This is a genomic window from Nafulsella turpanensis ZLM-10 (genome assembly GCF_000346615.1).
GTDB classification, from domain to species: domain Bacteria; phylum Bacteroidota; class Bacteroidia; order Cytophagales; family Cyclobacteriaceae; genus Nafulsella; species Nafulsella turpanensis.
In genome coordinates this window covers 1-115,343 of record NZ_ANNU01000019.1, presented here as the reverse complement: position 1 = coordinate 115,343, position 115,343 = coordinate 1, and the positions used below count along the sequence as shown (strand labels likewise).

The following is a 115,343-nucleotide window of genomic DNA, read 5'->3' as shown; positions in this document are numbered from 1 at the left end:
AGTACCTGGCCGGTATTCCTGAGCCTGTTAAAATGCTTGGCTGGGCACACGGCCTCCTGTTCATGCTCTACCTGGCATATGTTGTCCTTGCGAAGTTCCGACTCAACTGGACTTTCCGGCAAATGTTCCTGGCAGGAGTAGCCTCTGTCATTCCTTTCGGTCCCTTTATCGTGGACCGGAAACTACTAAAACAAAGTGCTGCCCGAAAGGTATAGCCATTTATTACTCACAAAAAGAGGCCTGTTTGTTTGAGCAAACAGGCCTCTTTTGTATAGAAGATTAAAGCCATTAATGAAGCTGTCGAACCAGCGGGTACTATCCAGAACTTTTACCATGGTTCCCTACCAAAGGATGAACGGCAGATTTACAGGAACTTCTTAAAATTTGCTCCAAAGTACTGGTAAGTTTGCCTGGCAGCCTCTACAATCGGCTCCTGCGCCTCTGAATGAGCACCTTCATCCTTCAGCACCTCCAGAAAACGCTTCCACTGCGGACCGGTTTCTCCTCCATAGCAGCCAAAATAATGAAAGTTCTCAAGGGAAGATAAATGTTCATTTTTCTTCAGTGCCTTCACAATCACCATTCCGCCAAGGGTAGCTCCTTCGAGCACGTACATACAGCCTAGTAAGCCAAAGGGTTTATTCAGCTGCGGCAGCTGGCCGGCCGGTTCCTGCCGGCTGAGCGGTTCGCGCGCTATCCCCAGCTCGCCAATATCCTGCTCCAGTAAAGGCATTTTTCTTCGCTGCTCATAGTCCAGTGCAGGAAAAAGTTCCTCCACACCATTTGCCTCCAGCTGTTCTTCCAGGGCCTGGTGCACCATAAAATGCACGCGAATTAGTTTTTTATATTCCTCGAGGCTGAGGGTTTTGTCCATAATTTTATCCGACAAGCCTATAGCCTCCAGCTTATCATGTTCTCCACGGGTTTCTGCCCGTAGTTTTTCCAGTATATCCATTCTTTGGAGTTTGAAGTGTGAGCATTCAGTTATAAGACATCCCTAAGCTACACACATAAATAATTCTTTATTTTAACGCCAGCTGACCTGTCACGGTATAGTGAAGGCTTTCTTCGTCGAGCATTAAGCGAATAGTGTGCAGCAGTAGCTGCTCCTGCCGCTGCTTCAACTTAAGGCTTTTCACCAGCTCATCTACAGGAAAAGGCTTTATTTTAAGAGCTGTATAAATTTGCTGCCGCATCCTGAACATCTCTGCTTCTTCCCAATGGCCCGGATGTTTTCCTTTAATACAGTTATCACAGACACCACAGTTTTCATAATCATGCTCATCGAAATAGGCTAGCAGCATCTGAGTGCGGCACCTTTCGGTGTTTTCTATATATTTTTTTACGGAAGCTACTTTTTGCAGGTAAATGGCTTTGCGCTCTTCCAGCTTTTTCTGCTGCAGAGGTAAACGGGCAGCATCGAAGCGGGGGGTAATAAACGTCAGCTGCGGGCTATCTTTCTGCTGTTCATATTCAATTACTTCCATTTTATGCAGCATATCCAGTTTTCGCTTCACTTCCGCTACCGACACTTTCAGCAGGGTAGCAATGGCGCTTTCAGATATTTTAGTGAATACTGAAAATATTTCACCTCCACACAAGCGCAGCAAAGCTTTTATCAGCGGCTCGAGGGCGGCATTGGCAATCTGAAAGGCATATACCTCCTGACTATTGAGGAGGAAGAGAACTTTTGAGGGAGCATAGAAGCTTTCTGTTAACTGGATAAAACCTTCCTCTTCCAGCTTTTTAATGCAGTACCAGGTCTGGAGCGGGTGGAGTTGGTAGGTTTTACAGAAATCATCAATTTCAAAGTCGTAGGAGGTTAAAAGACTACTGCCGATAGCTATCTTGAAGTAGTTAGCAAGTGCCTGGTACACCCTCCGGATTTCTTCCAGGGCCGGGAACTGCAGCTGCGCCCGCTCTTCCAGCTCTTCGATATCTTTGGTCTGGTAGAGGACTACTCCATAGGCTTTTTTCTCGTCGCGCCCTGCCCGCCCCGCTTCCTGGTAATAAGCCTCCAGGGTATCGGGCAGGTCGAGGTGGGCCACGAGCCGCACGTCCGGCTTATCGATGCCCATCCCGAAGGCATTGGTGGCTACAATGACACGAATTTTGTTCTTAAGCCATGCCTCCTGCCGGTAGTTCCGTTCCTCATTGCTAAGGCCGGCATGATAATAATCGGCGGAGATACCCTGCTTCCGGAGCTCCCATGCCACTAACTGGCAGCGCTTTCGGCTCCGCGCATATATAACGGCCGTACCTGGTACCTTGTGCAGCATTTCGAGCAGCTTGGCTTCTTTGTTTTCTTCGTAGCGAACATTATAGGAGAGGTTTTCGCGTGCAAAGCTCTTGCGGAACACTTCTGCCTTTGGAGAAAAGGAGAGACGCTCCTGTATATCTTTTGCGACTCTTTTGGTGGCGGTGGCGGTAAGGGCAATGCAATTAACCCCCGGCAGCATTTCGCGGAAGGTAGCAATTTCGAGATAAGATGGTCGGAAATCATAGCCCCATTGCGAAATACAGTGGGCTTCGTCGATAGCCAGCAGGCACACATTCATCTGCTTTACCCGCGCCTGCATCAGCTCCGTTTTCAGGCGCTCCGGCGAAACATAGAGGAACTTCACCTGCCCATAGATACAGTTGTCGAGGGTAATGTCAATCTCGCGCTTGCTCATGCCTGAATACACTGCTGTAGCCGCAATTCCGCGCTTCTTCAGCTGCTCTACCTGGTCCTTCATGAGGGCAATAAGGGGCGAAACCACTATACAAATACCCTCCATAGCAAGGGCTGGCACCTGGAAACAGACAGATTTACCACCGCCGGTTGGCAGCAGGGCCAGCACATCCTTTCCTTCCAACACAGCCTGCACAATTTCCTCCTGCAGAGGCCGGAAGGTGGAGTAGCCCCATACTTTCTGAAGTATTTCTACAGGTTTTACCATTAGAGCAAACGTACGTAAATTTAGGAGCTTTGAAAATGCACAAGGCTGAAAAAGAAAGTAAAGTAAGGCGTTGTTTTGAGCTAAGGCCAAGTCCCACTTCCCCAGAATAGTCCCTATTTTTTCTGATGGCGCTCTTCCAGCACCTGTATCACTTCATCAAGTGAATAGCCTTTAGCCTCCAGTAGTACCAGGTAGTGGTACAGCAAATCGGCTGCTTCGCCCATAAACAGTTCCTTATTGTCATCTTTTGCTTCAATGACCAGCTCAACCGCTTCCTCCCCTACCTTCTGGGCAACTTTATTCATCCCTTTAGCAAACAGAGAAGCCGTGTAGGAAGAATCGGATGGGTTCTCCTTCCGGTCTTTAATGATGGTCCGAAGCTGGTCGATAAAGCCCGTCCGGCTGCTATTGGATTCGTTAAAGCAGGTATCTGCCCCGGTATGGCAGGCAGGGCCCTGTGGTCTAACTTTTACCAGCAGGGTGTCCTGGTCACAATCAATCTTTATCTCCTCCACCAGCAGAAAATTGCCGGATGTTTCTCCTTTGGTCCAGAGGCGATTCTTACTCCGGCTCCAGAAAGTCACTTTCCCTTCCTGCTGTGTCCGCTCCAGTGCTTCGGCATTCATATAGCCCAGCATCAGCACCTTAGCCGTGGTGGCATCCTGTATAATTACGGGCAAGAGGCCGTTTCCTTTATCGAAGTCTGGTTGAGGAGAGTCTTGAGTCCTGAGTCCTGAGTCTTGAGTCATTATTTTGATGTTGGTTGGTAGTTGTTCGTTGTTTGTATCTGGCGATTACGATTCGCCGTGCCAGTTACTGGCCTCATTGTGCCTCGTACGCTTTCGAAATTTCTACCATGGTTTTGTCATTGCGAGCCGACGCGGCGCGGAAACGAAGCAATCTCCAGGACATGTGTCCTTACTCTCCGGACCTCATTCTATCGCCGGTTGCAATCCACGTTTCTTTTTAGCTTACCGGCCGCACTGTTATTCCTTCTTTCTGGAGATAATGTTTGAGTTCCGGTATTCCTATTTCTTTAAAATGAAATATACTGGCCGCAAGGGCGGCATCTGCCTTTCCTGTGGTAAAAGTATCTTTAAAGTGCGCCATGATTCCGGCTCCTCCCGAGGCGATAATTGGCACAGGTAACTCGGCAGATAATTGTGCCAGCAGCTCATTATCAAAGCCTGCTTTCGTACCATCCTGGTCCATAGAAGTCAGCAGAATTTCACCCGCGCCGCGCGCTACCACTTCCCGCGCCCAGGAAAGTGTTTCCAATTCGGTAGGGGTACGGCCGCCATGGGTGTGCACGATGTGTTTTCCATCCACCCTTCGGCTGTCGATGGCTACCACCACGCACTGGCTTCCAAACTCCTGCGCCAGCTCATTGATAAGACCAGGATTTTTTACTGCAGATGAATTTATAGATACCTTATCGGCTCCGGCTGCGAGGAGCGCCGATACATCTTCCTTAGAGGAAATGCCACCGCCTACAGTAAACGGGATGTTGAGTTCGGCCGCAACCTTACTTACCAGTTCCAGCAGGGTTTTTCGTTTCTCCACAGTGGCGGTAATATCCAGAAACACCAGCTCATCGGCCCCCTGTTCGGCATACAGCTTCGCCAGCTCCACCGGGTAGCCGGCATCGCGCAGCCCGACAAAATTCACGCCCTTTACTGTTTTCCCGTCCTTGATGTCGAGGCAGGGGATAATTCTTTTCGTCAGCATATATTAGTCTTGAGTCATTAGTCTTGAGTCCTGAGAAGGGATACCTCAGGTTTACGGAGAATCTTCATCAAAAAAAACTCATTTGCACATTTTCAAACTTCCTCATTTGTAAATTTTGCTAATTCCTGCAGGCTGATGTTTCCTTCGTAAATAGCTTTGCCAATAATGGCTCCATGGCAGCCAATGGCTTTCAGCTCATGCAGGTCATCCATACCGGCAACGCCTCCGCTGGCAATTAATTCCAAATCAGGAAACTGCTTTATGATTTGCTGATAAAGGGAAGCGGAAGGCCCCTGCAGGAGACCATCTTTACTTATGTCGGTACATATCACATACTGAACACCTTTCTGCTGATAATCGTCCAGGAAATTGAAGAGCTCACGTTCTGAAGATTCCTCCCAGCCGCTTACAGCAATTTGTCCGTTTTTTACATCAGCACCTAAAATAATTTTCTCGCTGCCGTATTTCTTCAGCCATTCCTGAAACAGCTGGGGCTGCTTTACCGCAATACTCCCGCCGGTTACCTGCGAGGCACCTGCATTAAAAGCTGCCTCTATATCCCTATCGGACTGCACACCACCACCAAAATCGATATGCAAACCGGTACCGGAAGCAATTCGCTCCAGCACATTCAGGTTTATAATTTTCTTTTGCTTTGCCCCGTCCAGGTCCACCAGGTGAAGGCGGCGGATGCCTGCACCCTCATAGGCTTTTGCTACTTCGAGCGGATTGCTGTTATATTCTTTTTTCCGGCTATAGTCGCCCTGCGTAAGGCGAACACATTTTCCATCAATTATATCGATGGCAGGGATGATTTCCATAGTTTAGTAGTGAGTATTAAATTGTTAAAGCGCATTATTCTTTGGGAGAGAAAAGCCGGGGCTATGGTGGTTTCCCTTTATCCAAAGGACATTCACTCATTCTATCATTTTAACCTGAGAAAGTTTTCCAGTATTTTCTCCCCGTCCTTCCCACTCTTTTCGGGGTGGGCCTGCAGGGCAAAGAAGTTATTTTTCTGTAGGGCTGCACTATAGGGAAGTATATAATCCGTCTGCGCAATGGTGTAGGGACTGAGCTCCGCATAATAGCTGTGGACGTAGTAAAGGTAGGCTTCCTGCGATAACTCGTCAAACAAAGGTCCTTTTACTTGTTCAATCCGGTTCCATCCCATATGCGGCACTTTTTCCCGAGGCGGAAAACGTTTTACTTCCACATCAAAAATACCAAGACAGGGGGTGTTGCTTTCCTCGGAATGGCTACACATGAGCTGCAGCCCTAGGCAAACGCCCAAAACCGGCTGGCGGAGCGTAGGAATCAGCTGATCTAAGTTACGCTCCTCCAGGTAGGCCATGGCCGTGCCGGCCTCCCCTACACCGGGGAAAATTACTTTGTCGGCCGAGCGAAGCGTTTCAAGTTCATCGCTGATGCAGGGTTCAATTCCTAGCCGCTGCAGGGCATAGGTTACAGAGCGAATATTCCCGGCATTATATTTTACAATGGCAACTTTCATAGGAGTAAAGATACAGAAAGCAGCCCTTGCATGGAGCTGCTTCTGTTTAATTCCTTTATACTGTTACAGGTTCTTTCTGGCTTAATATGGCAATTTGTTCCTTTATTTCCGGCAGAGACTGGTACAGCTGCTCGTAGGATTCGATGATGAAGTACCTGTCCTGGAACGTATCCTTCCGGTAAGGCGTATTCAGAATCTGCTCCACATTGTACTCAAAGCGTTTTGGTTTATCACTCAGGCAGAAAACAGTTTCACCGGCCGATGAAAGAATACCGGCTCCATAGATTCTGAGTCCTTCTGCCTCACGAATAAGACCAAACTCTACAGTAAACCAGTAGATACGCGAAAGCAGTTCTATGGCCCATTTATTATCGATATATTCAAGTCCTATTTTACTCAGCTCCTGCAGAAAGTCTACAAAAGCCTGGTTCGTAAGCAGAGGCACATGGGCAAAAACATCATGAAACATATCCGGCTCTTCCAGGTAGTCAAGCTCACTCATTTTCCGGAGCCAGGTGCTGGCAGGGAATTTGCAATCCGCCATCAATTGAAAGAAGATTGCATCGTCGACAATACCCGGCACGACTGCCAGTTCCCAGCCGGTAATGCTCTTCAGTAGCGGATTGGTTTCGCTGAAATCGGGTATTTTGCCGGCGGTAAAGTTAATACGGTCGATGCCCTGCAAAAACTCATCAGTTGCCCTGCCAGGAAGATTCTCCATCTGGCGGTTAAAGAGTACTTCCCATACCTGAAAATCTTCTTTTGTATAATTCGCGTATTTCTGTTCCATTGTGGTCATTAAGTAGCTGAATGGGTTAAAATGAAAAAAGCCCGGCTCCGGGGTTCCGGAACTGGGCTTCTGTATAAAATTCTTACTGTTTCTTAATTCGTAAGCAATACATCACCATTACCGAAACCGATGGGCTGGTTCATATGATAATAGTAATAATAATGTACTGTCTGTGGATTCATGCAGGCAATATAGACCACAATTATTTTACCTCCAAATTTTTACAGCAAACTAATTCCCTGTTCTTCGAGTCCGGCACCTATTTCCTCCGGCCAAAGGCTTGCCTGCACTTCTCCTATATGCCCTTTCCGGAGCAAAAACATGCAAAGCCTGGACTGCCCAATGCCACCCCCCATTGTTTGAGAAAATTTACCGGCGAGCAGGGCAGCATGAAAAGGCAGCTGTGTCCGCTCTTTACAGGCAGCGATGGCAAGCTGCCGCTCTAGGGCTGCAGCATCGACCCGGATTCCCATAGACGACAGTTCAAAGGCACGACGCAATACCGGGTTCCAGACCAGAATATCGCCGTTGAGTCCTTTATAGGCTCCTTCCGTTGGAGTACTCCAGTCGTCATAATCAGGGGCGCGACCATCGTGCGGCTCTCCTTCTCCCAGTGCTCCTCCAATTCCAATAATAAAGACCGCACCAAAAGTACGGGCTATTTGGTCTTCCCGCTCTTTCGGGCTTAGTTCGGGATACTGGCTTTGCAAATCCTCTGAATGGATAAAGACAATTTCCTCCGGCAGAACAGGCTGTAGGTCAGGAAGCGCTATGCTTAACTTTTCCTCCGTAACCTTTATGGCAGCATAAATACTTTTTACGGTTTCTTTTAAAGTGTCAAGGCTACGTTCTTCCGGACGGATACACTTTTCCCAGTCCCACTGGTCTACGTAAAGGGAGTGAATAGGGCTCAGCTCCTCATCGGCCCTGATGGCGCGCATATCAGTATAAATACCTTCGCCCGGAAGGAGCTGCAGCTGACTTACCTTCACCCTCTTCCACTTGGCAAGGGAATGCACGACCTCCACGGTAGCTCCCCCGAGGGAAGGGGCCGGAAAATGAACAGGGCGTTCGGTGCCATTCAGATCGTCGTTAATACCTGTGCCTCTCCTTACGAGCATGGGCGCACTTACTTTGTAAAGCTTCAGGTGGCGGGCAAGCTCAGTGGCAAAACAGGTCTTAATCATTTCAATGGCTTTTTCGGTTTCCAGCGGACTCATGCCTGGTTGATTTGTCTGCTGCAGGGGAATGAAGGATTGAACTTTCATCATTTAAAAATTTTAAGGTTTAAGAATAAAAAAAAGCCCTCCACCACTTAGGTGAGAGGGCTTTTGTATGACAATACAAGGCCGGCTCACCCTATGGGGGAGGATTATTATTGCCATTGTTGAAGTTAATTGAGCGGCCCATTTCGTTGTTGGCTATTTGTGCTATTGCTTTTTTCCTGAAACTAAAAAAGCCTCCCTGTTTTCTTCAGGAAGGCTTTGTTATTCTTTTGTGAGCGTGCACCATCAAGATATCAACAATAACCTTCCTCTGCCCTGATTTTTATTCAGGCCACTATTAAGATTCTGGTTATTACTGAAAAGATGCTGCATGTACTGTCTTTTTATCTATTATCCAAGTAAGGTGATATTAACCTAAAATACAAGATAATATTACAATTTCTCCACCAGTTCTCCTCTTATTATTGTTTCGGTACGGTCAGGACCAATTGAAACAATATTAATGGGCACTTTTACCTCCTGCTCGAGGAATTTAACATAAGTCAGCAGTTCTTCCGGCAGCTGGTCAAATTCCTGCATACCTTTCAGTGACTGATGCCAGCCTTTCATGCTTTTATAAACCGGCTCTAATTTTATATCAATATCGAACGGAAGCCGATCTGTAAGCGTGCCATCGGGCAGTTTATAATGCGTACAGACTTTAATCTCTTCAAAGATATTCAGCACATCGGCCTTCATCATAAACAATTGGGTAGCTCCGTTAATCATGATGGCGTACTTAAGGGCAGGCAGGTCGAGCCAGCCACAACGACGGCTTCGGCCGGTGGTTGCTCCAAATTCATTTCCTTCCCTGCGCATGCGCTCGCCGGTTTCATCATTCAACTCAGTCGGGAAAGGGCCGCTGCCTACACGGGTACAATAAGCTTTAAAAATACCGAACACTTCGCCGATATTTCCGGGTGCTACTCCAAGGCCGGTACAGGCACCGGCAGCCATGGTATTGGAGCTGGTTACAAAAGGATAGCTGCCAAAGTCGATATCAAGCAAAGAGCCCTGCGCACCCTCAGCCAATACCCGCTGATTGGATTCTACTACCTCGTTAATCAGGTATTCGCTGTCGATGATGTTGAACTGCTTTAGAAATTCCACTGCCTCAAAAAAGGTTGCTTCTGCTTCCGCCAGTCCGGTCGGGTAATTGTAAAAACCCAGCAGTGTGCGGTGCTTATCGGTCAGTTCATCATATTTTTTGCGGAAATTATCGGCCAGCAGGTCGCCAACTCTCAGGCCCTGGCGGGCAATTTTATCGGAATAAGTAGGCCCTATTCCTTTGAGGGTAGAACCAATTTTGCCTTCGCCCTTGGCCTGCTCAGAGGCTGCATCGAGCATTCGGTGAGTAGGCAGAATGACCTGTGCTTTTTTTGAGATATACAGGTTAGCCTTGGTATTTACCTTGTACTTCTCCAGTGCTTCAATCTCTCTCTTCAGAATGACCGGGTCCAGTACTACTCCATTGCCAATCAGGTTTTTGATATCGGAACGGAAAATTCCGGAAGGAATCTGGTGCAGCACATGCTTTATGCCATCGAACTCCAGCGTATGGCCGGCATTAGGGCCTCCCTGAAAACGGGCCACCATATCATACTTAGGGGCCAGATAGTCGACCACTTTACCTTTACCTTCATCGCCCCACTGGAGCCCGAGCAGTATATCTACTTTCATGAGTAATATTAATTTCTTCTAAAGAAAACCGATACCAGGCAGGTATCTTCAGCGGATGTAAAAGTAAAAAAATTAAAGTAAAAAAGAACCCGGCGCTTTTATTCTTCAGCACCTTCTTTTACTACTGGCCTATGTTCACAGTTTTCCTTTGTACAGGTACCATAGAGGATGAGCGAGTGATGGAGAATATTGAATCCCAGCATTTCACCGGCCATTTTCTGAATGTTATAAATTCGCGGATCGCAGAACTCCAGCACACGACTGCAGTCGGTGCAAATAAGGTGGTCGTGCTGCTTATTCCCGTAGCTCTTTTCGTACTGCGCAAGGTTTTTGCCAAACTGATGCTTGCTTACCAGATCGCACTCCACCAGGAGGTCGAGCGTATTATATACCGTGGCCCGGCTTACACGATAATTCTTATTCTTCATGCTGATGTAGAGCGATTCCACATCGAAGTGCCCTTCGCGGGTATAAATCTCTTCCAGAATAGCAAAACGTTCCGGCGTTTTACGCAGGGCTTTACTTTCCAGGTAAGCTGTAAAAATTTTTTTTACTTTATCGAATAATGCTTCATTCAGCGCCATATTTTGCCGGGGGCTTTGCAGTTCTTAATAAGAACAAATATACTACAATTCTTCCTTAATTGCGGGAAATCAAGAGCAGTTGTTGGTTTTTGTATGGGTAATGGGTGTGGATATTGAGTTTACAGTATAGAGACACCTCCAATAGAAACTGTTATGGGGAGTAACGTGCCCATCTCCCGCATACTTGCACTCCCTCTGGCTTCCCCCTTCCTACTCTCTTTCAATTTAACAGAGATTGCCACGTCGGCTTTAGGGCCTCCTCGCAATGACAGCGACTTAGGAACCCTGCCGCTCTTCTTCCTTTTTCAAACCTTATTTCCTAATATCTATAGCCTTTTGTCTTCTAATTCACTACTCACTACTCACTACTCACTACTCACTACTCACTACTAATGAAATCGGTACACCTTAACAATTCCTTTTACCTTCTCCATTTTCTTAATCAGCATTTCCAGATGGCGGGTATCGTTTACGTATAGCTTGATAATACCTTCGAATATGCCACCTTCCGTTTCGATAGAGATGGACTGCATATTTACGTGCAGCTCGTCGGAGATAATTTTGGTGATATCGTTAATCAGCCCCACACGGTCGGTTCCATCGACGCGCAGACCGGCAAGGAAGGCAATTTCCTGCTGGGAGGTCCACTTAGCCTTAACGACCCTATAGCCATAGTTAGAGAGCAGTTCTACCGCATTCGGACAGCTGTTCCGGTGGATTTTGATTCCTTCATTTACCGTCACAAAGCCAAACACATCATCGCCCGGAATAGGATTACAGCATTTTGCCAGCTTATAATCCACCACATTCATATCTTCCCCTATCAGCAGGTAATCCTGCTCCTGGTTTTTAGCCTTGGCAATTTCACGCTCGAAAGATTTGGCATCGGATATTTCGGGCTTATAAGTCTGCCGGGCCGTTTGCTTAAATTCCTTAAAGCGCTTAATATCCTTCGGGTCAATCACTCCTTTTCCGACCTTATAAAAAAAGTCAAGTGGCGTTTTGGTCTCAAAGAAAGCCCTAAGCTGATTCACGGTCTCCTGGTTCATGGGGAGCTTCATTTGTTTCAGCTTCCTCTCCACAATTTCTTTCCCTTCGGCGGCCGCATTCTTTTTCTCTTCCCGCAGGCATTCCTTAATCTTGGATCGGGCTTTTGAGCTTACCACGAAGCGGAGCCAGTCTTCACTGGGCTTCTGCTTTTCGGAAGTCAGAATCTCTACCTGGTCGCCATTTTTAAGTACATAGCTCAGGGGCACCAGGCGCTGGTTAACTTTTGCACCCAGGCAGTGGGCACCAATTTCGGTATGGATTTCAAAGGCAAAGTCAAGAGCTGTGGAGCCATTCGGCATCGGCATCAAATCGCCTTTAGGCGTAAAGGCAAAAACCTCATCGTTAAACAGGTTGGACCTGAAATCGTCTACAAACTCAATGGCCGGGGCTTCACTTGACTCCAGCATTTCCCGTACGCGGGCAATCCACATTTCAAGGCCACCTTCTTTACTTCCCGCTTTATGCTCTTTGTACTTCCAGTGGGCGGCATAGCCTTTTTCGGCAATCTCATCCATGCGGCGGGAGCGTATCTGTACCTCTACCCATTGGCCGGTGCTGCTCATAACTGTGGTGTGGAGCGATTCGTAACCATTGGCCTTGGGGGTACTAATCCAGTCGCGCAGGCGGTCGGGATTGGGTTTATAATAATCCGTTACAACAGAGTAAACCTGCCAGCAGGCCGCCTTCTCCTGCTCTATATCTGCATCCAGTATTATGCGAATGGCAAAAAGGTCATACACCTCCTCAAAAGGTATATTTTGCTTTTTCATTTTATTCCAGATGGAATAAATGCTTTTGGGCCGGCCTTTAATAATGAAATCGAGATCGAGGCTCTTCAGCTCCTCTTCTATGGGGCGGATAAAGTTTCGGATAAACTTGCCTCGAGCGGCCTTGGTGGCACTAATACTGCGGGCAATACTGCGGTAAATCTGCGGCTCAGTAAACTTAAGGTATAAGTCTTCCAGCTCCGACTTCATACTATAGAGCCCCAGCCGGTGAGCCAGCGGAGCATAGAGGTACATGGTTTCGGAGGCAATTTTGAGCTGCTTATGCTGCTGCACACTGCCAAGCGTACGCATATTATGCAGGCGGTCAGCAAGCTTAATCAGGATTACCCGCACATCTTCGGACAACGTAAGCAGCATTTTCCGGAAATTCTCCGCCTGCTGGGAGCTACCATGCTCAAATACACCGCTTATTTTCGTAAGGCCATCGATAATACGGGCTACCTTCGGACCAAACTCCCGCTCAATATCTTCCAGCTCTACGTCGGTATCCTCCACCACATCGTGCAGCAGAGCTGCCACAATGGAAGTAGTACCAAGGCCAATTTCATCGACACATATCTGGGCTACCGCGAGCGGGTGGTAAATATACGGCTCGCCAGACTTACGCCGCATTTCCTGGTGGGCCTCGTTTGAAGTGTTAAAGGCCTTTTTAATCAGCTTGGCATCTCCGTCTTTCAGGAAAGGTTTTGCGTGCCTCAGTAATTTTCTATATCTGCGGATTATTTCTTTCTTCTCTGCTTCCAGATCTATGGTAACCATCAACGCTACTTGTTTACAAAATATCAAAATTAGCAAAAAAATTTTGCCCGATGTATTGATGTTTTAAAATAACTATCTACCTTTGCAACACCAATTTTAAGCGGATGTGGCGAAATTGGTAGACGCACTAGACTTAGGATCTAGCGCCGCGAGGCATGGGGGTTCGAGTCCCTCCATCCGCACACCTACGAACCCTCGATTATGATTACAATTGATCGTAATGGAGGGTTTTTAGTTATTAGAGTTAGTAGTAAATAATATTGTGCACTTTTAAGTTTTATAGCTTTGGATATTCAATTAGATAAAAAAAGCGCCACCGAGGCCTCCATTAAAATTACGCTAAACGAAGCTGATTACCAACCTAAGGTTGAAGAAAAAATTAAGGATTACCGCCGCAAAGCCACCATCAAAGGCTTTCGCCCGGGTAAGGTACCGGAAGGCATGATCCGTAAAATGTACGGCAAAGCCATTATGGTGGAAGAAATCAATAATCTGCTTTCTCAATCGGTAAACGACTATATTAAAGAAAATAAACTGAAGATTTTAGGCGACCCGCTACCGAATACAGAGGAGGCCGAAAAAATTGACTGGGACAACCAGAAGGAGTTTACCTTTATCTATGACATTGGCGTAGCCGGCGATTTTTCTGTTGAGCTGTCCGACAAAATAAAGGTCGATGCCTATGAAATTGAGGTGGGCGACAAGGTGATGAATGAAACAATGGACAACCTGAAGCAGCAGTTCGGCAAAATGACCAACCCGGAGGCTTCTGAAGCAGGTGATTTGCTGTATGGCACCATCAAATCGGAAGATAGCTCCATAGAGGAAACCGGCACCATTGCCATCGACGATATTGCAGAGAAAGAGCAGAAGAAATTCATTGGTCTGAAGAAGGATGATACTGTAAGCTTCGACATTCAGAAGACTTTTAAAGATGAGGCGGCCATTGCACAGGCTACCGGTAAAACTGAAGAAGAGGCTAAAGAACTGAATGGCACTTTTACTTTAACTGTACAAAACGTAAACCGCCGCGAGCCCGCAGAGCTAAACCAGGAGCTGTTCGATAAAGTGTTTGGAAAAGACGCTGTAAAGTCAGAAGAAGAGTTTATTAAGAAGGTTGAGGAAACGATTGCCGAAAACTACAATCGCGAAGCAGAGAACTACACCAACCAGAAAATACAGGAAACCCTTCTCGACAGCACCACTATTGAACTGCCTGACGAATTTCTGAAGCGTTGGTTAATAGTAGCCAACCAGGGCAAGGTAACAGCCGCCGATGTGGAGCGGGAATACGACCTCTACACCAAAGACCTGCGCTGGAACCTTATTACGAACCGCATTTCTGAAGAAAATGACATTAAGGTAGAGCATGAGGATGTAATGGATTCCGTAAAGGACATGATCCGCCAGCAGCTTGCAGGCTCGGGCCTTTCCGGTATGGAAGACAATCTCGATGCTTTTGCCCAGAATTATATTCAGGGAGAAAACGGCCAGAATTACATGAAAGTACACACCCAGGTGCGTACGCAAAAAGTAATGGACGCTGTTCGGGAAAAAATAAAGCTGGAGAAAAAGAAAATCAGCGCCGACGAGTTCAGAAATATGCTCGCATAAAACTAAAATCCAGAAATTATAGTTATACTGAAAGTCCTTTCAACAAAGGACTTTTTTTTTATTTTTGTAACATATCAAATATTTCATCAGCAATGCTTAACAAAGACGAATTCAGAAAATACGCTGTCAAAGGACAAGGCATCAGCGGATCTACTATAGACTCATACTTCCAGCGTGTAGAAAACATGACCCGCTCGGTTATTGAAGAACGCCCGACTAACTTCCGTGAAATCGACGTATTTTCGCGCCTGATGATGGACCGCATCATTTTCCTGGGCATGCAGGTGGATGACCATATCGCAAATATTATTACCGCACAGCTCCTCTTCCTCGAATCGGCCGACCCGAAAAAGGATGTGTTGCTGTACGTCAATAGCCCGGGTGGCTCTGTATATGCAGGTTTAGGAATATATGATACAATGCAGTACATTGCTCCTGATGTATCGACCATCTGTACAGGCTTAGCGGCCTCTATGGGTGCTGTTTTACTGGCCGGTGGTGCTGCTAATAAGCGCTCTGCCCTCCCCCATTCCCGTATTATGATTCACCAGCCACTGGGTGGTGCACAGGGACAGGCATCAGATATTGAAATTACTGCGCGCCAGATTCTGCAATTGAAGAAAGAATTGTACGAAATCCTGGCCCAGCACAGTGGAAAAACGTATGAACAAATAGAACGTGACTCCGACCGCGACTATTGGTTAAGAGCCGAGGAAGCCAAAGAATATGGCCTTATCGACGAGGTGTTGGTACGCGAGAAGAAAAAAGATTAAGGAAAGCTAATATATGGCGCAAGTAACATGCTCGTTTTGCGGGCGAAGTAAAAAAGATGTGGACCTGATGATATCAGGCATACACGCACACATCTGCGATAAATGCATTTCGCAGGCCAACCAGATTTTGACCGAGGAGCTCAAAACCAAGAGTAAGGAGGCCGCTCCTGAATTTAAGCTGGTAAAGCCGGTAGAAATGAAAAAACACCTGGACCAGTACGTGGTAGGCCAGGACGAAGCAAAAAAGATTCTTTCGGTAGCGGTGTACAACCACTACAAAAGACTGACACAGAAGAAGCGTGGCAAGAACGATGATATTATTATCGAGAAATCGAATATTATCATGGTGGGCGAAACCGGTACCGGCAAAACTTACCTGGCCCGCTCACTGGCAAAAATTCTTGAAGTACCCTTCTGCATAGCCGATGCCACTGTATTAACAGAAGCAGGTTATGTGGGCGAAGATGTGGAGAGCATCCTTACCCGTCTGCTGCAGGCTGCCGATTATAAGGTAGAAGCTGCCGAACGCGGTATCGTGTACATCGATGAGCTGGACAAGATTGCCCGTAAGTCCGATAACCCTTCCATTACCCGCGATGTTAGTGGCGAAGGGGTTCAGCAAGGCCTGTTAAAACTGCTGGAAGGTACGCATGTAAATGTTCCGCCACAGGGCGGCCGTAAGCATCCCGACCAGAAAATGATCAGCATCAATACCGAAAACATCCTGTTTATTTGCGGCGGTGCTTTTGATGGTATTCACCGGGTAATCGGTAATCGGCTTAACACCCGCCAGCTGGGCTTTAACTCGGTAGATAAGGCCATGGAAAAAGCCGGTATCGATGAGGAAAATATGCTGCAGTATGTAACAGCTCAGGACCTGAAGTCTTTCGGCCTCATACCGGAGCTTTTAGGCCGTCTGCCCATTGTTACCTTCCTGAACCCGCTGGACAAGGAAACGCTGAAGATGATCCTGACCCAGCCTAAAAATGCACTGGTAAAGCAGTATCATAAGCTTTTCGAAATGGAAGGCATAAAGCTGGAGTTTACCGAAGATGCGCTGGACTACATCGTTGAAAAGGCGATGGAAAATAAACTGGGAGCCCGCGGTCTTCGCTCTATTTGCGAATCGATTGTAACGGATGCCATGTTTGAGCTGCCTTCAGAAAAAGAAAGCAGTGAACTGGTGATAAACCGCGAATATGCAGAAGAGAAAATCGAGAAATCGAAGTTCAAGAAGCTCAGGGTAGCTTAAAGATGATAGGATGATTTATTAAGATGCTAATGTTTAGCAGAGCGTAAATCTTAACATACGAAACTCCGGAAGATAAACTTTCGAAGTTTTTTATTGCCCCAGGTACTGGAGTATAAGATGGGCAGTGGTTTCAGAGGCACTCTCCTCCCCCATCCCTGCTTTGAGCGCTTTGTACTCTTTTAACTGGTACTGGCGCCTGTCTCCTCCTTCCACAATTTTGCTTAGCTCCTGCTGCAGGTTTTGCTGGTTCAGCTCGTCCTGAATCAGCTCCTTTACGACCTCTCTCCCGGCAATCAGGTTTACCAGGCTTATGTAATCCACCTTTACCAGCCTTTTGGCAATTTGGTAGGACAGCCAGCTGGTTTTATAGCAGACCACCTGGGGCACTTCAAACAGGGCTGTTTCAAGGGTAGCAGTGCCGGAGGTTACCAGGGCTGCATGAGTATGGGCCAGCAGCGAATAAGTTTCATCATATACCACCCGGGCCTGCGGGTGGTCCAGCGCCTGCTGGTAATAGCTTTGGGGGATATTCCTGATGCCAGCTACCACGAACTGGTAATCAGGAAAGGAAGGAATCAGGTCCAGCATATAGGCCAGCATATTTTCTATTTCCTGTCGCCTGCTGCCGGGTAATACGGCAATGAGAGGCTTATGACTGAGGCCGTGCTTTTCCAGAAAATCATTATCAGGTTCAAAGCCGCTGATGGCATCGAGCAGCGGATTCCCGACGAAGTCTACTTTATAATCATAGCGGGCATAGAATTCCTTCTCGAAAGGCATAATCACGAACATATGATCGACATTTGCCTTAATATTTAGTGCCCGCTTCTGGTTCCAGGCCCACACCTTGGGAGAGATATAGTAGAACACTTTAATCTCCTCCTTTTTGGCCCAGCGGGCAATCCTCAGGTTAAAGCCGGCATAGTCAATCAGGATAAGGGCATCGGGTCTGAACTGCTTAATTTCCATTTTGCACTGCCTCATATAGCCTAAAATGGAAGGGAGGTTTTGAACCACCTCCGCAAACCCCATAAAAGCCATCTCCTTGTAATGAACGAATAGCTGCATTCCTGCACCCTCCATATAGTCTCCACCTATGCCACGGAAGCTGGCAGCAGTATCTTTCTGTTGTAAGGCCTTTATTAGATTGGAGCCGTGAAGGTCGCCTGAACGCTCACCTGCAATGAGGAAGTACTTCATATTTCAGAGGTGGAATTTAAAACGGTTACCTGAGACAATAGAGGATGGATAAAAGACGGGAGGCAGAGTTTAAGGGCAGTGAATAATTAAATCGCTGTCATTCCGTCCCAGATGAGCCTGCAAATCAAACCTTTGCCTGGCACGCAACATTATGCCTGCTGCAACTTCTTAGCACTTATTAAACACTAAACCCCCTCCCCGAAATATTCCACGTAATTACGGGGTGTTTCATAAAGGCGGATGGAGTGAAGCTGTCCTACCTGGGTAATGGTTCGAATGGCGGGTTTCAGAATTTTCCACATTTCCATTACCAGAATTTCACAGCTGGCCATTTTACCCTGCATGAAATCCACATCCATATTCAGGTTTTTATGGTCCACTTTTTCAATAATCTCGTTCTTGATTAAATTACTTAGCTGTTTCAGGTCCACGACAAAGCCCGTTTCCGGATCTGGGATACCTTTAACAGTTACGATCATCTCGAAATTATGTCCATGCCAGTTACTGTTGGCACAGGGACCAAATACCTCCTCGTTCTTTTCTTTCGACCACTTAGGGTTATATAGTTTATGAGCAGCATTAAAGTGCTCTTTACGGCTTACATAAATCATAGGCTCTGCTACATCCAAAATTCCTGCAAATATACGATTTTTAGAAAATAGTCGCAGGCCTTTAGTGGTGAGTCTTAGAGAGGGAGGAGATTTTAACTAATGCCCTGTGGATATTTAGAACTGGAGTTTAGTTTAACTGTATGACAAGTGTGTAAGATGTGCGCTGTTCTCCGGTGGCCCTGGCATTACCAACGGCCCAAATGCTGAGGAAGCGGTTGCACCAACTCCGGCACAATTTCCTCCTGTGGTGCTCCTCCCGCATAAAGAGATTGTTTCAGGATCCTAAGTCACCTTCATAATGACAGGGCAGTTTATTGTCTCTCTTATCCTTACTCCTGGTTCTCCAACCAGTCATCTGTCGTCCCCGATCCCCTGCTCAATTCTCACCGGCCGCTAGGCATAATAGTTCACATCCTTTACCTTTGCACTTTAGCTTGCTGAGCTCATGCTCTGGTACTCAGGTAAAAGTATGGCTGCTCATCAGCACCTCAACATATTATCACATTAACACATTAACTTTATGATTGTAGTTACGGGAGCCGCTGGCTTTATTGGAAGCCAGCTTGTACATAAGCTGAATAGGGAAGGTTTTAATGCCATTGTAGGAGTTGACGAATTTAACAGGGAAGATAAGAACAGAAACCTGGAGGGGGCAAAACTGAGCGCCAGAATTGAGCGTTCTGAATTTTTCGGCTGGCTGGAGTTGAACCATGAGGAAGTGGAATTTATCTTCCATCTTGGCGCCCGTACCGACACCACCGAGTTCGACCGGAAGCTCCTCTGGAGGCTCAACACAGACTATACAAAGGAAGTATGGAAGCGCTGTGTACAATATCAGCTCCCCCTGGTCTATGCTTCCTCTGCCGCCACCTATGGCATGGGAGAGCATGGGTATGTGGATGATGAAAACCTGCCCCCAAAGCTAAAGCCCTTAAACCCCTATGGCGAATCGAAAAATGCCTTCGATATCTGGACCCTGCAGCAGGACAAAAAGCCCTTCTTCTGGGCTGGTTTAAAGTTCTTCAATGTATACGGGCCTGGAGAGTACCATAAAGGCCGTATGGCATCGGTCATCTGGCATGCCTATAACCAGATAAAGGCCAGTGGCAGAATGAAGCTCTTTCGCTCTCACCACCCCGACTTTAAAGACGGGGAGCAGCAGCGCGATTTCATTTATGTTGAGGATGTGGTAAAGGTATGTTACTGGCTCATGCACCACCGCCAGCAAAGCGGCCTCTATAATCTCGGCACCGGCCAGGCCCGCTCCTTCAATGATTTAGCCAGAGCCGTATTTACCTCATTAGGAAAAGAACCGCAAATTGAGTATATCGATACCCCCATCGACATCCGGGACAAGTACCAGTACTTTACCGAAGCCGACATGACCAAGCTCCGCAGTATTGGCTATCAGGCGCCTTTTACCAGCCTGGAAGACGGGGTAAGGGAGTATGTGGAAAAGCTGGAGGATTAGAAGCAGCAGAAACCATTCTGCAGATGAAGAGAAACAGATTTAAACGTACTTGTTTCAAAAATTAAAAAGCATTTCAATGTTTCTTTCAAGCTAATTTATTACTAATTTAAGAAGAAAAAGTAATTTAGCTTATCCCTGTATGAAGCAGTTCTATCTTATTCTTACCGCCATACTACTAGCAAATTCATTCGCTGTGGCTCAATCCGAAGGTCCTATTAGGGTGGAAGCTGGAGAAAACGTTGCTAAAGCAGTTGCCTTCAGTGATCAATTTCGCTTTCCAAACTTTCAAAAAGGCACTGTTTTTTTTAAAAACGGAAATACCGGCTCTTCTTTGCTTAACTATAACCACCTTTTTGATGCGGTGCAGTTCATAGACAAAAAGGGAGATACTTTATCCTTAGCAAATCCCTTAGATATTGAACAGATCAAAATTGGAGATAAAAAATTCTTCTTCAACAACGGATATTATGAAGTTATTGCTGAATTCCCGGCAGTAAAGCTGACAATAAAACAGGTTCTTGAAATTAGTAACAGAGAAAAGATTGGAGGCTATGGCGAACGGAAAAATACTGCTGCCATTGATAATTACTCAAGCATGTACATGAATACTCAGGTCCATGAATTAACTGTTAATGAAAATGTAATCCTGTCCAAAAATCCTTCTTTTCATCTCCTGGACCAGAATGGCAGACTTTTTCCAGCCACAAAAAGGAATGTTTCAAGAATCTTTCCAAGGAAGCACAGAAAAGAAATTGTACAATTCATCAAAGAGCAAAATACAGATTTTAATCAGGAACATTCTATCATGGAAGTTCTTGAATTTGCTTCTACCCTGTAGAATAACTGCGACCATAGCTTACCCGCTTTCTTTTTCTCCTTCCACTTTAACTGTAGAATTATAATACATTTCTCTTTTCAAAGAGCCCCCCTCAGTTCCGGAGGTATGGACAGGTATTGATAAAAATAGCTGCTAAAGGTTATACACAGAACAGCCTTTTCTTGGTGAGTCTTCCTTAAAATACATCTCTCAATTACCCAACTTTTAAGCAACAGAAAGTTGCTTGCCTGCATTAGTACCAGGAAATAGGTCCCCATACTTCCTTAATTTGTAGGGCTGTCTTCAGCTTGTTTGCCCAATGGCATACGTTTGACCAGCATCTTTTTGGACTTTCCTTTCCAGATAAAAAAGCTTATTGGACTAAATTCCAGTTTCATTTACTTATCTGATGAGGGAGATATTAACAGCCTTTTAAAAGCTTTTACCAGCTATTCTTGTCAACTAAAAACGTTCGTCATCAGGAAAAAAAAAGAGGCAGCCATACGGCTGCCTCTTTTTTACATTTTCTGGACCTTAATTAATAGTCCGCATTTTGTTCAATATTAGGATTTGCATCTATTTCACTCTCAGGAATCGGGAAAGCTAAAGAGGAAGATCCAAATGGAATGTCTTCTGTAAACGCCTGCTCTTCAGACACAAACGGAATGGCTCTTCCGTTTCTTAATAAGTCAAAGTAGCGGTGTCCTTCAAAAGCCAGCTCCTTGCGGCGCTCCTCAAGCACATTATCAAGAGAAGCAGCCTCATAAGGAGTGGCACCTCTTAATTCAGCAATCTGGTTAATTATCTCCAGCGCTTGTGCCTCCGCATCCGGTGTTCCGATTTTAACCAAAGCTTCAGCATAATTTAGCAGAACCTCAGCATAACGAATGATAATGATGTCATCACCGGCACCAGCATACTTCTCTGTCATCCTGATTACACCCTTATCATAAAGGGTATACCAGTCCTGACGGATATCATCTTCCTCATAGGCATCATAAAGATCATCCAGCACCTCTACATCACCATAATTGGTGGCATTAATGATGTACTGAATACTGTTGCTGCTAAGGTTATCATTTTCGCTTAATGCAAGGGCGAAAATAACACCTGCAGATCCAACTCCTTCTCTAGCCCAGGTTTCAGAAAGTGCAAACTCACCTGACTCTATTACCTCCAGCGCATTTTCTGCAGCCATTTGCGGCTGCCCTACATACAGATAATACCTGGATTGAAGAGCATCCACAGCCCATGTGGTAATGTAATAAGGTACATCGCTGTTTAGTTCAACTAACATATTAGCCTCCGCTGCAGCAAGATCTGCCTCAACCTGGGCCCATGTTTCCTCTACCGAGGCACGCTGAGGAGTAATATCCTCACCTCTAAACTCAGTTACAACAGGAATCCCAAGCGAACCGCCCGCAAACTGCTGACCATAAAGGCGAAGCAGGTCCATCGTTGCCAAAGCCCTGATGGCATAAGCCTGTCCCTTCACATGATTTACAGCCGCCTCCTCATCGGTTTCCAACTCGGCATTAATAACAATGTTTGCGTTGGCAATAACTTCATAAATCTGTGTCCATGTATCCCTTACGTAAGCATCATTAGGCGTAAGGAAGAACTGTGCCGGACCAATAAAGCGGCCAGATGCACCATTACTAAATGCATTATCTGAGCGTACTTCTCCGAAAATCACCAAATCTCTTCCGTAATAGAACACTGAATTCATGCGATCATAGGCACCATTCAGTACAGTAGTAAGCTCCTGCAGGGTTTGAACACTGGAAGCAAAATCTTTTTCAGTGGTTACCTCAGGCTCCAGGAATTCATCTGAACAGGACCCTAAGCCCAGGGTGAGCATTAGTGCAAGGGCACCAGCTTTTAAACTATTTTTTATCATAATAAATTATTCTTTACAAAGTTTAGAAAGTTACGCTAAGGCCGAGAGAGTAAGTTTTCAACGGTGGCGCATTCAAATCAAGGAAAGAATCTGATGGCACTTCAGGGTCAAACTCAAGTCTTTCATCCTTTACCCATGTCCATACGTTCGTACCTTTCACGTAAATATGAGCACTACCCAATCCAATAGGAGAAGTAAGGCTTTCAGGCAGAATGTAACCGAAGGTAACATCTCTTAATCTCAGGTATTCGCCATCATACAAGCGTCTTGTAGAGGTAGCATTTGATTGAGAAGTATTTCTGTACACATTAACCGGGTTTTCAGCGATATCACCCGGCTTTTGCCATCTGTCCAGCTGGCTTGCATACTGGTTGGCTGTAAGGAGGGAACGACCATCTGATCTTGTATAAGAAGCCCATGAGTCATACACCATATTACCGGTTGAATAGTACAGTTGCCCGCTCAGGTAAACTCCTTTAAACGAGATGCGGTTATTTAATCCACCATAGAGAGTTGGCGTCGGGCTTCCCTGGAAGCTTTCACCGGCATCGCGATAAGAAGAAGTAGTTTCACCGCTCTTACCTTCCACATACCAAAGCGGAGCACCAGTCGCCGGATCTACACCGGCCCATGTTGGCATATACCATGCCCAAACAGGAAGTCCTTCTGTAACTCTTCTGGTGGAATAAGTGATACCTATTTCATTTCCTTCTGGATCTTTTGGCAGGAGGGTTACTACGTTTTCCAGAGTAGTTAAATTTCCGCCAATTTCCCACTGGAAATCACTTCCTTCAGGGAATAAGTTGGTATTCAGGGTAAATTCCCATCCTTCGTTCTCCATCTCACCTACATTCAGTGTCTGCTCTATAAAACCCGTTGTTCTGGAAAGTGGCACATCAAGCAGAAGATCACTTGTAGTTCTCTGGAAGTAATCTACTGAACCGGTTATTCTGTTAAACAAAGCAAAATCAAGACCAACATCAAGAGAATTACTATTCTCCCACGTTAAGAGCGGATTTCCCCACTGGCTTGGCAATGCGGCAGGACCGCCATTGTAGGCACCACCAAAACTCAATAAAGTCTGGTATTGATTCAGGTCAATATTTGCGTTACCGGCTTTACCATAAGATGCTCTGATTTTTGTGGTATTTAACCAGTCGCTGGCTCCTTCAAGGAAAGACTCATCAGAAAGCACCCAGGATGCACCTACTGAGTAGAATGTACCCCAGCGGCTATCTGGTGAGAACCTGGAATTACCTTCTCTTCTGATGGTACCATCGAGGAATATATTTCCTTTGTACGAGTAGTTGATCATACCTACTATTGAGTTAATGGCCCAGTCGTTAGTATAACCTGCAGCATAATCCTGTGTACCAACAGAAGAAGGGTAGATCAGGCCAGTACCACCAATACCGATACCACCTGTACCCATAAAGTAAAGCTGGTTCTTTTGTGCCTCATAAGCTGCTTTTAAGTCAACTTTATGAGTACTGTTAATATTGATGGTATAATCCAGCATATTTCTCCATACCCAGTTAAAGTTACGTACCAGGTAAGTGTATGACGAACCATCATTACTTGGGTCTCCATCGGCAGAAAAACCATCACCATAGAAAGGATCATCGTAATCTATCTGCTCCGTAATATTATAATCAAGACCCAATTCGCTGGTAAACTTCAGGTCATCCAGAATCTGGTACTGTATCGAAGTTGTATTGAAAGCTCTTGACAGCATTTTTCTGGCAATGCTGTTTTGTGCCACATACAAAGGGTTAAAAGCAATAGAGAATATATCGGTAGCAGGCGTTCCATCTTCGTTGTAAGGATTGTCAAATGGCATACCAAAAAGGCCCATCAGGTCGGGGTTGCCAAAGTAAGCAGCGCCTTCCAGTTGTCCGTTTTGAACCACATAAGAACCTAATAATGAAGTATTGAAGGTCAGCTTATCGGTAATCTCCTGCGTGAATGCTAATTTGCCTGAAAATCTTTCAAAGTCAGATCCAATATTTACCCCATCCTGGCTAAAGTAGCCACCTGATGCATAATAGGTTGATCTTTCAGAGCCTCCACGGGCGGAAAGGTTATAGTTATGCGTCATCGCATTATCATTGGTTATAACCTCCTGCCAGTCTGTATTTGTTTCACCATCCCAGCCGGTAAACTCTGGCCCGTAACCAGCAGCAATTACTTCATCAGCTGAAGCAAAGTTAAAGGCTTCAGAATTTACCAAAGACTCATACCACAACTCATGCCACTCTTCAGCATTCAGCATTTCGGCGCCATCAACAGCGCGGGATACATAGCCAGACTGTGCTGAAAAAGTAATGGCAGGTTTACCCATGCGTCCTTTTTTCGTGGTAATAATGATAACACCGTTCGATGCACGGGCACCATATATGGCAGCAGCACTGGCATCTTTCAACACAGAGATGCTTTCAATGTCGCTTGCACTCAGCGTAGAGAGTATACCCAAGCTACCAGTAGCCTCTCCGGCACCTACTCCACCACTTACTACTGGGATACCATCAATTACAAAAAGCGGTTCATTACCAGCCGTAATGGAGCTAACCCCTCTGATACGGATATCCTGAGTAGAACCAGGAGTACCAGAAGCAGCGCTCAGCTGTAAACCGGCAACATTTCCCTGCAGAGCCTGCTCTACTGTGGAAACCGGTTTTGCCTCAATATCACTACCTTCTATAGTTCCAATAGATCCGGTAAACGCATTTTTCTCACGAGTACCATAACCTGTTACTACTACTTCCTGTAGCGTCTTTACATCTTCCTCTAAGACTACATCAATAACCGAGCGGTTACCAACGGCTACTTCCTCAGGAGTAAAACCTACAAAAGAAAAAACCAAGACGTCCTGTCCTGCAGGCACTTCAATTCGGTATTCTCCATCAAAATTTGTTACAACCCCCGTGGAGGTACCTTTAACACGTACGGCCACACCAGGGAGTCCTTCTTCACTGGTCTCTGAAATAACCGTACCCGTGACTGTTCTTTGTGCCCATGCTTCGCTTATCAGCGCAGACATCAGCACAAAACAAATGAGTAAAATCCTCTTCATAAATTACTGTTTTTGTTTGTTAACTGGTTTAATTAGCTTTCGAATATTCTTCTAAACTCAATGATAGCACATTTTTCAATAAATAAATAGGGTGGAATAAAAAACTTTCTGCAAGCCCAATATTTTTTTTCGATTCCCAACCAATTTACACCAAAATCATTTTCAATAGCTGTCCTACACCATTTAAATCCCTTTCATTTAGCTCCTTCACAGAATATAATAATAATAAAAGCCACCCTTTTCAGAGGGTGGCTTTTATGCCTGATTTTCTATTAGCAACCTATATTTTAAACACTCTTACAGAGAATTCGTTTCCTTTATTATCCCTGAGTTTAACAATAACCAACTGGCCCTGTTTCACTTCAGAAAGAGTTAACTCATTTAAATGCTCCCCCTCATTTCTATAGCCTAAGGAGCGGCTTTCCAGCACGCGTCCCTGCAGATCAATTATTTCAAGATAAACCTGGCCTGCTTCAGGCATGTACCAGTGAAGTACTCCCTTTTCCCGCAGCGGATTAGGATACACCTCTACCGTAAATTTACTTAGAAGAAGGTTTTCCATGAAGCCTAATGGCTCATTTGCCTGAATTTCCACATCATCAATAACCCAGCCATAGGCTACTCCATTCTCATTAGAATGTAAGCGGAACCGAATTAAAATTGTATCTCCCGCGGTATAGGTCTGGTGCAAATCTATTTCCTGGGGCACAAACATGGTCTGTTCTGCCTGCATACTCAATCTTGCGGCATCCTGCCAATCTGCATTTTGCGAGGCATCATATCCAGGCTCCAGGGCTGTCCATACTATCCCATCTTTACTTCCTTCTACCACCACATAGTCCTTAAAGTCTTCTTCTCCAAAGGAAGCCCCCTTAAGCCCTGCTTCAACAACAGCAATATCCCTGTAACGTACCAGGGCATTATGGGCATCTACAATCACCGGCCGGTTAAATTGTGCGGTATAATCCGTTTCTCTTTCATAAAAATGCTTGCTGTGCATTGCTGTATTACGGAATCCTGAGGGAAGCTCGAATGTAAATCCATTCCCCTTAAAGGCATAGGGTTCCTCCGAAAAATCAGTTGAATAGCTAGCTACGGGAGAGCCAACCACCAAAGGCTCATAGAAATAAAGGGCTGACTCATATGCAATCCCTTCTTCGTAACCCACAGCCCGCAGGTTAACAGTTGCTTCTCCTTCTGGGCGGTATTTAAGCCGGAACAAAGAATCTTCAGCCACAGTAGTTCCTTTCCATTCAGCTACCTTTGTTCCGTTTGCTACCACTTTCAATGAGTCATAGGGAGACCTTAGGTTAAGATTTATAAGAATTTCTCTACTTGGCGCGGAAGATACCATTTTAATTAAAGGGCTTTGAATCACAGGAGGAATCTCCGGAAAGGTAACCGTCCAGATGCCTCTCGCATGGGTTCCAATTACCACCTGATCATCCACCACTTTCATATCCCACACCGGTACATTAGGAAGCCCATTATTGGCAAGGCTCCAGCTATTGCCACCATCTGTTGATTCTACAAGGCCGATTTCCGTGCCCGCCCAAATTCTGTCTGGCTCATGCGGCATTACAAGTAATGAATACACGGCTACATCAGGAAAACCATTGGTACTTTCCTGCACTCCTCCAAAGCCGCTTATATCATGCCAGCTATTTCCTAAATCTGTCGTTCTAAGAATCTTTGCATAATCGGCATAGGAGAAAAGAGCGTAAGCCGTTGAATCTTCAGTCGGATGGGAATAAAGGCCAGTAATCACTCCTGCATTACTGAAATTACTGGTCATTTTAAACGTTTTACCTCCATCAACCGATACATGTAAATTCGCTACTCCATCAATCATCCCAAATCCTGCCCACACCACATTTGGATTTGCTTCAGAAACCTCCACATCCAGAAAAGAGGCATATCCTGCCCTGAACCAGTTTTCACTGATTGGAGACACTGTCCAGTCGCCACCAAAATTCTCAGTCCGCCATACTCCTTCCTTTCCTACAGCAAAAACTACATTGGGTTTAGATTTATGACTGGCAAGTTTAGTGATAAAAGGGGCTGTATCTGCATCTTTATCTGAAATACCTGTGTTGGCAAGGCTCCAGTTTTTACCGCCATCTACCGTTCTATATATAGAATTATAATAGAGGGTTCCCATCATTTTGTTGGGATCGTCGTAATTCCAAACTACCTCAAAACCATCTCCCCCCAGGGCGCGGAAATATTTTGTTCCAGCATCTGCAGATACATCCGGGGAAGAACGCCATGTTCCATTATCCTGTGTACCTCCAATATAGGCATCCTTTCCAGGCATTTTATCAATTCCATAAAACTGGGTGGTATTGTAGCCATTTCCTGCAAAGGTCCAGTCCCCATCATTTATTCCGGGCGATGAGCTGACATTGGAAACATACACTCCCCCATCGTTTCCTACTATTATTTTAAATGTTTTACTTAATTCATTAACAGGCACCATGGTTATATTATGATGATCCGGATGCAAGCCACTTATTTGTGACTGATTCGTTTGCTGGCTAAAGCCATTAGGCCCATCGAGGGTTCCGTAAGCATCGGCTACAATTGTTACTGTCCTGTCTCTCCCTTCTTTTTCACCATATTCCAATACCAGCTTTGAATCAGGCAATGCAGTTGGGTTCCACTGGCTTCCTTCAGTTAGAGTGGGCCATGTAAAATACATTAAGTGCTTCACCTGACCTCCTTCCATAGCAATTTGAGCATGCGCTGTCTCAGCATATGGTTCAGCATGTATGTACAGGTACTCCCGGTTATCTAACATCTGCTCATCGCTATATTGCCGGTCCTTCAGATTAAATTTACCATCTCTTTCCTGGTCCCTGAAAGAAACCATTAACTGTCGATTATGGGTAATGTCCCAAACCTGGAATGGTACTTCAACATAATCCTGGTAAGTATATTCACTATCAGGGATACCGGCCCCTCCATCTGAATTTGAACCTCCATCCTGTGGAACAGTAAATCGGTGCGCCTTCTGCTTCCTACCTGAGCCAAACCGTACCTCAACAGTGCCTATTTCGGAGGAAGGAAGATTTTCATTTACCTGCAGGGCTCCACCAAAATACTTTTGTCCGAAATTCACAAATGAAAGAAATGAATCAGTATTTTCCTCTCTGACTCCCAGAAATGCTGGCTCAGTTTTACCCGCTGCACCGAGCTGCACCCGAAATAAATTTACCCCGCCAAGATAGGCTTCTTTATCATTGTAAGGGTTAACGGCAATGGTATTGTCATACCAACCCTGCCCTCCCAGGTAATCATACTCAGTCTCTCCTGCTAAAGAGACCACTAATTCCCAGCTGGCCCCCGCATCAGCAGATGTAAACAAATCACTTCCTGTACCAGAGGCACTTCCTACAGTTAATGCATACAATCTGTTGGGATTCGATGGGGCAATTGCCAGTTCAATCCTTCCTTCAGTTGTTAATGCACCTGTTGCTGCCCATGTTTCACCCCTGTCTTTAGATTTGATGACTCCTACCCCATTTATACTTGCATACTGCACAGCAAAATTATCGGGGTGAGCTATAATATGCTCTATGGCACTATTCGCCTCATACACCTTCTTCCAACTCTGACCGCCATCGGCCGATTTCATGATTTTTGAATTTGGCCCGCCGTTTCCCCAATAACTGGGACTGGTTATTGCTAACAGTTCATTCTCATTTGCCTGATCTACAATAATGCGATTAATGTTCCTGAAGTTATCATTGTTTGCAGTTGAACCCAGTTGGTTCCAGGTAGTTCCTCCATCAACAGATTTAAAAATACCATCACCATTTACACCATTATACCCGGCAAAAGATTCACCTGTGCCGGCATAAATAACATCTGGATTCGCTTTGGAACTTACCAGAGTGGTGGTAGCCATATTAGCAAGCTCTGGGGTCAGGGAGCTCCAGCTCTCTCCTCCATCTTCCGTTTTCCAAATCCCTCCGGCTACGGAACCAGCCAACCAGGTATTTTTGTCCGGATCTCCGGGCAGCACCAGTATCGCCCGGGTGCGTCCTGGTACGTTGGCCGGTCCACGCTCTACCCATTCTAGAGGAGAAGTACGTGCATTATGAGAACTAAATCTACGACTTTGTTTTGCCCTTTGTAGTTCGGTATAGCGGTAGCCAGGCTTATAAGCAGGGGCCTCTTCTCCCCACCTCGTACGGATGGCCTGATGAAACTTTGTATATTCATCCGGCTTATCCGCCTTTGCATAGCCAGCTGCACTTTTTCGAAGCCCCTTCTCTTTCATTTCTTTCTGAAAGAGTTCCAGGGGAGTCCATGAAGTTTTCTCTGTTACCTCCTGCAAATTTTCCACAGGAACAGCTACTGTGTTCAACTGGAGCAGTAGGGCTGCTGCCATCAGGCCAGACAGCAGTATACCACCTCCATAGAGTAACTTTTTCTTCATACTCATTTTTATTGTTGTAACTTTTTATTCTCGGGCAAAGGGCGTCTTTGTCCATTTTCGACATTCAGGACAAAACGGCGTATGCCGTTAGCAGAAGTATTGGGCTGCACAATTCCTAATCGTTGTTCCACTAATATTTCATTATTGGAGAACCAGCTTAAATTTACATTAGCCAGGGTATCCTGAAGAATAATTTTTTCTTCCTTGTGTTCAACAACCATCAGCTTCACCAGCTTATCGGCTTCAGATAAAGTATCTGCACTCAAAAAAAGAGTATACGAGCCTGCCGGGCTTGGCAGACTTTGTCTTCCTTCACCTAACTCAGCGCTTATTTGTTCGTCTATTGTCATTTTATTTTTTACCTGCACACAAGCAGCCGCTAACAGGAGAAAGGAGAGCAATAATAAATTCCGCATTTTTGAATTTTTGACTTTAAATATACTATTTAATTATTATCCTCCAGATAATCCAGCAACCTTTTAGGTGTTTTTATTATATAATATATAAAATAGCTTCCCTTTTAGCTCCTCTTTAGGCTAGAACTCCTGACTATTACCATTTAGTTCATCCTCGCTTTACTTCCGTCTCAACAATATCCAAACAGTTCATTTTTTCTATTCAAACCGTTCATTTCAGGTTTTAACCATATGTGTAAATATTTAGCAATCCTTCACTTAAACTACCTATCTTGGCATACTTATTCGTTTTTTCCTGTAGTTATTATTCTTCTCCCTGCCGATTATGCTGAAGCAGAAAACTGTTCTCTTATTTTTCCTACTTCTCACCTGCTTATGGAACCAGATAATGGCAGAAGCTGCCCAGACGCCTGCTTTTCATACTCTTTCCGGTACAGTTACAGATACAAGGGGAGAACCATTGGTTGGAGCTTACATCCGCATAAGCCCCGGGAATAAAACTGCCGTAACAGATTTTGAAGGCAAATTTAGTATACCCCTGAAAGCTGGCCTTTACCAGATAGAAAGCCAGTATTTAAGCATGAAAAAGTACCGGCGGGAAGTAAAACTGGATAATGATGTCCAACTGGCCATTGTTCTGGAATCTGGTGAGTTAAGCCTTGAAGAAGTAGTAGTAACTGCCGAACCCAGTATGGATGTGAACGCTGTAACTATGGGGAGCTCTTACCTTGATGTAAAAACCCTTCGAAAGATGCCTTCTTTTTTAGGTGAGGTAGACGTAATCCGCTCCATTACCACCCTTCCCGGGGTAGCAAGTGCAGGTGAAGGAACTGCTGGTTTTTATGTTCGTGGTGGTAGTGCGGACCAAAACCTGATTTTACTGGATGATGCCCCTGTTTTTAATTCAGCCCACCTGTTTGGCTTTTTCTCGGTATATAACCCGGATGTACTTAGCAGCTACACCCTCCACAGAAGTGGAATATCTGCACAGTACGGCGGCCGGATCTCCTCCATACTCGATGTAAGTATAAAGGATGGAAACAAAGAGGCATTAAAGTTTTATGCCGGGCTTTCTCCGGTATCAGCAAAGATTGGTTTTGATGGCCCAGTAGGTAAGAGCAGCAGCATTTTAGTGGCAGGACGTGCTGCTTACCCTGATTACATCCTGAGGCTCTTCCCGAATGAAGACGTAAAAAACAGCTCCGGCTATTTTTACGACATAAATATGAAGTTCAGGCAGGAAATTAACTTAAACAATTCCCTTGAGCTATCATCCTATTACAGTAAAGATGGATTCAAGTTTCCGTATGATACCGTTTACAGCTGGAGTAATATGCTGGGGAGCCTTAGGTGGAATCATATTTTTAACCCAGCCCTGAGCAGTTCCCTCAGTCTTGCCAAAAGTGTTTACCAAAACAATGTAGAAGGCATTGCTACGGGCGAGGAATTTATACTAAATTCTGGCATAGACTATACCGGTTTAAAGGCAGACTTTAATTACCTGGCCCTGCAGAACCAGGTAATTGATTTTGGGGGAGGAATAGCGGATTACAAAATTCAGCCGGGCATTCTGGAGGTTTACGGAACCTCCAGCTTTAAACCGCTAGAACTCCAACGCGATGAAGGAAGAGAGCTTTTTTCCTACCTTAATAATGAGATTACTTTTAATGAAACCATTTCGCTGGCCTTGGGTCTCCGGTACTCCTTTTTCATAAAAACAGGCCCAGCAGATGTTTATATCTTCGAAGAAGGAAAGCCCAGGAGCGAAACCTCCATTACCGATACCCTCTCCTATGCCGATGGAGAAGCTGCCCAAACCTACCAGGGCCTGGAGCCTCGGGCGTCGTTAAAGTACTCCTTAAATAGTATTAGTTCATTAAAAGCCGGTTACAGCCGTACCCGCCAATATATACAGCTAATTTCAAATACTGCTGCGATTACTCCTGTAGATGTATGGAAGCTGTCTAACAAACATATTCTGCCCCAGGTTTCTGATCAGCTTTCCATAGGGTACTTCCTGGTTAAACCAGATAATTCCCTTGAATTTAGCTGGGAGATATATTATAAGTGGCTTCAAAACCAGCTGGATTATAAAGATGGAGCGAAAATTTTATTAAACCCTACGCTGGAGGCTGATTTGTTGTTCGGTGAGGGCACTGCTTATGGTTCGGAATGGCTCGTGAAAAAGAACGAAGGGAAAGTTACAGGCTGGTTAAGCCTGAGCTACTCAAGGTCCTTCCGTACTATCGCCGGAGAAACCAAAGAAGAAACTATTAATAACGGATTAAAGTACCCTTCAAATTTCGATAAGCCCATCAACCTTAATCTGTTTATGAACTATCAGTTCCCTGCGCCGAGATGGACCTTTTCTGCCAACTTTAATTACAGCACCGGGCGTCCTATTACTGCTTCTGACTCATGGTATCGCTATTACGGAAAAATATTTGCTAACTATCCCGGCCGCAACCAGGAGCGGATGCCGGCTTACCACCGCCTCGACCTTTCCATCAACTATAATCCAGACCCGGCGAAGAAGATTCAGACCAGCTGGAGCCTGTCGGTTTATAACCTTTACTTCCGAAGAAATGCTTACTCCACCCTCTTCAGGCATCAATATGGCAGGCCTCCCGGGGCTTATAAGTTATCTGTAATAGGCGTGGCGGTTCCTTCCCTTAGCTTTAACATCAAATTTTAATGAGAAAATACACCACCTTCTTCTACCTGCTATTGATCTTTCTGTCTGGGTGCATCGATCCTATTGATTTTAAATTCGATGGGCAGACCCAACACCTTGTGGTAGAGGCAAAATTCACTAATGAGGCAAGTATTAATTATGTAAAACTGTCGAAATCCAGCCCCTACGACTACCCCTACAATATCTTTGTTGAGCAGGCTACTGTTTACATAACAAGCAAGGAAGGGGAATTCTTTCCGTTCAGGCATATTGATAACGGATACTACCTGCCAGTAGGTGAAGCCAAAGGAGAAACAGGCGGCACTTATACCCTTCATATTGAGAACGAAGGAAAAAAGTATCAATCTAATCCTGTTACCATTCAGCCTCCCGTTAAAATTGATTCTGTTTATTTTGAATATGCCGAAGTGTGGGTGGCTGAAAAAGGGAAGAAAGAAAAAGAATTAAAGCCAGGCTACCGGGTTCTTGTAGATTATGTGGACCCGGAAGAAGAGGATAACTTTTATCGCTGGTCTTACAACAGTGAATTTGAGGTGCATACCCAGCCATGGGATTATGTTGAAACTTCCTGTCTCGGCTGCCCTCGCCCGGATCCAAAAAAATGTTGTTCAATATGTTATATTGAAGAAGAAGGTGAGCTCCTTCCTGTCAATAACGATCGCTTATCAGATGGTAAAAAGGTAATTGCCCAGGAGGTGTTTTTTATTCCGTTTGAAAAGTACCTCAACTATAAGTATAAGCTTCAGCTATACCAATACTCTACAACTGAAGAAGCTTTTAATTTCTTTAAAGTAATAAAGGAGCAAAGCGAAAGTACAGGTGGGATTTTCGATCCTCCTCCGTCTGAAGCAAAAGGTAATATTTTTAATATAGACGATGAAGGAGAGCAGGTATTAGGGATTTTTGATGCGGCTGGTGTCTCCCGAAGGGATATTACCTTAACCTTTGATGAAATTCCCTATTATAAGCCTCCGTTTGTTTATCCTGATGACTGCAGATTAATGGAAAATTCCACTACTGAAAAACCAGAAAACTGGTAAAACTCTAAACTGGAAGAAACAAAATAAAGGATGCAGCCTGTGCAGAGAGCAGAGAATGGCTGCTCCTGTACTATTGTAAAACGTACAGGGACTACAGGTGTATTCCAGCAGTTAAGCCAAAAGCTCCTTTCCCTATTCCCTAAGCATGGAAATCCTCCTTCTCCATTTCATTTAGCCTCACTCTTTTGATTCTCTTGTCTTGGATGGGAGCAAAAGGAAAAGTGCCGGCAGCGCGACGAAAGATTTACTCCTTGCCCCTCCTGTTCCCCCATAATAACTCTACTATGGCTATTGGAATGGGCAGAAACTGTACTTCACCTCTACGCCCGCATTGTTTTTCAAAATAAAGCATTGCCTCCTTCTCCATGTTTCTTCTGGCATAAAGAAAATACCTGGACAAACAATGTTTACCTAGGCTGTGTCTGATGAATCAAAATTAGATGTTATGCCGGCCTAAGGAGCCGGACGGCAGCGGCCGACCGTGGCCGATACCGCATCTTTTAAAGGTTGATAACCCACTGAGTTGTCTATTTAATCGGACCGCCGAAGCGGAAAGATTCCTCCGCGATTTCTATGGCGGCCGCCTTCGTCGGAATGACAAAAAATGTGTGTATAGTATTCACCAGACACAGCCTTGCAGAATAGTAACAGTAGGCCAAAATCGAGCAAAGGGGATTCAATAGCTGGTACAGGGCTCAGGAGGAAATTCCACTCCGGGATAAGGTTACAGGGGCAGTTCTTCCAATAAAAAAGGGGCCGGAAGCCTTTGGACCAGAGATCATCCTCCCTCTGGTATTAATTTTACATAAGTAGGGTTTTAAGGCCTTTAAGGGGCTTCAGCTTTTATTAGCTAGCTACCTACAAAACAAAGAAGCCTCTCCAAAATGGAGAGGCTTCTTTTCAAGAACTTATATTTCGGCAGGAAGTAGTTTACTCCTGCTTCAATACCATTTAGTCCATTATTAGGGCTGATGAAGTGATGCTGCTCGTATTACCGGCCATATCCATCACCATGTAATATACAGTGTAATCACCTGCTTCAAGAGATTCAACGTCTGAACCGGAGAATAAAAGGTCTCCTGCACGTAACTCAACAGAGCCGGATGCTACTCCTTCAGCTGCAGAGAACTCTTCTGCATTAGTAACAGGTTCTGCAGCCGAATCCATAATTACGTACATTCCTGTACCGGCTTCCGTTGAAGTAATAGTGATTTCTGCATAGTCGCCTTCATCAGTAGCGCCAGTGGCAGTTTCAATTATTTCCGGAGCAGTATTATCAATCCGAAGGTCGTCACTTACAACAACCAGCTCAGCATTTCCGGCAAGGTCGGCGATATTTTCAAAGCCTACTTCCACTATGCCATCTCCTTCTGCAGTATAATCAAATGTATACACCAGTGGGTCGGCGGTAGCCTCTAAAGTATCTCTCATCATCTCACCGTTTACAGTAAAGGTGATGTAAAGAACACTATCTTCAGGGTTGGCATTCATTACTTCCTCATTGAAGTTAGCGGTTACTGCTACATTTTCACCTGCCATAACCGTATCGTCAGAGAAAGTCACATCTACAATAGGGTTGAAGTTATCAACGCGATAAAGGGAAACGAACGCGCTGTCTACAGTAGTTGCTCCAAATTCATCTGTAGCAGTGATTTCTGTCAATAATACTTCCGGAGTACCATTTCCTTCTCCGGCAGTATAAACTACAAAATAATTCTGAGGGTCAATTGCGGTAAGTTCACCAAGTGTACCAGATACAAAGGCACCTTCTTCAGTAACCATTTCAATGTTCGGATCCTCCGCAAGCGGAGCATCAAAGGCAAAGAATACCGTATCAGACATTTCATTTGCCAAAACACCGGTACCGGTGAGGGAAGCAGTAACTGCAGGCTCAACACCTGCAACAGCTACTTCATACGTACCAGATATGGTACCGTTAGAAGCTCCCAGAACTACATCGCCTACACCCAGAAATTCAACTTCTACAGTTGTGCCTGTGGCATCGCCTACAATCGCTGCAGGCCCTTCCACTGTCCAGGTGTATGCTTCTGCATCAACCATATCGCCAATGGAATATACAGCTGTTTCCCCTGGCACTACTTCCTGCGGTCCTAAGAAAATTAAACGATAGGGTCCGTCAAAAACCGGTGCTTCTTCTTCGCAGGCTGCAAAGGTGAAAGCAGCAATTAAGCCTAATAAAAATATCGATAGTTTATTTTTCATTTTCTCTTTTTTAAATTTTTTCGATTAGTCTACATCGAAGAACAGATTAGAAGTCTGCGTGTCTCCATCCTCAAGACCAGAAACTGCTGCTTCATAGTTAGCAGTGTTCAGGTTTTGCTCGCCAACAGGATAAAGGAAACGCACAGGGATATCTTCGTAAGCCAGATCTCCAGGAGGGTCGAAGAGCGGGAAGTCAAGTCTTCTCCAGTTTGTCCAGGCTACCAGACCTCTGTTATAAGCAGCAATGTATGACTGCACGCCAATCAGCTCATCCCAGTTATCATTATTGTACTCAACGAGGGGCTGATCCATATACAATTCGGCCATTTCAACCGTATTGCCGTACTGAAGCATGGATGTCATGATACCCGCTTCATAGTATGCTTCTGCAGGTGCCGGAACAATTCCGCTCCAGCGTGCAGCAGCTTCCGCCAGGTAAAAGTTAACTTCCGACGCACTCATGAGCATACCTGGGTAGGTGGGCTCAGTTAAGGCAGGCGCAACATGGGAGAAGTTAGCATAACTTGCACCTGAACCATATTCATCACCTATAAACTCTCCATTCAACATCGTGAAGTAGTCATCACGGCGAGGGTCATCCAGCAGGTTCATCAGGTCAACGATAGTTGCAGAAGGTACATAGTCATTACGTCCGCTTTGTACCAGGTCTACCCACACCGGGTTGGTATAAGGAGGGGCAGACAGGTAGTCGAAGTTGGCATTGAATACATTTGCTGTAATTAGCATGTCTGTATCGATTGAGCCAATAACCTCCTGAGCAAGTGAAGGATTAGAGTCAGCTACCAGAATCCCGAGCTTTAACTTCAGAGAGTTTGCAAAACGAAGCCACATTTCAGTGTCGCCGCCATAAATCAAGTCAGAGTTTGGAAAAGTTGGTGCACCAACACCTGCCTCAAGAGCTGCAATAGCATCATTCAGGCGGGTAATTAAATCTGCGTGAATTACTTCAGCCTCCGTATAAGCTGGCAGTAAGTTCTCTACATTCAGTGCCTCCTCGTAAGGAACATCACCATAAACCTGAATAAGGGTGGCCCAGGCATATACAGAAAGCACCTCAATAGCAGCTTCCTCATTAGCTCTCTGCTCGGCACCTAAAACAACATCAGGCACAGCATCAATCAAAACATCTGCTTCCGCAAGGTCTCTCAGTACATCGGTATACACCTCATCCCAGAAATTATCCGGAATGGCACGACTGGTAAGATTATAGTTACTCTCATCAATATAGGTTACCTGCGTCCACTGCTGTGAGTAAAGTCTGAAAACGTTCAGGTTAACGTTGGTACTGGTCATTACGTCTGCCAGTGCTATTTCAGCACTGGTAAACACAGCGGTATATGGCGCCTCAGTCGTTGCTTTGGGGTCATTATTAAGCTCGGTTATATCTTCGCAAGAAGCCAAGCCTGCCGCTAAAAGGCATGATAAAAATATTTTCTTCATTGTAATTGCTAATTAAAATTGCAGTTTAACATTGAAACCATAGCTTCTAACCGTTGGGTAAACCCCACTCTGGTAGCCCTGGATGTTACCGGCACTTAAACCAGCTTCAGGATCGGCATAAGGAAGGTTCTTATCAATAATCCACAAGTTGGTACCTATCAGGGAAATATCAGCTGACTTAATTACGCCTCCGGCTCTTTCAACGATTCCTTCTGGTAATTTATAAGTTAAGGAAGCGGAACGCAGCTTGATATAGCTGGCATCATAGATAAACTGTGCATTTGGAGCACCTGCCCAGCCAAATGGGTTACCATAATAGTAAGCTTCGGCTCTTACAGTGTTTGGTTCTCCATCTTCATTTACACCTTCAAGGAGTACACCACCGCCATCTGCTACACGGTCACGAACCGGGTTACCCAAATCATTCAGGCCGGCAGTCTCAGGATAAAGTCCGGTTCCCATACCATAGTACAGGTCCAGTGACCATATATCGCCACCTCTCTGCATGTCAATCAGGAAGTCCAGCTCGAAATTCTTGTAACGCAGGCTGTTAGAAAGACCTCCGGTCCAATCAGGGTTGGCGTCGCCAATTACTTCATTGGCCGATTCGCTCTGCAGGTAGAAGCCATCTTCTCCTACAATTTTCTGTCCAAGATCGTTATATACGAAGTTGGTACCACGAATAGTACCATAAGGCTCGCCCAAAGCAGCGTTAATGGTAATACCACCCTGAGGGTCAGCTAAAAGAAGGTTCTGGATTTCATTTCCTTCCTCATCGGTATAAATACTTTCTACCACGTTGCGGTTTCTGGCCCAGTTTAAGGTAGCAGTCCAGCTGAAGTCATCAGTACGAACAGGAGTAGCGAAGAATTGTACTTCCAATCCTCTGTTCACTACGCTACCAGCATTGATGTAACGGTAATAGTTACCTGTAGATGATGAAACAGGAAGTCGGAAGATCTGGTCTACTGAATTCATGTAATAGTAAGAGGCATCTACACCTACACGGCCGTCAAGGAAGGATGATTCCAAGCCTACTTCCCAGCTCTTGGTACGTTCTGGCTTCAGATTTGGATTGAACTTTGTAGAAGGCAGCGTAGCAACTGGCACACCATTAAAAGGTGTATTCAGAATATAAGGATCTCTTAAGGCATAAGCAGGCGCACCATTACCTACCTCTGCATAGTTGGCACGTAATTTACCATACGTAAAGATGGCGTTTGGCTCAACCAGCTCAGAGAATACAAAGCTTGTAGAAATTGATGGGTAGTAGAATGCATTTTCTCCTGCAGGAAGTGTTGAAGAAACATCGCGACGGATGGCACCTTCGAGGAAGATAGTCTCCTGGAAACCAATGCCTGCCTGTGCAAAAACGCCAATCACTCTTACATTCTCCTCAACTTCCACTGGAGCTTCAATTGGGTTCGCAGAATTATTCAGTGCAAACAGGTCTGGCACCTGTAGTCCACCATTCGTTTCCGCTCTGATAGAAGCTTGTCGGGTGGTACGGTAGTTGGTACCAATCAAACCATCTATGCTGAAATCTTCACTTAATTCGCGATTAAAGTTACCAATCAGGTCGTAATTGGTTTCGATAAAGTCTCTGTTAAAGCGCATGTACATAGGTACATCCACACTACCTACTGCTATTCTTTCTTCCTGAATTTCGCTGTAGCTATCGGCAGAAGCACGGGCAAGAATGTTGAACCACTCAGCTACATCATAAGTCAAACCTACTTTACCGAAGTAGCGATTGCGCTCGTCATTCTGGAAGTTCTCATAGCGGGTCCAGTAAGGGTTGTCCATATAAATCGGCTCAAGTCTCTCTGGACCGTACCAGTTCCAGGTAATATTCTGGCGGTTGCGGAAGTAAGCATCTCTCAAATCCACAACATCTACGTTTGTCTGCCACCACTGGCGGAACGACTGGTTAGGGTTTCTTGAGTCATAACCTGTTCCATAACGACCTAAGCCTTCGGTATTGGTATAGTTAATGGAGGCATTAGCAGTTAAATCTTCTGTAACGTTATAGGTAGCCCCAAATGTTACTAGGTTTTTGTCAATCTCACTGTTTGGCAGAATACCGATTTCATCTACTCGGGTATAGCCTAATTTAAAAGTACCCTTTTCATTTCCACCATCAATAAATATGCTATTGTTGTAGGTGTAAGGAGTTTCATAGAAGGCAAGGGCCCCATTCTCTGCAGCTACATAAGGACGTTTAGTCATAAAGTTTGGCGAAGCAGGATCGAAAGCATCCCAGTGGTACACCAGAAGGTTAGGATTAAATTCCGCACCGTAAGAGGCATCGCTGTCGAAACTGATCACTCTATCCTGTTCCCCATCTCCGTCAATATCTCTTAACAGGAAATAACCACCCTCGAACCATGGATAGTAACCCGCTCCGTAGCGGTTCTGGTAAGTTGGGAAGGTGCTCTCATCTATAGAACCGGTAGTGATACCTGAGTTCACTACTACACCAAGTCCTTCTGTACCTTTTTTAGTTGTTATCATAATTACCCCGTTAGCTGCACGGGAACCATATAACACAGTTGCAGCAGCACCTTTCAGTACAGTAACAGATGCAATGTTATCCGGGTTGATATCGGCAGCCGGGTTACCATAGTCAAATCCACCGCGGCCGGTCATCTGACTAGAAGTATTTGAAATATCATTATTGATCGGCACACCATCTACCACAAAAAGTGCCTGGTTGTTACCGGTCAATGAAGTGGTACCGCGGATAATTACGTTGGTTGAACCACCCATGGTATTACTTCTCTTGATATTCAAACCTGCCACGCGGCCGGAAAGTGAGTTCACAAAGTTGGTTTCACGGGTTTGAGAAATTGCTTCCGCATCTACCGTTTGGGCTGCATAGGAAAGTTCATTTTTACTTTTCTCAATACCGAGAGCGGTTACTACCACTTCCTGCAGTTGTTTCACATCTTCCATCAGTACTACGTCAATTACGGAGCGGTTGCCGATGGCTACTTCTTCAGTGTTAAAGCCTACAAATGAAAAAACAAGGACGTCATGTCCTTCCGGAACCTCTAAACGGTATTCACCGTCAAAATTGGTTGTTACACCTGTAGTAGTTCCCTGCACGCGTACGGCAACACCGGGAAGACCTGTACCGTCCACGCCGGAGGTCACAGTACCCGTTACCGTTCTCTGTGCAAACGCCTCGCTAATCAGCGAGGACATTAGCACGAAACTAATGAGTAAAATCCTCTTCATGTAATAATTGTTTTGTTTGAAAAATAATTAGAATACAGAATATTATTAATCTAAAGTCAATAATAGCACTTTTTAAATTAAAAGGGTAACCAGCCTATGGTTTGCTGGAAAAAATCTTCAGTTTATACAAGCAATTATTAATAAGTAAAAATCAAGAGCTGCAAGTAATATCTTGCTTAAAAGCTTAAATAATCACGCTAAAAACATGTAAAAAGAAGCATTTGCCAAAGCTAATCATTTTTTCCCTTTTTGCAATAAAGATTAATTCTTCTGTTGCCCTTAAGTGACACCTCATTTCTTAAAAGGGTTGGAAGGGAAAATTTATTCTTCCTTTTTTTAGCGGGAAACAGTTTTTCCTCCTTCAATAAGAAATTATTTCAATCCTTCTCCACCACCTGCAAACCTGACCTGCCTTCCCCTTCCCCCTCCCCTTACAGCTAATCCACTACCTCCCTTAAATTGCTTATTACCAGCTAATGCCTGCCGCGCGAAGTCAGCCGTGGCTAAATGCAAAAGTTGATAGCTGTGCTGCTTTATAACGTGAGTTATGTGTTGTTTTCATTGTAAAGCAGCCCTTCTAGAGCTATGGAGGCATTAAAGGCACCTCAAACTTTCACTCCACGTTCTTTATACTTTTGCCTTGACGCAAAAGTATCAAAAAGTCAAGGCTGTGAGGAAAAAGCTAAATTTCAGTTCTTTCCGCTGAAAACCTCCAAACCGCAGCGGCGGACCGCTCGCCTGCGGCTCAAACATGGAGATTTTTTAACCGCTCCATTTTCTGAAATTCTTAACGCTTTTTCCTCAAGGCCCTCTTTAGTGAATTTGCTAATCCATAATTCACGTTTTATTAGAAACTTTGAGAACTGTGCAGGTATACCGAGGAGTGAGCAGGAACAGCTAAGTGGACTCCTGTTCAGCCTTCCCCTTTTAGAAGAAGGAATATAAGGTTTAAGACTAAGGTTTCCCGTACTAAGCAGGCTTTTAACCAGCTGCTCCGCTGATAAGAGAGTAAAAGAAAGGTGCTGGTTTCCCTTCTGCCTTACAACACTCGAAACTCTATCCTCCGGTTCTTCTGCCGGTTTTCTTCGGTATCGTTAGGGGCAATGGGTTTGCTCTGGCCGTAGCCTTTTGCCTGCAGGCGGCTTGGTGAAATGCCTGCTTCTACAAGAAAGTTATATACTGCCCGGGCTCGTTTTTCGGAGAGCTGCTGATTATAGGAGGCATTTCCTACATTATCGGTATGGCCGGCAATTTCTATGGCTACTTTTGGGTTCTCCTTCAGAAACTGAACAACGCGCTCAAGCTCAGTTTCGGACTTCGGCTGCAATTGGTACTCATCAGTTTCGAAAAAGATATTGTTTAAGGTGGTGCTCACACCGGCCCGGATGGGTTCAAGATACACATCTATTGCAATAGGCTCGAGGGTATTATTTGTGCCATAATTAAAAGCGAGGCTTTTAAAAAGATAACCGGGCTTATTCACATATAAGGCATATTCCGAACCTTCGGTTAATACTATATAGTATGTACCATTTACCGAGTCGGAACTTACTTTATTTACGACCTGCTCATCGACAATATCGAAAAGGGTAACAGCAGCGCCTAAAGGCTTTTTCGTTTCAGCATCATACACCTTTCCACTCACATAATTACTCCGGTTGCGCACCTGCACGGCCTCCGGAATTTTAAAACGGTACAGAAGGCTACGGTCATTTGCGCCCCCGCCTTTTTCTTCATATGCATAATAGCCCTCTTCTCCATCGGCCGTTACAAAAAGCGACACCTGATCTTCATGGTTATTGATGGGATAGCCGAGATTGCGGGGCTCCTGCCACCCCTCCTCCTCCTGCTCTGTCACAAACAGATCATAGCCTCCCATCCCACGGCGCCCATTGGAGCCGAAATAAAGAGTTTGCCCGTTGGCATGGATAAAAGGCGACACTTCATCGAAAGAGGTATTAACGGTTTTTCCCAGATTCTCCACCACCTCCCAGTTTCCGGTTTCATCCTGCATGCTCCTGTATATGTCGTTTTGCCCCACACCACCCGGGCGGTTAGAAACAAAATAAAGGGTACGGCCGTCGGCAGAAAGGGCTGGCTGAGACTCCCATGCAGCGGAATTGATGATGGGGCCAAGATTTTTGGGTTCGCTCCATTCATTTCCGGTTTTGTAACTGATAAATAAATCACAGCTTCCATACCCGTTCCGCCCTCTGCAGGAGGTAAAAATAAGAGTGCGTCCATCGGCCGAAATGGTGGAGGTTCCTTCATTCCCTTCCGTATTGATGTTAGAAGAGATGGAAACAGGCGCCTGCCAGTTGCCTTGTTCATCGCGGCGGCTGATTACCAGATCCTCGTCATCCTGCGGGCCCGGTGTTAGGCGGCGGGTAAAAATAAGGTTTTGCTGATCGACTGTTAATACAGGGAAGTACTGCAGGGCTGCTTCATTTACTTCGGCTGGCAAAGGCTCCGGTTTAAAAGGCAATGGGTTCTTGAGTTGCTCTAAAGCAAAGGCAGCATCGGCTACAATATTTTCGGCAATGGAAACCAGGGCTTTTTGCCGGGGCTGAAGGGACAGAAACTGCGTCATCTGCTTCTCGGCCTGCTCATACTTGCCTAACTGCCAGTAAAGCTCCCCCAGAGAAAAGAGTGCCTGCGGATTGGGCGCTCCATCGGCCAGCTGGTTTGCCTGTTCAAGATGAGCCAGCGCCTCATCGTACTGGCCTACCGCCCGGTAAATTGCCCCCAGACGGAGGTGAGCCTCCAAAAAATCTTCTTCTTTTCCCAGTGATTCCTTTAAAAGCTGAACCGCCTGCCCGTACTGTCGACGGATAAAATAATTCTCTGATTCCTCAAACAGCCTGATGGCCTTTTTACTTCTTACTGAATACTCCTGCTGCCGCGACTGGGCAAGCGACAAAACACTGGTACTAAAAAGCATCAGCAATAATACAAAGGCTTTTGGATTCATGCTTTCGGTATTAAGGTATGTTCATGAATTTATGCACCTGCAGCGAAATGCGCCACTGCGGATGTGCTTTAATGTACTCAACAATTTCGGGCAACATTCGCTCGCTGCGGTCCCACTCGGGCTGCAGGTAAAGCCGACAGTCTGGCGAAACCTTCGCGGCATGCTCCTCTGCCCAGGCAAAGTCACTTTTATTAAAAATAACCACCTTGAGCTCATTGGCCCTGCCGTAAATATCCGGGTGAGGGGCTTTAAACTTTTTGGGCGAAAAGCATATCCAGTCCCATTGCCCGCTCATGGGGTGGGCTCCTGATGTTTCGATATTCGTTTCAAAACCTGCTGCATGCAGACGTTCTGTCAGGAAGTCGAGTGAGTACATGAGCGGTTCACCGCCGGTTACCACTGCCAGGCGGCCGGGGTGCTGACCTGCCTGCTTCACTATATCATCCACGGCAACCTGAGGGTGGGCCTCCGCATCCCATGATTCCTTTACATCGCACCACAAACAGCCCACGTCGCAGCCGCCCAACCTTATAAAATAGGCGGCACGACCCTGGTGAGCGCCTTCGCCCTGCAGGGTATAAAAAGCTTCCATCAACGGAAGAGTCGCTTCCGCCAATAGAGTTTCTTCTGTCTTATCTTTCTCTCTCATTATAGTCCTCCATCCGCTGCTGCGGCCTTTTTCTCTCATTCAATAATACTCCCCTATCAGGCAAGGCTTACTGACCCTCCTAAGCCAGCAGTATTTATCCTTTATAAATAGCTTTCTCTGCCGCCAAAAAAGTATTCTTCAGGAGGGAGGCAATGGTCATAGGTCCTACCCCACCCGGCACCGGGGTGATATAGCTGGCCTTAGGGGCTACACTATCAAAATCCACATCCCCTTTCAGGCTGTATCCACTCTTCCTGCTTTTATCCTCTACACGGGTTATCCCTACATCTATCACTACCACGCCTTCTTTCACCATATCTCCGCTTATCATACCGGGTATACCGGTGGCCACCACCAAAATATCGGCCGATTTAGTGAAGGAAGCCAAGTCTTTCGTGTGGCGGTGGCACAAGGTAACGGTAGAATCGCCCGGATAAGCGGCACGGCTCAACAAAATACTCACCGGTGTTCCCACAATCTGGCTCCTGCCTACCACCACCGTATGCTTACCGGTAGTTTCTATTTTGTAACGCTTCAGCATTTCTATTATTCCATCGGGGGTTGCCGGAATGTAAGCTGGCATATTGCCGGCCATTCGGCCAAAGTTAATGGGGTGGAAGCCGTCCACATCCTTACTGGGCTTAATGGCCTCGATTACCTTATTAACGTCGATATGCTTGGGCAGGGGCAACTGTACAATAAAGCCATCAATATCATCATTTTCATTCAGCTCATCCACCACCCGCAACAAATCTCCTTCCGAAATAGTGTCGTCGTGCCGCACCAGAGTCGATTTAAAACCTACTTTTTCGCAGGCTTTTACTTTATGGTCTACATAGGTTTCGCTGGCTCCATTGTTACCGATGAGTACAGCCGCCAGGTGAGGTACTTTACCTCCTGCAGCTGTAAGGGCCTTTACTTTATCGGCAATTTCGCTTTGTATTTGCAGGCTTAGCTCTTTCCCCTGTAGTAGTGTTGCAGACATATGGATTTGAAGATTTATTTATGAAGAATATATTCTGATGTACATAAATGCTGCCCGTTACAGGCCGGTGTACTGAAATTAAAACTGAGACAAAGCTATCCTGCAAAACCGAAGCCCTGATGCCGACCACTTGCTAAAAAACACAGCTTCAGCCCGGTTGAGCTGAAGCTGTGTAAAATGTCTTAGTCCAGTTTAAGCACGGCCATAAAGGCCTCCTGCGGAATTTCCACATTACCTACCTGGCGCATCCGCTTCTTTCCTTTTTTCTGTTTCTCGAGCAGCTTTCTTTTACGTGATATGTCACCACCATAACATTTAGCCAAAACGTTCTTCCGCATGGCCTTTACTGTTTCGCGGGAAATTACTTTCGTACCGATGGCTGCCTGAATGGCAATTTCGAACATCTGGCGAGGCAATAGTTCTCTTAACTTCTCGCATAGCCTTTTTCCCCATTCATAGGCCTTATCGCGGTGTACGATAGCCGAAAGCGCATCGACTTTCTCTCCATTGAGCATTATATCCAGCTTCACCAGGGTGGATTGGCGGAAGCCAATCAGCTCATAGTCGAGTGAGGCATAACCGCGGCTCATGGTCTTGAGCTTGTCGAAAAAGTCAAATACTATTTCAGAAAGCGGCAGTTCAAAGGTTAGCTCTACCCGGTCAGAAGTGAGGTATACCTGGTTTTTGATAATGCCCCGCTTATCCATACAAAGTGATATGATAGGTCCGATATAATCGGCTTTGGAGATGATTTGTGCCCTGATAAAGGGCTCCTCAATATGTGAAATACTGTTAGGCTCTGGCATTTCAGAAGGTGAATTTACCTTTGTTATTGTACCATCTTTTTCAACAGCATGAAACTGCACCGAAGGTACGGTGGTAATCACCGTCATATCGAACTCCCGCTCCAAACGCTCTTGCACAATCTCCATATGGAGCATTCCAAGGAATCCACAACGGAAGCCAAAACCAAGGGCAGCAGAGGTTTCAGGTTCCCAAACCAGAGAGGCATCATTCAGCTGCAACTTCTCCATGGAGGCTCGCAGCTCTTCATAATCCTGGGTGTCTACCGGGTATATACCGGCAAATACCATCGGCTTTACATCCTCAAAACCTTTAATGGCATTCTTAGTAGGCCTGTCGACGTGGGTAATGGTATCTCCTACTTTTACCTCTTTTGCCACTTTAATACCGGAAATCAGATAGCCAACATCGCCTGCTTTAATTACATCGCGGGGCTGTTGCTTCAGCCGAAGAGTTCCAATCTCGTCCGCATCGTACTCTTTCCCGGTATTTACGAACTTTACCTTATCTCCTTTTTTTATCTGTCCGTCAAATACCCTGAAGATTACTTCAATCCCTCTGAAAGAGTTAAAAACAGAGTCAAAAATCATGGCTCTCAGCGGCTCTTCCGGCTTCCCCTTTGGAGAGGGAATACGCTCGACAATGGCATCCAGGATTTCCTTAATGCCAATTCCCTCCTTACCGCTTGCCATAATAATATCTTCGCGTTCACAGCCGAGAAGTTCCACCACCTGGTCCTTCATTTCTTCAGGCATCGCTCCGGGAAGGTCTATTTTATTCAGCACCGGAATAATTTCGAGGTCATGGCCCAGCGCCAGGTAAAGGTTGGAGATGGTTTGGGCTTCCACACCCTGAGAAGCATCGACAATGAGTAAGGCACCCTCGCAGGCCGCAATGGAACGAGACACCTCATAAGAGAAGTCGACGTGGCCGGGGGTATCGATAAGGTTTAATATATATTCCTCGCCATCCTTCTGGTAGTTCATCTGGATGGCATGAGATTTAATAGTAATACCGCGTTCGCGCTCAAGGTCCATACTGTCCAGCAGCTGTGTCTTCATTTCCCGTTCACTTACAGTTTGGGTAAACTCCAGTAAACGGTCAGCAAGCGTGCTTTTACCGTGGTCAATATGGGCAATGATACAGAAATTGCGTATATTTTTCATAGGCATAATTGGAAGTACAAAAGTAGTAAATAGAACGGAATCTACATAACAGCAGTTCATGATTAAGGTCTCTTTCGAGCGTGAGCCAAGGCTGACAGCCATGCAGCTGCCAGGTTTAGCTGTTGTTTTACCGGAAGTTTATTGGGATATTTGGAGCCATAATCAAACCTTCCTGCTCCATGGTAATAGCCGACAAGAAGAAAAAGGAGAACATTTCCGAATACATTATTCATATGTACCAGACGGAAGATCTGCTAAGGGTGTACAACTTTAACATGAAGGACATCCAGAAGTACGTTATCAGCCATATTAAAGATGCCGATACACAGGAACTGTATGACTGGTACGAGGAAATTGCCCGGCAGATGAAAGAAGAAGGCATTGAAGAACGAGGGCACCTGCAGTCTACGCAGGAAGTGGTAAACCAGCTAAATAAGCTCCATGAGCAGTTGCTAAAGGCCGACCAGCAGTATCGACAGGTATACAGCAAATCGGCGATATATATCCATAAAAGTATTGAGCAGTCGAATGGAGCGGTAAAAGAACCGGTACAGGCCTGCCTCAACGGGATTTATGGTTATTTGCTTCTACGGATGGATGGACAAAAGTTAGATGAAAGTCTTATGTCGGCCGTTCATGCTTTCGGTGACTTACTCTCTTACCTCAGTTTCCGGTGGCGGCAGCAGAATTCATAGTGGCCGCAGGCTACTCCTGCACCATCTTTTAATTATTTACCGTAATACGAGCCAGGTACTGATCAGTCCTGTTCTTATACAGCACCTCCACCTTCAACCCCAGGGGCGCAAGGCTAATTGTCAGCGTATGCTCATCTACATACAGCCAGCTGAACTTTTGCCCCTGCAGCCCTTCATATTCATACTGGTAGTCAATTTCGCCATAGTACCTGCCTTCGGGCTTAAGCAGCCCGAGGTAGAGATACGTTATATCGCTGCTGTCGCAAATAATTTGCCCACCCGGCAGGAGAAGGCTTTTCAGTTTTTGCATAAAGGTGGGCAAACGGTCCAAAGTACCTGCCAGCCCGAGGCCATTCATCATCAGGAGGAGGGTATCGAAACGTTGGCCACCATACTGCCATATATCCTGCTCCTCAACCCACCCTACTCTTCTCTGCTGCATAATGTGGCAACTCAACGGAGAAACTTCCATGGCGCACACCTCCAGCCCCTGTTCCTGCAGCTCCAGCGCAAAACTCCCCGCACCGGCTCCAATATCCAGCACCTTTCCCCTGCATTCTCTCAAAGCCATTCGCTCGAGCTTTGAGAAGTCTTCCTTCTCCCTGAAAAATACTTCCACGGGCATTTTCTCAGGTGGTCCGTAGCTGGTATGAAGCTTCAGGCGCACCTTTTCCTTTCCCAGATAATAATCGAGTAGCGCTTTCCCCTGAACGTCCGGATATTCTGTTGTCATGCTTACAACTTAACTGGAGTGGTCAGCAACGATTACCCAATTGCCATCTTTCTTTTTCCAGAGCAGCGAAAAATACCCTTCCAGGTCACCCACTGCTGCATCTCTTTTCAAATGCCACTTCCCGACCACAAAATATGCTTCCTGTTCGACTACCGGTTGTATATTAATAACATCGAACCGAAGCTTGCCCATTTTTTGCCTGTCGGAGTAATTCCTTCGGTAGTTTTGCAGCGTTTGATCCCAGCCATAGGTAAGACCGCTCTTTCCAATAAACATCAGGGAATCGGAGCGCCAGTAACCTTTCATAAAATCTTCGAGCCTGCCACTGTTCCATGCCTGCGTCTGCTGTTCCAGTACAGCGGCAATCTGCTCCTTCGGGCTCTTCTGTGCATGAGCACCCTCCATAAAAAACAGGAAGAGCAGAAACGTAAAGAAGAATCTTTTCATAGATTTTCACTTTTGCGCAACATACAAGAAAAAGGGCAAAATCGAAAAGTAAGTGGATTTATAAGTTCCGCCAGAACAAAGCTTCCAAAAGGGGCACATGAGTAATGAATTAGATATTAACTTCTGTTCTGCCAGAGCGCCAAAAGGTCAAAATCCTGTTCCAAATTCCACACATTTAGTGTGTCAATTGTCCACACAGTGTGGCGCCATTCCACATGACTGGAAGGCCTTCTTCTTTCAGTCAATCGCAAAAAGTGCATTTACAGCCAATACAGATGGTTTAGTCATTTTTGGCACAGTAATTTCATTAAGGAGAGCAGATACAATGATTGAACTTTTAAAACTTTAATTAAAAAAACATGAAAAAGATATTTTTAACTTTCGCAGCATTTTCTTTTGGAGCTACAGTAGCTTTTGCCCAAACCGAGCAGGAAACTCCTGTTGAGCCACAAAGCGAACTTCAGGTAGAAAAACTCTCGAACAGTGTTGCAGAAGAAGGTAAAAAAGAAATTGATATGGCACAGCTACCTGCAGCCGTTCAGGAAGCTTTTGAGAATAGTGAATTCAACGATTGGGAAGTTGCAGCTGTTTATGAAGTAGAAGCAGTAAATGAAAACATGGCTGCCACTACTGAAGCGCCGGCAGAAGGTCCTGTTTACGAAATCAGCCTGATTAGCAAAGATATGAAGGATGAAATTAAGGACACGGAAGAAGCTATTGCCGACGAACAGGAAGAAGCTGTTGAAGAAGAGGAAATTGCAGTAACTACCGAAACGGTAGAGGTTAAAGTTCCTTCTCTTGCCCTGCGTTATGACCAGGAAGGTACACTAATTGAGCAGAAGCAGCTAAAAGCAGAAGAAGAGATTGAAGAATAATTTAAGATTTAAAATTTTTCAAATTCCATAATAAGTTCGAAATAAAAAAGAGGAGCAGACTTCTGTTCCTCTTTTTTTTTATTTCCATCAGAAGGTAACCCCTAAATTTATTTTTCCAGAATTCAGCTTTCCAAAACAAATAAAAGCTGCTCCGGGGGCTCTGTAATATTCTTTAACCTAAGGGCGGATTTGGCCGCTCCCTCTCACAATCCACTTATAGCTGCACAATTCCTCCAGGGCCATAGGGCCTCTGGCATGCAACTTTTGGGTGCTAATGCCTATTTCTGCTCCTAAACCAAACTGGGCCCCATCGGTATAAGCGGTGGAGGTGTTGGCATAAACGGCTGCAGCATCTACGGCTTTAAAAAAGTGGTTAATATGCTCTTCATTCTCCGAAACAATGGCTTCGCTGTGGCGCGAGCTATAACTATCGATATGGTCGATTGCCTGCTGCAAACCATTAACTGTTTTAACTGCCATTTTATACGACAGAAACTCCGTTCCGAAGTGCTCCTCCGTTGCCTGGTGCAGCTTTCCTGCAGGATACTTATCTTTTAATACCTCGAAAGCCGGTGCGTCGGCATAAATATCTACCTCTTCTTTCGCCAGTCCCTCTCCTATGGCGCCAAGGTCCTGGAGGCGATCTTCATGAATCAGCAGGCAGTCAAGCGCATTGCATACACTTACGCGGCGGGTCTTGGCATTTACCACAATGTTCTTCCCTTTTTCCGTATCGGCAAACTTATCGTAATAGGTATGCACAATCCCTGCCCCGGTTTCAATAACCGGCACTTTAGAATTTTCCCGCACATAGTTGATAAGCCCCTGGCTACCTCTTGGAATAATAATATCTACATAATCGACTGCCTGCAGCATTTCGTGCGTAGCTTCACGCTCAGGAGGAAGTAGCTGTACGATATTCCTGTCCACGCCGTTTTTATCCAGCACCTCGTGAATAATCTTTACTATAGCCCTGTTCGAATCTGTTGCATCGCTACCACCCTTCAATACCAATGCATTACCTGATTTAAGACAAAGGCTGAATACATCGAAGGTAACATTTGGGCGGGCTTCGTAGATAATACCAATTACACCCAGCGGAACAGATACTTTTTTAAGCTCCAGGCCATTATCCAGCTTCCGTTCATTAAGGATCCTGCCCAGGGGAGATGGCAGTTGAATTACATTCCGGATATCGGCGGCAATTCCACCAATACGCTCTTTGGTGAGTTTCAGGCGGTCATACTTCGGATCGGTGTTTTCCATCCGCTCCAGGTCTTTCTTATTTTCCCTGAGAATATTTTCTGCACTGGCCTCTGCCTGGTCGGCCAAATCTGCCAATACCTGATTAATTTTTTCTTCTGACAGAAGGTTTAATTTTCTGCTTGCTTGTTTTACGTCTATAAATACCTGCTGTAGGTTCATACGGAAGTGAATAATTGAATTGACAAAAAGTGACAAATGGTAGCAAAAGAGCGGCAGTCAAAAGCAGAATACTAATGATGCGGAAGCTACCCGGGGCTGTCTATAAATGCAAAAGTACAAAATCTATTTAACATAAGAAAATCAGCAGGCATCTCAGCCAGCGCTCTTCCCTACTCAGGGGCTGATAAGGCCTCCCACAAAAACCCCAAAAGCAACCTTAAATAAGCCCATTTTTACGTTTGAACAAAAAGGACAGAAATATTTTTCATAAAATTCTTCCCACCTCCAACTCCTTTCTGATTTCTCAGTTCCTTGGAAATGTTATAGAACCGCTGCAAGTTGTTCGCATAACCAATGAGAGTTTATACAGCAAACTCCATCTGGAACTCCTCCAATTGAAGCCCCTGCTCAACTCTGCTCCGCTTATTCCCGTTCAGCTTAAAATTCCAGTCTGCATAAAAGTTCTTTGCCCGGTGGTTCTCATTCAGCACCCACAGCTCTATCTTTCTAATGCCGCCTGAAAGCAACAACAGCAGGAGCTGCTTAAAAGCAGCTTCCGCAGTACCACTCCCCCAATAAGCAGGCAAAATATAAAAGTGGGTAATTTCCGTATCCCCGGCATTCTGCACAAATGACAAAAAGCCCACCTCCTTTTCACCAAGTATAATCCACCTGACCTGCCTTCCACCATCGGCAGTGCGCAATCGCCAGGCATCTTCAAATGCCTTTATCTTTAGTTTACCCAGCTCTTCTAAGGTAAAAATGTGCCTGTATGCCTGCTGCCATATTTCCAGGTGCATAGCAGCCAAATCTCTCAGCTGCTCTGGCTCCACCTCTTTAAATACAACATCCGTAATTACTGGCTTATTCATATATTAATTCGAAAATACTGCGGTAGGCATTCATTTCCTGAACATAATCAAGAAACTGATTATAAAAAGGGTTGTTCCCTAAGGTGGCCGAATCGCCAAAAACGACCAGCTTTTTGCGGGCCCTCGTCATGGCCACATTCATGCGCCGCACATCGGCCAGAAAGCCAATTTCTCCATTTTCGTTACTGCGGGCCAGGCTAATGTATATCACATCGCGTTCCTGCCCCTGGAAGGCATCCACGGTATTAATATCTACCTGCTCTTTAATTGACTTCCATTCTTCCCGCTCATCGAACAGCTCATTCAGTACTTTTACCTGGGCCTTGTAAGGAGATATCACACCAATTTGCAGCTTCTGCTCCACTACGGCTGTTAAACTTATTCGCTCCAGTAAGTAAGCCAAGTGCTTCATCACCATTCTGGCTTCTTCGAGGTTAAAGGTACTGCGGCTCTCCGGGTCCTGCTGTTCGGTAAATCCACTGCCGGCAGTGTCAATAAATTCCAGAGGCGGCTCATCCGGCAACAAAAGGGCCTCTCTTACCGAATCATGCGCTTTCAGCCTGTCATCGTAAAACTGCCGGCTACTAAAGTTCATAATGGTCTGATGCATACGGTACTGCACTTCCAGCATTTTAGCGGCCGGCACTCCTGCCGCCTCTGTACGGCTAATGCTCTTCTCGAACAGGGTCTCCGCCAGCCCTTCACGTGCAGCCTCAAAACTCTTGATGGTCGGCGGCAACTGGCGGTGGTCACCGGCAAAAATGACACGCTCTGCCTTAAGAATGGGAATCCAGCTGGCAGGCTCCAGCGCCTGGGCCGCTTCGTCGATAAATACGGTCCGGAAATTCATATCGGCCAGAATAGGGTGGCCATTGGAACCCACGAGGGTAGCGGCAAACACCTGTGTTTTGTCAAAAATATCGTAGCTGATGTAGTATTCCAGCTGCTCAGCCTGGTCTTTGCAAACGGTGGCTTCCCGCAACAACAGTTTTCGCTGCTCTCTCTCTGCTCGGCCAAAGTTCCGTTTGTACTTCATGGCCATTGTCCGCAGTTCCTCCGCCCTTTTGCGCATCTGCTTCAGCTCCTTATAGCTGCTATGGTTAGCGGCACGGGCATCGAGCGTATACGGGAGCATATCTTCATTAACACGGGCAGGATGCCCGATGCGAAGGGTCTGCAGCCCTATTTCGCTCAGCTTATCGCACAGCAGGTCTACCGCCGCATTACTGGGAGCACATACCAGTACCTGCTTTTCTTCCTTCAGCACTTCTTTAATCACCTGCACCAGGGTGGTTGTTTTACCCGTACCCGGAGGGCCGTGAATAATTGCGACATCGCGGGCGGCCAAAGCATTGCTCAGTGCCTCCTGCTGGGCAGGATTTAAAGCTGCATTTTCCCTTACCTTTTGCGGCTCAAAAGCAGGCGTTTTATAACCCAGTATAATATCGCGCAGTTGCCGGCTTCGACCTCCTGCCTGCATTACCTGCCGCATAGCGGTTTCCATCGCTTTATAAGAGGCTTCGTCGAAGAGCAGGTCAATCCCGAGCTTGCCATCATCCAGCCAGTCGGGCAAATCTTCTGCATTGAGGGTAAAGCGCATTCGGTTTCCCTTTACCCAGTTAATAACGCCACTGGCTCTTTCCGTGGCCTCATCGACTTTGCCCCCGGCATTTACAAAAAAACTAATAGCTTTACCGGCCGCAAATACATGCGATTCGCTGGTACGATTGGTACGCTCCACCTCCAGCACATATTTCTCGCCTGTACTCAGGTAGTGCTTCAGCAAATTTACCGGATACCAGCAAAGCCCGTCGCGCCTTCGCTCATCCAGGCTACTGTTGAGTATTTTTTGCCTGTACTGGTTCAGGTCTTCCTGTTTTTCTCTCTTCAGCAAAGCAAGGGTTTTCTGAAGTTCTGCTTCTGGACTGTTCTCCGGATATGTCTGATTTTCTTTCGGCATAAAAAGTAGTTGTTACCACAAAGATAAAAATAAGGGCCAGCCACCGAATGTTTAACATTTCGTTGATAGACGGCTGATGCTCTACACGAACAAAAGGAATGCCCATTCTATTTATAAAATTTATACAATCAAAGAAGTAAAGGCATACATAAAATGTGGGTGTGCGACAGAAAGCTTAAATTTACCTTTTTAATTGAACATCTTTAAATGTAAAGAGCTGCAGCAGGTGCTATACCAGTTTCTTCAGCAGGAAAGAAAATATGCAGGCTCTTTATTATACAGCTTATCTTTAACACAATAACGAATGAATTACCTGGCCCATTTTTACCTTTCCGGCACACAGCACCCTCTCTTTACCTTAGGCAACTTTCTGGGCGATTTTGTGAAGGGAAAAAAATACCAATCATATCCTTCCGAGATACAAAAAGGCATCCTCTTTCACAGGGCCGTTGACACCTATACCGATGAGCATCCGCTGGTACTCAAAAGCAAGAAAAGGCTCTTCCCGCGCTATCATCACTACAGTGCAGTACTGGTAGACCTGTTTTACGACCACCTGCTTGCTGCTGATTTCCAGCAGTATTCCTCCCAGCCGCTGGCAGACTTTGCCGCAGAGGTATATGCTCTGCTGGAGGCTCAGCAGCGGTGGCTGCCGGAAAAAGCCCTCTTTATGCTCCCTTATATGAAGCGGGATAACTGGTTATTAAATTATGGCACTATAGATGGTATTGGCCAGGCCTGTGCCGGGATTGCCCGCCGTACCCGTTTTAACTCCGGCCTGGAGACGGGCCCAGAGGATTTACAAGCGCATTACAAAGATTTTCAGCAGGACTTTCAACTCTTTTTTTCGGAAATTCAGGCATATACGAAAGATTGGATCGAGAGCAAGCTGTTGTGAGAGCACAATCTGCTTACAGCCTCTCCTCTGGCCTTTGCAGGCCTTCACTCCACAAATGCAATATCAGCGACCTACTCGTACAGCCACCTTTCATTTATATCAGCTATAAAGGGTTGGTTGCTTCCAGCTCAATGGAATTAATGAGATGAGGCGCAAGAGGCTCCACTTCAACCCTGAGCAGGTACCAGACGTCGTCCTTTGGCTGATGGAGCATTAGCGAATAAAGCCGCCCTACCCGGTTTACCTTTTCCAGAGAAGCCCCCTGCAGGTAAGCGCGCAGGCTGCCCAGCGCCCGCACATGCTGCTGTTGCTGAACAGATTGCTGAAAAGCCGGACTATAAGTTTGATTTATCAATTCGACAGGCTCCACTCCTTTCTCTTCCCGGGCAAACTCCACCAAAGTCCTCAGCTGCGCTGCCTCCTCTCCATGCGGCAGGCGAACAAACTTTTGTTCCCTTGCAGGAGTTGGCGTAGGACTATAAGATGGCACCATAAGGGAACGGGCCAGCTGCCCTGAGAGGCGCTCTACCTGGTAATTGGATTTGTTGGCTAGAAGACTCATAAAGATTTCCTCCTCCGGGTTGGCATACAACTGGCTGACGTAGCTTCCCTGACCGCTATTGTGCAGTAGAACTGGTTTCCCTCCGGCACTTTTCCCCAGCACCCATCCGTAGGCCGATGCTCCCTCCGGCACGCCTTCTCTTGCGGTCCATATCCGCTGGCGAAAGTCCGCAGGCAAAAGCTTTCCCTCCAGGAGCTCCTTCTGCCAAAGGTGCATTTCCTCTACTGTGGAAAGAACACCGCTACTACCCATGATATGCCAGAGCGCAGGAGCCATTTTCTTATAATCCGGAAGGGCCTCTTCCTCGCTTAGCACATCGCCCAGGGCGCCTGCTTTCTTTTGTTGCCCGAAATCGGGCAGCACATAGCCGGTCATTTTAAGGCCGGCCGGCTTTAGCAGCTCCTGTTGGATATACGACTCATAAGATTTCCTGCTTACCTTCTCAACCACAGCAGCCAGGAGGCGATAGCCTGCTTCTGAATATTGATACTGCGCTCCTGCAGGAGCAACTAAAGGTTGTTGCCAGAGTGCTTCCAGAAATTCTTCTTTTGTAAGTTGTCGTTCCGCGGCTGCAATATCCTGAGGGAGTCCGGCCGTATGCCTTAGCAGCTGGTCAAGGGTGATTTCACTTTTCTCTTCCGGCAGGTCTTTAAAAAATTTCAAAAGCGGGTCTGTTAAAGCGAGCTTTTCTTTTGCGGCCAGCTTTAAAATAGCCGCTGCGGTTAACTGCTGGGCAAAGCTTCCTGTATGGCTGATGGTTTGGGGCCGAAAGGCTTCCTGCTCAATCCAGCTGGCATAGCCATAGCCCTCCCGGAGGAGCGTCTCTTCTTCCTTTTCCACTATAAGACTACCATTAAAGGTATGAGGAGCCAGGGAGGCAACAAAGTCATGTATCCGCCTGCCCTGGTAAAATTCCGCACTATCTGCTCCTGCCGGCGGAAAATAGTCCGTATACATTTCACCCTGCTGCACCCGACAGCCGGTAGCTATCAGCATCATCAGCAAACTGCTTATATACAAAAATCTGGACATGCAGAAAATATTTAATAATTAACCGACTAGGTCCGCCGGATAGTTTACAGGGCGCTGAAAAATTCTTTCCTGAAGGAACAAGTGTGGAAATACAATTAGTTTGGAAAAAAATCATCAGCGGCTCCATCCCGGCAGGAAGGTGAACCTTTTGCCTATACAATGCTAAAGCAGGTGTTTTTGTTCACCCAGGCGTCCGGCGATCTCCATTTTAGAATGTTGGAAACTGTAAGACCAGTTACGCCAAGAAAAACACTCTTCCTCCCGTATCAAATCTGTTAAATACTCTGGCCGGTAAGCAGGCGCCTGAGCAGCGAAATAATGCCATTGTGCCACATCTGGTGATGCGAGCACCAGGAGAGTACCTCTCGCTTCGTTTTCGCCAGCGGATGAGAAACTGCCACGGGTTCGTTAAGCGCACCCGGCTCCATTTCGGTGAGGGCTCTTTCCACTTCCTGAAAAATGGTCGCCATGGCCTGCAGCAATTCAGCCTTGCCTGGTTTTTCGCCCAGCCTTTCAGCAGCCCCTGTTCCTCTTTTATACAAACTGATATACTCCTGCACGGGCACTTCATTTTTCACCTTTTCGCGAGAGCCGCCAATGCATACCAGGGCCTGAAAGTAAAGGCTGGTAGTAATGTGCCCCACCTGCCAGTTAATGTTGCTGTTCACTTCCGGAGGCGTTTGCTTCCAGTATTGCTCATCCAGCCCCTCTACCAGCTTAAGCGTCCACTCCTGCGACCTCCTAAACTGCTGCCTGATTAAATCTAATTCTTCCATACAAATAAAAGGCTGATGTAGAAGAGCTTCCTTCTGCATCAGCCAGCTTTCTATTATTTTTATTTTTTAATTATTTAATTTCGAAGGTGCTCTTGGCTTCCTGCCCATCCATTTTAAGAAGAATGGTATACTTTCCTTTATTCAGATAATCAGACTCCACCTTTTTGTTCTTCCTTCCTTTTTCGCCATTGCGGTTTTGCTGCACGTTCCATTTCCAGAAGTTAAAACCTTCTTCTGCCGAACCCTCCCCCACATAAACAGGGTGACCAGCTTCGTTCAATACTTCAACCGCCACGGCTCCTGTCTTTGGCCCAAAATACCTGAGCGTTACTTCCGGGATTTCAGGTTCGAGATAAGGGTAGCGACGCTCGCCCCAACGTTCCGAGTACCGAAGGTCCTTGACATCGAAAGCCAGCAGGGAATTTCCGGCCGTTTTACTTAACTTCTGCAGGGGTTTTACATCCATAATGTAAATACTGCGCCCATGCGTACCTATAACCAGCTCATTTTCCCGCGGATGCACCACCATATCGTATACCGCTACATTAGGTAGATCGGTTATCGGGTGCCATTTATCGCCCCTGTTCATGCTGATATAGGCACCATGGTCAGTCCCTGCATACAGGAGCGACGGATTTACCGGATCTTCAATAAGGACGTTCACCGCTTCATCGGGCAGGTTCCCCTGAATTTCTTCCCAGTTCTGGCCGTAATCATCGCTACGGTAAATGTAGGTATTGAAGTCATCGAAGCGATAGCCATTCAGGGCCAGGTATACCGTTCCTTCTTCGTGGGCCGAAGCCTGAATGCTGCTCACCCATAAATCTTTCGGCAGGCTTCCATTTATTTTTTCCCAGCTACCGCCACCATTCCTTGTTACCTGCACATTTCCGTCATCGGTTCCGGCATACAGTAAGCCAAACTTCAGCGGAGACTCATCCAGGCTGGTAATGGTACTGAAGGGCACATTGCCTTGTGGCAGGTCTTTGGTCAGGTCGGGGCTAATGGCCTCCCAGCTATCGCCCTGGTTGAGGCTGCGGAAAACCTTTTGCGCTCCCATATACACAATATCCGGGTTGTGGGGGCTTAGAATTACAGGCGTGCGCCAGTTAAAACGCAGCTTCGGCTCCCCAATGTTGTGCTGAGGAGTGATATACTCCATTTCATCGGTTGCCAGGTTGAGGCGGAAATAATTCCCGAACTGGTAGCCGGTGTACACCACTTTATTGGGTCGGGGGTCCACAGCCACGTACATACCATCGCCGCCCATGATGTGCTCCCAGTCCTCCGTCTTATTCGGAACAGACTTACTCGAACCCATATACACTCCGTTATCCTGCAGGCCGCCATACACATTGTAGGGCTTCTCCATATCGACATTAACAGTATAAAACTGGCCTACCGCTGTATTATTAAGATGGTTCCATGTGGCACCCCCATCGTAGCTGGTATATAAGCCGCCGTCGTTGCCCAGGATGAGGTGTTCATCGTCCTGCGGATCTATCCACAGCGCCTGGTGGTCTACGTGCACCTGGCCGGTGGTATCGACACGGTAAAAGGTTTTTCCACCATCTTCGCTGCTCAGCAGTGGTACACCCAGTATAAATATTTTATCGGGGTTGGTAGGTGAAGTGCGAATTTCGCCAAAGTAGTAGCCGTAGGTATAGTATACACCTTCCAGCGGGTATTCATTCATCTTTTCCCAGCTTTTGCCGCTATCGGTAGAGCGGTACACCTCCGCACCAGGCACCTGGGTTTCGAAAAGTGCTGCATTGGCATCACCTTTATAATCCGCAATATCGCGGGGAGTATATTTTCCTGCTGCCACATCGGCCTTTATCTTCGCGGCGGTATATTTTTCCGGAAAGCCCTCTTCCTTCAGGAATTCATTCAATGCTTCCTCCCCGAGCCCCTGAAGTTCTTCCTTACTCATATCGGCAAAAGAGGCAAAGGTTAAGCCTTCCGTTTTTTCCTCCTTCTTTTCTTTCGTTTCTTCCAGGTTATCGATCAGCGCATAGATGGTGTTCGGCTGGCTATCGGCAACACTAAGACCAATTCGCCCCACATGCTTTCCGGCCGGAAGGCCATTTGTTAATTTTTCCCAGCTTTCGCCACCATCGGTACTTTTATAAATGCCGGAATGGGTACCGCTCCCTTTAAAATCCCACGGCTTTCGGCTGCGCTCCCAGGCGGCGGCATACAGCACTTCCGGATTTTTACTATCTATTTCCAGGTCAATAATGCCTGTGCTGTCATTGATGTAAAGAGTCTTTACCCAGCTCTGGCCACCATCGGTACTTTTAAATACGCCCCGCTCCTCATTATTAGAATAGAGTCCGCCGATACCTGCCACCCATACAATATCCGGGTTTTCGGGATGTACTAAAATGCGGCTGGTATGCTGAATATTATCCAGCCCCAGGTGCTGCCAGTGCCGGCCTCCATCAGTAGTTTTGTATACGCCCGAACCTGCATAGCTGCTGCGGCTGGAGTTCTTTTCGCCGGTACCTACATACAGTACCTCTTCATTCGACGGGGCCAGTGCCATATCGCCGATGGTTAAAGCCCCCTGCTTATCAAAAACAGGCTCGAAAGTAGTGCCGGCATTATTGGTTTTAAACACCCCGCCGGAAGCATAGGCAACATAATAGGTTTTTCCGTTGCCCTTTGGGATGGCCAGATCGGTAATACGGGCTCCCTGCACGACCGGGCCGATACTCCGGACTGGATAATCCTGCAGTAAGGAAGTTTGTTGCAAAGCCTCTTTCTGTTGTCGGGAGGCCCGCATTTCTTTGGCGGATGAAGGCTCGCTGGCCGGCATTTTGCTTTGTGCCCCTGCTTCCGAAACGCTCAGAATTACAGTGGCAGAAAGAAGCAAAGTAGTGTACTTCATGATGGAATTGCTTAATTATTTTCTTAAAAATACTGATTAAACCCTTGCCGAAAAAATGATGTAAGGAGATTAGAAGGTGAAAAAGAACAAAAATTTTCCCGTTGCGAGAGAAGCGGAGCCATGGCCGGAGAACGAACAAATGCCTAGTCGTCTTTTCCCCAGAAGTTTATCAACTAAATTCTTGTATGGCACACTCCTTGAGAAGAAAAACCCAGAAGCATTTTTCATGTAAGAAATCAGAAGGACTGAATAAGACTGTTAAAGCTCCTTTACTTAAAGTAAAGCTTTAACAGTTTACCCCAAAACCAACTACCTTAAAGTAATTAGAAAAAGAAAAACCTTTCCGGATGAGGCAGAAAAAGCTTTAGAGGAATACAAACAACCAAAAGGGAGAGAAGGATACTTCCACCAGGAATGAGGTTACTCTTTTTGTACCCGGGTGTATAAATGAAAAGCAGAAGAAAGAAAACCCAGGCATCAGAAAAATATTTCAATATGATATTAGCATTTTGCAAGTAATATTTTCCGATATTTGTAACCACTACAAGCCGCTCTCCGTTTAAGCTTGTATTTAAATTCTCAACCTATGTTAGCTGTACAAATTTTTATTCTGGTCCTTCTCCTGACAGGGGGATTTTATGTTAGCCGCTTCCTTTTCTGGCTCCTCTTTATGAAGGATGCCCCTTCTTACGACGAACAGGAAAACTTCTATTTCGATTACCAGGAGAATAAGTAGAGTGGCCGTTAGCCATTTTTATTTCTGCTTTCTTAACGGTAGTTTTACCGCAAAAGATTAAGCATGATAAAACCTCTGCTCATGGTAGGGCTGGGTGGGTTTGCCGGAAGCATAGCCCGCTGGACCATTTCCCTTCTAATGACCCAGCACACCACCTTCCATTCTCCCTGGCCTACCCTGTTTATTAACCTGTGTGGCTCTTTGCTACTTGGGTTCCTATTGGCCAGCTTAAGCCAGCAGGGCCTTTATTCGGCAGAGTGGCGCCTTATTTTAGCCACAGGCTTTTGTGGCAGCTTTACCACTTTCTCTACTTTTTCGGTTGAAAATCTTCAGCTGATCCAGCAGGGCCAATACAGCACAGCATTACTCTATACAGGGAGTAGCCTGCTTGGCGGCATTGCTTTAGCCGCTGCCGGCTTTTGGGTGGGCCGTTAGGCCGAAAACGGCCGTATTAAAATTCCTCAGGCTCCTGCTCATCTTCTTCATACACAGGAAAACCCTCCAGCTTCTCTATACTTTCTTCGGTAAATACACCCTCCTGCCAGTCATTGATAAACTTGGCCCACCGCTCCGGATTAAGAAAATTATTAGGCTGAGGGTTACCTGTAATTTCATAAATCATGTAGTCGCGATTAGCTTCCAGAATATAGCCCTGCATATTCGTTTTATCGGCTGTAATATCTTCCAGCTCTTCATTTAGCACAACCGTTTTCTCCACTACATTTCCCGGATCAATCATGAGGATTGCCTGCTCAAACTGTTGCTGAGAGGGAAATCCTGCCACCTCGACTTCTTTCAGCAGCACTGCATCCTGCTGCAGGCCAGCAATAAAACCAAACTGCCTTCCATTGTATCCTTCCGGCACTATAAAGCTGGAAGGGCGGTACAGCATGGCTTCAAAAATAAGCGTATCGCCTTCCCGGGCCTCTATGCTAAAAAATCCTGTACTATCGGCCAGCACATCTACATTTTGTGTTTTATTTTTGACCGTTGCATGAGGTATTATTTCGCTGGTAGCCCGGTCGACCACCACACCCCCGAACAGGCCACTATCATTAGGCAGGCCCTGCGAGTAGAGCAGGCATGGAAACAGGAGTAAGAAGCAGAGAATGTAGTAAAAAAAGGAGGCTGTTTTACGCATAGTAGTAAGTGAGATTTAAACTTACTCTTCTATTCGTAAAACAGCCTGTAAAAGTTACCCTGTGGGACTAGCTGTGTGCCCAGTTATACTTATCGAAAGTATGAAGAGCAGACTGCAGCAGGTCGATACAATCGGCAATATCTTTTTTATGCGCCATTTCAATTACCTGGTGCAAATGGCGGGTAGGAATGGAAATAGCCCCTGCAATAGCCCCTCTTTTTCCCATGCGCTGAACACCTGCCGTATCGGTACCTCCGGCAGTAAGAATTTCGGGCTGCCAGCTGATGTTGCTCTTCTCAGCAGTTGTCTGCAGAAAATCTACCATACGGGGATCACATATCGTAGAAGCATCCATTATTTTAATGGCCGCCCCCTTGCCCAGCTGGGTTACCCTCTCATGCGCCGGTGCACCCGGCACATCAAAGGCAATGGTAGTATCAAGGCCAAGACCAAAATCAGGGTCAATCTGGTGTGCTGCCACGTTGGCTCCGCGGATCCCCACCTCTTCCTGTACTGTAAACACAGCGTATACATCGTAAGGAGGATTTTTAAGTGCCCGTAATGCTTCAATTAAAACAAAAACAGAAACCCTGTTATCAATGGACTTACCATTTACACATTCACCAACTTCTATCAAATCGCGCTCGCGGGTAATAGGGTCGCCTACACGTATATATTTTTCCACCTCTTCTTTCGGCAGTCCCAGGTCAATAAAATAATCAGTAGTCTTTGGCAGCTTATTCCGCTCTTCCTGCGACATTACATGGATAGGCTTGGAACCCATCACTCCCACCAGGTCCTGCTTTCCATGTACAATTACGCGCTGTGCAGTTAAGGTTTTCGGGTCGAATCCTCCCAGTGTGTGGAAACGAACAAAACCGGCATCATCGACATGGGTTACAATGAACCCAATTTCATCCATGTGGGCTGCTACCATCACCTTCTTATGTTCAGGTGTATTCTGTCCCTTTTTAAGAGCAATAACATTTCCAAGATTATCAACCTTTACTTCATCGGCCAGTGAAGCCAGCTCATCCAGCACCAGCTGGCGAATAGGCCCTTCGTAGCCGGGCGCTCCCGGTGCTTTACATATGCGGGAAAGTAAATCAATGTTTAATTCCATATTTTTTGTTCAAATTAAATGAGTTCCAGGATGGCAGCTGCAGCCAAATGAGGCGCTACAGCTTATTCCTTAATAATAGCATTCCGATGAATAACAGCCTCCTTTACATCGCCTTGTTCGTTGGTATAAACAAAAACAATATACTCCTGATCTCTCCATTTCTTTTCGGTTTTATCTTCCAGGAGGGCTCGATAGCCAACAATTACATAAGTTTCTTCAGGCTCGGCCCCTACGAAGGTCATTCATTGCCCCAGCTCAAGGTGCGGTTCAGGAGCTCTGCTCTCCGGATCTTCACAACCAAATGCCAGTCCAAGCAGCAAGCCAGACAAAATTAACTTTTTCAATCGTTTCAGCATAATCGTACTTTATATAATCATCTAATCAAACCACCAGCATAAGCTTTCGGAAAGAGCAAAGGCAGAACAAGCGGGCAAACTGTGCCACTGGAACAGTTCTGTTTTAGAACCTTTATACATTCAAACCGTTCATGATTCAGACCCCATAGAGAGCCTTTAAAACTTTTCCACCAAAAGCTCTTCAAAATTTTGTATTATCTTTACCCTTCCATTTTATTAGTTGTAAAACAGCTCTAAAGGAAGTTAATTATCTTAAACACTCTGCCTGTCTCATTGTTAGGGAACAAAAAGGTAGAAAAACAACAGAGGGATATTTTTTCTTTCCTTAAATTTTTTCCATCTTTAATGCAAAACCTAAATAATAAATCATGAAGCTCCCGCCTGGCGTCTGCCTCATGAGTAAGAGGCTTATACCTTTGCTCTGTTTCTGTCTACTGGCACTTTCTGCCAGCGCACAGCAGCAAAATGCAGCCTCCGGCTCAAAAGCAGAAGACTCGCTTCAGCAGGAAGTTCCGGAATTTTTAAAGAAGATACTTGAGGATATAGAAGGAGAAAATTCGAACTCATCGGCCCTCGACCTGGAAATTGACGGCCTTGTTGTAGATGCTACCGTTACCAAAGCAGGCCGGGATTTTTACCAGGTATTCTACAACAACTGGCAGGCACCTCCTAACGCCAGGAATTTTTCGATCGAAATTAAAGAAAAGCCTTCCAGGGGTCTAGGAACTCTTGTTTCGGTAGAAGTAAACGACCGACAGGTTATTGAGATGCCCTTACAGCCCCGGTATGACATCATAGAAGCCCAGGCAGAACAGGCCGTTCGCAGCATTTACAGTTACCTGCAGAATTATGAGCAAATTCAGCAGCAGCTATCCGGCGACGACCTATCAGGCTCAGGAATTTATTGAAGAACAGCGATTATAATTTTTAAAAGACAAGTAATGAAAAAGCTTTTTTTATCACTCCTGTTATTCGGGTTTGCTGCTACTGGCAGCGAATTAAAAGCCCAGGATTTTGCATATCAACCTAAAAATCCTGCCTTTGGCGGAAGTTACTTAAACTATAGCTGGATGTTAAGCTCTGCCCAGGCACAAAATACCCTCGAAGATCCCAATCAGCTCAATGGCAGGGGGCGCGATCCGCTTCAGGATTTTCAGGATAACCTGAACCGCCAGATTCTCAACCAGCTTTCGCGGAGGATTATTGACTCTCAGTTTGGGGAAGAGGGGCTCGAGGACGGGCAGTACAACCTTGGCAGCTACCAGATTGACATAGGCTCTGACGACGGAGGCGTAAACATTAACATATACGATAGTTCAACCGGAAATTCAACCTCTGTCATTATCCCGTACTTCTAATTCTCTCACCAACATGCTAAAACAACTAAGGTTTGGCTGCCTCATGGCCTTACTCATGAGCAGCTGCGCCCCTTTCCTCCATCAGCCTTTTACTCACCAAGCTGCCCGACTGGGTGTTGAAACACCTGCATTCAGGTCCTTTGAAGAATTGCCGGCTCCCAAAGAACCAATAGTAGCCTCTGTATATAAGTTCAGGGACCAAACAGGCCAGTATAAGCCTTCTGAGGTAGGCGCCAGCTGGTCTACAGCCGTTACCCAGGGTGCCACCTCCATTCTTCTTCGTGCCCTGGAAGAATCTAACTGGTTTGTTCCGCTGGAACGCGAGAATTTAGGTAACCTATTAAATGAAAGAAAGATTATCCGCTCCAGCCGGGCTGAATACCTGGAGGGAAATCAGCAACAGGACCTACTCCCCCCCCTGCTTTTTGCCGGCGTTATTCTGGAAGGAGGCATTATTTCATATGATGTAAACGTAATTACCGGCGGAGCAGGCCTGCGGTATTTTGGGACAGGCGCCTCAGGCCAGTACCGCGAAGACAGGGTAACTGTATACCTACGTGCTGTTTCGACCAGCAATGGCCGGATCCTGAAAACTGTTTATACTACCAAAACCATCCTGTCGCAGACAGTCGATGTAGGCGTATTCCAGTTTGTAAAGTTTAAACGCCTGCTGGAGGCAGAAACCGGTATAACCTACAATGAGCCTACTGAAATTGCCGTAAAGGATGCTATTGAAAAAGCCGTACAAAGCCTTATTATCGAAGGCCTCGTCGACGGTCTCTGGGAAGCGGAGAGCGAAAATTTCATGGAAAGCCCCGCTGTGGCTGAATACCTTGAAGAAAAAAGACTCAGTAAAGATACAGATGTCTTCTTTCAACACCATAAAGAAAGACGCGGCAAGATCAGCATCGGCGCAGCCGCCAGTGCCTTTCTCTATAGCGGAGACTATGCGAACCCTCTGATACGCCCGGGACTGAGCCTGCAGGCAGCTTACCACGGTAGCCCTTACTGGGAGCATGGACTTCGGCTTGCCGTGGGAGAACTGGCAACAGAAAAGGCCTTCTCTACCTCCCTTTTAATGGCCGACCTCTACACTACTTATAAACTTTACCCGACCAGCCACTTTACGCCGGTGTTTACAGCCTCCATTGGCTCTATCGCCACCAGCAACACCAGGAGTTCAGCCGATTTCAAAACCAATATTACAGGCAAGGCTGCTGCAGGTTTTGGAATTGAATATTTAACCACCGACTATATGGGCATTAACCTGATGGGCAGGTACCACTATTTATTTACCGACAGGCTGGATGGCTATCGAGGTGGCCGGTACAACGATGCTTTCTGGGAAACATCTTTAGGATTAAAGTTTTACTTTCTTCAGCGCTGATGCGTGGCAAGCAGCTTTATTAATTTCGACACACCTTAAAAATGAGCAGTCTGTTTACATCTTGTACACAGACCGTTTTTGCTTAATATTATAGCCATTTCCGCACCACTTTGTTCCCTCTCCACTATAGGAAACTTAAAATGCAATAGCTTTTAAACCCAACTGTACAACTGATACCACTGGAGGAAGGCTTCATCAGACTACTACACTTTAAAAAAAGCAGCACCATCACCATTACACGGTCCACAACAACACCAACCTGAGTACCCGCTCTTCAACAGAGATAAGGAACCGGATGCTCCAATCTCTCCCCTGGATAAAGCCCCCTCTCCTTAATGGGATTAAATTGATAATTTTTAAAATTAATCCCCATCGAAATCATTAAATATGTAGGAGACTCGATAAAATATAGTATATTCGTAGTTCAAACGTAAAATGCATTTCTACTATTTTCTATTCGCTTTATGCACTCAAAATTTACGCGTTTCTATTTAGCCATTTTTACTTTCCTGTTAGCAGGACTAATTTTTACCAGTTGTGAGGAAACCATAGAACCGGAGACCTTTGGCAGCATTAGAGGCAGGGTAACTTACGCCGCTACCGGTGAGCCTGTTGCGGGCGCAAGCATCACCACCAATCCGGCCACTGAAGCCATATTAACCGATGCCGATGGCACTTTTTACTTACCCAGTGTACCCACCGGCAATGTAACGGTTAACATAAAGAAAGCCGACTACAAAACAGAAAGTCCTGCTGTAATGGTGAAGGAAGGGCAAACTACCCAGGTAATCAGCGTCCTCTCTCCTACAGATGGCAGCAGTGCGAATTCGGCCCCCGCCATACCAGCAGGAGCTACTCCGGAAAATGGAGCTGCTGATGTAAGCACTAACCTTCAGCTCAAATGGTTTCCCGCAACTGATCCTGATGGCGACAGCCTCCGCTATGATATCCTCCTGTACGAATCCGACTCCACAAAAGGAAGGCTGGTTGCCGAAAATGTTTTTGACACCACCTATACCCTCGAAGGCCTCAGGCACAATACAGCTTATTACTGGCAGATTATTGCAAAAGACAGTAGTGACCACCTCACCCCCGGCCCGGTCTGGTCATTTAAAACGGTTTCTTTCCCAGATAACCGTTTTTTATTTTCACGCAATATGGGAGCCAATTATGAGATATTTTCAGCCGACCTTTCAGATGGCAGCACCCAGCGACTCACCGGTCTGCCAAGCAGGGAATGGCGACCACTACAAAGCCCTCTGCAGGACCTAATTGCCTTTACCTCCAATGCCGATGTAGAAACCCAGATTTATACCATGAGCAGGGAGGGAAAAGAGGTATACCAGGTTACCACCCTACCGGTAGCAGGTTACCACAATAACGGCCTTGGTTATACCTGGTCGCCCGACGGTGGGGAATTTCTGTATTCGCATTACGATATGCTGTACAAAATCAATCGCGCGGGTTTCAACCTCCGACCTGTAGCTCAGGCTCCGGCAGGTTACCACTGGCGCGACGTGGACTGGACTGCCCAGAACGGAGGCAAAATTGCCGCTCTTGCTATCGGGCCAAACATTTACGACTCCAGAATTTACCTGATGAATGCCGATGGCTCTGACACCGTTCAAATTGTCAGCAATGAACCGGGCATGCTTGGAGGGCCGGTTTTTTCTATCGATGGCACCAAAATTTTATTTACCAAAGATGTTTCAGGCTTTGAATCAGTGGCGGGAGACGGCCGACAGCTCGACAGCCATATCTTCCTGCTCAACCTCATAAACGGCGAACTAACTGACCTTTCCGGCAATAAGGAAGATGGCACCAATGACCTGATGCCCCGTTTTAGTCCGGATGGAGCCAAAGTAGTTTTTGTCAATACTTCAAATGAAGGTACTGGCTCACCTGATATTTATATCATGAATACCAGCGGCAGCGAAAGAGAATTACTACTGGAAGATGGGGTAACACCAAGCTGGGAGTAAAGAAGAACGATTCCTGCCTAACAAAAGGATAGCTTCTGACCGAGGCATCCTTTTTTTTGTTTTTGTACAAAAAAAAGCCCTGTCCGAAAGAACAAGGCTTTGCTGTGCGCACGAGTGGATTCGAACCACCACACCAATTAAGGCACCACCCCCTCAAGATGGCGTGTCTACCAATTTCACCACGTGCGCATTGATTGGTAAGGGCACAAAAGTAGCGAGTAAAATTAATTTACGCAATGGCCGGAAGAAATTAATTACTTTTTCTCCCAAAGAGAATCCACAAAGTAATGCTTGCAGTCAAAAAAGTGCTTTACTACTGCAAAACCACTTCTCCGGGCATACTCTTCTATCGACGGTAAATCATACTTACGCGAAATTTCTACATGGACAGGCTCCCATGCTTCAAACGAAAAGCTCCTTCCTAGCTCTTTAATCCGCACCTCCTGTTTTTCGCGGCTCATTAAAAAGCTTCTGGCTTCTCCGGTAACAGGGTTGTACATGGGGTAGTGCTTAAACTTCTCCAGGTTAAACTCCCCTCCCAGCTCTTCGTTTATTCGCTTCAGAAGATTCATGTTAAAGGCGCGGGTTATTCCTCCAGAATCATTATAAGCCAGCCGCACCTGGTCGGGATCTTTTTTAAGGTCAAAACCCGTTAACAGCAGGTCACCTTTGTTTAAGTTCTCATAAAGCTTTCCAAGAAAGCTGATGGTTTCCTCTTCTGAAAAGTTGCCGATATTGGAGCCCATAAACAGCACCACACTCCTTCGTCCGGTGGTTTCCTTTACCTTTTTAAGCGCCTGAAAATAATCATCTTCTACCGGCTCCACTTCAAGTACGGGTAATTCTTCCTGCAGGCTGGCGGCCAGCTGCCTGAGAATATTGCCGGAAATATCAACCGGCACATAGCGGAAAGGGATCTGCTTCTCAGAAAAATAGCGCAGTAAAACTTTGGTCTTAAAACCATCGCCCGCCCCAAACTCCAGCAGGTTGAACGCCTCGCCTGAACCTGCAAAACACCTCAGCAACTGCTCCCGGTGCATTTCCAGAATTTCATACTCAGACCGACTCAGGTAATACTCCGGCAAATTCATGATAGCCTGAAACAGCTTATCACCAGCCTCATCATAAAAATACTTGGACGAGAGTCTTTTGGGGCTGCCCGATAACCCACGCTCCACATCCTGTGCAAACTGCTTATTCATGTAGGGGAATTAAATTTTTAAACATACTGAGCCAACCGGAGGCCACTAAAAAACCAGCGAAGCTGCGGGTGGAAAAAATTACGGTAGCTTGGCCGGATGTGGTCTTCAGGTGTAGCACAGGAGCCTCCCCGGAGTACCATCTGGTTTATCATAAATTTGCCATTATACTCGCCCAAAGCTCCCTCCGGCGCTTCATAGTACGGATAAGGGCGATAGGCACTGGCTGTCCACTCCCACAAATCGCCATAAAACTGGTAATTACCGGACTGCGGAGGCTGAGGCTCGAAAACACCACTTTGCTGTAAATTAGCTGAACCGGGTATATGGGGACTGTACTGCCGGCAGGCCACCTCCCACTCAGCTTCTGTGGGTAGTCGCATGCCCTTCCAGCGGGCATAAGCATCGGCCTCATAAAAGCTTATATGACTCATAGGCGCCTGCAGGTTTAACTTTTCCAGTCCATGCAAACTGTAGCGATACCATTCGCCTTCTACCTGGTGCCAGTGGAAAGGAGCCTGAATTTTCTCCTGCTTCACCCATTCCCAACCTTCCTGTAGCCAGTGGCGAAAATCTTTATACCCCCCGTCTTCCATAAATTCGATATACTCCCCGTTAGTGACCAGTCGATCCATCAGACGAAAGGCTTCCAGGTACTCTTTATGAGCACCCCTTTCATTATCGAAATGAAAAGTATCGGGCTGATTGCAGCCTATGGTGTAGAGCCCCTCTTCGACCTCCAGCCAGTTGGCTGCCTTCGGCACATTAGCCGGCCTTTCCATTGCTAGTTCCTTATAGACAGGAAAAAGGGGATTTCCTCCCAGGATGAATTTTATATCGTAGATGAGCAATTCCTGGTGCTGCTGTTCATGCTGCAGGCCCATCTCAATCACAAAGCGGATATCATCAGGAAGTTCTGCCTGCAGGAGATATTCCTCCATTTGTTCATTAACATACTTTCTGTAGGCATACACTTCAGCTACAGAGGGGCGCGTAAGGTTTCCGCGGTTGGTACGCATGACACGCCGACCTACACTTTCGTAATAGCTGTTAAAAAGAAACGCATAATCTGGATGAAAAAGGCGGTAGCCTTCCTTCCGGGGCTTTAACACAAACTCTTCGAAAAACCAGCTGGTATGCCCCAGGTGCCATTTCGGCGGGCTTACCTCCACTACAGGCTGCACTACATAGTCTTCGGCCTGCAAAGGGGCACAAATCTCTTCCGTCTGCTTTCTTATTCTCCTGAATCGTTCATATAGGGCTTCGACTGCCGTGGTGGCAGCTGTTTGTTCTCGTAATTGTTCCATCTTAAAAAAATAAAGTTCTCCGGGCATATGAGGCCAAAGCAGCCATCCATACCCTCTCTTTACAAGAAAAAGTACAACACAAAAGTTTTACGAAGCTTTATACTTTTTGATGGAGACCTTTCCCTATGATAAGGAATAGCTAATAAAAGGAGTATTATGGGTGTTAATAGGAAGATAGCGAAAGGAATAAACCTAAATCCTTTCCACCGCTGTTTCCTTCACAAAAAGTACTTGTTCGCCCCACTGCACTTTATACCAGACATCCTGCTTGTTCAGCACTTCCAGCCGGTGTCCTCTTCCAATCATTTGCACCAGGCTCGATCCGGCCGATGGGCCACTCATAAGCGGAACGAAGTCTTCCATTACAATGGCCTGCTTCTTCGTTAAAGGAATACTTACAAAATAGGCAAGCCCTCCCAGGGCCACAAGCAATAAAAAGCCCAGACCCATTGGCCTCTGCCTCAGGCGGAATTTTACATATACCAGAGCCAGAAAAACCAGTCCGGATATAACCATCAGGCCAAGCGCAATAGACTGCCTGTTCTGATAGAGCAGGTTGCGAAGGTATTCTTCATCGGAATATTCATAGCCTCGCAGTTTTTCCGATGCCGCCAGTTCCTCAATTTTATTCAATACCTCCCGGTCAGCGGTTTGCTGGTAGTACAAGTTCAGGTGATAGAGGGCCTGCGGTACCCGCTGAAGGCTTTCATCGACATAAGCCATTCTTAACAGCATGGCGGGCGATGCCTTTCCTTCGGCGAGTATCTGCTCGTACAATTTGTAGGCCTCCGTAAACTTTTGTTCAGCAAAGAGGGAGTCGGCCTGCTGCAACGAAATGGTAGTTTGTGCCGCTACAGGATTAAAAAAGGTAATTAAAGTGAGAATTAAATAAAGTACCAGAAATTTATAAACGATGTTTTGGTTTTTCATGATTAGAGTTTACCTTTGCAACGCAATTAAGGAAAACAGCTACTAAACAGCAAGTCCTAAAGCAAATGATTCCGTAGCTCAGCTGGTAGAGCAATACACTTTTAATGTATGGGTCCTGGGTTCGAATCCCAGCGGGATCACTTGATAAACGAGCTTCAATGCAAAACGTTGAAGCTATTTTTATCGCCAGCTTATTCCATACTTCCGATTCCGTAGCTCAGCTGGTAGAGCAATACACTTTTAATGTATGGGTCCTGGGTTCGAATCCCAGCGGGATCACTTCATTTTAAAAAGCCTCTGAATTTATTTGGAGGCTTTTTTATTGCTTGCTGCTGATAAAGCTTAACACTTTTGATGAATGCGAATAACCATTTTCTACTGCAGTTAAACTCTTTTGCCGCTTTTTCTCTACTTTTAGACTTAATTCCTGTAACGCCTACAGGAAGAGCCGTTTCCTTTACTCATAGCGAACACATGTCTGCTTCATTATGGAAAATGCAATAAGAATTCAGTTACCCCTCTCCATCTCCTACCTGGCCCTTGAAGGCGCCGTCAGGAAGCAGTTAACCGGAGAATATATACCCAAACCGGAAGAAGGAGCTAACGAACCCCCTTACGCACAAATCCTGGAGGTGGGGCTTAGCGGCCCGGATATCGGCACCTACAATATCACCCTCAGGGCCAGGATAAAAATTCTCCGCACCGTCCTTAAAAGGGAGCAGGTAGATTTACTCGTACAGGCCAGGCTGGATTATGACAATACCAGACAGCAGTTGTTCGTAAGTAAATTCCGGCTGGACTCCAGAACCCCCAGCAGTTTTTACAATACATCGCTCGAGTTGTTAGCCAATAAGGTAGCCTATAGCCAGATTTTGAAGAAAGCCCGTATTAATGTAGGTGAAATTCTTTTAAAACAGAAGAACAGGGTAAATGGCCTGCTTGTCGAAGGGCTGGCGCTGAAAGGTCTCCAAATAAAAGGCAATGTCGAACTTGTGGCTGTACAGGATGTAACCCTCCTGCCCGGGCAGGTATCACTGAAGGTGGAAGTTCAGGGGAAACTGGAAGCAGAAGTTTTAGATTTAAGCAGCCTGCTGCCTGGCCAGTAGAGAGCCTGCTTAGCCTCCTCCTCTTATTATTCATAGTATTCTGTTGCTTTCAGCAACATGCAGGAAGGGTGAATGACCGGATTTTCATAGAACTCCTCCGCATCAGTAATTTGGGTCGAATCAGCCATGTCCTGTTCCAGCAGCCGTTTTACCTGCTTACAGAACTGCTCACTTTCTATTAGCACATTCAGCTCAAAGTCGTGCATGGCACTGCGGTGATTAAGGTTGTAAGAACCGTAAAAGACGGCCTGCTCCGCCTCATCAAGGGCAATTTTCCAGTGCGACATTCTTTTTTTATAGGCAAAGAAGGATACACCCCGCTCAAATGGCTTTCGCATGTTGCACTTAATGGAGCTTTCGTTCTGCAGGTAATCATTTCCTTTTGCTTTGTAAGGATTAATGATAACAATCTTTTGAGCCTGCTCCGGATCGAGCGCTGAAAGTTCTTTCCAGAAAAGCTCATCGTTGATGTAAGGGTTTTCGATGATGAACCGCCCTTTGCACGCCTTTATTTTCTGCAGATAATAATTCCGGATGTGGTTTTCCTTCCCGTCGGGAAATGAGCTGTACACCGTACAGGCATCGCTGCCATAGCTCTCCTTTGTTCTGTAATGCCGGGTGTAGTCAAAAACATCACCTCCCCTTACCATCCATTTAGAGGCAAAATGTTTGTTGAGCAGGCTGGCACAGGGGCCCTTTATAAGCACCGCCCCATCGTGCCAGTGTTTACCTGTTGTATGCTCTTCTATTCCCGGCACCTCCTCATACATATATTTATTCCCTACATTCATGCTGGAAACGATGGCCGCTTCCCCATCAAAAATTATTATTTTCCGGTGGTCGAGTACATTTGAGTTCAGCACTACTCCCTTCTGCACTTTATCCTGAAGTTCAAGAAATTCATCCGGCACGCCCTTTTCCTTTAATTCGGCCCGAATATTATCCCAGCGGAACCAGTAATAAGACTCCTTACTGGAAGGAACAAACTTTACGCCGGCCTCCGAGAGCAGGGCCTTTAGCTTATCGAAGTCAGAAGTACCGAAGGAGCGTATTTTCTCCAGCCCTTCCACGATGCTGCTCATATCCGAATCGCTCATTACCCTTACCTCCACGCCTTCTTTTGCCTTTTCCGCAAGGGCATTTGCTACTTTAAAACCTGCATCATCGCTGTAGAGCAGCATTACCTGAAAATGGATGAAATGCTTTGCCTTTTTAATTTCCCGAAGCAGCATTTGCAGGCAGTCAGGTCCATCTATATAAAGTTCGGCATGGTTGTTTTCTCGGCATGGTTGTTTTCGCTGCGGGTAGGATTAAAAAGTGCTGATGCCATCCTTACTAATCATTGGTTTAAAATTATTTAAATTGTTATTCCTCCTGCAAAAAAGCCTGCTTCCTTTGAGTGGACGGAAACCAAATAATGCATTGCCGGAGGCTGAATTAACAGCTATGCCAGGTACGGGCAGATTTTATCTGCCACTTACCCTGTTTACTATTTAACCTCCCTGCACAGCTTCTGTTACAGAAAAAATGAGGATGAACAAATAATTTAACCTCTCCTGGTATAGCAGGTGAGCGGATTTTTGCTTAGCGCATAAAAAAGAGAACAGCTTTGCTCCATAAATAGCAGGCAGGTAGCTCGACAGTCTTAGTCCTCAGGATAGGGTACGTACAGGAATTTTGTAAATTCCACATCTACCACAAATAGACAGCAAAACTCGTCGGGATTTTTGTAGGTTTTCATAAAATCCTCCACCTTATCCTCATCCACCAGCTTTCGCTGAACAAATTCATCGAGGTAGGAAGCATGGTAATTCCATTTCGTTGCCAGTTCGCGCTGCCCTATCAGGAGCTGCCCCACGGGGATAGGTGTTTTCGAGATGGGGAAAATAGGATAATCGGAGAAGCCCCTCTTCCGGATCTGGTAAGAAGCTTCCTTTAAGGTATCGGCCACCACGGCAAAATCGGCTGTAATGGTACCTAAATATTTTCCGTTTAGCTCCGGGTCGTTTTGCATCTTTTTATCTTTTCGTGTAGCATTAAACCATCTATTTACCGGCCACAGTAAGGAGTTTCAGGAACTAACTCCCTCTCTTTCGGAGAGTGCCGCACCCTTCTTAAATGAAAAGTAATTCCTTTTATCACGGCCCTTACCTGCTCCAGACACTAAATAATGGCAAAACTAGCCAAAAAGCGCAACTTTAGTCCATCCCTCCCCCAAAATGTCCCGATACTTCTTAACAGAACAGTAATAGAAGCGGAGCATAGCCTGCAGCCGATGTAACTACTTTTTTTCGGTGCCCGTACTAGAAATAGTAGAACTTTTTAAATAAAACCCTGAACATATGAAATTTTTAAATTTTCTGACTGCAGCCCTTCTTTTTTCCGCCACCTCCTTTGCACAGGAAGCCGCCTTTCTGGAGTGGGATGAGGATGAAGATAACCTGCTCGAAGAGTTTGAGTTTAAAGGGGAATTCATTAACCGCTATTTCCCTGAATGGAATCTGGATAAGGGAGACTTAGGGCTGAACAGAGATGAATTCTATGGCAGCACCTTTGCCCGCCTCGACGTCGACAGCAGTAAGCGACTGGAGGAAGACGAGTGGGGATATGGCTACTCCTACCTTTACGACGATTACATCGTTTACGAAGACATCAATCTGTACGATGGGGATGGGGATGGCATGCTGGCCTTTGAAGAATATTTTGACACCTTTTATGATTCGGACTACTTTTATGAGGTAGATGTTGATAACAATGGTCTCATCAGTGAACATGAGCTGGCCGAATATGTGTTTGAAAGCTGGGATATTGATGAAAGCGGCACCATTAGCAGGGGCGAATACAAAATATTTGATTCCATTTACCTTTAAGCAGCCGGTGGAAAAAATCAGGATGTGTAAAGACTGCCTGAAAGCTTAGTAAATGCCATTCTCAAAGCAGATGATAAGGTTAAAGCCCTGGTGCATAACGCAGTCAGGGTTTTTTATAGCTCATTACTTTGTAAACAACAGAATCGGCCAGTGCAGGATCTGTCCTAAAATTTACCCAACTCTCATGTGTAGCCGATTTTGGCAAAAAAGGAAGCTGCACCTGGGAGCTTTCCAGCGTTCTGCCATTGTCCAGCAGCATCAGCTCAATCATTACTCCTTCGGCTGTGAGCCCTCCTGCATTCTGCACTGCCACATAATAACGGTTAGGCGAGTTTTCAGTCGGATCGGGCCGGTATTGCACCTTAATATCAGGCGGAGACTCCTGGTGGTGATAGGTCATATAGGCAAGGTAACCTATTACGCCCACTACCATCAACACACTAATCCCAAAAACAGTCCACTCCAGCCAGTTTTTTTTATCTTTTCTGGATGGCTCCTTCTGTTGGTTTTCTGAACTCATAGAAGCTTTTTCAATTCAATATATCTTTTACTTAATGAGCAGTCTCCCGGCCGAAGCTCCTAAGGAAGAAAGGAGCCCGAGAGCAATGACCTTGGCAAAAATCAGCCAGGTACCCACTCCTCCAAAATGTCCGAAAAACCACAATACAAAAGCCGAAACAACAAGGGCAATTGAATAACTCATACAGGTATCAAACACCAGGTGAAAAACAAAGTCAGAGCGTTTCGCTCTTTCTTCACGCCTGGAGTTAATAAAATAGGCTACCATGGCACTGATAAAGATAGAAACCAGTGCAATAACCAAAATGTCTGCAGGGCTTGCCTCTACGGCTATGGTCGTAATCTCCTCGGTGGGCGCCACGTTTCCGCCTACAATCAGGCTTCCGCACAGGGCTAATACAGCCACATGCGCTTTTGCCGAACGTTTTTCATTTACTTCTTCATCTTCATGTTTGCCGGAACGTTCTTCAATACCCATTTGTGCCGTGCCTATAGATACCCCAATGGAAACGGCCATGGCCTCAATCACCACTTTCCCCAGCACCTCCTCTACCGACATTTCGGTAAGCTGAATCCGGTTGAGCATAGCCAGCACAGCAAAGGAAAGGGTAAACCCTATTCCCATCTCTTCCACAGAATCAATAATAATCTCATGCCAGGAGGCATCTGCCCTTAAACCCGCATACCGGTTATAGGCTATCAGCAGAAAAAAAGTAACCAGCACAAGCAGCAGCAGTGCAAAGGGAGAGGCGGTGAAACCCCGCCACCACACCTCCATGGTATAAAGCAGGGGAAAGCTGAACAGCAGTCCGCCCGCCACTCCTTTGCCATATTCCTGCAGGGTATCTTTTATAGGTTTTGCGTCATGCTCACTTGCCATACCATAAAGTAGCTGAAGATTAAAAAACGAAGCTATGCGCCACCATCTATCAGGCTAAAAATCGCTCTTTTGGAAGATATAATCGGATAAAATAAAGTACAGACCACTTCCTGAATATCCTCCTTAACTTTTTAATCTACTCTTTGTTAAGGAAAGGCAGCCAGCAGACTGAATAATAATAAACTATGCAGAAAAAAGATCCCTCAGGTGCTTTCCATTATTTTAAAGAGCTGTCTGAAAATAGCTCAAAGATATTTTTTGCTTACCAGATAACGTCGAATACTTTTTCTTTTCTCAATACCCGCTTTGAACAGCTGTGGAAGCAGTCGGTCGATAGCATTAAAGACAATCCGGCTTCTCTGCTGGAGACTGTTCACCCTGAGGATCGGGAATATGTTAGCAGGAGTTATCAGCAACTATTGAAGGGAATAAAAAAAGAGGAAATCGAATTCAGAATTCTGCCGGAAGAAGAAAACCCCCGCTGGGTTTTAGTTTCGGACCCCTTGCTCATAAAAGGACCCGCAGGTGAACAAGCCATTATTGGAATGGCAGAAGATATAACAGCTGCTAAAGAAAACTATGCGGTGCTGGAAAAATTTGCTTCCAGGAAAAATTCCATCCTCGAAATTCTCTCCCATGATTTAGCCGGTCCTTTAAACAATATTAAAACCGCCTCCGCGCTTCTGGCCGATGAGATTAAACAATACCAGAACCCTGAGCTCGAGAAGTTTTTGGACATCATCAGCCAAACCAGTTCCCGCAGTATCCGGATGATTCGCGAATTTGTAAAACAGGAATTTCTTGCCTCCGCCAATTCCGCCTTTGTTAAAAAGAGGGTAAATATTGTGGAGAGGATACATGAGATTATTGACCAGTACAGGAATTCGGAAGAAGAAGTAGCCAAAACGTTCGAGTATACCACCTCCGAAGAAGAAATTTATATCGAGGTTGATGATTATAAGTTCGGGCAGGCTATCAATAATCTTATTTCCAATTCTATTAAGTTTACTCCCGACGGAGGCATTATTTCGGTAAGCATAGAAGAACAGCCGGAACATGTACTTTTTACTGTGGCAGACAATGGAATAGGCATACCCGAAAAATTCCATGACACCATCTTTGAAAAATTCACTAAAGCTCGCAGACCCGGGCTGAAGGGAGAACCTTCGACAGGCATGGGAATGTCCATTATTAAAACCATTGTGGAATGGCATGGAGGAACCGTATGGCTGGAGAGCAAAGAAAATGAAGGAACCACCGTTTATATTCAACTGCCTAAGCAGTAACCGGGGCTGTTAATGCTCCCTGTTTTCCATATAGCAGGTCTCATCCTCAAACTCTATATCGATGGTGGCATGCGAAACCTGCTTTCCTTTCAGCAACTCCTTTATTTTGTTCTTTATCCTGATAATTTCTGGAATACCGGATAGCTGATCGACTGTAACATGGATGGTAAAAACTTTATTCTCTTCATTCAACATCCATAAATGAGTGTGGTGAACCGACACTACATGCTCTATCTGCTGAATGCTGGTTTTAAGCTCTCCCAGGTCGACCTCTTTTGGCGCCCCCTGCAGAAAGACATACATCGTTTCCCGCAGTCGCTTGATGACGTTCCACAAAATAAAGACCGCAATGCAAAGCGAAAGGATTGGATCAAGGATATGGATATCCCAGATCATTATTACAATACTGGTCACCAGAATAGCCACCCAACCCAGTACATCTTCCATCAGGTGCCATGACAGCACCTTCTCATTCATCGATTCGCCCTTCCTTAAGCGAAGGGCTGCAAAACCGTTTACCGCCACCCCCACAATCGCGAACAGGAGCATTCCTTTTGCATCGGTAGGTTCCGGCTCCATTATCCGCTGAATAGCCTGATACACTACGAAGACGGAGCCCAGAATGAGCACCAGGCTATTGATAAGGGCCCCCAGCAGGGAAAACCGCTTGTAACCGAAGGTAAACTTCTCATTGGCTCCTTTTTCCGACTTCTTTTGCAGGTACCAGGATACCCCCAGCGATAAGCTATCGCCCAGGTCGTGCAGTGCATCGGATAAAATAGCTACGCTGTTCACATAAAAGCCCCCAATAATTTCGAAAATGGTAAAGCCGATATTTAGGAAGAAAGCAAAAGCGATATTTTTAGTCGCTCCATGAGCGTGTGCGTGGCTATGTGAATGGCTGTGTCCCATTAAAAAAATATTTTATTCCTGCTCAAATACTTTGTTTCTCTATACGACTGAGTAGCCGGAGAGTTAAAAAAGCAGTAACCGCCAAAGACACGAAGCAGCTCCGGGCCTGCCTTAAGAAGGTGAAACAGGAGCGCTCTCAGATTTAATCTTTTTCGCCGGAACAGCTGGCGGGTTTAACAGTGCCTGTACTTTGTTTATGCAGGCCAGCCGCCTGGCCATAAACAAAATCATACAACCATCTATAATACAGTCCGTTACATCATAAAGAATTAAAAAATAAAGAATTAAAAAATTACTACATAAATGGAATTGAAAAATAAAAAAGTACTTATAACAGGCGGCAGTGCCGGCATAGGAAAATCCATCATACATGAGCTAACCAAACAGGGCGTGCAGGACATTGCCGTAATTGGCCGAAGGAAGGAGCCAATGGAAGCGCTTAAACAGGAATATCCATCGGTAAATTTTCTTACCATTCAGGCAAATATGTCCAGGCCCGATGAGCTTACGGAGGCTGTACAGCTAATATCGGGAGAGTGGAATGAACTGGATATCCTTATCAATAATGCCGGCGTGGTGAGTGCCGGCCTGCTAACGGAATTAAGCGATGAAGATATTATTAATCAAATCAATATCAACCTCACCGGGCTTATCCTGCTCACCAAAAAGTCACTTCCACTTTTAATGAAGAGTAAAGGAGGTGCTATCATGAATATATCCTCCGGCTACGGATATATCGCCATGCCCTTTTACAGCGTATATGCAGCTACAAAGGCGGCAGTAGGACAATTCTCCGATGCCATGCGAAGAGAACTGCACCAGTACCCTCTGCATGTTATGACAGTTTATCCTTCTGCAACCGATACGCCCATGATGAAAACGGCCAAAATGGGACAAATGGATAGCCCTGAGGAGGTGGCAAAAGTATCTGTCAAGGGTCTGTTGAATGAAAAGATGAATGTTATTTTGGGCGGACCGGAAAGGGAAGAACAGATAAAAATAAACTTCCTCGAACCTGAAAAGATTGACCAGTTTGCCATTGCAAACTATGAGGGCTTAAGAGAAGGCACCAAAAACCACCGGGCTATGTAAAGAAGTATTTTTCCGGCAGGAATAATAATCTCAGGAATGATGATCTTTAATAGCCGCGGCAGTAAGTATAAGTCCATGATAAAGGCCTTGGCGATTTACTATTCCTGTTGCTAATCTTACATGCCTCTTTGCTCCTGGTATTTTATGGGCACAGGTTTTTTCATGCCCTTCCATTATATTTGGTTATGAAGAAAATAATATTAGCGCTTCTGGCAGTAGCCCTGCTCGAAAGCTGTGCGCCACGAGTTATCTCCCGGGCACCTGCCCCTGTGCCAGGCCCGGGAAAGGGAGAAAAAAAGGGAAGCCTCTCCCTGCATACTTTAGGCATTCCTCCGGGCCATATGCCCCCACCGGGCAGCTGCCGCATCTGGTACCCGGGCCGTCCACCCGGGCATCAGCCACCCCCATTTAAATGCAGTGGGGCCAGGCGGGAAATTCCCCCGGGTGCCTTCCTGGTTCAGCGGCTCGACGGGCGATGGGTACAGGTAGATGAGTTTGACCAGAAGCGCCCGAATTTTATCGTCAGGACCGGCACTTTTCAGCTAGACGAAAAAGAAAGTGAAAAACAGAAGGGCAGGAAGGTTAAAAAGCAAAAGCATAAAAAGCAGGGATAATTCCCTGCTTTTTATGCTTTTCCCGATCCCTAAAAAGGATTTATTTAAGCCGCCTGTCTAATTTTTTAAAAACCCTGGCTATTCTCTTTTCAAAGGCTTTAAAATTTGCAGGAATCATTTTTTCTCTCGACCGGAACCATCCGGCATTGGTTTTCAGGCTAAAGTCTTTTATTCCACCATTCTCCACCTTCTTCCAAAGGTTTTCACTTACCTGAAAACGCATAAAGTTGTTATTCTTTGGCTGTAGCCAGAAAAATAAAACAAGGGGAGATCCTGCACTAATAAAAGCGGCAGGCACTAAAATGAGTCCTACCGCACTACCTGCCACTGCCCACTTCTGCACTCTTTTTGTGGCATAGGAGATGGAATCAATGGTAATGGTAATATGGTTCAAAGGCCTTTCCTCCTCCACTCTTACCAAAATAAAATCACGGCGAGACTGATTAAATTTTGTTTTAACTCTTTCAAAGACGGCCTCAAACTGCTGCTTTTCAGGCCCCGTCAGTCCATCCGATAAATGAAGGCTATAGTAGAGGGTATCGACTTCTACTCCTCTCTTTATATTAAGCTTTTGGGCAAAGGAAATAAAAGGAAGGAGAAGAAGGAGGAGAGTAACTAATTTTTTCATATGTAAGAGGTTTGTTGTTTTTCACCAACAGCGCAGGTTCTGCTCCCCCCTTACCTCTCTCCTTCTCCTGTCATGAAGGTTTATTCCAAAAATTTATATCAATATTGACTAACTTTCTATTGCGCAAATTATATACTCCTCCGGCAGAAGAATTGTTTAAGTCACCGCAAATAATGCTCATGCAGCTTTTCTTTTTCTCTTACCCTTATTGTTTTTCCTCTTCCCGGCTTAGGTAAAAGCACTGGATCCTACTCCTCTATGCCTACAATTCCTATGTAACGGGCATTCTCATAAAATTCGGTACATTCCGCTGTACTATTGCATAACTGGTTTCCGCTACAAGCGGTAGGATAAACAACCATATCCGCGCAGGCATTCCCAAGGAGGAAGTACTGCTGGCTTTCATATTCATACAGACTCAGGAAAAATTTGCAGCCAATATCCTGCCCCTGGTATGGAACCATGCCTTGAGCTTCCAGCACTTCATCCACGCAGTTAGTGGTAATATCTTCTTCGGTACAGGCACTCAGGCCCAGAAGAAAAATTAAAATAAGGTATAACGGGTATTTCATTGCAGTAAGCAGATTAATAGCCAATAATACAGGCGAGCCTCCTCAGGGGCAGCCCCTTTCCTTTATCAACATAAGATAATATTACTATTCCTCAGGCTCTGATAGAAGGAGGCTTTCTTTTTCTAATTGGGCGGGTCTACTAAATACACCCCAGCAATCAAGCCCACGCTTAACCACAAGAGCGGATTCATGGTCCAGTGCGGTTTCTTTTCTGCTATTCTGTCCACCGTTTTTTCTATTTTCTCTATCCTGTCAAAAAGCTGCTGTTCTGGCGCATCTGCTACTGCAGGAACATTTTCCTCTTTTCGCAGAACCAGGTTTTGAAGACTATCAATTAACCTGTCTTTACGTTGCTCTATTTCAAACTGCCTCCTTACTTCTTCGATGTTCATCACCATGGCGGTATCATATTCCACCACTTCTCCTTTCGTAGCCACATAATGGCTATGTTCAAACTTCTTTAATTCCTGTGCGGAGACGGCCAGGGTTACTGACAGGAAAAACATTAATAAGCTTACTTCTCTCATGCGATGGAAGGTAATTAACATTTGTCATAGTTTCAAAGGCAAATGATGGGAAAATGTTTTTTTATCTCACTGATAGTGAGGACGTATCCTTCACTTCAGTCATTCTGTTACGGAATGAGAGCCACAGGATTAATCTCTTTCTAACATCGCCCCCTGTCTAACCACCTTGTCCGGGATAAAACAAGGAGTTTAACTGCCGGTTAGCAAACAAGGGAGCTTCTTTTTAGAACTTACCTGTTAAACAGCTGCCGTTGCTACAGGACTACTTTTTCCTGTGCTAAAAGTTGACAGGAATTTATGTGAGGCATTTAGCTATATTCACCAACATAAATAATAGAAACATAAATGGATTTTTTTCAGGCTTTAAAAAAGGAAGTACAGATGCTTTCTCCTGCCTACTTTACTTTACCGATGTCAGTAGGCATTTTATCTATAGGGGCAGACTTTCTAAAACTTCCCACTTTAAGCGATTCTTTGTTCTGGGTGAATAATGTTGTTTATGGTATCCTCCTGCTTATGCTTCTTGCCCGCCTGCTGTTTTTTACCCATCCTTTTTTAAAAGATTTAAAATCTTTTAAAAAAGGAGCCGGCTTTTTATCCTTCATAGCAGCTACCTCCATCCTTGGAATACAATACGTAAAGCTCCAACAAGCTTACACGACCGGAAGCATCCTGTTTTGGTGTAGTCTCGGCATATGGATTTTACTGATGTATTCCTTCTTAATGTCGGTCACTACTCAATCTGAAAAACCTTCGCTGGAAAAAGGAATGAGTGGGGTGTGGCTTTTAATAGTCGTATCTACACAGGCTTTGGCTATACATGGCACTCTGCTGGCTAAACACTTATCCATCCCAAAGGAGCAGGTAATTTTTCTTACTCTCTGCCTTTACACCCTGGGGATTTTTCTCTACCTCATCCTGATTACGCTGATTTTTTACCGCCTTACCTTTTTCCCAGCCAAGCCAAAAGAAATAACACCACCCTACTGGATAAATGAGGGAGCTGTAGGAATCACCACTCTTGCAGGAGCTGTTCTCCTTCAGAACATTAACAGCAGTAGCGGTTTTACTGGTATTGAACCAGTGATTGAATGGATTAGCCTTTTAGCCTGGGCCACGGCCAGCTGGTGGATTCCTTTTATCATTCTGCTCGAAATATGGAAGTACGGAATAAAAAAGGAAAAGCTTACCTACACCCCCACTTACTGGGCACTTGTTTTTTGTATCGGAGGATACGCTGCTGCGACTCATCTGTTATTTAAGGTACTTTCCATTTCCTTCCTGACAGCAGCACCGAAGGTGGCCTTTTATGTAGCACTTGCTTTATTTGGCATTGTGCTACTGGGAATGTGTATAAGTATTATAAAGTCTCTGTCATCAAATCACAGTAAGAAAACGAGCTGACTTTTCCGGCAAACCAGATCCTCTGTAAATATTACCATACCCGCTATTTATAAATGATGTCGTTAAAATTGATGGATAGTTATTTTTCTTAAGTAGTTGAGATCTGCATAACCATAGCGATGCTAAGAAGGATTTACTCAGAATTCTGGCAGATTGTGCAGATGAAGGTGGTCAGCTAATCGATTACCCAAACCAGCGGATGGGAGTAGGATATGGTTATAGAGGAATTCTTCTTGGCTATGTATTCAACTCTAATGAACCAATTCATTTTATCGTATCTTCAGTATGTGGCCTTGGCACCAGTAACGAATTTTTAATTGATCCGGATGGAGATCATGGCAACACTTTTAACTCTCCCGGCTTCGGAATTATTGAGCCGAATGTTAAGCTTGAAATGAATTTATCGAAACTACTTCTATTTCAGGCAGGAATGGGTTATCGACGGGTTAACGCCAACCGATTTGAGCATTTAACATCCAGGATTTAAGTGGCTTTACATTACAGACTGCTGTTTTATTTGTAAATATTAAACTTACAAAGCGATAGAATTTTATCCGTCTGTTTGTTTACTAATTCACATTTCAAAACCAATAGGAAAGATACTGTTGAGTAATGAAGGCCCTCGTCTGTTAATGAAAAAAGTTCTAATATAGAAAATACTCATTGCTCCATTATGAAAAGATAAAAGCCTTTTCAGTTATTAAGAATGATTTTAAATAAGCTTTGATTCTTTTGTTTTCCTATTTAGTTTTACGCCTTCTGCCCTTTTACTTTTATTAGGAGGAAAAGAAAAACTAAAGACAGGATATTGAAAAAACGGATTAAAAGAACATTTTCTCTCCATCACTGGATAGGATTAGTAGCAGGAGTACTCCTCCTGATTTCCAGCATTACAGGATCGATCCTGGTATTTCACCACGAAATCGATCATGCACAATTCTCCACTGAGACTACTCTGGAACAGCCTGCTGCTGCACTTTTTATTGACAATTCCTTTGAGCACATCAGGAAATTATATCCTGACTATGACATCCGGATACCTGACCTTCCTGAGGAAGCAGATCAGGCATTGAAGTATGAATTGAGGAAAGGAAAGACCCGAAAATGGATTTTTTCACACCCAGAAACGGGGGCGCTTATAGCGGAAGTAGAACGGGCAGACCAACGACTTGTACATGTTTTACTAGAACTGCATTATATGCTTTTATCCGGTACGGTAGGTAAAATAGTAGTACTTCTTTTAGGAGTTGCCCTTATTGTACTTTCAATCACCGGCTTTATGCTCTACCGGAAGTCTATTGTAAAAGTACTTACCTTCAAGCAGAAAATATCATTAGTGAGCAGACGCTCTTTTTTTTGAGTTTACACAGAATTGTAGGCGTGTGGAGTCTTGTTTTTAATTTGTTCATCAGTATAACCGGAACCTATATCGCCTTTACCATTGTACAAGGCGCTTTCCCTTCAGGAGGAAAACCTGAGATCCAAAGTCCCTCAGTCTCTATTTCTATTGATGCCGCTCTGAAAAAGGTCGAAAGAGAGTTTCCTGCATTCGACATAAATTACCTGCTTTTTCCGAAAAGTGCCGATGGAAAGCTTACCATCCTGGGAAGGTTTGAATCTGACCCCGCCTTTTATGGATTCAACTACAGTAACATACAGATAAACACCACAACAGGTGAGATAGCCTCAACCCGCTTTCTGCGGAATCTTCCTTGGTATGCTCGGACCGTGACTATTCTTAAACCCCTGCACTTTGGTGATTATGGAGGGTTAGGCCTTAAAATAGTCTACTGCTTCTTTGGAATATTTCCGGGTATTCTGGCTATCTCAGGATTCTTTATCTGGCGCTTACGACCTGCAAAAAGGCCCCACTCCCCCCATAGTTCCCCCTCAAAACCACGTGTCGGCCATAGTGTCGCCTGAAGCTTATTTAAAATAATTCTAAATAATGTTTTGATTTAGTTTTTCCACTTCTAATTTTGCCCCTGCAATTTATTTGTAATCAATCTAAATAAAAACAATGAAAAAAGTTTTACTCCCACTAATCGTCTTGCTGTTTCTTGTAATACAAGTACAGGCACAGAATGGAGTGCTAAAAGGGAGACTCCTCTCCACAAACAATCAACCTGTTCCCTTTGGGAACATCCTGATCAAAGGAACCTCTACCGGGGTAAATGCAGATGAGCAGGGTCAGTTTATTATCCAGAACATAAAAGCTGGCACACACACTATCTTAGCTTCTGCTGTCGGATATGAAGGAAAAGAAGTAAGTGTAAGTATTACTGCCGGCAACACAAAGGAAGTTACCATTCAGCTAGCTGAGCAAACCATGAATTTAAGTGAAGTCGTGGTTTCTGCTAGCCGTACTTCCGAAAAGCTAAGGGAAGTTCCTTCCTCCGTCACCATCTTAACCAGAAAGTCCATCGAAGAGAACATGACCTTCACCAACAATATTGTTGATATTTTGGCTTCTCAGGTTCCGGGCATGGGACCAAGTTCAGGTACAGCCAGTAACTGGGGACAAACCTTACGGGGGAGACCTATGCTGGTGATGGTGGATGGTGTTCCGCAATCTACCCCATTAAGAAATGGTGGTGTGGATTTACGTGCACTTGACCCGGATATTATACAGCGAATAGAAGTGGTGAAAGGCGCTACAGCGATATACGGTAATGGTGCAGCAGGGGGATTGATTAACTACATCACCAGAACCCCGAACCTGCAAAAGCCTTTCTCTTCCAGAACTTCTCTGGGAGTAAACGGGTCACTGGTTAACAGCAGCAACAGCACGGGTGCTCGCCTAAGTCAGACTTTCTACGGAAAAGTAAAAAATTTCGATTATGTAGTAAGTGGCGTATTTGACCAAACAGGAGAGTTAAAAGATGCAGAAGGAGATGTACTGTCACCCACCTATGGCTTAGGTGAAACAGATTCTTATAACGGATTTGCAAAGCTAGGCTACCATTTTACCCCATTGCACCGCCTACAGCTTACTTATAACTTTTACAGCAGTCAGCAGAAAACGAATTATGTTCCGCTATATGGTGATTATTCCAAAAAGCTGAAAACTACAGGTGTACTCGGTGAGCCACAGGGTGTTCCTCCGGGCGTTCGGGCAAATCACAACCTCAACCTCCAGTTCACCGGAGAGAACGCCTTTTTAAACAGCCATTATACGGCTGATGTTTATTATCAGTCCGTAGATAACGTATTCTTCCATTCAATGAGTTTTATTGGGGGTGGACAATCCAGAATTATGTCCAATAAAAAAGGCGCCAGAGTTTCCTTTACCACGCCTTATACTATATCATCAGCAATTGAGGGAGATGTAACTTACGGTATGGATGCCTTAAATGATGTAACCTCCCAACCCCTTGTAGATGGAAGAATCTGGGTGCCGGATATGAACATGGTGAATTTAGCACCTTTTGCCCAGCTGAAATTAAACCTTTTAGAATCCCTTACTTTTAAAGGTGGTTTTCGTGCGGAAAAGGTAAACATTGCAGTTGAGGATTATAGCACCCTACCTTCCATTGATAAAAAAACAGGAGATACCGTTAGCTTTGCTGTAAAGGGAGGCGAACTTGCCTACAATGCGTTCTTAGTGAATGCTGGTTTAAAATTCAACCGCTATGAAAAATTCACTCCTTATGTGAGTTTCTCACAGGGTTTCAGTGTAGCAGATGTAGGAAGAATGTTACGTGCAGCTACCGTGGATAATATGCAGCAAATAAATACCGAAGCGGTTATTGTGAATAACTATGAGGCAGGCTTTACCAGCAGGTTCAATAAATTTAAATTTGAAGGGGTTGGTTTTATCAGCACCTCTGAACTTGGAGCCAGTGGGCGTTTCAACACAGAAACACAGGCTTTTGAAGTAATGCGTAGTCCTGAAAAGATTTATGGCTTTGAAGCTATTGCTGATGTTGCTGTTCGTAAAAACCTCACCTTAGGTGCTGCCTATGCCTATGTAGAAGGTAAGATGGATAAAGATGACAATGGCTCATTTAAAGACCCTGCGGATGCTTTTCTTGGAGGAGAAAGAATAACGCCTCCAAAATTAACTGCTTATGTAAGGTACCAGGTGATTGATAATAAGCTTGGCTTTAATCTCCAATACACCGGATTCGGGAAAAGAGAAAGGTTTGAGGCAAATGAAGGAGGCACCTACAATGTATATGAAGGGCCTATCGAACCTTACCAGTTAGTGAATTTCTCAACAAGCTATAAACTCAATAGCAGCACCACCATAAATGTTGGCATTGAAAACCTCTTCAATGAAGACTATTTTCCGGCACGTGGACAGTGGTATGTAGCGCCTACTTATTATGCTAAAGGAAAAGGCAGATCATTTAATCTTTCAATGATTGTGGACCTTTAATAGCTTTTAAACCGTCCACGGACAGCCTATTTAGGAGGTTCGGGATTTTTATCCCGAACCTTTTTTCATAGTCATCACTACTTCAAATAGCCACAGTCTTTCCCGAAGCTTACACTAAAAAACGAAGGTTTTTTACCTCTTTTCGAGCAAGACTACGTTCTCCACATGATGTGTATGCGGGAACATATCTACCGGCTGCACAGCGCTTACTTTGTACTGCTCATCGAGTAGTTGCAGGTCGCGTGCCTGGGTGGCGGGGTTACAGCTTACATACACAATCCGCTGTGGAGCTACCTGCAGGAGCGTCTGTATCACATCGGGGTGCATACCGGCACGTGGAGGGTCGGTAATTACCACATCGGGCTGCCCGTGGCGGGCCACAAAGTCGGGCGTGAGGATGTCCTTCATATCGCCGGCAAAGAACTTCGTATTATCAATGCCATTGATTTCGGCATTTACTTTGGCATCATCGATGGCTTCGGGTACATACTCCACTCCTACCACCTGCCTTGCCTGGCGCGCCACAAAATTGGCAATGGTACCGGTACCGGTGTAAAGATCATACACTACCTGTGAGCCATCCAGACCGGCAAATTCGCGCGCCACTTTGTACAGTACATAGGCCTGCTCGCTGTTGGTCTGGTAAAAAGATTTTGGTCCGATACGGAACCGAAGGCCTTCCATCTCCTCCCCAATGTAGGGCTTTCCATGGAAGAGCACTACCTCCTGGTCGTGGTAGGTTTCGTTAAGCTTCTGGTTAATAATATACTGAAGCGAGGTAATCTGCGGAAACTGCTCCTTCAGGTGGTGCATCAGTCCTTCAATGGCATCGTCGTAACGGCCAAACTGCACAATTACCATCAGCTCCCCGGTACTGGCCGTGCGGATAATTAGATTTCGCACTAAGCCCTGCATATGAATAAGGTCGAAGAATTCCAGCCCATGCTCCCGCGCATAGGTTCGAACCGCGAGGCGGATATCGTTGCTCGGCACCGGTTGCAGGTGGCAATTCTCCAGGTCCAGTACCTTATCGAACCGGCCGGGCATGTGCATACCCAGGGCAGTCCGGTCAAGCTCCTCACCGCCGGAATTAATCTGCTCCCGCGTAAGCCACTTTTTATTGCTGAAGGTAAACTCCAGCTTATTACGGTAATAGCGGGTTTCACCGGATGGAATAATCGGCTTTATTTGAGGCAGGGCCACTTTTCCAATACGCTGAAGGTGGTCCACCACCTGCTGCTGCTTATACTTCAGCTGTGCATCGTACTGCAGGTGCTGCCATTTACAGCCTCCGCAGAGGTCGAAATGTTCACAGAAAGGAGTTTCGCGGAGGGTTGAGTAATGATGAAACTTCTCTACTCTTCCTTCCAGGAAATTCTTTCTTTTACGAATAATCCGGAGGTCCACCACATCGCCTGGCGCTACATCGGCCACAAACACTACCTGCCCCTCATAGCGCCCTACGCACTTGCCTTCTGCCGCTACCGACTCAATGGTAATGGCCGGAATTATCTCGTTCTTTTTAAGCTTTTTCATACCGGCTGCAAAGGTAAAGCATTTTAGCTGCTTGCACCGCTCTTCTTTTAAAATTTATGGCTATATTGTAAATATGAAGCTGTTAAGATTTTTTTTACCACTTTTTTGCCTGTTTGCGTTTCTGCAACCGGCACAGGCCACACATATTGTGGGAGGAGAATTAGAGCTGGTGCATATCGAAGGAAATCGCTACCTGCTGAGTCTCATCCTGTACTCCGACGATATTAATATCGAAGATCCGGCCGCCATCGATCCTAATGCAACAGTCCACATCTGGCAGAAATCCAACAACAGCAGGATTCGCAGTATTACCCTGCCAAAAGTCAGCCATACCCAGGTACCCTACACCAATCCCGATTGTGTTATTCCGCAGCTAAGCACCAGCAAGGTGGTTTATTCGGCTGAAATTACCCTTGAAGATACTGTTTTTACACAGCCCGAAGGTTATTATATTAATTATGAGCGCTGTTGCCGGAATGGAGTTATTAGTAATATCCGGAATCCTTATGTGAAAGGCCAGGCCTTTTACCTGGAATTTCCCCCTGTTGTAAAGGAGGGAGCTCCCTTCATTAACTCCTCCCCAAGCCTTTTTCCTCCCCTAAGCGATTTTGCACGCCTTGGATATCCTTTCTACTTCGACTTCAGCGGTACTGATGCCGATGGAGATTCACTGGTGTATTCCTTGGTAACTCCTCTGGCGGGCTCAAGTTCACCACAACCCGGGCATATAGTTCCCCCACCCCGGCCCGGCCCATATGATGAAGTATTGTGGGCACACGGCTATAGCCTGGAAAATGTAGTACCCGGCACCCCTCCGCTCTACATCGACCAAAATGGTTTAATAAGAGTAACTCCTACCCAAACAGGGCTTTTCGTTTTTTCAGTTATGGCAGAAGAGTACCGTGATGGCGAAAAAATCGGGGAGGTAAGGCGCGACTTCCAGATGCTGGTATATGATTATGAAGGCAGTGACCACCCTCCCGTGCTCCAGGCCCAGAAGCCTGGCAGCGAAGCATTTTATGAAAATGAAGTCCTGCTAACAGAGAAAGATTTCAGCGACTTTGAAAATAACCGCTGTCTTACACTGCAGGTGAGCGATCAGGATGTAGATGCAGAAGGCCAGGTAGTAAACGGAGAGGAGCCTATTGAATTTAAAGTAATTCCGGTAAACTACTCCGACCACTCTTCCGGAAACTATCTTTCCATCAGCAAGGGCAGTGTCGACCGCAACAACCGTATTTTAAGCCTTGAGCTGTGCCTGCCACTGTGCCCACCCATGGCAGATGGAAATTACATTTTTGATGTAGTGGCTTATGACGATGCCTGTGCCACCCCTCTTACCGATACGCTCAGGGTGACCGTCGATACCTCTCTGGGCCTGAGAAACAAAAGCCCCCAAACCACGACCTCCGTCACCACGTCTGCTTCAGATAATGCCACTCTCTTTTATGAATTGGGAGAATCCATTGTTTTTGATGTAAACGGTTATGATCCCGACCACGATCGTCTCACCCTTACCGCAGCCGGCGATGGTTTTTTGCCAGAAGAATACGGCATGAGCTTTACCCCGCTGGAAGGCGCCGGCCCCTTACAGGGCACCTTCCGCTGGGAAACCAGCTGCGAAAACATCAATCTGCAGGCCAGAAATTATTTTACGCTCTTCTTTATTACGGAAGATGAAGATGTATGCGATCAGGCTTCGGCAGATACGGTAACGGTAAACCTTGCCCTTTCACCTCCGCCCAATGCAGCGCCTGAACTTGCCATCATTGGCCTGAATGATTACCTGATTGAAATTACTCCCGACAGCAGCCTTGCTCTGGAAGTAAAAGCACTTGACCCTAATACGGCCGATACCCTTACGCTCCGGCTCGACAGCCTCGTTACTGCCAGTGGTGCGCCACTTCCTTTTGAGTGGCAGGATGCAAGAGCGGGTGGCGGCGAAGTGAGCTCTCTGTTAAAAATAATACCTGATTGTAATGTCTTTACAGGAGGCGCCACTGAAACGTATGCTACCTTTTACTTTAGTGTACACGACAACCCCTGTTATACCCAGACTCAGGACACACTAAGCCTGCGCCTGCGGCTGATAGAAGAGGAAATCTCGTTCAGTGACATTACCTTTCCGAATGTCTTTACCCCTAATGGCGATGGCATTAATGATTCTTTTACCATTCTTGGCCTGCCCGAAGATGTCTGCTACAATAAATTAACCGCCATCCGCATTTTAAACCGCTGGGGACAGGTACTCTACGAGACCGATGACCGCCATTTTTCATGGGACGGCAGCGGCCATCCGGCAGGGGTATACTATTATGAGTTGAATTATACCAACTTCTCCTTCCGAAGTGCCCTCTCGCTGATAAGAGAAGATGAAAGCGGGGACTCCATGCAGTAAGTGCTGCTTTCGCCTTTCTTAAAAAAAGCCTTACTTTGCTGCCGAATTTAAATTAGCATGAAAGATAAAGTAGTAATTATCACCGGAGGTTCATCCGGCATTGGCTTTGCCTGTGCGGAGGCATTCGGCAGAAAGGGTGCAAGAGTAGCCATTAGCGGAAGAAATAAGGAAAAGCTCGATGCAGCAGCAGCGCAGCTAAAGGCACAAGGCATTGAAGTGTTTGCTGTAGTAGCAGATGCAGCAAAGGAAGATGACAACAGCCGCATGGCCGCCGAGGTAATGAATAAATGGGGCCGCATTGATATTTTGGTTAACAATGCCGGTATTTCTATGCGGGCCCTTTTCGAAAAGCTACAGCTCGATGTGTTCCGGCAGGTTATGGATATTAATTTCTATGGCACCGTATATGCAACCAAATACTGCCTGCCCTATATTTTGCGCTCCAAAGGCTCCATTATTGGCATCAGCTCTATTAACGGTTACCGCGGCACACCTGCACGAACTGCCTATACGGCTTCTAAATATGCGATGCAGGGTTTTATGGAAGCGCTTCGTACAGAGGTTATGAAACGGGGAGTACACATACTCGTTGCCTGCCCCGGCTTTACAACCTCCAACATCCGCAATGCCGCTCTTACCGCCGATGGCAGCCAGCAGGGCGAGTCGCCGCGAGAAGAAGATAAAATGATGAGTGCCGAAGAGGTAGCTGAGGCCATTGTAAGAGCCACAGAAAAGCGCAAGCGCGATATCGTACTCACCACGGAGGGCAAACTGGCTGTCTTCCTCAATAAATGGGTGCCCGGTCTGATGGATACTATCGTGTATAATAAAATGGCAAAAGAGAAGGATTCTCCTTTCAGCTAAGACAGACATGAGATGTGAGACTTAAGACATAGGATATCACTTCATGTCTAATGCCTTATGTCTCATATCTTACTTACGTCTACTTCTTAAAATGCGTAAAGCCCTGGGCCTTGATATCCACTACGTTGCCGCCTTTAGTAACCAGCCTGGCCTGATTGGCATGCTCATTAACGAAGCCGATAAAGTGGATGTCCATGTGGTTCTTCAGCTTTTCGTATTCACTCTGGCTAATGGTAAACAGAAGCTCGTAGTCTTCGCCCCCGTTCATGACGCAGGTAATAGGGTCGATGCCAAATTCCACGGCCGTATCGTAGGTCTGCTTGTCAATCGGCAGCTTATCTTCATATATCTGCACCCCTACACCGGAGTTTCGGCAGATATGGAGTAATTCAGAAGCCAGACCATCCGACACATCAATCATACTCGTGGGAACAATATTTTGCTCGGCCAGCTCATGGATGATATCCATCCGCGCATCGGGCTTCAGCTGGCGCTGCACAATATAGCTATAAGTACCAAGTTGTGGCTGCATTTCCGGGTTCTCCACGAACTCCTGCTTTTCCCGTGCCAGCACCTGTAAACCAATAAAGGCACCGCCTAAATCGCCGGTTACACAAACAATATCGCCCTTTTGAGCGCCGGAACGGCGTACTACCTTAGCAGCCTCTGCCTCCCCTATGGCGGTAACAGAAATAACCAGACCCGAATAGGAAGCAGTAGTATCGCCCCCCACCAGGTCAACCTTATAGTCTTTACAGGCGGCTTTGATACCATCGTATAAAGCATCTACCGCCTCGACCGACATACGATTGCTCAGCCCTATGTTTACGGTTATTTGTTTGGGCACCGCATTCATGGCTGCCACATCCGAAACATTTACAGCCACCGCTTTGTAACCGAGGTGCTGCAGGGGCATGTAGGCCAGGTCGAAATGAACGCCCTCCAGCAACATATCGGTGGTAAGCACACGCTGCTTGTCGCTGCTATCTAAAATAGCCGCATCGTCGCCTATTCCTTTAACAGTACTCTCATTGAGTGCTTCGGTATTCCTACTGATACGTTCAATTAAACCGAATTCACCAATACTGCTTATTTCGGTACGCTTTTCTTGTTTCATCACTTCTTTAAATTAAAAAGGAGAGGTCTATAACAAATAAGCTCTTCTGCAGGATTACCGAAAAATATCAGGAACCCTGCAGCAGAGCATATTTTAAAAATTTGTAAACCAGCGGTTAATCCCTCACAACCCTGAAGCCTGTATGTTCAGGAGTCGTTTTACTTTCGGCTGAAGAGGCATCCACAAAGTCGTAGGCACTATAACCATACGTGGCGGCTTTGCCATCCTTCTGGTAGTATTCTGCTACGTTTCCTCCCAGGTCATACACTTTGGTTTCCCCTAATACCAATGGCTTAAAAGAGCCGGCTTCTTTTATCAGGCTTCCTTTTACTTCCTTAAGCTTTTGTCTGAGCTCTGCAACATCATCATACGTAAGTGCATAGCCAGCCCAGTAGTTGAGGGTGTTTTCATTGCTTCCTGTTTCGCGGGCTTTTTCCTGCAAGCCTGCGGCTTCCCTGCTATTCGGCAGACGGTACTGCTGACCTGTTTTTTCGCTTAGCCACTGCGTATAAGCCAGAGCCTCTTCGAAAGAAACATTGTGCACAGGATAATTGTCTTCTCCTGCCGCAAAGGTATGGCTTGGCTTAAAGAACCTGAACTGGGCATTGGTTACTTCATAGCGGCCAATCTGCAGGGAGTCCTTTTTTACTGCCAGTACTTCCGGTAAGAGAAGGTTATCCTTCCAAACGCCCAGCAGATGCTGGTGGCGGGCCGATTTTTCTTTCTCCAGCAATTGAGCTAAAGGGCTTTCTGGGCTAAACGCCTCATTATCGGGTTCATAATCACCAAACAGGTAACGGTCGAACCAGGCAATTTCTTCCTCCATCTTCCTTACCTGGTGGGTAAGCTTTTGAAGGCTATGGGGCTGACCGGGAAACCAAAGGAAGCGTACAGGTGCCTGCTTTAACTGCTGCAGGGAACGGTAGTATTCCCACCCCTGATCACGTGGTACGGCACGGTCTTCGCTTCCATGAAAGATAATAGTAGGTGTCTTTACCTTTTCCATCTCGAAAAGGGGAGACTTTAAAACATAGTTCTCGTTATAGGTTTTGCCATTCAGGTTGTCCCATGGAGCGCCGCCAAAATAGCTCTGGTCGAAGCTTACGCCAAACTCGCAGGTTCCATAGTCGGAGGTCCAGTTAACATCGCCGGCACCGGGTGCCGCTACCTTGAACATGTCAGGATGTTGTACGGTTAACATGGTTGTTAAAATAGCTCCGTTCGACCAGCCCATTACCCCCAGTGAGTCCTCATCTACTTTGCCTTCATCTATTAGCTTCCGGGTTCCATTCAGAATATCAGTAAGTTCATATTCATAATAATGTCCTTTAATGGATTCCACAAATTCCTGGCCATGGTGCGAAGACCCATGGTAATTAGGCATTAGCACGAAAGCACCTTTTTCGGCCAGTAAATGAGGATAATAGGCCCAGCTTGCTTTCCACTGGTCCTGGTCCACTCCTGACGGACCGCCATGGATCGCCAGCATTAAAGGATAAGCCCTTCCCTTCTGGTAGTTGTAAGGGTAATAGAGAATACCGGTTACTTCTTCGCCGAGGGCACCTGTCCAGCGCATTACTTCTGTACGGCCAATCTTCTTGTTTGCCAGGTGCGCATTCAGCTTTACCAGTTCACCCTGCTGAGTGATTCTGGCATCCTTCCGGTTTACAGCAAGCTGTCCTTTCAGGTATTGCGTCGGAGTAGAGGCTGTCGAATAAATATACAGCAGATCTTTGCCATTCAGGGCCACATTAGCAGGATTCAGGTGACTTCCCTTTCCTTCTGCTTCAACGGCTTTTACCTTCCACTCCTGTCCGTTTTTCTGGTAATACGCCAGCTTTTTCAGCGGGCCATTCGCCAGCACGGCCAACACATCGTTTCCTACTACCTGGAAATTACCTCCGAGGCCCCAATCCCACTGCAGATTAACTTTTTTTGCCTGACTTTCCGCCAGATCGAAATAATGTAAAAGGTCCACACCGGCACCATTCCACTCCGGATCCGACGACTGCACGCTTGAGAAGTAAAAACCTTTATTGTCTTCTGTAAAAGCAAAGCTATTAGGTGTTTGGTAGTCTTTCGCTAAAATTTCCTTTTTGTCTCCGCTCAGCAGATTCCAGAGATATACCTTGTTTTTTGGCTGTGCATCTGCACCATAATGCGGAGAGCCTACATGGCTGCTCACCATCCAGTTTCCATCTCTTGAAACGGCGTACTCATTTATCGGGAACCGATTATCTGTAAGGCGACGGGCCCGCTTCTCCTTCAGGTCATACGCAAATATGCGGTTGGCTTTAAAGTGGGCGGTATCCTCAATCACCATAACATTGTCTTTCTTTTTTTCGAGCATCTGCTCGTAAAGAGACTTGCCCTCTTCGGCAATAAAGGCAATGGAATGATTCCCGAGCCTTTGAATATTTCCAATGGAAGTAGCGAAGCTGTCAACGGCATAAGCCTCTCCACCCCATATACTCATGGCCCACAGTTTCTTTCCTTCATCCCGGGAGGATAAAAAATAAATAAGGTCTCCCTGAGCAGAGAAAATTGGACTGAAGTCGCTTTCTTCGGTGCGGGTGAGTTGTACAGTAGCATATTGCCCTTCCTTATTCTCTCCCAGGCGGGTCAGGTACAGGTCGCTCACCATTTTATCCTTTTCGGTGGAAGGACGTTTCTTTTCCCATACTACCAGTCTCCCATCGGGTGAGAATTCCATACTGGCAACATATTCCTGCTTTATAATATCTTCCGGGCTCCAGCCAGAGAGTTTTTCTTTCTGCTCCTGAGCATAGACTGCGACCAGCGGAGCACAAAGCAGGAGCAAAAGGCTCCGTATTTTTCTATTCATTTGGAATAATAATTGGATGTAAAGTTTTTATTATTCCTCTAATATACCCAGAAACAGGAAAAAACTAAAAACTTCTTCCTCCTTTATTATCTGCCGCCTATACTTCTATTAGCATTGCGCCAAAAGAGTAGCCCCCTCCAAAAACAGTCACCACCAGCTTCTGCCCCTTCTTAAATTCATTTTGATGTTCGGCGATGGCAATACCGCAGCCGGCACAACCTGTGTTACCCAGGTATTGCACATTCGAAAGTGCCTTTTCTTCGGGTATATTTAAAGTGCCTGCCACATTTTTTGTTATCCGGAGGTTTGCCTGGTGGGGAACAATAAAGTCTACATCCTCCATTCTCAGCTTATTACGATCCAGTATATCGTTTACTGCCTTAGGCATATACACACAGGCATTAATAAAAACATCGCGCCCGTTTGGCATAATAATACCTCTTTCAAGAGGCTTGAGAGTTACCCCTTCCATGGCCTTTCCCCGGGTAGCAGCCCCACCAGTAAGAATATCCTGTACCTGCATATCCTTATCGCTCTGCCTTTCTTTACTGACAAAAAAGGCTACGGCTCCATCGCCCCATAAATGGCCGGCTTTTTTATCTTCCTCATTGTTATAGCCGGTATTATGTTCAGAGGCTACCACAAGGGCTTTATCTGCTTTCCCGAGCGCAAAATAGCCTTCCACAATCTCCATGGCATTTACCAGCGACGAACAGGCAGACGAGATGGTAACCACAGGAATGTCATCTATATCCAGGCTATGCTGAATAGCATGCCCGAGAGTAGCGATGGTGTCGTGAGGAGTATAAGTAGCACCTACAATCAGGTTAATGTCCTGTGTATCATAAGGAAGCGCCTCAATACCCGCCCGTACAGCTGCAATACCCATGGTACTGGAATTTTCGCCCGGACCGGCCTTGCGTCGCTCCCGGATACCTGTTCGTTCAATGATCCAATCGTCGGACAGACCATTCAGGTCCGCAAAGTATTCGTTTGTCACTACCTCCTCGGGAATATACGCTGAGACATTATTGATGTACATGAGAAAAAGTAATAATATTAGTACGCTGCTTGGCGTCAAAATTTCTAAAATCTGCCAAATTTACACAGCTTTTCTTTATTTAAAGGATAATCTGTATGCTGAATTATAAAATGATTCTAAAACGGAAATAATATTTGTATAATTTAATATTTTAACATTTTCACCTTACCTCAGGCACTCTACCTAAACTGCCAGTGATGAATCAGCCATCCAGCCTGCCAGTAAGGAGGCCGGCTTTCAAAAAAGGAGCGTCCTTCAGAAATGGCTCTTTATATTTAAGCATGGCTGTCTCTACTGTGGAGCTCCTGCTGCACTATTTTCCACTATCCTTGTCCAGCTGTCTTACACTTCTTTTGACTTAAAGGAACCTTTTTTAAGAAACTACCCGAGCGCCTCTTTCTGAGCCTGCTGATTTTTATGCTTGCCGGTTGTGGATTAGGCCATTGGTAATGGTCATACCAGCACCACAAACTCCAGTTTAAACTGTAATCATAGGCACCCTATTAACAGCACCTTCTATCCGCGGCTTTCTATAACTGTGTACTGATAATCAAATTATGAAGTGCTTTGTTTACTATCTTTCACCTGTTAATGAGGTTGGCTCCCCATCTAATTTGTCCGGACCTGCCATTTGATGTTCCCCGGCAAAATCTCTCCTCCAGGAGAGGAAATAAAGGCAGCAAAAACCTACCGACCTCACCTGCCTCCTGTTTTACTGTAAAGTTTGTTAGAACATTACACAGCTTGCCCGAAGAGCTTAATTCCTTTCCCTTTTCGGGATAGATTCTTTAGCTTTCCGAAAAAAAGAAATGCAGCGAAAAATTATTCTCTTTATCTCTTTACTCTTCTTGTTTGCAGCCTGCGCTCCAAGACCCCAGTACAAAACGGCCAAAGGAAAGAAAAAGCTGAAGTACTATAACTCTATTCAGCACCAGCAGCCTGTTCCTTAATTTCCTGGCATAGTTCCACCAATACTCCCTGGGTGCTCTTCGGGTGCAAAAAGCAAACCAGCTTATTGTCGGCTCCCCGTTTTGGCTGTTCATTTAGTATAGTAAAGCCCTCCTGCTGCAGGCGGCGCATTTCGGCCAGTATATCTTCCACCTCAAAAGCAATGTGGTGTATACCTTCGCCTTTTTTTTCGATAAATTTCGCGATGGGGCTGTCGGGGCGACTGGCCTCCAGCAGCTCTATTTTAGTTTCGCCCATCTGAAAAAAAGAAGTGGTTACGCCTTCGCTTTCTACGGCTTCCACCTTATAATGTTCGCACCCAAACAATCTGGCATACAACCCATTAGCCTGAGAAAGATTTTTAACGGCAATTCCAATATGTTCTATTTTCTTCATATCTGATAAAAATGATTAGCTCTGCAAAGAAAAGCAATCAAGAACTTTTTCGCTCCAAATGCCGTTTTTTTATTTGATTTCTCTTTTACCTTTGCAGAGGATTGATTACATACAGCCTGCTACTACACATCAGCAGCTAAATTTATAAAAGACTGACAGGATATGATTAACGTTACCGATAAAGCAAAAAGCAGAATTGAAGAATTACGCCAGACAGAGGGCTATAGCCCTGAGCACAATATCCGTGTGTCGGTAAAGGGTGGTGGCTGCTCCGGTTTAATGTACGACCTGCACTTCGATAACACGACCAAAGAGACGGATGAGGTGTTTGAGGATAAAGGCGTAAAAATATTTGTAGATAAGAAGAGCCTGCTGTACCTGCTTGGTACTACACTCGACTTTTCAGATGGACTGAATGGCAAGGGATTCCAGTTTGTAAATCCTAATGCCACCCGCACCTGTGGGTGTGGGGAGAGCTTCGCGATTTAAGACAGGTTTTTTCTACAACATTTTAGAAGCAGCGCCTTTACAGGTGCTGCTTTTTTTTATTTATGAGGTGTATTGTTTCTTAAAAATACCGTTATTTTTTTTCTTTTATATCGGAACTTTTTCATTTTTTTCTTACTTTAGTAGCAGCTTGGTGCAACTTCTATTTTTATTCAGCCAGTTAATGACCATCAAAGGCACTATAATGTTCTACTTTCTGCTTCCGGAAACATCGGGTACATCAACAGATTACCGATGTTCTTTTAGCTGTTGCAGCTACTGCTAAAGCCCAGTCTCCTCCCCTACCAGTACCTCTTCCATTTAGTTTTTCTTTTAAGACATCAAACTTCAGCGTATATTAACTGTCGGGTTTTGAAAAATAACAACCACTGTTTTATCCACCAAGGCTTAACACTCTTATAACCTTCCTTAAATTCAACTTTTAAACATCCAGTATATGATGACAGCAAATAAAAGCTGAACCTGCCCAAAAGTCTGCTTAACAAAATAGCAACCTTTTAATAAGCATGAATTCTATATTTTAGATTGTTCAAAAATTTCACTTTACCTAAACACTAATATATGAAAAGAGTATTTCTACTAACATTTTCCTTTTTGTTTGTGCTCATGGCGAACAGCTGGGCACAGTCAAGAACAGTTACGGGTACCGTAACTTCTGCCGAAGATGGCATAGGACTTCCCGGGGTAGCCGTACTGGTAAAAGGCACCAGCACGGGTGTAGTTACCGATTTTAACGGCGAATACCGGGTTACGGTCCCTTCTCCCGAAGCAGTTTTAAGTTATTCATTTGTAGGTTTTATTCCACAGGAGGTAGTGGTTGGAACCCGCAGTACAATTGATATTGTGCTTGAACCGGATGTCAAGCAATTGTCAGAAGTAGTTGTGGTGGGTTATGGCACCCAGCTAAAGCAGGATTTAACCGGCAATGTGGCCAATATTTCTGGAGAAGATATTGAAAGCACCCCGGTACCTACTTTCGAACAGGCCCTGCAGGGTCGTGCCGCCGGTGTACAGATAAGCTCCATGAATGGTAAGGTAGGCCAGGGTATGAATATTCGTATACGCGGAGGTTCATCCATTTCTGCCAGCAACGAGCCTCTGTATGTAATTGATGGAATACCTGTTACGTCGCAAAGCCCGCCATCAACAAGCGGAGCACCCACCAGCCCGCTCGCTGATATTAACTTCAATGACATCGAATCCATCCAGATATTAAAAGATGCCTCCGCTGCAGCTATTTACGGCTCAAGGGCTGCAAATGGGGTAGTGCTTATTACCACTAAACAAGGGGTAGCCGGCGAAACCAAATTTAATGCAAGCGTACAGTATGGGGTAAGCAGACCTACAGGACGCAGGGAGTTTTTGAATGCGGCTCAATATATTGAGCTGTTTCAGGAAGCAGCCTGGAATAATGATGTTCGTGATGGCTTTTTTGCTGATGTAGTGAATGCAGAAAACCCTGCACTTATCCCTGAAAATATTGAGAACCACCCAGACTACCAGTATTCCTGGCTGGAGTATATGCATGGCACGTTTGATTACCTGGCTGGAGATACAGACTGGCGGGCACTTGAAACAGACACCGACTGGAATGATATTGCTTTTCAGGATGCCAGAGTCCAGATTTATGACCTCTCCGCACAGGGAGGAACTGAAAAAACACAGTTTTACGCCAGCGGTGGCTACAGCGATACAGACGGTATTCTGATAGGCAACCGCTTTGAAAGGATTGCCGGACGCCTGAACCTGAACCATGAGCTGGGCGAGCGTTTCGACCTGGGCCTGACGGTAGGGATTTCTAAAACAAATAACTTCCGGGTATCAGACGACAACCAGTTTGCCACACCTCTGCAGCTTGTTGCCCAGGCGCCTATTACACCTGTACGGGATAAGGAAGGCGTTCTCTTCGATGACTCTTTTAACCCGGCCATGTTCTACTATCCTGCAACCGTTGAGCTGGAGAATTCAAGCTTCCTTACCTCCACTTACCGGAACCTCGTAAGTGCAAATATAGTGTACGAAGCAACAGATCACCTTTCCATTACCGGAGAGTATGGCTTTGACCTGCTCACGCAAAATGAAGACCGCTACCAGGATGACCGCACCATAGCCGGCCGCTCGGTAAATGGCTACGGAAGTGCCAGCTGGACCAGAATATTTAATGCTACCAGCCGTGTTTTTGCAACCTACGCCAATTCCTTCGACATCCACAATGTGGACCTGACAGGTGGAGTTGAGTTCCAGAGTTCAGAAATGGATTATTCTTATGTGGCAGGCCAGGGCTATCCGGTTGAGGACCTGCAAAAAGTAGCCTCTGCCGCAGAAATTGTTGCCGGAGAAACTTCTCTGACAGAATTTACCTTTCTTTCCTATTTTGCCCGAGCCAACTATAAACTGCAGGATCGGTACCTCTTCTCTATCAGTGGACGTGTGGATGGATCTTCACGCTTTGGTACGGAAAACAGGTATGGCTTTTTCCCGGCTGCTTCAGCAGGCTGGATCATTTCAAATGAAGGCTTTATGGACAATGATGCCATCAGCTTCCTGAAGTTAAGAGCAAGCTACGGTGTGGTAGGAAATGCTGAAATTGGCAATTTTGAACACCTGGGACTTTATGTGGCAGAGCCGTATGGAGGCGTGTCAGGACTTCGTCCTTCTCAGTTCAGGAACCCTGGCCTCGGTTGGGAAACAACTGCCCAGTTTGATGTAGGCGTTGATTTTGGCTTCTTCAACGACCGCCTTACCGGTGAGGTTGACTATTACCAGAAGAACACTACCGACCTTCTGCTAAGAGTACCGCTTCCTGCTACAACAGGCTATGAAGATCAAACCAGAAACCTGGGCGCCCTCACTAACCAGGGATTTGAACTTGCGTTGGATTACCACATTGTTACTGGCAGCGATTTCCACTGGTCGGCCGGACTGAACCTGGCCAGGAACATAAATGAAATTACTGACCTTGGCGACCAGGATATTATCGACAATGGCAGCTCAAGCTACCTGAATGTGGTGAAGGTGGGAGAACCGATTGGGGTATTCTACGGACCGGAATATGCGGGAGTAAACCCGGCAAATGGCGATGCCATCTGGTTTGTAAACGGCGAAGCAACAGCCGATGGAGAAGCCATCTTTGAACAAAACGGCCGCCTGGTAACCAACAACTACAACTTCGCTAATAAAGTAGTTTTGGGAAATCCTAGTCCCGAGTTCTTTGGTGGACTGAGCAACAGCCTCTCTTATAAAGGTTTAGAGCTGAATGTACTCCTCCAGGGCGTATACGGAAACAAAATCTTTAACGGCGGAGGTACTTATATGTCGGCCAATGCCCGTTATGAAGATAACCAAACAATTGACCAGCTGGCTCGCTGGCAGAAGCCGGGTGACATTACCGATGTTCCCCAGGCGCGTCTTTACAGCAACAATGGTGCACAGGCATCCAGCCGCTATCTTTCAGATGGTTCGTACCTGCGCCTGAAAAGCGTTACGATTGGATATAATTTACCTGCTGACTTCTTAAACAGGTATGAAATTGACAGGCTCCGTATTTTCCTCTCAGGCCAGAACCTCCTTACCTTCACCGGTTATGAAGGCTGGGATCCGGAGGTAAACACGGATTATCTTGCAAGCAATATCTTCCTGGGTAATGATTTCTATGCAGCACCTCAGGCCAGAACGGTTACTCTGGGGGTGAAATTCGGATTTTAAACTTAATTAACTTAACTGTTATAACATGATAACAAAATTTAAGAATTATATAACGCTATCGCTGGTTGGCTCCTTCCTTGCACTGGGAGCCTGCGAAGACAGGCTTAATATAGAGCCCGCGCAGGCTGTTTCAGATGAACTTGTACTGGATACTGATGCCCGTGTAAAGGCGGTACTGATTGGTGCATATGACATCTTATCGGACGGTGACCTTTTTGGAGGAGGGATACAGATGAATGGAGAATTACTGGCAGCAGATGACGAACTTATCTTCTCCGGTACATATGGCGACCCTTCGCAAATCTGGCGGAAGGAAATTACGACCACCAATTCCGATGTGGCAGACTTCTGGATGGACAGCTATGCAGCGATCAATGTGGTAAATAACGTCCTTTCCGCCCTTGAGGTAGTAGACGAAGAAGACAGGGCTGTAGTAGAAGGCGAGGCTAAATTTATCAGAGGTCTTCTTTATTTCGAACTGGCCAAGTTTTTCGGCCAGCCGTACAGTGCCGGCAACACCACCACAAACCTGGGTGTTCCAATTGTATTAGAACCGACTGAAGAGATAAATGAGTCTGTTAATGTGCCGCGTGCAACGGTAGAGGAAACTTACAACCAGGCAATTGCCGACCTTAAAGATGCCGAAGAACTTCTTCCAATAGTGAATGGAATCTATGCGAATAAAGTGGCGGCCGCTGCAGTGCTTTCCAGGGTTTATTTGCAGCAGCAAAATTATGTTGAAGCCAGGGATGCAGCAAATCGTGGTATTGAGTACGCGGAAGCTTACTTTAACCTGGTGCCTAATATCGAAGATGCATTTAACCAAACAGCAAATTCCCAGGAAGATATTCTTGCTATACAGGTAACCACACAGGATGGAACAAATGCTTTAGTTACCTTTTTTGCTACCAAATCAGCAGGCGGGCGTGCTGATATTGAAATACAGCCGCTTCATTTCGAGCGCTACGAAGAGGGAGATTTGCGCGCAGACCTCTTTTATTCAGATGATGAAGGTGTACGTACAGAAAAATGGTTTAACCAGTTTGCCAATATTCCCCTTATCCGTCTGGCAGAGCTCTACCTTACACGGGCAGAAGCAAATGAACGCCTGAACACTGAAGTGGGGGCCACACCAGCCGAAGACCTGAACCTGATTCGCGTGCGGGCCGGCCTTGAACCAATTGAGGACCCTACACTGGAAGACATTATCAATGAACGTTTTGTAGAGCTGGCATTTGAAGGGCAAAAGATTCATGACATCAAACGCCTGGAGATGGAAGTTGATGGGTTTGCATATGACGCAGAATTACTGGTGTACCCAATCCCGCAGCGTGAAATTAATGCCAACCCTGCCCTAGCAGGTCAGCAGAACCCGGGGTATGAATAAAAATCCTTTATTATAAATACAGAAAGCTACAGAATATTTCTTCTGTAGCTTTTTTTATGTCCGGTCTTTTGGCGGCCTCTCCCCTCTCTTTTTGCCGTGCTTTTCCAGACAGGACATACAAAAACCTTATAGCCCCCTATTCCATAAGGCTATGTCTGATGAATCAACATTTTGTGTCACACTAAGTTTGAGGAGAGGAAAAAGTTGGAGAAGTTACAGAAGATTATTTGGTTTGCCTGAATAGCAGGACGCTGCTCCCAGATACAAGCAGAAGGAACAAGAATCCAGGTTGTCATTAGTCATCAAGACTCATCGGCATGCTATTCCCTTCTGCTACTTTTTACTAAGCCAGGACAATTCATTAGGTCAAAAGAACCTGTTTTAAGTATAGATTGGTCTGGTAAAAAGCTTTACCTGAAAGCAACGGCTGCATTTATCATCAACAGTAAAGATAAAAAAGAAATGCAGGAAGCAAAACTCACTATTGTAGGAGTAGATATCTCTAAAGCTTATTTTGATTTTTATTTCACAGCTCATGATGGAAAGAAAACCAAGGGCAGGCTTAGCAATGATAAAGAAGGATTCAAAGCCCTTATCAAAATGATTTCTTCTGACTGCTGGATAGTAATGGAAGCTTCAGGTCCTTATTACTATCAACTGTCTTGTTCCCTTTATGAGAAGGGAGTTAAAGTTTCAGTCATTATTCCACTGGTGATTAAAAGATTTATGCAGATGCAGCTCAAAAGAGTCAAAACAGATAGTGCTGATGCAGAAAGTATCGCTGCCTATGGAGAACTCGTGGAGCTAAAGCCATGGCAGCCTTTGAAGGAGAACTATCTGAAAATCAAGCAGTGGTATACCATCAGAAAGCAGCTGGTAAAGCATCTTTTAGCCACTACACAGCAAAAAGAGGCATTTCTGGCGACAGGTAAGCTCGATAGTAAAATCAGAGCTGCACTGGAAGAGGAAATAATGCAGCTAAAAAAAAGATCAGCAGCATCGAAAAGCAGATGGAGGAACTTATAGAAGAGGAAAATGGTGCCTTAAAAGAGCAACTGGAATCTATTCCTGGCATAGGGCCAAAGACCAGCCTGCTATTGATCGTAGCTTTAAGAGGATTTGAGAACTTCCAGAATTATAAGCAGGTAATCTCTTACTTGGGCCTCTCACCCAGAATCTATGAATCAGGCTCTTCAGTAAGAGGAAAAGCTAAAATATGTAAAATGGGAATGGCGGAAGTCAGGAAATGCCTCTACATGGCTGCCCGGTCTGCCAAGCTCTACAACAAGACTTGCAAGGAGCTTTATGAAAGGCTCAGAAAAAAAGGAAAAGCCCATAGAGTGGCTATGATTGCCGTAGTAAATAAACTGCTAAAACAGGCTTTTGCTATTGTAGAAGCAGGTAATTTATATGAAAAAGATTATCAACCAAAACAACTGGAAACAAAATAAAATCCTGGCACTTAACTTGACTTTGAACACAATTCATGCTGAGGTTAGCGGACGCCGTGCGGGAAGCATCTTTCTACGTAAGATAGTCTCCTCCTAAACTTTAAGCTGTGAAGGATTTCTCCTACCGCCGAAATGATAAAATCAGAGGTAAAGGTATTCATCAGACACAGCCAAATCAAAATGAAGAACCACTCTCTGAAATATTTCGCCAAAGCTCCGGTTAAAGCTGTTTACTAAAATAGATTTCATCTGAAGAGCCACCTATCCCCATGTGAAATAAAAAAAGCCGCCGGAATTAACCGGCGGCCTACATCGCTACATTTCCAACTTTAACCACTTATTATGAATCAACAGCGATGATGTTTTTATACCATCTTAATAACGATTATATCTGCCCATAAGTATTCACTTATTCACTAAAAAGTAACGAGAGAGAAAACCTTCGTTGAGGATGGGAAAAATTATTTCACAAAGGTAACATCTTGGCGCTGCCTTTCAAAGCTTTCTTTCAGGAATGCCATAAAATTTACACAACCGGCAAAAATGAAGGATAAGCTTGCAGAATACAAAGCAAAAAGCAGGCTCAATGGCCTGCTTTTGCATATTAACAGACATCTGTCGCTTAATAAGCTCTTACGGCTTTTCCTTCCATAAAGTTCATGAATGCACGATTTACTACCTTATTCCCACCTTTTGTCGGATAGTTACCGGTAAAATACCAGTCACCAATGTGGTTAGGGCAGGCAATATGCAGGTTTTCTACCGTCTGGTAAATAACTTCGACTTCTGCCTTTATTTTTTCTGACTTAATGATTTCGGCAATTTTACGGCTGATTTGCTCATCGGTAAAGGGTGCATAAATCCTTTGGGCAAAATTGGCAATTTCCGGATTCTCTGTATGGGCCACACATTCGTCATACACATCGTCGAGCACATTTTCCTGCTTCGTTTCTTTTAGAAGTGCCAGGGCTGCCCGGAAGGCGATAAAGTCTTTCATCCGGCTCATGTCAATGCCATAGCAGTCGGGGAAGCGAATTTGCGGGGCAGAGCTTACGATAATGATCTTTTTAGGGCCCAGCCTGTCCAGCATGGTAAGAATACTTTTTTCGAGCGTGGTACCCCGTACAATAGAGTCGTCGATCACCACCAGGGTATCCACTCCTTTTTTAATTACCTCGTATGTGGTATCATACACATGTGCCACCAGCTCGTCGCGGTGTTCGTCGTCAGTTATAAAGGTGCGTAACTTGGCATCCTTAATCACCAGTTTCTCGATGCGCGGCCGGAAAGAAAGCAACTGCTCCAGCTCTTCCGGAGAATAGGCCTCTTTATCCTGCAGGTACTTTTTACGCTCATTTACCAGGTGGCTTTCCAGCCCGTCGATCATCCCTAAGAAGCTCACTTCAGCGGTATTCGGGATAAAAGAGAACACGGTATTTTTAAGGTCGTAATTAACCGCTTCGAGAATTTGAGGCACCAGCAGCTTTCCTAAACTCTTCCTTTCCTGGTAAATATCCGGGTCGGTACCGCGGGAGAAATAGATCCGTTCAAAGGAGCAGCTCTTCTTCGGCAGCAGGTCAATAAACTGCTGCTGCTTATACTCGCCCTGCTTGTCGATAATGAGCGCATGGCCGGGGAGCACCTCCTGAATTTCGTTATAATCTACATTAAAGGCGGTTTTAATCGCTGGCTTTTCGGAAGCGACCACTACCACCTCCTCATCGGCATAAAAATAAGCCGGGCGAATACCTGCCGGGTCGCGTGCCACAAAAGCCGCGCCATAGCCCGTCATGCCCGCCATGGCATAGCCGCCATCGAAGTCGCGGCAGGCCCGCTGCAGTACACGGCCGAGGTCCAGCTCCCGTTCAATCATTTCGGTAATCTCTACATTGTTGTAGTCGTACTTGTACTTGTCGAACAGCAGTTGATTTTCTTCATCAAGAAAATGGCCGATTTTTTCCATTACGGTAACAGTGTCGGCTTTTTCTTTCGGATGCTGACCAATTTTTATCAGGATATCGAATAGCTGATCGACATTGGTCATATTAAAATTGCCGGCCACCACCAGATTCCGGCTTCGCCAGTTGTTCTGGCGAAGGAAGGGATGGCAGCTTTCTATGCTGTTTGTGCCATGAGTTCCATAGCGGAGGTGCCCCAGCCACACTTCACCGGTATAGGCATAGTGCTCCTGCATATATCTGGCATCGAGGTAGTTGTCGCCTGACAGCTTCTTCGCCTTCTTCATCTTCTTCCCTATTTTCCCAAAAACTTCGGCAATAGGCTGCTGATCTACAGAGCGGTAGCGGCTGATATAGCGGTGGCCGGGCGGCACATCAATTTTAATGTTGGCTACTCCTACCCCATCCTGCCCGCGGTTGTGCTGCTTTTCCATCAGCAGGTAAAGCTTATTGATGGCATAAGTAGGCGAACCATACTTATCGATATAATATTGAAGCGGTTTCCGGAGGCGGATCATGGCAATTCCGCACTCGTGTTTAATTTGCTCGCTCATGGATTAATATATAGGGTCTATCGTATTTGGTCTTATTCCGCAAACCTCCCTCAATGAGAAGGCTTTTCCGGATATGCTTAACAGAACATGAAGTACGCAATCTTCAGCTAATAAAACAAAGCAATATTCAGATTAACAACACTTCCCAGCAACAGATAATTTCCATTTTCACTTCTCTTTGGTGCAAAATCCATTAGGTAGCTATTTTAGGTTATAACTTTGCAAAGGTACACCACTTCCTGAGGGGGCAGACTGGCTTTTTAGTTTATCACCCGGTGATAAATGCTCGAATTTTTTACCCACCTTTTAAAGTTAAGAGGTTATCAATGCCCGGAGAACACAAAACCTATCAGCATATTTAAGCCATTTGTTTTTAGTATCGAACAGGGTTGAAAGGAAAACCACTTAGCAGGAGCTGAAGGAAAGGCTAAAACATATAGCCCCAACGGCAGGCACTTCCGTTGCAGGAATCATTCCAAACCTGCATATTCCTCGGGCAGAAATCTTCTCCCTTCTCTGCTTCATTCTGCTTATATAAAGTAGTAGTTTGAATGAAGGTGTAGTAAAAAAGGCACCTAAAGCTAAAAAAAAGATCTCCCACCACCACACAAATACCTGTCCTTCTGCAGGTTAAATACGCCTATTTCTTTTCAGGCCCAAATGCGCCAACTTCTTTCTGCTGATGCCGTTAAATATAAAAAACCTCTTTAGCCGAATGGACTATTTTCAAACTGCCTTGTATATACTTGGCAGCCTGTTTATTATTTTCACCCTTATCCCTTTTGTAAGGAGCGATTACTGGACCTTCCGGGTTTTTGAGTTTCCGCGTGCCCAGAAGCTGGTCATCGTTTTTTTTATTCTGCTGGCTTTTATCTGGTATACAGGACTGAATAGTGGCATGCAACAGCTGTTTTCAATTTTACTCCTACTCAACCTGCTGTACCTGGTTTACCAGGTGTTTCCTTTTACGCCCCTCGCGCCAAAGCAAATGCTGTCCGCCACTAAAAAGGGAACGGGAGAAGACTTCCTGAGCATAATGGTAGCGAACGTATATCAATATAACCGAAGGGCCGATAAATGCCTCCACAGGATAAAGAAACATGCCCCGGATGTGGTACTTCTGGTAGAAACGGACCAATGGTGGAAAGAAGCCGTTAATGAACTGGAAGAAACTTACCCCCATCGCGTTCTCCACCCGATAGAGAATACCTATGGCATGATGCTGTATTCCCGGCTTCCGCTGGAAGGAGCGCAGGTAGAGTATTTAATTAAAGAACATATCCCCTCCATCCATACCCGCCTCATTCTCCCTTCAGGCGAAAAGGTACAGCTTTACTGCATTCATCCGGAACCTCCGGCACCGCAGGAAAATGTTAGGGCTACAGAACGTAATGCAGAAATACTAACGGTAGGTAAAATGGCCAAAGCATGTAAACTTCCGGTAGTGGTATGCGGCGATTTGAACGATGTTGCCTGGAGCCATACCACCAAACTCTTTCTTAAAACCAGTGGCCTGCTCGACCCAAGGCGGGGACGGGGCTTTTATAACAGCTTTCATGCAAAGCTCCCTTTAATGCGCTGGCCGCTCGACCATTTCTTCTGCTCCAGGGAGTTCAGGCTTATTCAGCTAAAACGGCTGGAGCCGATTGGTTCCGACCATTTCCCTATGTTCATCAGGCTTTCGCTCGAACCGCAGGCGAAGGACGAGCAGGAAGTAATGCATACTTCTCCGGAAGAAAAAGAGGAGGTAGAGGAAAAAATCGAGAAGGCGGAGGAATCCAAAAGCCATTAATGCTGGAGTATCTTATAAACAGCACCTGGCTTTTTCCATTACTAGTCCAAAAGTTAAGAGCTTCCAGTTAACAGAAACAGGCAAGACCTACTCGATGTACTCCTGCCGAATTACCAGGGTTACGTAGTCTGAATCGTGCAGAATATAGCCCTGGTCGTAACAGAAATAATAAGTATTTCCACTCTTGGTCTGGTACAAATTAGTAAAATAGCTAAAGTTAAAACCCTTTCGTTCCAGCACAGAGCGGTGCACATTGGTTTTTCCCGTGGTATTAACTGCTGCCAGTATTCTCCTGTTCTTGCGCAGGGTGTGGTTAACATTTCGCATCAGGTTATTCAGGCTACTGTTCTGTCGGTTGTTATAGCTGGTTCGGCACTCATCCCCACAAAATTTTTTATCTGCCCGGCCTTTGAGCGCTGCCTCGCACTCGATGCAGTATCGTTTACTTTCAGTTTCCATTGATATCGATATCTATGCAGAAGTAGTTTCCTGCAGCCTTTCGCCTAAAGCACGCCCCTTAAGCGTGTGCAATCGTTTACAAACGTTTACAATCGGCTACAAATGCTTACTATACGACTACACACTTCAGTCTGCTTTAGTTTTGTGTTATCATAATTTTTAACCTTAAAACACAAATAAAGATGAACCAGCTTAAAAATCGCGTACAACTCATCGGCCGTCTGGGCCATGATCCGGAAGTTAAAAGCCTTTCCGGCGGAAAAGTAGTGGCCCGCTTTTCACTTGCCACCACTGAAACCTACAAAGATGCGGAAGGGAATAAAGTGAGTGATACCCAGTGGCACCAGGTGGTCGTGTGGGGAAACCTGTGCAGTATAGTAGCCGCTTACCTGAGCAAGGGCAAAGAGGTCATGATTGAAGGAAAACTCAGCTACCGCACCTATGAAAACAAAGAAGGGCAGAAAGTACAGCAGGCAGAAATTATAGCAAAGGATTTACTAATGCTTGATAAGCCGGTAAAGCAGGAAGCCGCCTAGGGCCCGCGAAGCGGCATGGCACGTGTTGACAGCAGGTATCTGCACCGGTAGTAAGCCAACTGCCGGTGCATTTTCCTTGATCACTTACTTTCATCAGGATTCCAGCGCAGCCAACCCACTAAAGAATGTACGGCAACAGCTTCTCTTTTACCCTTCCCCTAATCAGCATTTGAGAAGTGATTAATAAAGGCAAAAGCTGCAATGGCATCACCATCCGAAGCAACATAAAAGCCGGCACTCGTGAACCACAAATCGGCTGCAGCCAGCTTTCCTTTTCAGCTTGGAACTAGAAGAGAATTATTATAACTTACCACACAAAGACCACCAAACCATATGGCGGAAAATAACAAGTGCACTTGTTATTTTCCAGTAGTTGGTGGGCATATTAAGACATGATAAAAGATTACTACAAAATCCTCAAGGTTGACAGACATGCAACCAATCTAGATATAAAGAAGTCATATCGAGATTTAGCTATTCAACTTCATCCAGATAGGAATAAAGCAGATAATGCTCATGATGATTTTGTAGAATTAAATGAAGCATTCCTGATTCTTTCGGATGAATTCAAGCGGAAGAAATATGATATATTGTATGACCACTATTTAAATCCATCGCCAGCCGGATTAAATAATCCCGGAAAGGAAGAATTTGAGTCAATCAGAAAGGAAGCTCGAAAAGAGAGTGAAAAGATAGCTGATTCAAATTTTTACATGTTTACAACAGAATTGCTTTCTGAAATGGTGGGACAGGCATTGTTCTCCGGATTAATTGACGGATTGGGAGCTGTTCTAAAGGGGACGGGAGAAATTATTGGTGACGCATTATCTAGCTTGGATTAAAAAATATACGCCCACCAACCCCAAAAAATAACTACGGCTGGTTTATTGGAGTAGCAAAGTTCACCGCCATTCATTATCTTGATGTATGCAGACAGTGAGCTGGCGATTTACCGCAGCCGCATTTATTTTTCATTCCGTTAGCCCTCATTTAAACCAAACGAAATGAACGTAAAGCAACTCGTAATTTGCCTAACCTTTAGTTTGACCTTTATGAATTCAACCATTTCTTTGGCGCAGAGTCATGACAAAGAGGACCAGATTGTTGAGATGCTGAGAAACTTTTATGATAGCTATCTGACCGAAATTGAGACATCAATGGACCAGGAGAAGTTGGATTCTATCAAAACCCGCTACTTGACATCGGATTTTATTGAAAAGCTTGATACTTTGGAATTGCATTATGACCCATTCATTAATGCTCAGGACTTTGGACCGGACTTAGCCAAAAAACTGAAAATAACAAAAGAACCGGATTCAGACGGAATTTATATTGTATCCTATCCAGACAGCTATAACGGCATGTTGACAGAGATAAAATTACATATCGTTCAGGAGCATAACTCATACCAGATAGGCTCAATCTTAAACTTGGAATGAGAATAAAAAAATAAACGAGGGCTAACCACAAAAAACATCAAAGGCTGGTTTGCTGGAGTAGCAAAGTTCCGCGGCATTCATTACCTTAATGTATTCTGAAATTTGGCCGGCGATTTACTTCAGCCGCTGCTATGTTTAAAAACGTTGGTCTTTATTCCCCATTTTTCGAGGAAAATAATTTCGTAGGGTAACGTTTACGTAGACTCCTGATGGCTCTATGCAAGATCGATTTTAAACTGATGCCGAAAAGCTCGTGCTTAATTCTGACGGTTCGCCGCTGCGATTGGAATGTAAAAAGCCTCTGGTACTCTTACTACCAAAGGCTTTGTGGTAATTTCAGTGGTGGCACTTTCGTGACCCCGTTCAGAATAATTACTTTACCTAATATACATTTCCTTAGAGCCATTTTCTAATCTTTAACAGATTTAGTTATGGGCAAGAGGAAGTTAAAACTAGATGTAGTCAATCCCCATGCAGCAGGGATTGATGTGGGAAGTAGGTCCCACTTTGTTGCTATCAATCAGGAGGTGGATGATGTTCGTGAATTCGGAGTGTATGCAGAAGACCTCCGGGCTTTAGTTAAATGGCTCCAGGACAGCAGGGTGACTTCAGTAGCGATGGAATCCACCGGCACCTACTGGCAAAGCTTATTCACAGAGCTTCAGACGGCAGGTATAGAGGTAGTGCTGGCCAATGGCAAGTTTACAAAGAACATCAAAGGCAGGAAAACAGATGTAATGGACTGCATCTGGATTCAGAAGCTACACACCCTGGGGCTTTTAAGCAGTAGCTTCTTACCCGATGAGGCAACAGAAAAGCTCAGGACCTACTGCCGACACAGAGCAGAGCTGATTGCTTCTGCTGGCAAATGTAGCCTTCGCATGCAGAAGAACCTTCGCCTACTTAACCTCAGGCTAGATGTAGTGGTGAAGGATATTACCGGCCTTACTGGATTGAAAATAGTAGAGGCAATCTGTTCAGGTGAAACAAATCCTGCAGTTCTGGCCGCCTTCCGCCATGGGAACTGCAG

General features: G+C 45.5%; 93 protein-coding genes and 4 tRNA genes (1 of these 97 running past the window's edge). 43 read left to right on the top strand and 54 right to left on the bottom strand.

Features of this window, described 5'->3' with window-relative positions; all coding sequences use genetic code 11:
- Nucleotides 1–215: the 3' portion of a DUF3817 domain-containing protein gene (locus F752_RS0109105; RefSeq protein ID WP_017731418.1), read on the top strand. It extends 100 nt beyond the left edge of the window; 215 of the gene's 315 nt are visible here — the last part of the coding sequence; its start codon lies off the left edge, out of view; it ends in the stop codon at nucleotides 213–215.
- 149 nt (nucleotides 216–364) lie between these two features.
- On the opposite strand, the gene F752_RS0109100 is transcribed toward F752_RS0109105, so the two are convergent.
- The 11 genes from F752_RS0109100 to F752_RS0109050 all read right to left on the bottom strand — a co-directional run bounded on the left by F752_RS0109100 (nucleotide 365) and on the right by F752_RS0109050 (nucleotide 13,096).
- Nucleotides 365–955 (bottom strand): biliverdin-producing heme oxygenase, encoded by a 591-nt coding sequence (locus tag F752_RS0109100; protein ID WP_017731417.1) that lies wholly within the window; start codon nucleotides 953–955, stop codon nucleotides 365–367.
- 67 nt (nucleotides 956–1,022) lie between these two features.
- The gene (locus F752_RS0109095; protein ID WP_017731416.1) at nucleotides 1,023–2,942 is read right to left on the bottom strand and encodes a RecQ family ATP-dependent DNA helicase; all 1,920 of its coding nucleotides are present in this window, start codon (nucleotides 2,940–2,942) and stop codon (nucleotides 1,023–1,025) included.
- 113 nt (nucleotides 2,943–3,055) lie between these two features.
- The gene (gene hisIE / locus F752_RS0109090) at nucleotides 3,056–3,691 is read right to left on the bottom strand and encodes a bifunctional phosphoribosyl-AMP cyclohydrolase/phosphoribosyl-ATP diphosphatase HisIE (protein ID WP_040664487.1); all 636 of its coding nucleotides are present in this window, start codon (nucleotides 3,689–3,691) and stop codon (nucleotides 3,056–3,058) included.
- 217 nt (nucleotides 3,692–3,908) lie between these two features.
- Nucleotides 3,909–4,670 carry an imidazole glycerol phosphate synthase subunit HisF gene (gene hisF, locus F752_RS0109085; protein WP_017731414.1) on the bottom strand — a complete coding sequence of 254 codons (762 nt, stop codon included), beginning with the start codon at nucleotides 4,668–4,670 and terminating at the stop codon, nucleotides 3,909–3,911.
- 92 nt (nucleotides 4,671–4,762) lie between these two features.
- Nucleotides 4,763–5,491, bottom strand: a complete 729-nt coding sequence (gene hisA, locus F752_RS0109080; RefSeq protein ID WP_017731413.1) for a 1-(5-phosphoribosyl)-5-[(5-phosphoribosylamino)methylideneamino]imidazole-4-carboxamide isomerase — start codon at nucleotides 5,489–5,491, stop codon at nucleotides 4,763–4,765.
- A 104-nt stretch (nucleotides 5,492–5,595) separates the two neighbouring features.
- On the bottom strand, nucleotides 5,596–6,180 hold the full coding sequence (gene hisH / locus F752_RS0109075) for an imidazole glycerol phosphate synthase subunit HisH (RefSeq protein WP_017731412.1): 585 nt from the start codon (nucleotides 6,178–6,180) through the stop codon (nucleotides 5,596–5,598).
- Nucleotides 6,181–6,235: 55 nt separating this feature from the next.
- Nucleotides 6,236–6,979, bottom strand: a complete 744-nt coding sequence (phhA, locus tag F752_RS0109070) for a phenylalanine 4-monooxygenase (protein WP_017731411.1) — start codon at nucleotides 6,977–6,979, stop codon at nucleotides 6,236–6,238.
- A gap of 212 nt (nucleotides 6,980–7,191) precedes the next feature.
- A complete protein-coding gene (gene asnA, locus F752_RS0109065) occupies nucleotides 7,192–8,241 on the bottom strand; it encodes an aspartate--ammonia ligase (RefSeq protein WP_017731410.1) in 1,050 nt (349 codons plus the stop codon).
- Nucleotides 8,242–8,628: 387 nt separating this feature from the next.
- Nucleotides 8,629–9,915: an adenylosuccinate synthase gene (locus F752_RS0109060; RefSeq protein WP_017731409.1), complete on the bottom strand. Its 1,287-nt coding sequence runs from the start codon at nucleotides 9,913–9,915 to the stop codon at nucleotides 8,629–8,631.
- 98 nt (nucleotides 9,916–10,013) lie between these two features.
- Nucleotides 10,014–10,499, bottom strand: a complete 486-nt coding sequence (locus F752_RS0109055; protein ID WP_017731408.1) for a Fur family transcriptional regulator — start codon at nucleotides 10,497–10,499, stop codon at nucleotides 10,014–10,016.
- 389 nt (nucleotides 10,500–10,888) lie between these two features.
- Nucleotides 10,889–13,096: a RelA/SpoT family protein gene (locus F752_RS0109050; protein WP_017731407.1), complete on the bottom strand. Its 2,208-nt coding sequence runs from the start codon at nucleotides 13,094–13,096 to the stop codon at nucleotides 10,889–10,891.
- Nucleotides 13,097–13,196: 100 nt separating this feature from the next.
- Here F752_RS0109050 and F752_RS0109045 point away from each other — a divergent pair.
- The 4 genes from F752_RS0109045 (at nucleotide 13,197) to clpX (ending at nucleotide 16,735) form a co-directional block, all read left to right on the top strand.
- Nucleotides 13,197–13,278: transfer RNA gene (locus F752_RS0109045), tRNA-Leu, on the top strand.
- A gap of 103 nt (nucleotides 13,279–13,381) precedes the next feature.
- Complete coding sequence (gene tig, locus F752_RS0109040) at nucleotides 13,382–14,710, top strand: trigger factor (RefSeq protein ID WP_017731406.1); 1,329 nt, start codon at nucleotides 13,382–13,384, stop codon at nucleotides 14,708–14,710.
- Nucleotides 14,711–14,802: 92 nt separating this feature from the next.
- Nucleotides 14,803–15,483: a ClpP family protease gene (locus tag F752_RS0109035; RefSeq protein ID WP_017731405.1), complete on the top strand. Its 681-nt coding sequence runs from the start codon at nucleotides 14,803–14,805 to the stop codon at nucleotides 15,481–15,483.
- Between the two features lie 13 nt (nucleotides 15,484–15,496).
- Entirely contained in the window at nucleotides 15,497–16,735 is a 1,239-nt protein-coding gene (gene clpX / locus F752_RS0109030) for an ATP-dependent Clp protease ATP-binding subunit ClpX (protein ID WP_026135625.1), read from the top strand.
- A gap of 90 nt (nucleotides 16,736–16,825) precedes the next feature.
- Here the strand turns inward: clpX and lpxB are convergent, their stop codons facing one another.
- Both lpxB and F752_RS0109020 read right to left on the bottom strand, forming a co-directional pair.
- The gene (gene lpxB / locus F752_RS0109025; protein WP_017731403.1) at nucleotides 16,826–17,935 is read right to left on the bottom strand and encodes a lipid-A-disaccharide synthase; all 1,110 of its coding nucleotides are present in this window, start codon (nucleotides 17,933–17,935) and stop codon (nucleotides 16,826–16,828) included.
- Between the two features lie 185 nt (nucleotides 17,936–18,120).
- Nucleotides 18,121–18,546, bottom strand: coding sequence for a 6-pyruvoyl trahydropterin synthase family protein (locus F752_RS0109020; RefSeq protein WP_026135624.1), 426 nt, complete (start codon nucleotides 18,544–18,546; stop codon nucleotides 18,121–18,123).
- A 520-nt stretch (nucleotides 18,547–19,066) separates the two neighbouring features.
- Between F752_RS0109020 and rfaD the strand changes: the two genes are divergently transcribed.
- Entirely contained in the window at nucleotides 19,067–20,017 is a 951-nt protein-coding gene (rfaD, locus tag F752_RS0109015) for an ADP-glyceromanno-heptose 6-epimerase (RefSeq protein WP_017731401.1), read from the top strand.
- Nucleotides 20,018–20,156: 139 nt separating this feature from the next.
- Nucleotides 20,157–20,855, top strand: a complete 699-nt coding sequence (locus F752_RS0109010) for a hypothetical protein (protein WP_017731400.1) — start codon at nucleotides 20,157–20,159, stop codon at nucleotides 20,853–20,855.
- Nucleotides 20,856–21,372: 517 nt separating this feature from the next.
- Here the strand turns inward: F752_RS0109010 and F752_RS0109000 are convergent.
- The 4 genes from F752_RS0109000 to F752_RS0108985 form a co-directional block, all read right to left on the bottom strand.
- On the bottom strand, nucleotides 21,373–22,734 hold the full coding sequence (locus F752_RS0109000; protein WP_017731398.1) for a RagB/SusD family nutrient uptake outer membrane protein: 1,362 nt from the start codon (nucleotides 22,732–22,734) through the stop codon (nucleotides 21,373–21,375).
- Between the two features lie 22 nt (nucleotides 22,735–22,756).
- Nucleotides 22,757–25,807, bottom strand: a complete 3,051-nt coding sequence (locus tag F752_RS0108995) for a SusC/RagA family TonB-linked outer membrane protein (protein WP_026135623.1) — start codon at nucleotides 25,805–25,807, stop codon at nucleotides 22,757–22,759.
- A gap of 280 nt (nucleotides 25,808–26,087) precedes the next feature.
- Nucleotides 26,088–30,251, bottom strand: coding sequence for a hypothetical protein (locus F752_RS0108990; protein WP_017731396.1), 4,164 nt, complete (start codon nucleotides 30,249–30,251; stop codon nucleotides 26,088–26,090).
- Nucleotides 30,252–30,259: 8 nt separating this feature from the next.
- Complete coding sequence (locus F752_RS0108985; protein ID WP_017731395.1) at nucleotides 30,260–30,667, bottom strand: hypothetical protein; 408 nt, start codon at nucleotides 30,665–30,667, stop codon at nucleotides 30,260–30,262.
- A 388-nt stretch (nucleotides 30,668–31,055) separates the two neighbouring features.
- Between F752_RS0108985 and F752_RS0108980 the strand changes: the two genes are divergently transcribed.
- Both F752_RS0108980 and F752_RS0108975 read left to right on the top strand, forming a co-directional pair.
- The gene (locus F752_RS0108980; RefSeq protein ID WP_017731394.1) at nucleotides 31,056–33,362 is read left to right on the top strand and encodes a TonB-dependent receptor; all 2,307 of its coding nucleotides are present in this window, start codon (nucleotides 31,056–31,058) and stop codon (nucleotides 33,360–33,362) included.
- A complete protein-coding gene (locus F752_RS0108975; protein WP_017731393.1) occupies nucleotides 33,362–34,402 on the top strand; it encodes a DUF4249 domain-containing protein in 1,041 nt (346 codons plus the stop codon). The genes F752_RS0108980 and F752_RS0108975 overlap by 1 nt, the downstream gene beginning before the upstream one ends.
- A 951-nt stretch (nucleotides 34,403–35,353) precedes the next feature.
- On the opposite strand, the gene F752_RS0108960 is transcribed toward F752_RS0108975, so the two are convergent.
- The 7 genes from F752_RS0108960 to lepA form a co-directional block, all read right to left on the bottom strand.
- Entirely contained in the window at nucleotides 35,354–36,625 is a 1,272-nt protein-coding gene (locus tag F752_RS0108960; RefSeq protein WP_017731390.1) for a hypothetical protein, read from the bottom strand.
- 24 nt (nucleotides 36,626–36,649) lie between these two features.
- Nucleotides 36,650–38,086: a SusD/RagB family nutrient-binding outer membrane lipoprotein gene (locus tag F752_RS0108955; protein WP_017731389.1), complete on the bottom strand. Its 1,437-nt coding sequence runs from the start codon at nucleotides 38,084–38,086 to the stop codon at nucleotides 36,650–36,652.
- Between the two features lie 12 nt (nucleotides 38,087–38,098).
- Nucleotides 38,099–41,326 carry a SusC/RagA family TonB-linked outer membrane protein gene (locus tag F752_RS0108950; protein WP_026135622.1) on the bottom strand — a complete coding sequence of 1,076 codons (3,228 nt, stop codon included), beginning with the start codon at nucleotides 41,324–41,326 and terminating at the stop codon, nucleotides 38,099–38,101.
- A gap of 1,039 nt (nucleotides 41,327–42,365) precedes the next feature.
- Complete coding sequence (locus tag F752_RS0108930; RefSeq protein WP_017731384.1) at nucleotides 42,366–44,297, bottom strand: OmpA family protein; 1,932 nt, start codon at nucleotides 44,295–44,297, stop codon at nucleotides 42,366–42,368.
- A 10-nt stretch (nucleotides 44,298–44,307) separates the two neighbouring features.
- Nucleotides 44,308–44,946 carry a 7-carboxy-7-deazaguanine synthase QueE gene (locus F752_RS0108925; protein WP_051049884.1) on the bottom strand — a complete coding sequence of 213 codons (639 nt, stop codon included), beginning with the start codon at nucleotides 44,944–44,946 and terminating at the stop codon, nucleotides 44,308–44,310.
- Between the two features lie 94 nt (nucleotides 44,947–45,040).
- Nucleotides 45,041–45,931 carry a bifunctional 5,10-methylenetetrahydrofolate dehydrogenase/5,10-methenyltetrahydrofolate cyclohydrolase gene (locus F752_RS0108920; protein ID WP_017731382.1) on the bottom strand — a complete coding sequence of 297 codons (891 nt, stop codon included), beginning with the start codon at nucleotides 45,929–45,931 and terminating at the stop codon, nucleotides 45,041–45,043.
- Nucleotides 45,932–46,113: 182 nt separating this feature from the next.
- A complete protein-coding gene (gene lepA / locus F752_RS0108915; RefSeq protein WP_026135620.1) occupies nucleotides 46,114–47,901 on the bottom strand; it encodes a translation elongation factor 4 in 1,788 nt (595 codons plus the stop codon).
- A 179-nt stretch (nucleotides 47,902–48,080) separates the two neighbouring features.
- Between lepA and F752_RS0108910 the strand changes: the two genes are divergently transcribed.
- Entirely contained in the window at nucleotides 48,081–48,596 is a 516-nt protein-coding gene (locus tag F752_RS0108910) for a DUF4924 family protein (RefSeq protein WP_026135619.1), read from the top strand.
- 28 nt (nucleotides 48,597–48,624) lie between these two features.
- Here F752_RS0108910 and F752_RS0108905 read toward each other — a convergent pair whose 3' ends face one another.
- Together F752_RS0108905 and F752_RS0108900 are read right to left on the bottom strand one after the other, a co-directional pair.
- Nucleotides 48,625–49,329, bottom strand: coding sequence for a class I SAM-dependent methyltransferase (locus F752_RS0108905; RefSeq protein ID WP_017731379.1), 705 nt, complete (start codon nucleotides 49,327–49,329; stop codon nucleotides 48,625–48,627).
- Nucleotides 49,330–49,338: 9 nt separating this feature from the next.
- Complete coding sequence (locus F752_RS0108900; protein ID WP_017731378.1) at nucleotides 49,339–49,776, bottom strand: YybH family protein; 438 nt, start codon at nucleotides 49,774–49,776, stop codon at nucleotides 49,339–49,341.
- Between the two features lie 97 nt (nucleotides 49,777–49,873).
- Between F752_RS0108900 and F752_RS26025 the strand changes: the two genes are divergently transcribed.
- The gene (locus F752_RS26025) at nucleotides 49,874–50,125 is read left to right on the top strand and encodes a hypothetical protein (protein ID WP_152425080.1); all 252 of its coding nucleotides are present in this window, start codon (nucleotides 49,874–49,876) and stop codon (nucleotides 50,123–50,125) included.
- Between the two features lie 10 nt (nucleotides 50,126–50,135).
- Nucleotides 50,136–50,651: a hypothetical protein gene (locus F752_RS0108895; RefSeq protein ID WP_017731377.1), complete on the top strand. Its 516-nt coding sequence runs from the start codon at nucleotides 50,136–50,138 to the stop codon at nucleotides 50,649–50,651.
- A 177-nt stretch (nucleotides 50,652–50,828) separates the two neighbouring features.
- On the opposite strand, the gene F752_RS0108885 is transcribed toward F752_RS0108895, so the two are convergent.
- From F752_RS0108885 to F752_RS0108875, 3 genes are all read right to left on the bottom strand, one after another.
- A complete protein-coding gene (locus tag F752_RS0108885; RefSeq protein WP_017731375.1) occupies nucleotides 50,829–52,076 on the bottom strand; it encodes a glutamate-5-semialdehyde dehydrogenase in 1,248 nt (415 codons plus the stop codon).
- 362 nt (nucleotides 52,077–52,438) lie between these two features.
- Nucleotides 52,439–52,948 (bottom strand): GNAT family N-acetyltransferase, encoded by a 510-nt coding sequence (locus tag F752_RS0108880; RefSeq protein ID WP_017731374.1) that lies wholly within the window; start codon nucleotides 52,946–52,948, stop codon nucleotides 52,439–52,441.
- Entirely contained in the window at nucleotides 52,941–54,908 is a 1,968-nt protein-coding gene (locus tag F752_RS0108875; protein WP_017731373.1) for an AAA domain-containing protein, read from the bottom strand. Before F752_RS0108875 ends, F752_RS0108880 begins: the two co-directional genes overlap by 8 nt.
- Before the next feature lie 304 nt (nucleotides 54,909–55,212).
- Here F752_RS0108875 and F752_RS0108865 point away from each other — a divergent pair, with 304 nt between their 5' ends.
- Nucleotides 55,213–55,806 (top strand): acyl carrier protein phosphodiesterase, encoded by a 594-nt coding sequence (locus F752_RS0108865; RefSeq protein ID WP_017731371.1) that lies wholly within the window; start codon nucleotides 55,213–55,215, stop codon nucleotides 55,804–55,806.
- A gap of 103 nt (nucleotides 55,807–55,909) precedes the next feature.
- Here F752_RS0108865 and F752_RS0108860 read toward each other — a convergent pair whose 3' ends face one another.
- From F752_RS0108860 to F752_RS0108845, 3 genes are all read right to left on the bottom strand, one after another.
- Nucleotides 55,910–57,400 carry a serine hydrolase domain-containing protein gene (locus tag F752_RS0108860; protein ID WP_081604538.1) on the bottom strand — a complete coding sequence of 497 codons (1,491 nt, stop codon included), beginning with the start codon at nucleotides 57,398–57,400 and terminating at the stop codon, nucleotides 55,910–55,912.
- A 275-nt stretch (nucleotides 57,401–57,675) separates the two neighbouring features.
- A complete protein-coding gene (locus F752_RS0108850) occupies nucleotides 57,676–58,176 on the bottom strand; it encodes a DinB family protein (protein WP_152425079.1) in 501 nt (166 codons plus the stop codon).
- Nucleotides 58,177–58,246: 70 nt separating this feature from the next.
- Nucleotides 58,247–61,069, bottom strand: a complete 2,823-nt coding sequence (locus F752_RS0108845; RefSeq protein ID WP_017731368.1) for a WD40/YVTN/BNR-like repeat-containing protein — start codon at nucleotides 61,067–61,069, stop codon at nucleotides 58,247–58,249.
- Nucleotides 61,070–61,655: 586 nt separating this feature from the next.
- On the opposite strand from F752_RS0108845, the gene F752_RS26435 reads away from it, so the two are divergent.
- Together F752_RS26435 and crcB are read left to right on the top strand one after the other, a co-directional pair.
- Entirely contained in the window at nucleotides 61,656–61,805 is a 150-nt protein-coding gene (locus F752_RS26435; RefSeq protein ID WP_017731366.1) for a hypothetical protein, read from the top strand.
- A 63-nt stretch (nucleotides 61,806–61,868) separates the two neighbouring features.
- Complete coding sequence (gene crcB, locus F752_RS0108830) at nucleotides 61,869–62,240, top strand: fluoride efflux transporter CrcB (protein WP_017731365.1); 372 nt, start codon at nucleotides 61,869–61,871, stop codon at nucleotides 62,238–62,240.
- A gap of 16 nt (nucleotides 62,241–62,256) precedes the next feature.
- Here the strand turns inward: crcB and F752_RS0108825 are convergent, their stop codons facing one another.
- The 3 genes from F752_RS0108825 to F752_RS0108815 form a co-directional block, all read right to left on the bottom strand.
- Entirely contained in the window at nucleotides 62,257–62,946 is a 690-nt protein-coding gene (locus F752_RS0108825) for a peptidase associated/transthyretin-like domain-containing protein (protein WP_017731364.1), read from the bottom strand.
- A gap of 67 nt (nucleotides 62,947–63,013) precedes the next feature.
- Nucleotides 63,014–64,069 carry a M42 family metallopeptidase gene (locus F752_RS0108820; protein ID WP_017731363.1) on the bottom strand — a complete coding sequence of 352 codons (1,056 nt, stop codon included), beginning with the start codon at nucleotides 64,067–64,069 and terminating at the stop codon, nucleotides 63,014–63,016.
- 62 nt (nucleotides 64,070–64,131) lie between these two features.
- Nucleotides 64,132–64,311: a hypothetical protein gene (locus F752_RS0108815; protein WP_017731362.1), complete on the bottom strand. Its 180-nt coding sequence runs from the start codon at nucleotides 64,309–64,311 to the stop codon at nucleotides 64,132–64,134.
- A gap of 530 nt (nucleotides 64,312–64,841) precedes the next feature.
- Between F752_RS0108815 and F752_RS0108810 the strand changes: the two genes are divergently transcribed.
- The 4 genes from F752_RS0108810 (at nucleotide 64,842) to F752_RS0108795 (ending at nucleotide 69,152) form a co-directional block, all read left to right on the top strand.
- A complete protein-coding gene (locus F752_RS0108810; protein ID WP_160164099.1) occupies nucleotides 64,842–65,333 on the top strand; it encodes a CsgE family curli-type amyloid fiber assembly protein in 492 nt (163 codons plus the stop codon).
- Nucleotides 65,334–65,366: 33 nt separating this feature from the next.
- Nucleotides 65,367–65,783: a curli production assembly/transport component CsgF gene (locus F752_RS0108805; protein ID WP_017731360.1), complete on the top strand. Its 417-nt coding sequence runs from the start codon at nucleotides 65,367–65,369 to the stop codon at nucleotides 65,781–65,783.
- Nucleotides 65,784–65,796: 13 nt separating this feature from the next.
- Entirely contained in the window at nucleotides 65,797–67,170 is a 1,374-nt protein-coding gene (locus F752_RS0108800; RefSeq protein ID WP_026135615.1) for a CsgG/HfaB family protein, read from the top strand.
- Between the two features lie 464 nt (nucleotides 67,171–67,634).
- Nucleotides 67,635–69,152, top strand: coding sequence for a carboxypeptidase regulatory-like domain-containing protein (locus tag F752_RS0108795; RefSeq protein WP_017731358.1), 1,518 nt, complete (start codon nucleotides 67,635–67,637; stop codon nucleotides 69,150–69,152).
- A gap of 105 nt (nucleotides 69,153–69,257) precedes the next feature.
- Here the strand turns inward: F752_RS0108795 and F752_RS0108790 are convergent.
- From F752_RS0108790 to F752_RS0108775, 4 genes are all read right to left on the bottom strand, one after another.
- Nucleotides 69,258–69,341: transfer RNA gene (locus F752_RS0108790), tRNA-Leu, on the bottom strand.
- Nucleotides 69,342–69,406: 65 nt separating this feature from the next.
- Nucleotides 69,407–70,354, bottom strand: a complete 948-nt coding sequence (egtD, locus tag F752_RS0108785) for an L-histidine N(alpha)-methyltransferase (RefSeq protein ID WP_017731357.1) — start codon at nucleotides 70,352–70,354, stop codon at nucleotides 69,407–69,409.
- Between the two features lie 17 nt (nucleotides 70,355–70,371).
- Entirely contained in the window at nucleotides 70,372–71,658 is a 1,287-nt protein-coding gene (egtB, locus tag F752_RS0108780) for an ergothioneine biosynthesis protein EgtB (protein WP_026135614.1), read from the bottom strand.
- 192 nt (nucleotides 71,659–71,850) lie between these two features.
- Nucleotides 71,851–72,588 (bottom strand): SH3 domain-containing protein, encoded by a 738-nt coding sequence (locus F752_RS0108775; RefSeq protein ID WP_017731355.1) that lies wholly within the window; start codon nucleotides 72,586–72,588, stop codon nucleotides 71,851–71,853.
- A gap of 67 nt (nucleotides 72,589–72,655) precedes the next feature.
- Between F752_RS0108775 and F752_RS0108770 the strand changes: the two genes are divergently transcribed.
- From F752_RS0108770 to F752_RS0108760, 3 genes are all read left to right on the top strand, one after another.
- Nucleotides 72,656–72,728, top strand: a tRNA-Lys gene (locus F752_RS0108770).
- Between the two features lie 66 nt (nucleotides 72,729–72,794).
- Nucleotides 72,795–72,867, top strand: a tRNA-Lys gene (locus F752_RS0108765).
- Nucleotides 72,868–73,076: 209 nt separating this feature from the next.
- Entirely contained in the window at nucleotides 73,077–73,694 is a 618-nt protein-coding gene (locus tag F752_RS0108760; protein WP_017731354.1) for a DUF4403 family protein, read from the top strand.
- A gap of 26 nt (nucleotides 73,695–73,720) precedes the next feature.
- Here the strand turns inward: F752_RS0108760 and F752_RS0108755 are convergent, their stop codons facing one another.
- Entirely contained in the window at nucleotides 73,721–74,926 is a 1,206-nt protein-coding gene (locus F752_RS0108755; RefSeq protein ID WP_017731353.1) for a phospholipase D-like domain-containing protein, read from the bottom strand.
- Between the two features lie 413 nt (nucleotides 74,927–75,339).
- Nucleotides 75,340–75,708, bottom strand: coding sequence for a hypothetical protein (locus F752_RS0108750; RefSeq protein WP_017731352.1), 369 nt, complete (start codon nucleotides 75,706–75,708; stop codon nucleotides 75,340–75,342).
- Nucleotides 75,709–76,036: 328 nt separating this feature from the next.
- Here F752_RS0108750 and F752_RS0108745 point away from each other — a divergent pair, with 328 nt between their 5' ends.
- Nucleotides 76,037–76,564 carry an EF-hand domain-containing protein gene (locus F752_RS0108745; protein ID WP_017731351.1) on the top strand — a complete coding sequence of 176 codons (528 nt, stop codon included), beginning with the start codon at nucleotides 76,037–76,039 and terminating at the stop codon, nucleotides 76,562–76,564.
- 103 nt (nucleotides 76,565–76,667) lie between these two features.
- Here the strand turns inward: F752_RS0108745 and F752_RS0108740 are convergent, their stop codons facing one another.
- Together F752_RS0108740 and F752_RS0108735 are read right to left on the bottom strand one after the other, a co-directional pair.
- On the bottom strand, nucleotides 76,668–77,084 hold the full coding sequence (locus F752_RS0108740) for a hypothetical protein (RefSeq protein ID WP_017731350.1): 417 nt from the start codon (nucleotides 77,082–77,084) through the stop codon (nucleotides 76,668–76,670).
- 27 nt (nucleotides 77,085–77,111) lie between these two features.
- On the bottom strand, nucleotides 77,112–77,963 hold the full coding sequence (locus F752_RS0108735; RefSeq protein ID WP_017731349.1) for a TIGR02587 family membrane protein: 852 nt from the start codon (nucleotides 77,961–77,963) through the stop codon (nucleotides 77,112–77,114).
- 185 nt (nucleotides 77,964–78,148) lie between these two features.
- Between F752_RS0108735 and F752_RS0108730 the strand changes: the two genes are divergently transcribed.
- On the top strand, nucleotides 78,149–79,249 hold the full coding sequence (locus F752_RS0108730) for a PAS domain-containing sensor histidine kinase (RefSeq protein WP_017731348.1): 1,101 nt from the start codon (nucleotides 78,149–78,151) through the stop codon (nucleotides 79,247–79,249).
- Between the two features lie 9 nt (nucleotides 79,250–79,258).
- On the opposite strand, the gene F752_RS0108725 is transcribed toward F752_RS0108730, so the two are convergent.
- Nucleotides 79,259–80,161 (bottom strand): cation diffusion facilitator family transporter, encoded by a 903-nt coding sequence (locus F752_RS0108725; protein ID WP_017731347.1) that lies wholly within the window; start codon nucleotides 80,159–80,161, stop codon nucleotides 79,259–79,261.
- A 303-nt stretch (nucleotides 80,162–80,464) separates the two neighbouring features.
- Between F752_RS0108725 and F752_RS0108720 the strand changes: the two genes are divergently transcribed.
- Together F752_RS0108720 and F752_RS0108715 are read left to right on the top strand one after the other, a co-directional pair.
- Nucleotides 80,465–81,253 (top strand): SDR family NAD(P)-dependent oxidoreductase, encoded by a 789-nt coding sequence (locus F752_RS0108720; RefSeq protein ID WP_017731346.1) that lies wholly within the window; start codon nucleotides 80,465–80,467, stop codon nucleotides 81,251–81,253.
- 185 nt (nucleotides 81,254–81,438) lie between these two features.
- Nucleotides 81,439–81,867 (top strand): hypothetical protein, encoded by a 429-nt coding sequence (locus tag F752_RS0108715; protein WP_152425078.1) that lies wholly within the window; start codon nucleotides 81,439–81,441, stop codon nucleotides 81,865–81,867.
- Nucleotides 81,868–81,907: 40 nt separating this feature from the next.
- Here the strand turns inward: F752_RS0108715 and F752_RS0108710 are convergent, their stop codons facing one another.
- The 3 genes from F752_RS0108710 to F752_RS0108700 all read right to left on the bottom strand — a co-directional run bounded on the left by F752_RS0108710 (nucleotide 81,908) and on the right by F752_RS0108700 (nucleotide 83,594).
- Nucleotides 81,908–82,495 (bottom strand): hypothetical protein, encoded by a 588-nt coding sequence (locus F752_RS0108710; protein ID WP_017731344.1) that lies wholly within the window; start codon nucleotides 82,493–82,495, stop codon nucleotides 81,908–81,910.
- 248 nt (nucleotides 82,496–82,743) lie between these two features.
- Complete coding sequence (locus F752_RS0108705; RefSeq protein WP_152425077.1) at nucleotides 82,744–83,067, bottom strand: hypothetical protein; 324 nt, start codon at nucleotides 83,065–83,067, stop codon at nucleotides 82,744–82,746.
- Between the two features lie 122 nt (nucleotides 83,068–83,189).
- Nucleotides 83,190–83,594, bottom strand: coding sequence for a hypothetical protein (locus tag F752_RS0108700; protein WP_160164098.1), 405 nt, complete (start codon nucleotides 83,592–83,594; stop codon nucleotides 83,190–83,192).
- Nucleotides 83,595–83,939: 345 nt separating this feature from the next.
- On the opposite strand from F752_RS0108700, the gene F752_RS0108695 reads away from it, so the two are divergent.
- The 5 genes from F752_RS0108695 to F752_RS0108675 all read left to right on the top strand — a co-directional run bounded on the left by F752_RS0108695 (nucleotide 83,940) and on the right by F752_RS0108675 (nucleotide 89,379).
- The gene (locus F752_RS0108695; RefSeq protein ID WP_017731341.1) at nucleotides 83,940–84,998 is read left to right on the top strand and encodes a tellurite resistance/C4-dicarboxylate transporter family protein; all 1,059 of its coding nucleotides are present in this window, start codon (nucleotides 83,940–83,942) and stop codon (nucleotides 84,996–84,998) included.
- A gap of 199 nt (nucleotides 84,999–85,197) precedes the next feature.
- Nucleotides 85,198–85,485, top strand: coding sequence for a hypothetical protein (locus F752_RS0108690; RefSeq protein ID WP_026135613.1), 288 nt, complete (start codon nucleotides 85,198–85,200; stop codon nucleotides 85,483–85,485).
- Nucleotides 85,486–85,806: 321 nt separating this feature from the next.
- Nucleotides 85,807–86,358 carry a PepSY-associated TM helix domain-containing protein gene (locus F752_RS26815; protein WP_017731340.1) on the top strand — a complete coding sequence of 184 codons (552 nt, stop codon included), beginning with the start codon at nucleotides 85,807–85,809 and terminating at the stop codon, nucleotides 86,356–86,358.
- Nucleotides 86,355–86,921 (top strand): PepSY-associated TM helix domain-containing protein, encoded by a 567-nt coding sequence (locus F752_RS26810; RefSeq protein WP_026135612.1) that lies wholly within the window; start codon nucleotides 86,355–86,357, stop codon nucleotides 86,919–86,921. The genes F752_RS26815 and F752_RS26810 overlap by 4 nt, the downstream gene beginning before the upstream one ends.
- Nucleotides 86,922–87,018: 97 nt before the next feature.
- Nucleotides 87,019–89,379 (top strand): TonB-dependent receptor, encoded by a 2,361-nt coding sequence (locus F752_RS0108675; protein ID WP_026135611.1) that lies wholly within the window; start codon nucleotides 87,019–87,021, stop codon nucleotides 89,377–89,379.
- Between the two features lie 132 nt (nucleotides 89,380–89,511).
- On the opposite strand, the gene rlmD is transcribed toward F752_RS0108675, so the two are convergent.
- Nucleotides 89,512–90,915, bottom strand: coding sequence for a 23S rRNA (uracil(1939)-C(5))-methyltransferase RlmD (rlmD, locus tag F752_RS0108670; protein WP_017731337.1), 1,404 nt, complete (start codon nucleotides 90,913–90,915; stop codon nucleotides 89,512–89,514).
- A gap of 73 nt (nucleotides 90,916–90,988) precedes the next feature.
- Between rlmD and F752_RS25300 the strand changes: the two genes are divergently transcribed.
- Together F752_RS25300 and F752_RS0108660 are read left to right on the top strand one after the other, a co-directional pair.
- The gene (locus tag F752_RS25300) at nucleotides 90,989–93,313 is read left to right on the top strand and encodes a gliding motility-associated C-terminal domain-containing protein (RefSeq protein WP_160164097.1); all 2,325 of its coding nucleotides are present in this window, start codon (nucleotides 90,989–90,991) and stop codon (nucleotides 93,311–93,313) included.
- A 51-nt stretch (nucleotides 93,314–93,364) separates the two neighbouring features.
- Nucleotides 93,365–94,177, top strand: a complete 813-nt coding sequence (locus F752_RS0108660; RefSeq protein ID WP_026135610.1) for an SDR family oxidoreductase — start codon at nucleotides 93,365–93,367, stop codon at nucleotides 94,175–94,177.
- Between the two features lie 79 nt (nucleotides 94,178–94,256).
- Here the strand turns inward: F752_RS0108660 and thiL are convergent, their stop codons facing one another.
- From thiL to mce, 4 genes are all read right to left on the bottom strand, one after another.
- Nucleotides 94,257–95,294 carry a thiamine-phosphate kinase gene (thiL, locus tag F752_RS0108655; protein WP_017731334.1) on the bottom strand — a complete coding sequence of 346 codons (1,038 nt, stop codon included), beginning with the start codon at nucleotides 95,292–95,294 and terminating at the stop codon, nucleotides 94,257–94,259.
- Between the two features lie 115 nt (nucleotides 95,295–95,409).
- On the bottom strand, nucleotides 95,410–98,139 hold the full coding sequence (locus F752_RS0108650) for a S9 family peptidase (protein WP_017731333.1): 2,730 nt from the start codon (nucleotides 98,137–98,139) through the stop codon (nucleotides 95,410–95,412).
- Nucleotides 98,140–98,236: 97 nt separating this feature from the next.
- Nucleotides 98,237–99,181, bottom strand: coding sequence for a 3-oxoacyl-ACP synthase III family protein (locus tag F752_RS0108645; protein ID WP_017731332.1), 945 nt, complete (start codon nucleotides 99,179–99,181; stop codon nucleotides 98,237–98,239).
- A gap of 921 nt (nucleotides 99,182–100,102) precedes the next feature.
- Nucleotides 100,103–100,525: a methylmalonyl-CoA epimerase gene (mce, locus tag F752_RS0108635; RefSeq protein WP_017731330.1), complete on the bottom strand. Its 423-nt coding sequence runs from the start codon at nucleotides 100,523–100,525 to the stop codon at nucleotides 100,103–100,105.
- A gap of 162 nt (nucleotides 100,526–100,687) precedes the next feature.
- Here mce and F752_RS0108630 point away from each other — a divergent pair, with 162 nt between their 5' ends.
- From F752_RS0108630 to F752_RS23760, 5 genes are all read left to right on the top strand, one after another.
- Nucleotides 100,688–101,014, top strand: a complete 327-nt coding sequence (locus F752_RS0108630; protein WP_017731329.1) for a HesB/IscA family protein — start codon at nucleotides 100,688–100,690, stop codon at nucleotides 101,012–101,014.
- A 579-nt stretch (nucleotides 101,015–101,593) separates the two neighbouring features.
- A complete protein-coding gene (locus tag F752_RS0108625) occupies nucleotides 101,594–104,737 on the top strand; it encodes a SusC/RagA family TonB-linked outer membrane protein (RefSeq protein WP_017731328.1) in 3,144 nt (1,047 codons plus the stop codon).
- A 25-nt stretch (nucleotides 104,738–104,762) separates the two neighbouring features.
- Nucleotides 104,763–106,124 carry a RagB/SusD family nutrient uptake outer membrane protein gene (locus tag F752_RS0108620; RefSeq protein ID WP_017731327.1) on the top strand — a complete coding sequence of 454 codons (1,362 nt, stop codon included), beginning with the start codon at nucleotides 104,763–104,765 and terminating at the stop codon, nucleotides 106,122–106,124.
- Nucleotides 106,125–106,586: 462 nt separating this feature from the next.
- Entirely contained in the window at nucleotides 106,587–107,150 is a 564-nt protein-coding gene (locus F752_RS23765; RefSeq protein WP_040664482.1) for an IS110 family transposase, read from the top strand.
- Nucleotides 107,135–107,575 (top strand): IS110 family transposase, encoded by a 441-nt coding sequence (locus F752_RS23760; protein ID WP_051049883.1) that lies wholly within the window; start codon nucleotides 107,135–107,137, stop codon nucleotides 107,573–107,575. Before F752_RS23765 ends, F752_RS23760 begins: the two co-directional genes overlap by 16 nt.
- Nucleotides 107,576–108,197: 622 nt before the next feature.
- On the opposite strand, the gene F752_RS0108600 is transcribed toward F752_RS23760, so the two are convergent.
- Nucleotides 108,198–110,087 carry an amidophosphoribosyltransferase gene (locus F752_RS0108600; protein WP_017731325.1) on the bottom strand — a complete coding sequence of 630 codons (1,890 nt, stop codon included), beginning with the start codon at nucleotides 110,085–110,087 and terminating at the stop codon, nucleotides 108,198–108,200.
- Between the two features lie 715 nt (nucleotides 110,088–110,802).
- Here F752_RS0108600 and F752_RS0108590 point away from each other — a divergent pair.
- Nucleotides 110,803–111,879, top strand: a complete 1,077-nt coding sequence (locus F752_RS0108590; RefSeq protein ID WP_040664490.1) for an endonuclease/exonuclease/phosphatase family protein — start codon at nucleotides 110,803–110,805, stop codon at nucleotides 111,877–111,879.
- Between the two features lie 87 nt (nucleotides 111,880–111,966).
- Here the strand turns inward: F752_RS0108590 and F752_RS0108585 are convergent, their stop codons facing one another.
- A complete protein-coding gene (locus F752_RS0108585; RefSeq protein WP_017731322.1) occupies nucleotides 111,967–112,338 on the bottom strand; it encodes a hypothetical protein in 372 nt (123 codons plus the stop codon).
- Between the two features lie 182 nt (nucleotides 112,339–112,520).
- Between F752_RS0108585 and F752_RS0108580 the strand changes: the two genes are divergently transcribed.
- The 4 genes from F752_RS0108580 to F752_RS0108560 form a co-directional block, all read left to right on the top strand.
- Complete coding sequence (locus F752_RS0108580) at nucleotides 112,521–112,874, top strand: single-stranded DNA-binding protein (protein ID WP_017731321.1); 354 nt, start codon at nucleotides 112,521–112,523, stop codon at nucleotides 112,872–112,874.
- Nucleotides 112,875–113,266: 392 nt separating this feature from the next.
- Nucleotides 113,267–113,716 (top strand): J domain-containing protein, encoded by a 450-nt coding sequence (locus F752_RS25295; protein WP_017731319.1) that lies wholly within the window; start codon nucleotides 113,267–113,269, stop codon nucleotides 113,714–113,716.
- Nucleotides 113,717–113,878: 162 nt separating this feature from the next.
- Entirely contained in the window at nucleotides 113,879–114,313 is a 435-nt protein-coding gene (locus F752_RS0108565; protein WP_152425076.1) for a DUF3828 domain-containing protein, read from the top strand.
- Nucleotides 114,314–114,744: 431 nt separating this feature from the next.
- A partial coding sequence (locus tag F752_RS0108560) for an IS110 family transposase (protein ID WP_017731317.1) occupies nucleotides 114,745–115,343 on the top strand: 599 nt, incomplete at its 3' end.

What these genes read in the sequence shown, in the direction of transcription:
- F752_RS0108905 (WP_017731379.1), bottom strand. Translation starts at nt 49,329, where the DNA reads ATGACAACAGAATATCCGGACGTTCAGGGGAAAGCGCTACTCGATTAT.
- F752_RS0108825 (WP_017731364.1), bottom strand. Translation starts at nt 62,946, where the DNA reads ATGCGTAAAACAGCCTCCTTTTTTTACTACATTCTCTGCTTCTTACTC.
- F752_RS0108760 (WP_017731354.1), top strand. Translation starts at nt 73,077, where the DNA reads ATGGAAAATGCAATAAGAATTCAGTTACCCCTCTCCATCTCCTACCTG.
- F752_RS0108630 (WP_017731329.1), top strand. Translation starts at nt 100,688, where the DNA reads ATGATTAACGTTACCGATAAAGCAAAAAGCAGAATTGAAGAATTACGC.
- F752_RS0108740 (WP_017731350.1), bottom strand. Translation starts at nt 77,084, where the DNA reads ATGAGTTCAGAAAACCAACAGAAGGAGCCATCCAGAAAAGATAAAAAA.
- F752_RS0108815 (WP_017731362.1), bottom strand. Translation starts at nt 64,311, where the DNA reads ATGACCTTCGTAGGGGCCGAGCCTGAAGAAACTTATGTAATTGTTGGC.
- F752_RS0108775 (WP_017731355.1), bottom strand. Translation starts at nt 72,588, where the DNA reads ATGAAAAACCAAAACATCGTTTATAAATTTCTGGTACTTTATTTAATT.
- F752_RS0108720 (WP_017731346.1), top strand. Translation starts at nt 80,465, where the DNA reads ATGGAATTGAAAAATAAAAAAGTACTTATAACAGGCGGCAGTGCCGGC.
- F752_RS0108700 (WP_160164098.1), bottom strand. Translation starts at nt 83,594, where the DNA reads ATGAGAGAAGTAAGCTTATTAATGTTTTTCCTGTCAGTAACCCTGGCC.
- F752_RS0109000 (WP_017731398.1), bottom strand. Translation starts at nt 22,734, where the DNA reads ATGATAAAAAATAGTTTAAAAGCTGGTGCCCTTGCACTAATGCTCACC.
- asnA (WP_017731410.1), bottom strand. Translation starts at nt 8,241, where the DNA reads ATGATGAAAGTTCAATCCTTCATTCCCCTGCAGCAGACAAATCAACCA.
- F752_RS0109035 (WP_017731405.1), top strand. Translation starts at nt 14,803, where the DNA reads ATGCTTAACAAAGACGAATTCAGAAAATACGCTGTCAAAGGACAAGGC.
- F752_RS0108960 (WP_017731390.1), bottom strand. Translation starts at nt 36,625, where the DNA reads ATGAAAAATAAACTATCGATATTTTTATTAGGCTTAATTGCTGCTTTC.
- F752_RS0108860 (WP_081604538.1), bottom strand. Translation starts at nt 57,400, where the DNA reads ATGTCCAGATTTTTGTATATAAGCAGTTTGCTGATGATGCTGATAGCT.
- F752_RS0108800 (WP_026135615.1), top strand. Translation starts at nt 65,797, where the DNA reads ATGCTAAAACAACTAAGGTTTGGCTGCCTCATGGCCTTACTCATGAGC.
- clpX (WP_026135625.1), top strand. Translation starts at nt 15,497, where the DNA reads ATGGCGCAAGTAACATGCTCGTTTTGCGGGCGAAGTAAAAAAGATGTG.
- F752_RS0108955 (WP_017731389.1), bottom strand. Translation starts at nt 38,086, where the DNA reads ATGAAGAAAATATTTTTATCATGCCTTTTAGCGGCAGGCTTGGCTTCT.
- F752_RS0109060 (WP_017731409.1), bottom strand. Translation starts at nt 9,915, where the DNA reads ATGAAAGTAGATATACTGCTCGGGCTCCAGTGGGGCGATGAAGGTAAA.
- F752_RS0108910 (WP_026135619.1), top strand. Translation starts at nt 48,081, where the DNA reads ATGGTAATAGCCGACAAGAAGAAAAAGGAGAACATTTCCGAATACATT.
- F752_RS0109020 (WP_026135624.1), bottom strand. Translation starts at nt 18,546, where the DNA reads ATGATTTATGTAAGCCGTAAAGAGCACTTTAATGCTGCTCATAAACTA.
- F752_RS0108930 (WP_017731384.1), bottom strand. Translation starts at nt 44,297, where the DNA reads ATGAATCCAAAAGCCTTTGTATTATTGCTGATGCTTTTTAGTACCAGT.
- F752_RS0108820 (WP_017731363.1), bottom strand. Translation starts at nt 64,069, where the DNA reads ATGGAATTAAACATTGATTTACTTTCCCGCATATGTAAAGCACCGGGA.
- F752_RS0108725 (WP_017731347.1), bottom strand. Translation starts at nt 80,161, where the DNA reads ATGGGACACAGCCATTCACATAGCCACGCACACGCTCATGGAGCGACT.
- phhA (WP_017731411.1), bottom strand. Translation starts at nt 6,979, where the DNA reads ATGACCACAATGGAACAGAAATACGCGAATTATACAAAAGAAGATTTT.
- F752_RS26435 (WP_017731366.1), top strand. Translation starts at nt 61,656, where the DNA reads ATGTTAGCTGTACAAATTTTTATTCTGGTCCTTCTCCTGACAGGGGGA.
- F752_RS0108795 (WP_017731358.1), top strand. Translation starts at nt 67,635, where the DNA reads ATGCACTCAAAATTTACGCGTTTCTATTTAGCCATTTTTACTTTCCTG.
- lepA (WP_026135620.1), bottom strand. Translation starts at nt 47,901, where the DNA reads ATGAAAAATATACGCAATTTCTGTATCATTGCCCATATTGACCACGGT.
- F752_RS0108650 (WP_017731333.1), bottom strand. Translation starts at nt 98,139, where the DNA reads ATGAATAGAAAAATACGGAGCCTTTTGCTCCTGCTTTGTGCTCCGCTG.
- F752_RS0108590 (WP_040664490.1), top strand. Translation starts at nt 110,803, where the DNA reads ATGGACTATTTTCAAACTGCCTTGTATATACTTGGCAGCCTGTTTATT.
- F752_RS0108805 (WP_017731360.1), top strand. Translation starts at nt 65,367, where the DNA reads ATGAAAAAGCTTTTTTTATCACTCCTGTTATTCGGGTTTGCTGCTACT.
- F752_RS0108845 (WP_017731368.1), bottom strand. Translation starts at nt 61,069, where the DNA reads ATGAAGTACACTACTTTGCTTCTTTCTGCCACTGTAATTCTGAGCGTT.
- F752_RS0108585 (WP_017731322.1), bottom strand. Translation starts at nt 112,338, where the DNA reads ATGGAAACTGAAAGTAAACGATACTGCATCGAGTGCGAGGCAGCGCTC.
- F752_RS0108900 (WP_017731378.1), bottom strand. Translation starts at nt 49,776, where the DNA reads ATGAAAAGATTCTTCTTTACGTTTCTGCTCTTCCTGTTTTTTATGGAG.
- rlmD (WP_017731337.1), bottom strand. Translation starts at nt 90,915, where the DNA reads ATGAAAAAGCTTAAAAAGAACGAGATAATTCCGGCCATTACCATTGAG.
- F752_RS0108880 (WP_017731374.1), bottom strand. Translation starts at nt 52,948, where the DNA reads ATGAATAAGCCAGTAATTACGGATGTTGTATTTAAAGAGGTGGAGCCA.
- F752_RS0109050 (WP_017731407.1), bottom strand. Translation starts at nt 13,096, where the DNA reads ATGGTTACCATAGATCTGGAAGCAGAGAAGAAAGAAATAATCCGCAGA.
- F752_RS0108925 (WP_051049884.1), bottom strand. Translation starts at nt 44,946, where the DNA reads ATGAGAGAGAAAGATAAGACAGAAGAAACTCTATTGGCGGAAGCGACT.
- F752_RS0108625 (WP_017731328.1), top strand. Translation starts at nt 101,594, where the DNA reads ATGAAAAGAGTATTTCTACTAACATTTTCCTTTTTGTTTGTGCTCATG.
- F752_RS0108755 (WP_017731353.1), bottom strand. Translation starts at nt 74,926, where the DNA reads ATGCTGCTTCGGGAAATTAAAAAGGCAAAGCATTTCATCCATTTTCAG.
- F752_RS23765 (WP_040664482.1), top strand. Translation starts at nt 106,587, where the DNA reads ATGCAGGAAGCAAAACTCACTATTGTAGGAGTAGATATCTCTAAAGCT.
- F752_RS0108715 (WP_152425078.1), top strand. Translation starts at nt 81,439, where the DNA reads ATGAAGAAAATAATATTAGCGCTTCTGGCAGTAGCCCTGCTCGAAAGC.
- hisIE (WP_040664487.1), bottom strand. Translation starts at nt 3,691, where the DNA reads ATGACTCAAGACTCAGGACTCAGGACTCAAGACTCTCCTCAACCAGAC.
- lpxB (WP_017731403.1), bottom strand. Translation starts at nt 17,935, where the DNA reads ATGAAGTACTTCCTCATTGCAGGTGAGCGTTCAGGCGACCTTCACGGC.
- F752_RS25295 (WP_017731319.1), top strand. Translation starts at nt 113,267, where the DNA reads ATGATAAAAGATTACTACAAAATCCTCAAGGTTGACAGACATGCAACC.
- F752_RS0108985 (WP_017731395.1), bottom strand. Translation starts at nt 30,667, where the DNA reads ATGCGGAATTTATTATTGCTCTCCTTTCTCCTGTTAGCGGCTGCTTGT.
- F752_RS0108885 (WP_017731375.1), bottom strand. Translation starts at nt 52,076, where the DNA reads ATGAACCTACAGCAGGTATTTATAGACGTAAAACAAGCAAGCAGAAAA.
- hisA (WP_017731413.1), bottom strand. Translation starts at nt 5,491, where the DNA reads ATGGAAATCATCCCTGCCATCGATATAATTGATGGAAAATGTGTTCGC.
- F752_RS26025 (WP_152425080.1), top strand. Translation starts at nt 49,874, where the DNA reads ATGAGTAATGAATTAGATATTAACTTCTGTTCTGCCAGAGCGCCAAAA.
- F752_RS0108675 (WP_026135611.1), top strand. Translation starts at nt 87,019, where the DNA reads ATGAAAAAAGTTTTACTCCCACTAATCGTCTTGCTGTTTCTTGTAATA.
- F752_RS0108865 (WP_017731371.1), top strand. Translation starts at nt 55,213, where the DNA reads ATGAATTACCTGGCCCATTTTTACCTTTCCGGCACACAGCACCCTCTC.
- F752_RS0108895 (WP_017731377.1), top strand. Translation starts at nt 50,136, where the DNA reads ATGAAAAAGATATTTTTAACTTTCGCAGCATTTTCTTTTGGAGCTACA.
- F752_RS0109095 (WP_017731416.1), bottom strand. Translation starts at nt 2,942, where the DNA reads ATGGTAAAACCTGTAGAAATACTTCAGAAAGTATGGGGCTACTCCACC.
- F752_RS0109010 (WP_017731400.1), top strand. Translation starts at nt 20,157, where the DNA reads ATGAAGCAGTTCTATCTTATTCTTACCGCCATACTACTAGCAAATTCA.
- F752_RS0108620 (WP_017731327.1), top strand. Translation starts at nt 104,763, where the DNA reads ATGATAACAAAATTTAAGAATTATATAACGCTATCGCTGGTTGGCTCC.
- F752_RS0108995 (WP_026135623.1), bottom strand. Translation starts at nt 25,807, where the DNA reads ATGAAGAGGATTTTACTCATTTGTTTTGTGCTGATGTCTGCGCTGATA.
- F752_RS0108730 (WP_017731348.1), top strand. Translation starts at nt 78,149, where the DNA reads ATGCAGAAAAAAGATCCCTCAGGTGCTTTCCATTATTTTAAAGAGCTG.
- F752_RS0108975 (WP_017731393.1), top strand. Translation starts at nt 33,362, where the DNA reads ATGAGAAAATACACCACCTTCTTCTACCTGCTATTGATCTTTCTGTCT.
- hisF (WP_017731414.1), bottom strand. Translation starts at nt 4,670, where the DNA reads ATGCTGACGAAAAGAATTATCCCCTGCCTCGACATCAAGGACGGGAAA.
- F752_RS0108735 (WP_017731349.1), bottom strand. Translation starts at nt 77,963, where the DNA reads ATGGCAAGTGAGCATGACGCAAAACCTATAAAAGATACCCTGCAGGAA.
- F752_RS0108710 (WP_017731344.1), bottom strand. Translation starts at nt 82,495, where the DNA reads ATGAAAAAATTAGTTACTCTCCTCCTTCTTCTCCTTCCTTTTATTTCC.
- F752_RS0108565 (WP_152425076.1), top strand. Translation starts at nt 113,879, where the DNA reads ATGAACGTAAAGCAACTCGTAATTTGCCTAACCTTTAGTTTGACCTTT.
- F752_RS0108875 (WP_017731373.1), bottom strand. Translation starts at nt 54,908, where the DNA reads ATGCCGAAAGAAAATCAGACATATCCGGAGAACAGTCCAGAAGCAGAA.
- egtB (WP_026135614.1), bottom strand. Translation starts at nt 71,658, where the DNA reads ATGGAACAATTACGAGAACAAACAGCTGCCACCACGGCAGTCGAAGCC.
- F752_RS0109100 (WP_017731417.1), bottom strand. Translation starts at nt 955, where the DNA reads ATGGATATACTGGAAAAACTACGGGCAGAAACCCGTGGAGAACATGAT.
- mce (WP_017731330.1), bottom strand. Translation starts at nt 100,525, where the DNA reads ATGAAGAAAATAGAACATATTGGAATTGCCGTTAAAAATCTTTCTCAG.
- F752_RS23760 (WP_051049883.1), top strand. Translation starts at nt 107,135, where the DNA reads ATGGAGGAACTTATAGAAGAGGAAAATGGTGCCTTAAAAGAGCAACTG.
- F752_RS0108745 (WP_017731351.1), top strand. Translation starts at nt 76,037, where the DNA reads ATGAAATTTTTAAATTTTCTGACTGCAGCCCTTCTTTTTTCCGCCACC.
- F752_RS0108920 (WP_017731382.1), bottom strand. Translation starts at nt 45,931, where the DNA reads ATGTCTGCAACACTACTACAGGGGAAAGAGCTAAGCCTGCAAATACAA.
- F752_RS0109055 (WP_017731408.1), bottom strand. Translation starts at nt 10,499, where the DNA reads ATGGCGCTGAATGAAGCATTATTCGATAAAGTAAAAAAAATTTTTACA.
- F752_RS0108750 (WP_017731352.1), bottom strand. Translation starts at nt 75,708, where the DNA reads ATGCAAAACGACCCGGAGCTAAACGGAAAATATTTAGGTACCATTACA.
- thiL (WP_017731334.1), bottom strand. Translation starts at nt 95,294, where the DNA reads ATGAAACAAGAAAAGCGTACCGAAATAAGCAGTATTGGTGAATTCGGT.
- F752_RS0108705 (WP_152425077.1), bottom strand. Translation starts at nt 83,067, where the DNA reads ATGAAATACCCGTTATACCTTATTTTAATTTTTCTTCTGGGCCTGAGT.
- F752_RS0108950 (WP_026135622.1), bottom strand. Translation starts at nt 41,326, where the DNA reads ATGAAGAGGATTTTACTCATTAGTTTCGTGCTAATGTCCTCGCTGATT.
- F752_RS0108980 (WP_017731394.1), top strand. Translation starts at nt 31,056, where the DNA reads ATGGCAGAAGCTGCCCAGACGCCTGCTTTTCATACTCTTTCCGGTACA.
- F752_RS0108600 (WP_017731325.1), bottom strand. Translation starts at nt 110,087, where the DNA reads ATGAGCGAGCAAATTAAACACGAGTGCGGAATTGCCATGATCCGCCTC.
- crcB (WP_017731365.1), top strand. Translation starts at nt 61,869, where the DNA reads ATGATAAAACCTCTGCTCATGGTAGGGCTGGGTGGGTTTGCCGGAAGC.
- F752_RS0108990 (WP_017731396.1), bottom strand. Translation starts at nt 30,251, where the DNA reads ATGAAGAAAAAGTTACTCTATGGAGGTGGTATACTGCTGTCTGGCCTG.
- F752_RS0108645 (WP_017731332.1), bottom strand. Translation starts at nt 99,181, where the DNA reads ATGTACATCAATAATGTCTCAGCGTATATTCCCGAGGAGGTAGTGACA.
- F752_RS0108690 (WP_026135613.1), top strand. Translation starts at nt 85,198, where the DNA reads ATGGGAGTAGGATATGGTTATAGAGGAATTCTTCTTGGCTATGTATTC.
- F752_RS0108850 (WP_152425079.1), bottom strand. Translation starts at nt 58,176, where the DNA reads ATGGAAGAATTAGATTTAATCAGGCAGCAGTTTAGGAGGTCGCAGGAG.
- rfaD (WP_017731401.1), top strand. Translation starts at nt 19,067, where the DNA reads ATGATTGTAGTTACGGGAGCCGCTGGCTTTATTGGAAGCCAGCTTGTA.
- F752_RS0108695 (WP_017731341.1), top strand. Translation starts at nt 83,940, where the DNA reads ATGGATTTTTTTCAGGCTTTAAAAAAGGAAGTACAGATGCTTTCTCCT.
- F752_RS0108580 (WP_017731321.1), top strand. Translation starts at nt 112,521, where the DNA reads ATGAACCAGCTTAAAAATCGCGTACAACTCATCGGCCGTCTGGGCCAT.
- F752_RS25300 (WP_160164097.1), top strand. Translation starts at nt 90,989, where the DNA reads ATGAAGCTGTTAAGATTTTTTTTACCACTTTTTTGCCTGTTTGCGTTT.
- hisH (WP_017731412.1), bottom strand. Translation starts at nt 6,180, where the DNA reads ATGAAAGTTGCCATTGTAAAATATAATGCCGGGAATATTCGCTCTGTA.
- egtD (WP_017731357.1), bottom strand. Translation starts at nt 70,354, where the DNA reads ATGAATAAGCAGTTTGCACAGGATGTGGAGCGTGGGTTATCGGGCAGC.